This window comes from Streptomyces sp. NPDC006326 (assembly GCF_040612915.1).
Taxonomy (GTDB): Bacteria; Actinomycetota; Actinomycetes; order Streptomycetales; family Streptomycetaceae; genus Streptomyces.
In genome coordinates, this window is record NZ_JBEXRC010000007.1 from 1 (window position 1) to 112,797 (window position 112,797).

96 protein-coding genes, 4 tRNA genes and 5 pseudogenes (1 of these 105 only partly in view) are annotated in these 112,797 nt (G+C 73.2%); 48 read left to right on the forward strand and 57 right to left on the reverse strand.

Features of this window, described 5'->3' with window-relative positions:
* Positions 1-118 precede the first annotated feature (118 nt).
* Positions 119-1,180 carry a DUF916 domain-containing protein gene (locus tag ABZ128_RS07680; RefSeq protein WP_356846711.1) on the forward strand — a complete coding sequence of 354 codons (1,062 nt, stop codon included), beginning with the start codon at positions 119-121 and terminating at the stop codon, positions 1,178-1,180.
* Positions 1,181-1,277: 97 nt separating this feature from the next.
* Here the strand turns inward: ABZ128_RS07680 and ABZ128_RS07685 are convergent, their stop codons facing one another.
* Genes ABZ128_RS07685 through iolC form a run of 4 tightly spaced genes read right to left on the reverse strand, consistent with a single transcriptional unit; the run spans position 1,278 to position 6,446 of the window.
* Positions 1,278-2,777: a CoA-acylating methylmalonate-semialdehyde dehydrogenase gene (locus tag ABZ128_RS07685; protein WP_356846712.1), complete on the reverse strand. Its 1,500-nt coding sequence runs from the start codon at positions 2,775-2,777 to the stop codon at positions 1,278-1,280.
* A gap of 12 nt (positions 2,778-2,789) precedes the next feature.
* The gene (gene iolD / locus ABZ128_RS07690) at positions 2,790-4,664 is read right to left on the reverse strand and encodes a 3D-(3,5/4)-trihydroxycyclohexane-1,2-dione acylhydrolase (decyclizing) (RefSeq protein WP_356846714.1); all 1,875 of its coding nucleotides are present in this window, start codon (positions 4,662-4,664) and stop codon (positions 2,790-2,792) included.
* Entirely contained in the window at positions 4,661-5,497 is an 837-nt protein-coding gene (iolB, locus tag ABZ128_RS07695; protein WP_356846943.1) for a 5-deoxy-glucuronate isomerase, read from the reverse strand. Before iolB ends, iolD begins: the two co-directional genes overlap by 4 nt.
* Positions 5,498-5,504: 7 nt before the next feature.
* A complete protein-coding gene (gene iolC / locus ABZ128_RS07700; protein ID WP_356846944.1) occupies positions 5,505-6,446 on the reverse strand; it encodes a 5-dehydro-2-deoxygluconokinase in 942 nt (313 codons plus the stop codon).
* Positions 6,447-6,509: 63 nt separating this feature from the next.
* Here iolC and ABZ128_RS07705 point away from each other — a divergent pair, with 63 nt between their 5' ends.
* The 3 genes from ABZ128_RS07705 (at position 6,510) to ABZ128_RS07715 (ending at position 8,993) form a co-directional block, all read left to right on the forward strand.
* Positions 6,510-7,424 (forward strand): sugar phosphate isomerase/epimerase, encoded by a 915-nt coding sequence (locus ABZ128_RS07705; RefSeq protein WP_356846715.1) that lies wholly within the window; start codon positions 6,510-6,512, stop codon positions 7,422-7,424.
* Positions 7,425-7,455: 31 nt separating this feature from the next.
* On the forward strand, positions 7,456-8,469 hold the full coding sequence (locus tag ABZ128_RS07710) for a Gfo/Idh/MocA family oxidoreductase (protein ID WP_356846716.1): 1,014 nt from the start codon (positions 7,456-7,458) through the stop codon (positions 8,467-8,469).
* Positions 8,470-8,792: 323 nt separating this feature from the next.
* The gene (locus tag ABZ128_RS07715; RefSeq protein WP_356846718.1) at positions 8,793-8,993 is read left to right on the forward strand and encodes a MerR family transcriptional regulator; all 201 of its coding nucleotides are present in this window, start codon (positions 8,793-8,795) and stop codon (positions 8,991-8,993) included.
* Positions 8,994-9,030: 37 nt separating this feature from the next.
* On the opposite strand, the gene ABZ128_RS07720 is transcribed toward ABZ128_RS07715, so the two are convergent.
* The gene (locus ABZ128_RS07720; protein ID WP_356846720.1) at positions 9,031-10,260 is read right to left on the reverse strand and encodes a cation:proton antiporter; all 1,230 of its coding nucleotides are present in this window, start codon (positions 10,258-10,260) and stop codon (positions 9,031-9,033) included.
* A gap of 162 nt (positions 10,261-10,422) precedes the next feature.
* Between ABZ128_RS07720 and ABZ128_RS07725 the strand changes: the two genes are divergently transcribed.
* The gene (locus ABZ128_RS07725) at positions 10,423-10,665 is read left to right on the forward strand and encodes a heavy-metal-associated domain-containing protein (protein WP_356846722.1); all 243 of its coding nucleotides are present in this window, start codon (positions 10,423-10,425) and stop codon (positions 10,663-10,665) included.
* A gap of 126 nt (positions 10,666-10,791) precedes the next feature.
* Positions 10,792-13,080 (forward strand): heavy metal translocating P-type ATPase, encoded by a 2,289-nt coding sequence (locus tag ABZ128_RS07730; RefSeq protein WP_356846723.1) that lies wholly within the window; start codon positions 10,792-10,794, stop codon positions 13,078-13,080.
* A 349-nt stretch (positions 13,081-13,429) separates the two neighbouring features.
* Here the strand turns inward: ABZ128_RS07730 and ABZ128_RS07735 are convergent, their stop codons facing one another.
* Positions 13,430-14,719, reverse strand: a complete 1,290-nt coding sequence (locus tag ABZ128_RS07735; protein ID WP_356846725.1) for a citrate synthase — start codon at positions 14,717-14,719, stop codon at positions 13,430-13,432.
* Positions 14,720-14,901: 182 nt separating this feature from the next.
* Positions 14,902-17,145 carry an ATP-dependent RecD-like DNA helicase gene (locus ABZ128_RS07740; protein ID WP_356846727.1) on the reverse strand — a complete coding sequence of 748 codons (2,244 nt, stop codon included), beginning with the start codon at positions 17,143-17,145 and terminating at the stop codon, positions 14,902-14,904.
* A 354-nt stretch (positions 17,146-17,499) separates the two neighbouring features.
* Between ABZ128_RS07740 and ABZ128_RS07745 the strand changes: the two are divergent.
* Positions 17,500-17,997, forward strand: a pseudogene (locus ABZ128_RS07745) (GNAT family N-acetyltransferase); the annotation flags it as partial.
* Here the strand turns inward: ABZ128_RS07745 and ABZ128_RS07750 are convergent.
* Positions 17,948-18,901, reverse strand: a complete 954-nt coding sequence (locus ABZ128_RS07750) for an EamA family transporter (protein WP_356846728.1) — start codon at positions 18,899-18,901, stop codon at positions 17,948-17,950. The pseudogene ABZ128_RS07745 and the gene ABZ128_RS07750 overlap by 50 nt on opposite strands.
* Before the next feature lie 88 nt (positions 18,902-18,989).
* On the opposite strand from ABZ128_RS07750, the gene ABZ128_RS07755 reads away from it, so the two are divergent.
* Complete coding sequence (locus ABZ128_RS07755; RefSeq protein WP_356846729.1) at positions 18,990-19,898, forward strand: LysR substrate-binding domain-containing protein; 909 nt, start codon at positions 18,990-18,992, stop codon at positions 19,896-19,898.
* A 67-nt stretch (positions 19,899-19,965) separates the two neighbouring features.
* Positions 19,966-21,864 (forward strand): glycoside hydrolase family 3 N-terminal domain-containing protein, encoded by a 1,899-nt coding sequence (locus tag ABZ128_RS07760; protein ID WP_356846731.1) that lies wholly within the window; start codon positions 19,966-19,968, stop codon positions 21,862-21,864.
* A gap of 48 nt (positions 21,865-21,912) precedes the next feature.
* Here ABZ128_RS07760 and ABZ128_RS07765 read toward each other — a convergent pair whose 3' ends face one another.
* From ABZ128_RS07765 to speB, 5 genes are all read right to left on the reverse strand, one after another.
* Positions 21,913-23,346 (reverse strand): S28 family serine protease, encoded by a 1,434-nt coding sequence (locus tag ABZ128_RS07765; RefSeq protein ID WP_356846733.1) that lies wholly within the window; start codon positions 23,344-23,346, stop codon positions 21,913-21,915.
* 85 nt (positions 23,347-23,431) lie between these two features.
* A complete protein-coding gene (locus ABZ128_RS07770; RefSeq protein WP_356846734.1) occupies positions 23,432-23,860 on the reverse strand; it encodes a hypothetical protein in 429 nt (142 codons plus the stop codon).
* A 108-nt stretch (positions 23,861-23,968) separates the two neighbouring features.
* Positions 23,969-27,799, reverse strand: a complete 3,831-nt coding sequence (locus ABZ128_RS07775; protein ID WP_356846945.1) for an ABC transporter ATP-binding protein — start codon at positions 27,797-27,799, stop codon at positions 23,969-23,971.
* Positions 27,800-27,991: 192 nt separating this feature from the next.
* Positions 27,992-29,659 carry a thiamine pyrophosphate-binding protein gene (locus tag ABZ128_RS07780; RefSeq protein WP_356846735.1) on the reverse strand — a complete coding sequence of 556 codons (1,668 nt, stop codon included), beginning with the start codon at positions 29,657-29,659 and terminating at the stop codon, positions 27,992-27,994.
* An 18-nt stretch (positions 29,660-29,677) separates the two neighbouring features.
* A complete protein-coding gene (gene speB, locus ABZ128_RS07785) occupies positions 29,678-30,640 on the reverse strand; it encodes an agmatinase (RefSeq protein ID WP_356846737.1) in 963 nt (320 codons plus the stop codon).
* Positions 30,641-30,756: 116 nt separating this feature from the next.
* Between speB and ABZ128_RS07790 the strand changes: the two genes are divergently transcribed.
* The 4 genes from ABZ128_RS07790 to ABZ128_RS07805 all read left to right on the forward strand — a co-directional run bounded on the left by ABZ128_RS07790 (position 30,757) and on the right by ABZ128_RS07805 (position 35,535).
* Positions 30,757-32,283: a helix-turn-helix domain-containing protein gene (locus ABZ128_RS07790; RefSeq protein WP_356846739.1), complete on the forward strand. Its 1,527-nt coding sequence runs from the start codon at positions 30,757-30,759 to the stop codon at positions 32,281-32,283.
* Between the two features lie 100 nt (positions 32,284-32,383).
* Positions 32,384-33,541, forward strand: coding sequence for an acyl-CoA dehydrogenase family protein (locus ABZ128_RS07795; protein ID WP_356846740.1), 1,158 nt, complete (start codon positions 32,384-32,386; stop codon positions 33,539-33,541).
* A gap of 19 nt (positions 33,542-33,560) precedes the next feature.
* The gene (locus tag ABZ128_RS07800; protein ID WP_356846741.1) at positions 33,561-34,442 is read left to right on the forward strand and encodes an acyl-CoA thioesterase II; all 882 of its coding nucleotides are present in this window, start codon (positions 33,561-33,563) and stop codon (positions 34,440-34,442) included.
* A gap of 127 nt (positions 34,443-34,569) precedes the next feature.
* Positions 34,570-35,535 carry a cation diffusion facilitator family transporter gene (locus tag ABZ128_RS07805; protein WP_356846743.1) on the forward strand — a complete coding sequence of 322 codons (966 nt, stop codon included), beginning with the start codon at positions 34,570-34,572 and terminating at the stop codon, positions 35,533-35,535.
* On the opposite strand, the gene ABZ128_RS07810 is transcribed toward ABZ128_RS07805, so the two are convergent.
* Positions 35,501-35,974, reverse strand: a complete 474-nt coding sequence (locus ABZ128_RS07810; RefSeq protein ID WP_356846745.1) for a MarR family transcriptional regulator — start codon at positions 35,972-35,974, stop codon at positions 35,501-35,503. The genes ABZ128_RS07805 and ABZ128_RS07810 overlap by 35 nt on opposite strands.
* On the opposite strand from ABZ128_RS07810, the gene ABZ128_RS07815 reads away from it, so the two are divergent.
* Positions 35,927-36,913: an SDR family NAD(P)-dependent oxidoreductase gene (locus ABZ128_RS07815; protein ID WP_356846746.1), complete on the forward strand. Its 987-nt coding sequence runs from the start codon at positions 35,927-35,929 to the stop codon at positions 36,911-36,913. The genes ABZ128_RS07810 and ABZ128_RS07815 overlap by 48 nt on opposite strands.
* A 52-nt stretch (positions 36,914-36,965) precedes the next feature.
* Here ABZ128_RS07815 and ABZ128_RS07820 read toward each other — a convergent pair whose 3' ends face one another.
* On the reverse strand, positions 36,966-37,772 hold the full coding sequence (locus ABZ128_RS07820) for a phosphatase (RefSeq protein WP_356846747.1): 807 nt from the start codon (positions 37,770-37,772) through the stop codon (positions 36,966-36,968).
* A gap of 65 nt (positions 37,773-37,837) precedes the next feature.
* Positions 37,838-38,416 (reverse strand): TetR/AcrR family transcriptional regulator, encoded by a 579-nt coding sequence (locus tag ABZ128_RS07825; protein WP_356846748.1) that lies wholly within the window; start codon positions 38,414-38,416, stop codon positions 37,838-37,840.
* A gap of 108 nt (positions 38,417-38,524) precedes the next feature.
* On the opposite strand from ABZ128_RS07825, the gene ABZ128_RS07830 reads away from it, so the two are divergent.
* The 7 genes from ABZ128_RS07830 (at position 38,525) to ABZ128_RS07860 (ending at position 47,249) form a co-directional block, all read left to right on the forward strand.
* Positions 38,525-40,141 carry a carboxyl transferase domain-containing protein gene (locus ABZ128_RS07830; RefSeq protein WP_356846750.1) on the forward strand — a complete coding sequence of 539 codons (1,617 nt, stop codon included), beginning with the start codon at positions 38,525-38,527 and terminating at the stop codon, positions 40,139-40,141.
* A gap of 16 nt (positions 40,142-40,157) precedes the next feature.
* On the forward strand, positions 40,158-42,251 hold the full coding sequence (locus ABZ128_RS07835) for a biotin carboxylase N-terminal domain-containing protein (protein WP_356846751.1): 2,094 nt from the start codon (positions 40,158-40,160) through the stop codon (positions 42,249-42,251).
* Positions 42,248-43,180: a hydroxymethylglutaryl-CoA lyase gene (locus ABZ128_RS07840; RefSeq protein ID WP_356846752.1), complete on the forward strand. Its 933-nt coding sequence runs from the start codon at positions 42,248-42,250 to the stop codon at positions 43,178-43,180. The genes ABZ128_RS07835 and ABZ128_RS07840 overlap by 4 nt, the downstream gene beginning before the upstream one ends.
* 7 nt (positions 43,181-43,187) lie before the next feature.
* Entirely contained in the window at positions 43,188-44,348 is a 1,161-nt protein-coding gene (locus tag ABZ128_RS07845) for an acyl-CoA dehydrogenase family protein (protein WP_356846754.1), read from the forward strand.
* A 142-nt stretch (positions 44,349-44,490) separates the two neighbouring features.
* Positions 44,491-45,531, forward strand: coding sequence for an ABC transporter substrate-binding protein (locus ABZ128_RS07850; protein ID WP_356846756.1), 1,041 nt, complete (start codon positions 44,491-44,493; stop codon positions 45,529-45,531).
* Positions 45,532-45,534: 3 nt separating this feature from the next.
* Complete coding sequence (locus ABZ128_RS07855; protein ID WP_356846758.1) at positions 45,535-46,413, forward strand: siderophore-interacting protein; 879 nt, start codon at positions 45,535-45,537, stop codon at positions 46,411-46,413.
* A gap of 398 nt (positions 46,414-46,811) precedes the next feature.
* Positions 46,812-47,249: a hypothetical protein gene (locus tag ABZ128_RS07860; RefSeq protein ID WP_356846759.1), complete on the forward strand. Its 438-nt coding sequence runs from the start codon at positions 46,812-46,814 to the stop codon at positions 47,247-47,249.
* A 9-nt stretch (positions 47,250-47,258) separates the two neighbouring features.
* Here ABZ128_RS07860 and ABZ128_RS07865 read toward each other — a convergent pair whose 3' ends face one another.
* Both ABZ128_RS07865 and ABZ128_RS07870 read right to left on the reverse strand, forming a co-directional pair.
* A complete protein-coding gene (locus ABZ128_RS07865; protein WP_356846760.1) occupies positions 47,259-47,924 on the reverse strand; it encodes a hypothetical protein in 666 nt (221 codons plus the stop codon).
* A 414-nt stretch (positions 47,925-48,338) separates the two neighbouring features.
* Positions 48,339-49,922 (reverse strand): beta-N-acetylhexosaminidase, encoded by a 1,584-nt coding sequence (locus ABZ128_RS07870; RefSeq protein ID WP_356846761.1) that lies wholly within the window; start codon positions 49,920-49,922, stop codon positions 48,339-48,341.
* A gap of 51 nt (positions 49,923-49,973) precedes the next feature.
* On the opposite strand from ABZ128_RS07870, the gene ABZ128_RS07875 reads away from it, so the two are divergent.
* From ABZ128_RS07875 to glmS, 3 genes are all read left to right on the forward strand, one after another.
* Positions 49,974-50,870: a DUF4429 domain-containing protein gene (locus tag ABZ128_RS07875; RefSeq protein ID WP_356846762.1), complete on the forward strand. Its 897-nt coding sequence runs from the start codon at positions 49,974-49,976 to the stop codon at positions 50,868-50,870.
* Positions 50,871-50,989: 119 nt separating this feature from the next.
* Positions 50,990-51,265 carry a hypothetical protein gene (locus tag ABZ128_RS07880; protein ID WP_356846763.1) on the forward strand — a complete coding sequence of 92 codons (276 nt, stop codon included), beginning with the start codon at positions 50,990-50,992 and terminating at the stop codon, positions 51,263-51,265.
* Between the two features lie 50 nt (positions 51,266-51,315).
* On the forward strand, positions 51,316-53,133 hold the full coding sequence (glmS, locus tag ABZ128_RS07885; protein ID WP_356846765.1) for a glutamine--fructose-6-phosphate transaminase (isomerizing): 1,818 nt from the start codon (positions 51,316-51,318) through the stop codon (positions 53,131-53,133).
* Positions 53,134-53,268: 135 nt separating this feature from the next.
* Here the strand turns inward: glmS and ABZ128_RS07890 are convergent, their stop codons facing one another.
* Positions 53,269-53,835: an acetate uptake transporter gene (locus ABZ128_RS07890; protein ID WP_356846766.1), complete on the reverse strand. Its 567-nt coding sequence runs from the start codon at positions 53,833-53,835 to the stop codon at positions 53,269-53,271.
* A 99-nt stretch (positions 53,836-53,934) separates the two neighbouring features.
* Positions 53,935-54,465, reverse strand: a complete 531-nt coding sequence (locus tag ABZ128_RS07895; protein WP_356846768.1) for a universal stress protein — start codon at positions 54,463-54,465, stop codon at positions 53,935-53,937.
* 445 nt (positions 54,466-54,910) lie between these two features.
* Between ABZ128_RS07895 and ABZ128_RS07900 the strand changes: the two genes are divergently transcribed.
* The 4 genes from ABZ128_RS07900 to ABZ128_RS07915 all read left to right on the forward strand — a co-directional run bounded on the left by ABZ128_RS07900 (position 54,911) and on the right by ABZ128_RS07915 (position 57,642).
* A complete protein-coding gene (locus ABZ128_RS07900; protein WP_356846770.1) occupies positions 54,911-55,243 on the forward strand; it encodes a hypothetical protein in 333 nt (110 codons plus the stop codon).
* 374 nt (positions 55,244-55,617) lie between these two features.
* The gene (locus ABZ128_RS07905) at positions 55,618-56,790 is read left to right on the forward strand and encodes a helix-turn-helix domain-containing protein (RefSeq protein WP_356846771.1); all 1,173 of its coding nucleotides are present in this window, start codon (positions 55,618-55,620) and stop codon (positions 56,788-56,790) included.
* A gap of 69 nt (positions 56,791-56,859) precedes the next feature.
* The gene (gene orn, locus ABZ128_RS07910) at positions 56,860-57,462 is read left to right on the forward strand and encodes an oligoribonuclease (protein WP_356846772.1); all 603 of its coding nucleotides are present in this window, start codon (positions 56,860-56,862) and stop codon (positions 57,460-57,462) included.
* 107 nt (positions 57,463-57,569) lie between these two features.
* Positions 57,570-57,642, forward strand: a tRNA-His gene (locus ABZ128_RS07915).
* Positions 57,643-57,741: 99 nt separating this feature from the next.
* Here ABZ128_RS07915 and ABZ128_RS07920 read toward each other — a convergent pair.
* From ABZ128_RS07920 to ABZ128_RS07935, 4 genes are all read right to left on the reverse strand, one after another.
* On the reverse strand, positions 57,742-59,583 hold the full coding sequence (locus ABZ128_RS07920; RefSeq protein WP_356846773.1) for a transglycosylase family protein: 1,842 nt from the start codon (positions 59,581-59,583) through the stop codon (positions 57,742-57,744).
* Positions 59,584-59,678: 95 nt separating this feature from the next.
* Positions 59,679-61,703 (reverse strand): FG-GAP-like repeat-containing protein, encoded by a 2,025-nt coding sequence (locus tag ABZ128_RS07925; protein WP_356846774.1) that lies wholly within the window; start codon positions 61,701-61,703, stop codon positions 59,679-59,681.
* A 149-nt stretch (positions 61,704-61,852) separates the two neighbouring features.
* A complete protein-coding gene (locus ABZ128_RS07930; protein WP_356846776.1) occupies positions 61,853-62,122 on the reverse strand; it encodes a hypothetical protein in 270 nt (89 codons plus the stop codon).
* Positions 62,123-62,128: 6 nt separating this feature from the next.
* Positions 62,129-62,329: a hypothetical protein gene (locus tag ABZ128_RS07935; RefSeq protein WP_356846778.1), complete on the reverse strand. Its 201-nt coding sequence runs from the start codon at positions 62,327-62,329 to the stop codon at positions 62,129-62,131.
* 275 nt (positions 62,330-62,604) lie between these two features.
* Here ABZ128_RS07935 and ABZ128_RS07940 point away from each other — a divergent pair, with 275 nt between their 5' ends.
* On the forward strand, positions 62,605-63,591 hold the full coding sequence (locus ABZ128_RS07940; RefSeq protein ID WP_356846779.1) for a helix-turn-helix transcriptional regulator: 987 nt from the start codon (positions 62,605-62,607) through the stop codon (positions 63,589-63,591).
* 163 nt (positions 63,592-63,754) lie between these two features.
* Positions 63,755-65,032: an MFS transporter gene (locus tag ABZ128_RS07945; protein ID WP_356846780.1), complete on the forward strand. Its 1,278-nt coding sequence runs from the start codon at positions 63,755-63,757 to the stop codon at positions 65,030-65,032.
* Here the strand turns inward: ABZ128_RS07945 and ABZ128_RS07950 are convergent.
* From ABZ128_RS07950 to ABZ128_RS07975, 6 genes are all read right to left on the reverse strand, one after another.
* Positions 65,010-65,315, reverse strand: a complete 306-nt coding sequence (locus tag ABZ128_RS07950) for a hypothetical protein (protein WP_356846781.1) — start codon at positions 65,313-65,315, stop codon at positions 65,010-65,012. The genes ABZ128_RS07945 and ABZ128_RS07950 overlap by 23 nt on opposite strands.
* Positions 65,316-65,397: 82 nt before the next feature.
* Positions 65,398-66,066 carry an NAD(P)-binding domain-containing protein gene (locus ABZ128_RS07955; protein WP_356846782.1) on the reverse strand — a complete coding sequence of 223 codons (669 nt, stop codon included), beginning with the start codon at positions 66,064-66,066 and terminating at the stop codon, positions 65,398-65,400.
* 61 nt (positions 66,067-66,127) lie between these two features.
* Positions 66,128-66,769 (reverse strand): disulfide bond formation protein B, encoded by a 642-nt coding sequence (locus ABZ128_RS07960; protein WP_356846784.1) that lies wholly within the window; start codon positions 66,767-66,769, stop codon positions 66,128-66,130.
* An 11-nt stretch (positions 66,770-66,780) separates the two neighbouring features.
* Positions 66,781-66,945, reverse strand: coding sequence for a DUF5993 family protein (locus ABZ128_RS07965; protein WP_356846785.1), 165 nt, complete (start codon positions 66,943-66,945; stop codon positions 66,781-66,783).
* A 79-nt stretch (positions 66,946-67,024) separates the two neighbouring features.
* On the reverse strand, positions 67,025-68,407 hold the full coding sequence (locus ABZ128_RS07970; RefSeq protein WP_356846786.1) for a HAMP domain-containing sensor histidine kinase: 1,383 nt from the start codon (positions 68,405-68,407) through the stop codon (positions 67,025-67,027).
* A gap of 10 nt (positions 68,408-68,417) precedes the next feature.
* Positions 68,418-69,107 carry a response regulator transcription factor gene (locus ABZ128_RS07975; protein ID WP_356846787.1) on the reverse strand — a complete coding sequence of 230 codons (690 nt, stop codon included), beginning with the start codon at positions 69,105-69,107 and terminating at the stop codon, positions 68,418-68,420.
* Between the two features lie 79 nt (positions 69,108-69,186).
* On the opposite strand from ABZ128_RS07975, the gene ABZ128_RS07980 reads away from it, so the two are divergent.
* Complete coding sequence (locus ABZ128_RS07980; protein ID WP_356846788.1) at positions 69,187-69,732, forward strand: hypothetical protein; 546 nt, start codon at positions 69,187-69,189, stop codon at positions 69,730-69,732.
* Positions 69,733-69,748: 16 nt separating this feature from the next.
* Here the strand turns inward: ABZ128_RS07980 and ABZ128_RS07985 are convergent, their stop codons facing one another.
* Both ABZ128_RS07985 and ABZ128_RS07990 read right to left on the reverse strand, forming a co-directional pair.
* On the reverse strand, positions 69,749-70,624 hold the full coding sequence (locus ABZ128_RS07985; RefSeq protein WP_356846790.1) for a fused MFS/spermidine synthase: 876 nt from the start codon (positions 70,622-70,624) through the stop codon (positions 69,749-69,751).
* Between the two features lie 34 nt (positions 70,625-70,658).
* Positions 70,659-71,099 (reverse strand): hypothetical protein, encoded by a 441-nt coding sequence (locus tag ABZ128_RS07990; protein ID WP_356846791.1) that lies wholly within the window; start codon positions 71,097-71,099, stop codon positions 70,659-70,661.
* A 269-nt stretch (positions 71,100-71,368) separates the two neighbouring features.
* On the opposite strand from ABZ128_RS07990, the gene ABZ128_RS07995 reads away from it, so the two are divergent.
* A complete protein-coding gene (locus tag ABZ128_RS07995) occupies positions 71,369-72,661 on the forward strand; it encodes a tetratricopeptide repeat protein (RefSeq protein WP_356846792.1) in 1,293 nt (430 codons plus the stop codon).
* A gap of 36 nt (positions 72,662-72,697) precedes the next feature.
* Here the strand turns inward: ABZ128_RS07995 and ABZ128_RS08000 are convergent, their stop codons facing one another.
* Entirely contained in the window at positions 72,698-73,300 is a 603-nt protein-coding gene (locus ABZ128_RS08000; protein ID WP_356846793.1) for a histidine phosphatase family protein, read from the reverse strand.
* Between the two features lie 123 nt (positions 73,301-73,423).
* On the opposite strand from ABZ128_RS08000, the gene ABZ128_RS08005 reads away from it, so the two are divergent.
* Genes ABZ128_RS08005 through ABZ128_RS08020 form a run of 4 tightly spaced genes read left to right on the forward strand, consistent with a single transcriptional unit; the run spans position 73,424 to position 78,285 of the window.
* Complete coding sequence (locus ABZ128_RS08005; protein WP_356846795.1) at positions 73,424-74,296, forward strand: phosphatase PAP2 family protein; 873 nt, start codon at positions 73,424-73,426, stop codon at positions 74,294-74,296.
* Entirely contained in the window at positions 74,235-75,383 is a 1,149-nt protein-coding gene (locus ABZ128_RS08010; protein WP_356846797.1) for a hypothetical protein, read from the forward strand. The genes ABZ128_RS08005 and ABZ128_RS08010 overlap by 62 nt, the downstream gene beginning before the upstream one ends.
* Positions 75,371-76,954 carry a hypothetical protein gene (locus tag ABZ128_RS08015; RefSeq protein ID WP_356846798.1) on the forward strand — a complete coding sequence of 528 codons (1,584 nt, stop codon included), beginning with the start codon at positions 75,371-75,373 and terminating at the stop codon, positions 76,952-76,954. Before ABZ128_RS08010 ends, ABZ128_RS08015 begins: the two co-directional genes overlap by 13 nt.
* Positions 76,951-78,285 (forward strand): AAA domain-containing protein, encoded by a 1,335-nt coding sequence (locus ABZ128_RS08020; protein WP_356846800.1) that lies wholly within the window; start codon positions 76,951-76,953, stop codon positions 78,283-78,285. Before ABZ128_RS08015 ends, ABZ128_RS08020 begins: the two co-directional genes overlap by 4 nt.
* 1 nt (position 78,286) lies before the next feature.
* Here ABZ128_RS08020 and ABZ128_RS08025 read toward each other — a convergent pair whose 3' ends face one another.
* On the reverse strand, positions 78,287-78,760 hold the full coding sequence (locus ABZ128_RS08025) for a MarR family winged helix-turn-helix transcriptional regulator (RefSeq protein WP_356846801.1): 474 nt from the start codon (positions 78,758-78,760) through the stop codon (positions 78,287-78,289).
* A gap of 108 nt (positions 78,761-78,868) precedes the next feature.
* Here ABZ128_RS08025 and ABZ128_RS08030 point away from each other — a divergent pair, with 108 nt between their 5' ends.
* The 4 genes and pseudogenes from ABZ128_RS08030 (at position 78,869) to ABZ128_RS08045 (ending at position 81,001) form a co-directional block, all read left to right on the forward strand.
* Positions 78,869-79,462, forward strand: a complete 594-nt coding sequence (locus ABZ128_RS08030) for an NAD(P)H-dependent oxidoreductase (RefSeq protein WP_356846946.1) — start codon at positions 78,869-78,871, stop codon at positions 79,460-79,462.
* A 77-nt stretch (positions 79,463-79,539) separates the two neighbouring features.
* On the forward strand, positions 79,540-79,887 hold the full coding sequence (locus ABZ128_RS08035) for a hypothetical protein (RefSeq protein ID WP_356846802.1): 348 nt from the start codon (positions 79,540-79,542) through the stop codon (positions 79,885-79,887).
* Between the two features lie 476 nt (positions 79,888-80,363).
* Positions 80,364-80,937: pseudogene (locus tag ABZ128_RS08040) on the forward strand (hypothetical protein).
* Positions 80,928-81,001, forward strand: a tRNA-Lys gene (locus ABZ128_RS08045). Before ABZ128_RS08040 ends, ABZ128_RS08045 begins: the two are co-directional and overlap by 10 nt.
* 66 nt (positions 81,002-81,067) lie before the next feature.
* Here ABZ128_RS08045 and ABZ128_RS08050 read toward each other — a convergent pair.
* Positions 81,068-82,303 (reverse strand): M6 family metalloprotease domain-containing protein, encoded by a 1,236-nt coding sequence (locus ABZ128_RS08050; RefSeq protein ID WP_356846803.1) that lies wholly within the window; start codon positions 82,301-82,303, stop codon positions 81,068-81,070.
* Between the two features lie 431 nt (positions 82,304-82,734).
* Here ABZ128_RS08050 and ABZ128_RS08055 point away from each other — a divergent pair, with 431 nt between their 5' ends.
* Positions 82,735-84,480, forward strand: coding sequence for an EAL domain-containing protein (locus ABZ128_RS08055; protein WP_356846804.1), 1,746 nt, complete (start codon positions 82,735-82,737; stop codon positions 84,478-84,480).
* Between the two features lie 49 nt (positions 84,481-84,529).
* Here ABZ128_RS08055 and ABZ128_RS08060 read toward each other — a convergent pair whose 3' ends face one another.
* The 4 genes from ABZ128_RS08060 to ABZ128_RS08075 all read right to left on the reverse strand — a co-directional run bounded on the left by ABZ128_RS08060 (position 84,530) and on the right by ABZ128_RS08075 (position 88,847).
* The gene (locus ABZ128_RS08060) at positions 84,530-84,790 is read right to left on the reverse strand and encodes a DUF397 domain-containing protein (protein WP_356846805.1); all 261 of its coding nucleotides are present in this window, start codon (positions 84,788-84,790) and stop codon (positions 84,530-84,532) included.
* Complete coding sequence (locus ABZ128_RS08065) at positions 84,750-85,598, reverse strand: helix-turn-helix transcriptional regulator (protein ID WP_356846806.1); 849 nt, start codon at positions 85,596-85,598, stop codon at positions 84,750-84,752. The genes ABZ128_RS08060 and ABZ128_RS08065 overlap by 41 nt, the downstream gene beginning before the upstream one ends.
* A 158-nt stretch (positions 85,599-85,756) precedes the next feature.
* Entirely contained in the window at positions 85,757-87,442 is a 1,686-nt protein-coding gene (locus tag ABZ128_RS08070) for a glycosyl hydrolase family 18 protein (RefSeq protein WP_356846808.1), read from the reverse strand.
* 262 nt (positions 87,443-87,704) lie between these two features.
* Positions 87,705-88,847 (reverse strand): LLM class flavin-dependent oxidoreductase, encoded by a 1,143-nt coding sequence (locus tag ABZ128_RS08075; RefSeq protein ID WP_356846809.1) that lies wholly within the window; start codon positions 88,845-88,847, stop codon positions 87,705-87,707.
* A 249-nt stretch (positions 88,848-89,096) separates the two neighbouring features.
* On the opposite strand from ABZ128_RS08075, the gene ABZ128_RS08080 reads away from it, so the two are divergent.
* Positions 89,097-89,855, forward strand: a complete 759-nt coding sequence (locus ABZ128_RS08080; protein ID WP_356846810.1) for an IclR family transcriptional regulator C-terminal domain-containing protein — start codon at positions 89,097-89,099, stop codon at positions 89,853-89,855.
* Positions 89,856-89,944: 89 nt separating this feature from the next.
* On the opposite strand, the gene ABZ128_RS08085 is transcribed toward ABZ128_RS08080, so the two are convergent.
* From ABZ128_RS08085 to ABZ128_RS08110, 6 genes and pseudogenes are all read right to left on the reverse strand, one after another.
* Positions 89,945-90,018: transfer RNA gene (locus ABZ128_RS08085), tRNA-Lys, on the reverse strand.
* Between the two features lie 66 nt (positions 90,019-90,084).
* Positions 90,085-91,761, reverse strand: coding sequence for an AMP-binding protein (locus ABZ128_RS08090; RefSeq protein WP_356846811.1), 1,677 nt, complete (start codon positions 91,759-91,761; stop codon positions 90,085-90,087).
* Positions 91,762-91,787: 26 nt separating this feature from the next.
* The gene (locus ABZ128_RS08095) at positions 91,788-92,393 is read right to left on the reverse strand and encodes a lytic polysaccharide monooxygenase (protein ID WP_356846947.1); all 606 of its coding nucleotides are present in this window, start codon (positions 92,391-92,393) and stop codon (positions 91,788-91,790) included.
* A gap of 211 nt (positions 92,394-92,604) precedes the next feature.
* A complete protein-coding gene (locus ABZ128_RS08100) occupies positions 92,605-94,836 on the reverse strand; it encodes an SPFH domain-containing protein (RefSeq protein WP_356846812.1) in 2,232 nt (743 codons plus the stop codon).
* Between the two features lie 11 nt (positions 94,837-94,847).
* A pseudogene (locus ABZ128_RS08105) lies at positions 94,848-95,936 on the reverse strand (peptidoglycan-binding protein); the annotation flags it as partial.
* 897 nt (positions 95,937-96,833) lie between these two features.
* A pseudogene (locus ABZ128_RS08110) lies at positions 96,834-97,034 on the reverse strand (hypothetical protein); the annotation flags it as partial.
* A 235-nt stretch (positions 97,035-97,269) separates the two neighbouring features.
* Here ABZ128_RS08110 and ABZ128_RS08115 point away from each other — a divergent pair.
* Positions 97,270-97,343 (forward strand) — tRNA-Lys (locus ABZ128_RS08115).
* A gap of 66 nt (positions 97,344-97,409) precedes the next feature.
* Here the strand turns inward: ABZ128_RS08115 and ABZ128_RS08120 are convergent.
* The 5 genes from ABZ128_RS08120 to ABZ128_RS08140 form a co-directional block, all read right to left on the reverse strand.
* Positions 97,410-98,114 (reverse strand): class F sortase, encoded by a 705-nt coding sequence (locus tag ABZ128_RS08120; protein ID WP_356846813.1) that lies wholly within the window; start codon positions 98,112-98,114, stop codon positions 97,410-97,412.
* A 10-nt stretch (positions 98,115-98,124) separates the two neighbouring features.
* Positions 98,125-98,859: a hypothetical protein gene (locus ABZ128_RS08125; protein WP_356846814.1), complete on the reverse strand. Its 735-nt coding sequence runs from the start codon at positions 98,857-98,859 to the stop codon at positions 98,125-98,127.
* Positions 98,860-98,938: 79 nt separating this feature from the next.
* Positions 98,939-99,718, reverse strand: a complete 780-nt coding sequence (locus tag ABZ128_RS08130; protein ID WP_356846815.1) for an HAD-IIA family hydrolase — start codon at positions 99,716-99,718, stop codon at positions 98,939-98,941.
* A gap of 1,158 nt (positions 99,719-100,876) precedes the next feature.
* Positions 100,877-101,644: a hypothetical protein gene (locus ABZ128_RS08135; RefSeq protein ID WP_356846816.1), complete on the reverse strand. Its 768-nt coding sequence runs from the start codon at positions 101,642-101,644 to the stop codon at positions 100,877-100,879.
* 588 nt (positions 101,645-102,232) lie between these two features.
* Positions 102,233-103,345 (reverse strand): ROK family protein, encoded by a 1,113-nt coding sequence (locus ABZ128_RS08140; RefSeq protein WP_356846817.1) that lies wholly within the window; start codon positions 103,343-103,345, stop codon positions 102,233-102,235.
* Between the two features lie 80 nt (positions 103,346-103,425).
* On the opposite strand from ABZ128_RS08140, the gene ABZ128_RS08145 reads away from it, so the two are divergent.
* Together ABZ128_RS08145 and ABZ128_RS08150 are read left to right on the forward strand one after the other, a co-directional pair.
* Positions 103,426-104,532: a Gfo/Idh/MocA family oxidoreductase gene (locus tag ABZ128_RS08145; RefSeq protein ID WP_356846949.1), complete on the forward strand. Its 1,107-nt coding sequence runs from the start codon at positions 103,426-103,428 to the stop codon at positions 104,530-104,532.
* A 275-nt stretch (positions 104,533-104,807) separates the two neighbouring features.
* Positions 104,808-105,833: an ALF repeat-containing protein gene (locus ABZ128_RS08150; protein ID WP_356846818.1), complete on the forward strand. Its 1,026-nt coding sequence runs from the start codon at positions 104,808-104,810 to the stop codon at positions 105,831-105,833.
* A gap of 148 nt (positions 105,834-105,981) precedes the next feature.
* Here ABZ128_RS08150 and ABZ128_RS08155 read toward each other — a convergent pair whose 3' ends face one another.
* From ABZ128_RS08155 to ABZ128_RS08170, 4 genes are all read right to left on the reverse strand, one after another.
* Positions 105,982-106,839 carry a fumarylacetoacetate hydrolase family protein gene (locus ABZ128_RS08155; RefSeq protein WP_356846819.1) on the reverse strand — a complete coding sequence of 286 codons (858 nt, stop codon included), beginning with the start codon at positions 106,837-106,839 and terminating at the stop codon, positions 105,982-105,984.
* Positions 106,840-106,961: 122 nt separating this feature from the next.
* Entirely contained in the window at positions 106,962-107,633 is a 672-nt protein-coding gene (locus ABZ128_RS08160) for a YidC/Oxa1 family membrane protein insertase (protein WP_356846820.1), read from the reverse strand.
* Positions 107,634-107,745: 112 nt separating this feature from the next.
* Positions 107,746-108,054: a DUF6412 domain-containing protein gene (locus ABZ128_RS08165; protein WP_356846821.1), complete on the reverse strand. Its 309-nt coding sequence runs from the start codon at positions 108,052-108,054 to the stop codon at positions 107,746-107,748.
* 34 nt (positions 108,055-108,088) lie between these two features.
* Positions 108,089-108,892, reverse strand: coding sequence for a class E sortase (locus ABZ128_RS08170; protein WP_356846822.1), 804 nt, complete (start codon positions 108,890-108,892; stop codon positions 108,089-108,091).
* Between the two features lie 56 nt (positions 108,893-108,948).
* Between ABZ128_RS08170 and ABZ128_RS08175 the strand changes: the two genes are divergently transcribed.
* Positions 108,949-109,947: an SEC-C domain-containing protein gene (locus tag ABZ128_RS08175; protein WP_356846823.1), complete on the forward strand. Its 999-nt coding sequence runs from the start codon at positions 108,949-108,951 to the stop codon at positions 109,945-109,947.
* Between the two features lie 41 nt (positions 109,948-109,988).
* Here the strand turns inward: ABZ128_RS08175 and ABZ128_RS08180 are convergent, their stop codons facing one another.
* The 3 genes from ABZ128_RS08180 to ABZ128_RS08190 form a co-directional block, all read right to left on the reverse strand.
* Positions 109,989-110,498 carry a very short patch repair endonuclease gene (locus ABZ128_RS08180; protein WP_356846824.1) on the reverse strand — a complete coding sequence of 170 codons (510 nt, stop codon included), beginning with the start codon at positions 110,496-110,498 and terminating at the stop codon, positions 109,989-109,991.
* Between the two features lie 4 nt (positions 110,499-110,502).
* The gene (locus ABZ128_RS08185; protein ID WP_356846825.1) at positions 110,503-111,492 is read right to left on the reverse strand and encodes a hypothetical protein; all 990 of its coding nucleotides are present in this window, start codon (positions 111,490-111,492) and stop codon (positions 110,503-110,505) included.
* Positions 111,493-111,623: 131 nt separating this feature from the next.
* Complete coding sequence (locus ABZ128_RS08190; protein ID WP_356846826.1) at positions 111,624-112,169, reverse strand: GNAT family N-acetyltransferase; 546 nt, start codon at positions 112,167-112,169, stop codon at positions 111,624-111,626.
* A 156-nt stretch (positions 112,170-112,325) separates the two neighbouring features.
* Here ABZ128_RS08190 and ABZ128_RS08195 point away from each other — a divergent pair, with 156 nt between their 5' ends.
* The gene (locus tag ABZ128_RS08195) at positions 112,326-112,511 is read left to right on the forward strand and encodes a hypothetical protein (protein WP_356846828.1); all 186 of its coding nucleotides are present in this window, start codon (positions 112,326-112,328) and stop codon (positions 112,509-112,511) included.
* Positions 112,512-112,593: 82 nt separating this feature from the next.
* A pseudogene (locus tag ABZ128_RS08200) lies at positions 112,594-112,797 on the forward strand (hypothetical protein) (its annotated part continues 93 nt past the right edge of the window); the annotation flags it as partial.

Sequence of the window (112,797 nt, forward strand, 5' to 3'; positions counted from 1 at the left end):
CGCCCGCCCCCCCGCGCCCCCGGGGGGGGGGGGGCCCCCCCCCCCCCCCACCACCCCTTCCCGTTCCCAGTCCGCCGAGTCCCCCCAGTCCGCCCAGTCCGCCCCGGGAGAACCGCCCATGCGCATCCGCACCCGCATCCGCACCAGTCCCCGTCCCGCGTACGGTCTGCTGCCCGTTCTGTTGCTGCTGGGGGCGGCCCTGTTCCTCCCGGCCGCCCCGGCGGCGGCCGCGGACAACGGCACCTGGGGGGTGTTCCCGACGCCCGCGGCCGGCGCCGGGACGAGCGACCGGGCGTACTTCTTCCACCAGGGCGCGGCCGGGACCACCGTCGGCGACAGCGTGACGATCCTGAACTCCTCCGACACCGAGCTGACGTTCCGGGTGTTCGCCACGGACGCCAGGAACACCCCGGCCGGCGGGGCCTTCGCCCTGCTGCCGGTGGACCGCAAACCGCAGGACGTCGGCGCGTGGGTCTCGCTCGCGCCGCAGGCCGCGACCACGGTGACCGTGCCGCCCAAGGGCCGCAAGGACATCCCGTTCACGGTGAAGGTGCCCCAGGACGCGGTTCCGGGCGACCACGTCGGGGGGATCGTCGCGCTGAACACCGCCCTGGAGGGCGGCCGGCAGGACGGCAGAGTGCGGGTCGCGGTGCAACGGCAGGTCGGTGCGCGGCTGTACTTCCGGGTGCCGGGACCGATGACGCCCGGGCTGAGTGTGGAGGACGTGCGGGTCAGCCGCTCGGCTCCGGTGCTGCCGTGGCTCGGGAAGGCTCGCGCAACGGTCTCGTACGCGCTGGTCAACCGCGGGAACGTGGTGGTCGAGCCGAAGGTGTCCGTGTCCGCCCGCGGGCTGTTCGGCCGGAGGCTGCTGGAGCGGCCGGCCCGCGACCTGAAGCTGGTGCTGCTTCCGGGCCAGCGGATCGAGCTGACCGAGCCGTGGCCGGACGCCCCCCAGTCGGACCGCGTGGCGGTGACCGTCGCGGCGGGCGCCGCCGCCTACCCGGACCTGGCCTCCGAGGGGGGAGCGGAGTTCCTCGCCGTGCCGTGGCCGGCGGTGGGGGCGCTGCTGGTCGTGGCGGGCGCCGGGATCACCGTACGGGTCCTGCGCATGCGGCGTCGCCGCGCCGCCGCGGACGCGCCCGAGCCCGCGCCGGACCTGGCGGGGGCACGGGGCCGCTGACCCGGGCCGGCGGCGGCCCGGGGACGGGCTCGCCCCCCGCGTGAGGGTGGCGGGGGGCGAGCGGTTGCACCGGGCGTGCCGTCGGCGGCGGCCGCCGTCAGTGGTTGCGGGGGAAGCCGAGGTCGATGCCCAGGGGGGCCTCGGACGGGTCCGGCCAGCGGGTCGTGACGACCTTGCCCCGGGTGTAGAAGTGGATGCCGTCGTTGCCGTAGATGTGGTGGTCCCCGAAGAGGGAGTCCTTCCAGCCGCCGAAGGAGTGGTAGCCCACCGGCACCGGGATCGGCACGTTGACCCCGACCATGCCCGCCTGGATCTCCAGCTGGAAGCGGCGGGCCGCGCCGCCGTCGCGGGTGAAGATGGCGGTGCCGTTGCCGAACGGCGAGGCGTTGATGAGCGCCACGCCCTCCTCGTAGGTCTCGGTGCGCAGCACGCACAGCACCGGGCCGAAGATCTCGTCGCGGTAGGCGTCGGAGTCGGTCTTGACGTTGTCCAGCAGCGAGAGGCCGATCCAGTGGCCGTTCTCGAACCCGTCGACCGTGTAGCCCGTGCCGTCGAGGACCACGTCGGCGCCCTGGTCGGCCGCGCCCTTCACGTACGAGGCGACCTTGTCGCGGTGGGCGGCCGTGATCAGCGGGCCCATCTCGGAGGTCGGGTCGTTGCCCGGGCCGATCTTGATCTTCTCGGCGCGCTCGCGGATCTTGTCCACGAGGGTGTCGGCGATGGAGCCGACGGCGACGACGGCGGAGATCGCCATGCAGCGCTCGCCGGCCGAGCCGTAGGCGGCCGAGACCGCGGCGTCGGCGGCCGCGTCCAGGTCGGCGTCCGGCAGGACCAGCATGTGGTTCTTGGCGCCGCCCAGCGCCTGGACCCGCTTGCCGTGGGCGGAGGCGGTGGTGTGGATGTGGCGGGCGATCGGGGTCGAGCCGACGAAGGAGACGGCCGCGATGTCGGGGTGGGCGAGGAGCGCGTCGACGGCCACCTTGTCGCCGTGGACGACGTTCAGGACGCCGGCCGGCAGACCGGCTTCCGCCGCCAGCTCGGCCAGCTTGTTGGCGGCCGACGGGTCCTTCTCGCTCGGCTTGAGGATGAAGGTGTTTCCGCAGGCCACGGCCAGCGGGAACATCCACATCGGGACCATCGCCGGGAAGTTGAAGGGGGTGATGCCCGCGACGACGCCCAGCGGCTGGCGGATCGCCGAGACGTCGACCCGGTTGGACACGGACGTCGACAGCTCGCCCTTGAGCTGGGTGGTGATCCCGCAGGCCAGCTCGACGATCTCCAGGCCGCGCGCCACCTCGCCCAGCGCGTCCGAGTGCACCTTGCCGTGCTCGGCGGTGATCAGCTCGGCGATGGCGTCGCGGTTGGCGTCCAGCAGGGCGCGGTAGGCGAACAGCACCTTGGTGCGGGCGGCCAGCGAGGACTGGCCCCAGGTCAGGTACGCCTCCTTGGCGACCTGTACGGCGGCGTCGACCTCTTCGGCCGATGCCAGGGCGACCTGGGTGGTGACCTCGCCGGTGGCCGGGTCGGTGACCGGGCCGTAGTTGCCCGACGCGCCCTCGACGGTCTTGCCACCGATCCAGTGGTTGACGGTCTTCATTGCCTTGCTCCTTCACAGATGGCGACGTCGCTGCGCGGCTTGCCGGTCGTACTCCTCGCGGGCCCGGACCGCCGCCGTACGGGTCGCGGTCTCGGCCACAGGAACATCCCACCACGCCTGTGCCGGGGGCGGGCCCGACACAGTGTCGGGTGTTCGGGTCTGTGCGTAGACACATGTGGGCCGGTCCGCCGTACGCGCCTCGGCGAGGGCTTTGCGCAGGTCACCGAGGGCGCGGGTGCGGATGACGGCCATGCCGAGGGAGGCCGCGTTGGCCGCGAGGTCCACCGGCAGGGGTGCGCCGTCGTAGGCGCCGTCCGGCCCGCGGAAGCGGTACGCGGTCCCGAAGCCCTCGCCGCCCACCGCCGCGGAGAGTCCTCCGATGGAGGCGTAGCCGTGGTTGTCGAGGATCACCACCTTGATCGGTACGCCCTCCTGCACGGCGGTGACGATCTCGGTGGGGTTCATCAGGTACGTGCCGTCGCCGACCAGCGCCCATACCGGTCGGCCCGGCGCGGCGAGGGCGGTGCCGAGGGCGGCGGGGATCTCGTAGCCCATGCAGGAGTATCCGTACTCCACGTGGTACTGGTCGGCCGAGCGGGCCCGCCACAGTTTGTGCAGGTCGCCGGGGAGGGAGCCGGCGGCGTTGATCAGGATGTCGTCTGCGTCGACGAGGCCGTCGAGCAGTCCGAGCACCTGCGCCTGGGTGGGCACGGCGTCCTCGTCGCCGGCCGGCACGGCGTACGCCTGGTCGACCCGCTGCTCCCAGACCCTCTTGGCCTGCTGGTACGCCGTCTCGTACGCGGGGTCGACCCGGTGGCCCGTCACGGCGTGCCGGAGCTCCTCCAGGGCCTCGCGGGCGTCGGCGACCAGGGGCCGGGCGGCGAGCTTGTGGGCGTCGTACGCGTCGAGGTTGAGGCCGATGAACCGGACGGCCGGATTCTGGAACAGGGTGGCCGAGGCCGTGGTGAAGTCCGTCAGCCGGGTTCCCGCGGCGATCACCAGGTCGGCGCCGCGGGCCAGTTCGTCGGCGACCTGCGTGCCGGTGTGCCCGACCCCGCCGACATCGGCGGGGTGGTCGTAGGGCAGGGCGCCCTTGCCGGCCTGGGTGGAGGCCACCGGGATCCCGGTGGCCTCGGCGAACGCGGCCAGGGCCGCCTGCGCCCCGCTGTGCCGGATGCCGCCGCCGGCGATGAGGAGGGGCCGCGCTGCGGCCCGTACGGCCCGGGCGGCTTCGGCGAGCTCCTCCCGGTCGGGCCGGGGCCTGCGGACGTGCCAGACCCGCTCGGCGAAGAAGGCGGGCGGCCAGTCGTGGACCTCGGCCTGGACGTCCTGGGGCAGGGCGAGGGTCACCGCGCCGGTCTGCACCGGGTCGGCGAGCACCCGCGCGGCCTGCAGGGCGGCCGGGACCAGCGCCTCGGGGCGGGTGATCCGGTCGAAGTACCGGGAGACGGGGCGCAGGGTGTCGTTGACGGAGAGGTCTCCGGCGTGGGGGATCTCGATCTGCTGGAGCACCGGGTCCGCGGGGCGGGTGGCGAAGGTGTCTCCGGGCAGCAGGAGCACCGGGATCCGGTTGACGGTGGCGAGGGCGGCGCCGGTGACGAGGTTGGTGGCGCCGGGGCCGATGGAGGTGGACACGGCGTGCGCGGACAGCCGGCCGCACTGGCGGGCGTATCCGACGGCGGCGTGCACCATGGCCTGCTCGTTGCGGCCCTGGAGGAAGGGCATGGCGGCGGGGCCCGTCTCCAGCAGGGCCTGTCCGATGCCCGCCACGTTGCCGTGCCCGAAGATCCCCCAGGTGGCGGCGATCAGCCGGTGGTGGCGGCCGTCGCGTTCGGTGTACTGGGCGGCGAGGAAGCGTACGAGGGCCTGGGCGGTGGTGAGCTTCACCGGGTCGCGTCCTCCGCTCGGTAGAAGGGCAGCCGGGGGTCGGTGTCCTGGGCCGGCCAGCCGTCCCGGATCCATCCGTGGTCGGGATGGTCGCTGATGAGCCACTGCCGGGGCTGGTCCGAGGGCCCGGCCATGACGTTGAGGTAGTACATGTCGTGCCCGGGGGCGGCGATGGACGGCCCGTGCCAGCCGTCCGGGATGAGCACGGCGTCTCCGGTGCGCACTTCGCCGAGGATGTCGGTCTTCCCGGCCGGGGAGGGGCTGACACGCTGGTAGCCGAGGCCGGGGATCCGCCCGTGCGGGGCGATCTCGTAGTAGTAGACCTCCTCCAGGCGGGATTCCCGGCCGGGTTGGTATTCGTCGTGCTTGTGGGGCGGGTAGGAGGACCAGTTCCCGCCGGGGGTGAGGACCTCGACGGCGATGAGGCGGTCGCAGGCGAAGACGTCGGCGGCGGCGAAGTTGTTGACCTGGCGCGAGCAGGTGCCGGCCCCGCGCAGCTCGACGGGGACCTCGCGGGCCGGCCCGTGGCGGGCGGGCAGGACGTTCTCGCACCGGGCCCCGGCGAGCGCGAAGCGCCCCCCGGCGGGGGAGGTGATCGCGGCGTGCCCGTCCCGGGGGAGGTAGGCGAAGTCGGTCACCGATGTGAACACGCCGTCCCGCCCGCGCAGTTCGATCACGGTCTCCGCCGCGGGGGGACCTTCCCGGACGGGCTCCGCGCAGCGGACCCGGCAGGCCCCGGCCAGCGGGAGCACGATCCACTCGGCGTCCCCGCACTCGAACGTGTGGGTCTCTCCCGGCTCAAGGGCCAGCACCCGCAGCCGGGTGTAGGCCATCCCCCACTCAGACACCACCGGCACCGCCGAGCACCTCCTCCACTTCCTCGGGGTACGGCATCGCCGAGGAGCAGGCCAGCCGCGAGGCCACGATCGCCCCCGCCGCGTTGGCGTAGCGGACCACCCGCTCCAGGTCCCAGCCGGCGAGCAGGCCGTGGCACAGGGCGCCGCCGAAGGCGTCGCCCGCGCCCAGGCCGTTGACCACCTCCACCGCTACGGGCGCCGCCTCCACCACCGTTCCGTCGCGCCGGGCCGCCAGCACGCCGTCCGGTCCGCGTTTGACCACCGCCAGCTCCACCCCGGCCGCCAGCAGGGCCCGTGCCGCCGCGCGGGGATCGGACTCGCCCGTCGCGATCGCGCATTCCCGGGCGTTGCCGACCGCCACGGTGGCCAGCCCCAGGGCGTGCGCGTACGGACCGCCCGGTTCGTCCTCCCACAGCATCGGCCGCCAGTCGAGGTCGAAGACCGTGATCCCGGACTTGGCCCGCGCCTGAAGTGCGGCGAGGGTCGCGGACCGGCTCGGCTCCGCGCTCAGGCCCGTTCCGGTCATCCAGAACACCCGCGCCGCCCGTACCGCCGCCAGGTCCAGCTCCCCGGCCCCGATCTCCAGGTCGGGCGCCTTCGGCCACCGGTAGAAGTACAGCGGGAAGTCGTCCGGCGGGAAGATCTCGCAGAACGTCACCGGCGTCGGGTACCGGTCCACCTCCGCCACCCACCGGTCGTCCACCCCGAACGCCCGCAGCTCAGCGCGCAGATAGGCCCCGAAGGGATCGGCTCCGGTCCGGGTGATCATCGCCGTCCGGCGGCCCAGCCGTGCCGCCGCGACCGCGACGTTGGCCGGCGAACCGCCCAGGAACTTCCCGAAGGTGTCCGCCTCCGCCAGCGGTACGCCCGTTTTCAGCGGGTAGAGATCCACCCCGATCCGCCCCATCGCGATCAGGTCGAACATGACTTCTTCCGCGGTGGTCACACGCAGTCCTCCCACTCGTCCCACACCCCTAAGGTGGCCGTCATGACGTCCTCCCCACCCCCGTTGACCCGTATCCGCATCGGTTCGGCTCCGGACTCCTGGGGTGTCTGGTTCCCCGACGATCCCCTGCAGACCCCGTGGGAGCGCTTCCTCGACGAGGTGGCCGACGCCGGGTACGAGTGGATCGAACTCGGGCCCTACGGCTACCTCCCCACCGATGCCGCCCGGCTCACCGACGAGACCGCCAAGCGCGGTCTGCGGGTGTCCGCGGGCACCGTCTTCACCGGACTCCATCACGGGCCCGCCGTCTGGGAGGACACCTGGGAGCACGTGTCGCGCATCGCCGAGCTCACCCGGGCCGTGGGCGCGCGGCACCTCGTCGTGATCCCCTCGTTCTGGCGGGACGACAAGACCGGTGAGGTGCTGGAGGACCGCACCCTCACCCCCGCCCAATGGCGTGAACTGGCCCGGCAGACCGAGCGGCTGGGCCGGGAGGTGCACGACCGGTACGGGCTGCGGATCGCCGTCCACCCGCATGCCGACACGCACATCGACACCCCGGAGAACGTGGCCCGCTTCCTGGACGCCACCGACCGGGACCTGGTCTCCCTCTGCCTGGACACGGGGCACTACGCGTACTGCGGCGGAGACAGCGTCCAGGCCGTCGAGACCTTCGGCGAGCGGATCGGTTACCTCCACCTCAAGCAGGTGGACCCGCGGATCCTGGCGGAAGTCGTCGCGGACCAGGTGCCGTTCGGGCCGGCCGTCGCCCGCGGGGTGATGTGCGAGCCGCCGTCGGGGGTGCCCGCGCTGGAACCCGTACTCGCGGCCGCGCAGCGGCTCGGGGTGGACCTGTTCGCCATCGTGGAGCAGGACATGTACCCGTGCCCGCCCGAGCGGCCCCTGCCGATCGCCCGCCGCACCCGCGCCTACCTGCGCTCCTGCGGCGCCCGCTGACCAGAGCCGCACCCTGAAGGGAACCCACACCATGAGCATGCTCGGCATCGCCGTCCTCGGTACGGGGAAGATGGGCGCCGACCACGTCCGGCGGATCGGCCGGACGGTCGGCGGAGCCCGGGTGGTGGCCGTCGCCGATCCCGACGCGGACCGGGTCAAGGAGGTCGCCGCGGGTCTCGACGGCGCGAGCGCCCACACCGATGCGGCGGCCGCGACAGCCGCTCCGGGCGTCGACGCCGTCCTGATCGCCTCCCCCGGGCCCGCCCACGAGGAGGCGATCCTGCACGCCCTGCGGCGGGAGCTGCCGGTGCTGTGCGAGAAGCCGCTGACCCCGGATCCGAAGGGGGCGCTGCGGGTGATGGAGGCCGAACAGCGTCTGGGCCGCAAGCTGGTGCAGGTGGGGTTCATGCGGCGCTTCGACGCCGAGTACGAGCGGCTCAAGGAGCTGCTGGACGCGGGCGGGATCGGCCGGCCGCTGTTCCTGCACTGCCGGCACCGCAACGCGGCCTCGCCGTCCTTCTTCACCAGCGACATGCTGATCAGCGATTCCGTGGTGCACGAGGTGGACGCGGCACGCTGGCTGCTGGGGCAGGAGATCACGGCGGTCTCGGTGCTCTCCCCCACCCCGACCTCGGCGGCTCCCGAGGGGCTGCGCGACCCGCGGCTGGTCCTGCTGGAGACCTCCGGCGGGGCGGTCGTCGACGTGGAGATCTTCGTCAACTGCGGGTTCGGCTACGAGGTCCGCTGCGAGGCGGTGGGCGAGGCCGGCAGCGCGCTCATCGGCGGCGGCGGCGAGGGGATGCTCGTCCAGTCCGCGGGCCGCCGGTACGGGGAGATCGCCCAGGACTTCACCGTCCGCTTCGCCGATGCGTACGACCGCCAGCTGCGGCGGTGGGTGGCCGCGGCGGCACAGGGCCGGGTGGCCGGGCCCGACGCGTGGGACGGCTATGCGGCGGCCGCCGTCTCCCGGGCCGGCATCGCGGCCGCGCGCGACGGCGTGCGCAGAGCGGTCGAGCTGGTGGACCGGCCGGCGCTGTACCGCTGAGCCGGCCGCCCCACGCCGGGCCGGGCCGGGTCCGCCGGGGCCGGGTCCGGCGGGGCCGGGTCCGCCGGGCCGGCCGGTGTCGCCGGCATCCCCCTGCACGCCCTCCCACGCGGCCCTGGTGTCACGTACGTCACGCATGTCGCCGGTGTGTCACGCATGTCCGCGTTTCGCGGGATGTCCGTCACGGTCGGTCGACAGCTGCTCCCGCGCCTTCACCGCTCGTCGTTCTCCGGGCACTACCCGAGTGATCGTCTGTGTCCGCGCGCCGGCTCCCCCGACGGCCTCCCGGCCGGCCCCGTGGCGCGGACAAGGAGGTGTCGTGCATGAGCGACCGGCAGCTGTGGTCGTACAAGGAGATCGCCGCCCACATCCGGGTCCAGCCGGACACGGTGCGCTCGTACCGCAAGCACGGGCTGCTCCCCCCGCCCGACCACGTGGAGGGCGCCAAGCCGTACTGGTACGCCGCCACGATCCATGCCTGGGTGGCCCGCCGGCCGGGGAACCGGGGGCGCCGCGAGGACTGACCCCGGCCTCCCGGCGCCGGAGCGGGGGCGGGCGGCGTCACCAGGACTCGTCGCCGCCGGTCCGCACCCCCTCCTCCGCCCCGGCCCCGGCCGTGCCCCTGCGTGCACCCTCCCGCAGCCGCAGCGCCACCAGCGGGAAGACCAGTACGGAGACCATGGCCGCCGCCACCAGCGCCGCGGCCTCCCCCGGCGCCATGTGCCCGTCCTGCACCCCCAGCGTGGCGATCGCCACCACCAGCGGCAGGGCGGTGGATCCGAACAGCACGAGCGCCCCGCGGTCGCGCCGGCCCAGGTCCCTGGGCGCCAGCAGCCACATCGGCAACCCCCGCACCACCAGGAACAGCAGCAGGAACGCCACCAGCAACAGCAGCGGGCGGCCGCCCGAGAGCAGGGCGTCCAGGTCGAACTCGATGCCCGTCACGACGTAGAACAGCGGCACCAGGAAGCCGAAGCCCATGGCCTCCACCTTCGACAGCACGGTCCCGCTGCTCTCGGGCGCCGCCCCGTGCAGGACCAGACGGGTGATCAGCCCGGCGGCGAAGGCCCCGAGCAGCACGTCGAGCCCCAGCCACTGGGCCAGCCCGAGCATCACCACGAGCAGCAGCATCACCAGCCGCACCGCGAACTGGGCGCTGCTGTGCAGGGTCCTGGCGATGACCCGCGCGAACCAGGGCCGCTTGGGCCGCAGCGCCCAGAAGACCGCGGCGGCCGTCAGGAGGGCGAAGACCGCGAGGAGCGCCGCCGAGCGCGCCGGGGCCCGGCCGCTGAGCAGCAGGGCCATGGCGATGATCGGCCCGAACTCCCCGACCGAGCCCATGGCCGTCATCACGGCGGCGAACCGGCTCGGGAGGTCCCCCGCGTCGCGCAGCAGCGGCAGGACCGTGCCCAGCGCGGTGCTGGTGAGTGCGGTGCCGAGGTAGACGCCCTTGCCGAAGCTGCCGCCGGCCAGCAGGGTGCCGAGCCCCAGGCCGAGCGCGAGGGCGGCGAGCCAGGCCCATACGGAGCGGGTGAGGGTCTCGCCCTTGACCTGGTCGAACTGGATCTCGTAGCCCGCCAGGAAGATCAGCATGGCGAGGCCCAGCCGGCTCAGTACGTCGATCACCGGGCCGGTCTCGGCCCAGCCGAGCACGTCGGGGCCGGTGACCACGCCGAGCCCGATCTCGAAGATCACCAGCGGGACCGGGAGCCACCGGGAGACCCCGTAGGCCAGCGGGGGCGCGAGCACGGCGATGGCCATGATCAGGATGAGCGTCCCCGAGTGATCCACAGCGCCATTTACCTACGCCGCGTCCGGGTTGTCATCTCGGACCGGGCCGCGGGCCGCCCTCGCTTTATACCCCCTAGGGGTATAGTCTTCGGGTGTCGGGAGGACCGTGGAGTGACACCGTGGCCTTCCGCGACCCGATACGCCCTTGAAGAGGAGAACGACATGACCGCCGAGACGGACACCCAGACCACCACCGTCTACCGGGTGACGGGCATGACCTGCGGCCACTGCGAGGGCGCGGTGACCACCGAGCTCTCCGCCCTGCCCGGCGTCAGCTCGGTCAAGGCCGTCGCCGCGACCGGCGAGGTCACCGTGGTCTCCGCGGCCCCGCTCGCGGAGGAGGACGTACGCGCCGCCGTGGACGAGGCCGGATACGAGTTCGCCGGGACCGCCTCCGGGCGCTAGCCGGCCCGGACCGGGGCCCCTCGGGCACCCGGGCCCGCCGCCCTCCGTGCAGTACCCCGCCGAGCCGTGCCGGCCAGCTGATACTGGACCTGTACGGCTCGGCCCACCCCCTGGAGCCGGATCAGCATGAGCACGAACACGAGCAGCCCCATAGCCGCGGCGCCGCCCGCGGACACCTCCGAGGTCGAGCTGTCGATCGGCGGGATGACCTGCGCCTCCTGCGCGGCCCGCATCGAGAAGAAGCTGAACCGGATGGACGGGGTCACCGCCACGGTGAACTACGCCACCGAGAAGGCCCGCGTGTCCTACGGCGGCGCGGTCCAGGTCGCCGACCTGATCGCGACCGTCGTGAAGACGGGCTACACGGCGGCCGAACCCCCGCCGCCGCAGCCCGGACCGGCCGCTGCGCCGCCGTCGGCGCCGGCCACCGGGCCGGCCGCCGAGGACCCGGAACCGGCCGCGCTCCGCGTACGCCTGCTGGTCTCCGCCCTGCTCGCCCTGCCCGTCGTCCTGCTCTCGATGGTCCCGGCCCTCCAGTTCGACAACTGGCAGTGGCTCTCCCTGACCCTGGCCGCCCCGGTGGTCGTCTGGGGCGCCCTCCCCTTCCACCGGGCCGCCTGGACCAACGCCCGGCACGGCGCCGCCACCATGGACACCCTGGTCTCGGTCGGCACCCTGGCCGCCTTCACCTGGTCCCTGTGGGCCCTGTTCTTCGGGCACGCCGGAATGCCGGGCATGCGGCACGGCTTCGCCTTCACCGTCAGCCGTACGGACGGCTCCTCCACGATCTACCTGGAGGTCGCCGCCGGGGTCGTCGCCTTCATCCTGCTCGGCCGCTACCTGGAGGCCCGCTCCAAGCGGAAGGCGGGCGCGGCCCTCAGGGCCCTGATGGAGCTCGGCGCCAAGGACGTCGCCGTCCTGCGCGGCGGCGGCGAGGTACGGATCCCGGTCGCGCAGCTCGCGGTCGGCGACCGGTTCGTGGTGCGCCCGGGCGAGAAGATCGCCACCGACGGCACGGTCGTCGAGGGCAGCTCCGCCGTCGACGCCTCCATGCTGACCGGGGAGTCCGTCCCCGTGGAGGTCACCGTCGGCAGCCCGGTCACCGGCGCCACCGTGAACGCCTCCGGGCGGCTCGTCGTCCGGGCCACCCGGATCGGCGCCGACACCCAGCTCGCCCGGATGGCCAGGCTGGTCGAGGACGCACAGAACGGCAAGGCCGAGGTACAGCGCCTCGCCGACCGCATCTCCGCGGTCTTCGTGCCGGTCGTCCTGCTGCTGGCCCTCGGCACCTGGGTCACCTGGCTGCTGATCACCGACGATCCGGCCGCCGCCTTCACCGCCGCCGTGGCCGTCCTGATCATCGCCTGCCCGTGCGCCCTGGGCCTGGCCACCCCGACCGCCCTGATGGTCGGCACCGGACGTGGGGCGCAGCTCGGGATCCTGATCAAGGGGCCGGAGGTGCTGGAGTCCACGCGCCGCGTGGACACCGTCGTCCTGGACAAGACCGGGACGGTCACCACCGGCCGGATGACCCTCGCCGGGGTGCACGCCGCGGCCGGGACGGACGAGCGCGAGCTGCTGCGCCTGGCCGGTGCACTGGAGCACGCCTCCGAGCACCCGATCGCCCGCGCCGTCGCGGCGGGGGCCGCCGAGCGGGTGGGGGCGCTGCCCGTGCCGGAGTCCTTCGACAACCTCGCCGGGCTCGGAGTCCAGGGCCTCGTGGACGGGCGCGCCGTCCTGGTCGGCCGGGAGCAGCTGCTGGCCGAGTGGTCGATCGGCCTTCCCGGCGATCTCGCCGCGGCGAAGGCGCAGGCCGAGGCGGCGGGCAGCACCGCCGTGGCCGTGGCCTGGGACGGCCGGGCGCGGGGGGTCCTCACCGTCGCCGACGCGGTCAAGGAGACCAGCGCCGAGGCGGTGTCCCGGCTGCGGGCGCTCGGCCTGACCCCGGTCCTGCTGACCGGCGACAACAAGGCCGTCGCCGAGACGGTGGCCCGGGAGGTCGGCATCGACGAGGTGATCGCCGAGGTGCTCCCCGAGGACAAGGTGGCCGTCGTACGCCGCCTGCAGGCCGAGGGCCGTACCGTCGCCATGGTCGGCGACGGGGTCAACGACGCGGCGGCCCTGGCCCAGGCGGACCTGGGGCTGGCGATGGGGACGGGGACGGACGCCGCGATCGAGGCGGGCGACCTGACCCTCGTACGGGGGGACCTGCGGGTGGCGGCGGACGCGATCCGGCTCTCGCGGCGGACCCTGGCCACCATCAAGGGCAACCTGTTCTGGGCCTTCGGCTACAACGTGGCCGCCCTGCCGCTGGCGGCCGCCGGCCTGCTCAACCCGATGATTGCGGGGGCCGCGATGGCGTTCTCCTCCGTTTTCGTGGTGAGCAACTCCCTGCGGTTGCGATCCTTCCGGTAGGGGTCCGTCCTCCCCATTCCGTCCACACTTCCTTCACAGGAGACGCAGATCACAGTGATTGCAACGTAACCATCCGGCACTGCAGTGGGTCTAATGGGGCGGTGCCAGGAACGTCTTGGGGGACGTTCACGGGGGTCTTGGGGGACGTCCGTGGCACCAGCCGGCCGGGACGCGTGCCCGCGGGAAGCTTTGAGCGGCCCTCCCGACCCGAACGGGTCCCGGCACACTGACGCCCCGGCTCGGGTCCCGTGGGGGGAATCCGTTCCGGGGAAAGGAAAGCGCCCCGCCCGTCGACCCGTGGGGGGATCGACGGCGGGGCGCTTTTCGCACGCGCGGGGAGAGCCTCGGGTCAGCGGGCCTCGACCGGGACGAAGTCGCGCAGGACCTCGCCGGTGTAGATCTGGCGCGGGCGGCCGATGCGGGAACCCGGCTCCTTGATCATTTCCTGCCACTGGGCGATCCAGCCGGGGAGGCGGCCGAGGGCGAAGAGCACCGTGAACATCTCGGTGGGGAAGCCCATGGCCCGGTAGATCAGACCGGTGTAGAAGTCCACGTTCGGGTAGAGGTTGCGCGAGACGAAGTACTCGTCGGCCAGCGCGTGCTCTTCCAGCTTCAGCGCGATGTCGAGCAGCTCGTCGCTCTTGCCGAGCGAGGACAGGACGTCGTGCGCAGCCGCCTTGATGATCTTCGCCCGGGGGTCGAAGCTCTTGTAGACGCGGTGCCCGAAGCCCATCAGGCGGACGCCGTCCTCCTTGTTCTTCACCTTGCGGATGAAGGCGTCGACGTCGCCGCCGTCGTTCTTGATGCCTTCCAGCATCTCCAGGACGGACTGGTTGGCGCCGCCGTGCAGCGGGCCCCACAGGGCCGAGATGCCGGCGGAGATCGAGGCGAACATGTTGGCCTGCGAGGAACCGACCAGGCGCACGGTGGAGGTCGAGCAGTTCTGCTCGTGGTCCGCGTGCAGGATCAGCAGCTTGTCCAGCGCCGAGACGACGACCGGGTCGAGGTCGTACTCCTGGGCGGGCACGGAGAAGGTCATGCGCAGGAAGTTCTCGACGTAGCCGAGGTCGTTGCGCGGGTAGACGACCGGGTGGCCGACCGACTTCTTGTACGCGTAGGCCGCGATCGTCGGCAGCTTGGCCAGCAGGCGGATCGTCGAGAGGTGGCGCTGCTTCTCGTCGAACGGGTTGTGGCTGTCCTGGTAGAACGTCGACAGGGCGCTGACCACGGAGGACAGCATCGCCATCGGGTGCGCGTCGCGCGGGAAGCCGTCGTAGAACCGCTTGACGTCCTCGTGCAGCAGCGTGTGCTGGGTGATCTCGTTGCGGAACGACGCGAGCTGGTCGACGGTCGGCAGCTCACCGTTGATCAGCAGGTACGCGACCTCGATGAAGGAGGAGCGCTCCGCCAGCTGTTCGATCGGGTAGCCGCGGTAGCGCAGGATGCCCTGCTCACCGTCGAGGTAGGTAATCGCGGACTTGTAGGCCGCGGTGTTGCCGTAGCCGCTGTCCAAGGTGACGAGCCCGGTCTGGGCCCTCAGCTTCGCGATGTCGAAGCCCTGGTCACCGACGGTGCTCTCGACCACCGGGTAGGTGTATTCACCGTCCGCGTACCGGAGTACTACAGAGTTGTCGCTCACGTCATCCCTCACCGACGTAGTGCCTCTTCTTCGAGGTGCCCTGACTGCCTCTACCTTCCCCCATTTGGCGCAGGAGAGTGCACTCGGGGTCGGCCTTTGGTCCTTTTGACGGCACTGAGTGCCTTCAACCTGCTCATCCTGCCCCCTCCGCACGGGTGGCGGAACCCCAAATGATCGATCATCTAGGTGATGTTTCCCACCGGTATGCGTCCGGACAGCCTGGGGGCGACCGCCGTGTACCTCCTGCCTGCGGAAACGGTACGCACAGCCTGGCCGAGGGCCTTGCGGGACCCGACCAGGACGACCAGTTTCTTCGCCCGGGTCACCGCCGTGTAGAGCAAGTTGCGCTGGAGCATCATCCAAGCGCCGGTGGTGACGGGGATCACCACGGCCGGGTATTCGCTCCCCTGGGAGCGGTGGATGGTGACGGCGTAGGCATGCGCCAGCTCGTCCAGCTCGGAGAATTCGTACCCCACCTCCTCGTCCTCCTCCGTCCGGACCGTCAGCCGCTGTTCGACCGGGTCGAGGGCGGTCACCACGCCGACGGTGCCGTTGAAGACGCCGTTGGCCCCCTTCTCGTAGTTGTTGCGGATCTGGGTGACCTTGTCGCCGACGCGGAAGACCCGGCCGCCGAACCGCTTCTCGGCCAGGTCCGGCCGGGCCGGGGTGATCGCCTGCTGGAGCAGGCCGTTGAGGTTTCCGGCGCCGGCCGGGCCGCGGTGCATCGGCGCCAGCACCTGCACGTCGCGCCGCGGGTCGAGGCCGAACCTGGCCGGGATCCGGCGGGCGGCCACGTCCACGGCGAGCCGGCCGGCCTCCTCGGTGTCCTCCTCGGGGAAGAGGAAGAAGTCCGGCAGCCCGTCGGTCAGGGGCGGCAGGCCGGTGTTGATCCGGTGGGCGTTGGTGACCACGCCCGACTGCTGGGCCTGCCGGAAGATGCGGGTCAGCCGGACCGCGGGCACCGGGCCGTCCTCGGCCAGGAGGTCGCGCAGCACCTCCCCGGCACCGACCGAGGGCAGCTGGTCGACGTCCCCGACCAGCAGCAGGTGGGCACCGGGTGCCACCGCCTTGACCAGCTTGTTCGCCAGCAGGAGATCCAGCATCGACGCCTCGTCGACCACCACGAGGTCGGCGTCCAGCGGCCGGTCCCGGTCGTACGCCGCGTCCCCGCCCGGCTTGAGCTCCAGCAGCCGGTGCACGGTGGAGGCCTCGGCGCCCGTGAGCTCCGAGAGCCGTTTCGCGGCCCGGCCGGTGGGCGCGGCGAGCACCACCTTGGCCTTCTTCGCGCGGGCCAGCTCCACGATCGAGCGCACGGTGAAGGACTTGCCGCAGCCGGGGCCGCCGGTGAGGACGGCGACCCGGCGGGTGAGGGCCAGCTTGACGGCGTCCCGCTGCTCGGGGGCCAGCGTGGCCCCGGTGCGGGTCGCCAGCCAGGCCAGCGCCTTGTCCCAGTCGACGTCGCGGAAGGAGGGCATCCGGTCCTCCTCGGCCTGGAGCAGCCTGCGCACCTGCCCCACCAGCGACAGCTCGGCGCGGTGGAAGGGCACCAGGTAGACGGCGGTGAGCGGGGGGCCGCCCTGCGGGTCGGGCACCGGCTCGCGGACCACGCCCTCCGGGTCGGCGGCCAGTTCGGCCAGGCATTCGATGACCAACCCGGTGTCGACCTGGAGCAGTTTGACCCCGTCGGCGATCAGCCGCTCCTCGGGCAGGAAGCAGTGCCCCTGGTCGGTGGACTGGGACAGGGCGTACTGGAGGCCGGCCTTGACCCGCTCGGGGCTGTCGTGCGGGATGCCGACGGACTGGGCGATCTTGTCGGCGGTGAGGAAGCCGATGCCCCACACGTCGGCGGCGAGCCGGTACGGCTGGTTCCTGACCACGGAGATGGAGGCGTCGCCGTACTTCTTGTAGATGCGGACGGCGATGGAGGTGGAGACGCCGACGCCCTGCAGGAAGACCATGACCTCCTTGATGGCCTTCTGCTCCTCCCAGGCGGCGCCGATCATCTTCGTCCGCTTGGGGCCGAGGCCCGGCACCTCGATCAGCCGCTTCGGCTCGCTCTCGATCACGTCGAGCGTGTCGGTGCCGAAGTGCTCGACGATCCGGTCGGCGATCCTCGGGCCGATGCCCTTGATCAGGCCGGAGCCGAGGTAGCGCCGGATGCCCTGGACCGTGGCCGGCAGGACGGTGCGGTAGTTCTCCACCGTGAACTGCCTGCCGTACTGGGGGTGGGAGCCCCAGCGGCCCTCCATGCGCAGCGATTCGCCGGGCTGCGCACCGAGGAGGGCGCCGACGACCGTGAGCAGGTCCCCGCTGCCGCGGCCGGTGTCGACCCGGGCGACGGTGTAGCCGCTCTCCTCGTTGGCATAGGTGATGCGTTCGAGAACGCCCTCGACCACCGCCAGTTGCACCGCCCCGTGGATTGCCATGGCACGAAGCTACCGCCCGGCGCGGACAACCCGTCAGGCCTGTGGAAAAGCGCGGAGGGCGGCGGCCGGCAAGGCCCCGGGTACCGAGAAGGGGGTCCGGCCTCGCGGCCGGACCCCCTCACGGTTACCCCTCCCGTGCCGGACTTCCCGATCCCCCCAGATCCTCCCCCGGAAGTCCCGACGCACCATACGACCCGCCACGGCGCCCGGGGGTTGCACACCGATCCGGAACTTTACGTTTCCATTACCTGACGGTCCGTAGGCGGGGCACCCGGACGGCCCGGCGGCCCGCCACGGCGGCGGGCGCTATCCTCGGGCGCCATGGACACCTCCGGCGACACCTCGGGCACACGCGTACTGCTGCGGGACCCGCTGCCCGGGGAGCTGGGCTGGATCGTGCAGCGACACGGCGCGCTGTACGCCGCCGAGTACGGCTGGAACACCGATTTCGAGGCCCTGGTGGCGCGGATCGTCGCCGATTTCGCCGAGGACCACGACCCGTACCTGGAGCGGGTGTGGATCGCCGAGCTGGACGGCCGCCCGGTCGGCTCGGTGATGTGCGTGCGCGAGGACGGCTCGCCCGGCACCGCGCGGCTGCGGCTGCTCCTCGTGGAGCCCGAGGGCCGCGGGCACGGCATCGGGGCCCTGCTCGTGGACACGGTCGTCTCCTTCGCCCGCTCGGTGGGCTACCGCGAGCTGGTGCTGTGGACCAACGACGTGCTGACCTCGGCCCGTTCCCTCTACCTGCGCGCCGGCTTCACCCTGGTCGCCGAGCGCCCGCACCGCTCGTACGGGGTCGAGCTCACGGGGCAGGACTGGCGGCTGCCGCTGCAGGAGGACTCCCCGCACTGACCCCGGCCGCGGGGGCCCCCTTGCCGCGGCCTGCGGCACGGGTTCCCGCGCGGGCGGGGGCGAGCGAGGTCAGCGCCACCCCGCCGACCAGCAGGACAGCGGCCAGCCAGCGCAGTCCGGAGATCCCCTCGCCGAGGACCAGGGCGGCCGAGGACATCCCGAACACCGGCACCAGCAGCGAGAACGGCGCCACGGAGGAGGCCGGGTAGCGGCGCATCAGATGGCTCCAGGCGCCGAAGCCGAACACCGTGGACACCCAGGCGACGTAGGCGATGACCGCCGCCCCGGACCAGTCCAGCCCGCGCAGGGCGGCCAGGTCCCGCTCGGGCCCCTCCAGCAGCAGCGACAGCGCGAACAGCGGCAGCACCGGCACCGTGCACACCCACACCATGAAGTTCATCGCGTCGGGCGGGGCGGCCTTGCGGGTGAGCACGTTGGACACGCCCCAGCAGGCGGCCGCGGCGACGACCAGGGTGAAGCCGAGCACCGGCCCCGAGGTGCCCCCGTCGACGGCGGCGACGGCGATCCCGGCCAGCGCGACGACCATGCCGGTCACCCGGACCGGACCGGGCCGCTCGCGCAGCACGACGGAGGCGAGGACCGCGGTGAAGACGGCCTGGACCTGGAGGACCAGCGAGGAGAGCCCGGCCGGCATCCCCGCGGCCATGCCCGTGAACAGCAGGCCGAACTTGGCGACTCCGAGCGCCGCCCCGACGCCGAGGATCCACTTCCAGGCGACCTTGGGCCGGCCGACGAAGAAGACGGCGGGCAGGGCGGCGACGAGGAAGCGCAGGGCCGACAGGAGCAGGGGCGGGAAGTGGCCGAGCCCGATCTGGATGACGACGAAGTTGAAGCCCCAGACGGCGGCGACGAGTACCGCGAGAGCGGTGTGTACGGGACGCATGCTCAGAGCATCGGCGCCCCGACCGTGAAGCACCAGCGCGGATCTCTTCCGGGATGGATGAAGCAACACTTACGCCTACGATGGCCGCATGCTCGATCTCGCCCGGCTGCGCGCCCTGCACGCCGTCTCCGTCCACGGCTCGGTCGCCGGGGCGGCGGCCGCCCTCGGCTACACCCCCTCCGCCGTGTCCCAGCAGATCGCCAAGCTGGAGCGGGAGACCCGGACCACGCTGCTGGAGCGGCGCGGGCGCGGGGTCGCCCTGACCGAGGAGGCCCGGCACCTGGCCGACACGGCCCGGGAGTTGCTGGCGATCGTGGAACGGGCCGAGACCACGCTGGAGGAGCGGCGCGGGCAGCCGAGCGGGCTGCTGACGGTCGCCGCGTTCGCCTCGGCGGCGCGCGGGCTGCTGCCGGGCGTGCTGGCCGAGCTGGCGCTGCGCCATCCGGCGCTGGACGTACGCCTCACGGAGGTGGACCCCCATCTGTCGGTGGACCTGGTGGCCCGGGGCGTCACCGATCTGGCGGTGGCCCACGACTGGGACATCACCCCGCTGCCCGCGCCCGAGGGCGTCGAGCAGGCGGTGATCGGGGACGACCGGTGCGACCTCGTGGTCCCGCGGGGGCATCCGTTCACCACGCGGGCGGTCGTCCGCCGCGCGGACCTCGGCGGACTGCGCTGGGTCTGCCAGCCGCCCGGGCGGGTCTGCCACGACTGGCTGGTGCGGACGCTGCGGACGGCCGGGTTCGAGCCCGACATCGCGCACGTCGCCGAGGAGAACCACACCATCGTCGCGCTGGTCGCGGCCGGGCTCGGGGTGGCGGTGGTGCCGCGGCTCGGTACCGGCGCGCTGCCCGCGGGGGCGGTGGCCGTACCGCTGGAACCGGGTCCCGTCCGCAGGCTGTACGCCCTGTGGCGGACGGGGGCGGCCCGCAGGCCCGCGATCACCGAGGCGGTGCGGACCCTTCAGGAGCACTGGGCCGGGGCCGCCCCGGCGTGAGCCCTTCCGGGGGACCTCCCGAGTGTCCGGCGGTGCCCGGGCCCGGCCCGGCAGTAGGGTCCGGCGCGTGCCGTACCACGCCTCCCGCCGGTCCCTGCTCACCGCGGCCGCCGTGGCCGCCGTCTCGGCCGCCGGGGTCGCCTCGTACTCCGTGGGCGGGGGCGGCCGCCGTGACGACGCCCGCCCCGGCGACCGCGCGCCCGGGCCGGCGCCCGACCGGGCGCGGCTGCGCCGGGTGGTGTCGGCGATGACCCTGCCGGAGCTGGTCGGGCAGCTGTTCGTGTCCCGGGCGTACGGGCATTCGGCGACGGATCCCGACCCGGCGGACGCCGAGCAGAACACGGCCCTGTTCGGGGTGCGCACCGCCGCGGAGGTGGTCTCCCGCTACCACCTCGGCGGGATCGTCTACTTCTCCTGGGCGCACAACACCCGCAGCCCGCAGCAGATCGCCGAGCTCTCCAACGACCTCCAGCGGGCGGCGGCCGACTCCGGCGCGGGGATCCCGCTGCTGCTCTCCATCGACCAGGAGCACGGCGCCGTCGCGCGGATCGGCAAGCCGGCGACGCTGCTGCCCGGGGCGATGGCCCTGGGCGCCCTGCGCGGCCCGGCGTCCGGCGCGCCGGACGACGCGCCCGCCGCGGCGCCCGGCCCGACCGCCTCCCCGGCGGCCGCCGCGGGCGGGGCGGACTCCGTCGCCGAGGCCCGGCGGGCCGCGCGCATCGCGGGGGCCGAGCTGGTGGCGATGGGGATCCGCCAGGACTACGCGCCGGTGGCCGACGTGAACGTCAACCCGGCCAACCCGGTGATCGGCGTACGGTCCTTCGGCTCCGACCCGCAGGCCGTCGCGGCCCTGGTCGCCGCCCAGGTGCGCGGCTACCAGGGGGTCGGGGTGGCCGCCACCGCCAAGCACTTCCCCGGCCACGGGGACACCGAGACCGACAGCCACGTCGGCCTGCCGGTGATGCGGCACACCCGGGCGCAGTGGGAGGAGTTGGACGAGCCGCCGTTCCGGGCGGCCGTGGAGGCGGGCGTGGACTCCGTGATGACGGCGCACATCGTCTTCCCCGCGCTCGACCCCTCGGGGGACCCGGCGACCCTCTCCCGGCCGATCGTGACGGGCATCCTCCGCGAGCGCTTGGGCTTCCGCGGGGTGATCGTCACCGACGCCCTCGACATGGCCGGGGTCCGGCAGAAGTACGGGGACGACCGGGTGCCGGTGCTGGCCCTCAAGGCGGGCTGCGACCAGCTGCTGAACCCGCCGGACCTGGGGCTCGCGCACCGCAGCGTGCTCGCGGCGGTCGAGTCGGGCGAGGTGTCGCGGGCCCGGGTGGAGCAGTCGGTGCTGCGGATCCTCGAACTCAAGGCCCGGCGCGGCCTGTTCGGGGAGGCGTACACCACCGCCGCGCGGGTGGAGGCGGCCGTGGGCGTCCCGGCGCACCTGGCGGCCGCCGACGAGATCGCGGCCGGTACGACGACCCTGCTGGCCAATCCGGCGGGGCTGCTGCCGCTGGACGCGTCGGCCGCGCCCCGGCTGCTGGTGACGGGGACCGACCCGGTCTCCCCCAGCGGTACGACGGGCCCGCCCACCGTGGTCCTGGCCCGCGAGCTGACCGCTCTGGGCTGCACGGCGGTGGCGGTGGCTCCGGCCCGGGCGGCGGCCGCGGCGCCCGGCAACGCGGCGGTGCTGGTGTGCACGTACAACGTCCCGGAGGGGGACAGTCCGCAACGCACCCTCGTCGCCGGACTCCTGGCCACCGGTGTGCCGGTGGTGGTGCTGGCGATCCGCAATCCGTACGACGCGGCCCGCCTTCCGGCGTGCGCCGCGGAGCTGGCCACGTACACCTGGGCCGACGCGGAGATGCGGGCGGCCGCCCGGGTGATCACCGGGGCGGCACGGCCCACGGGCCGGCTCCCGGTCCCGGTGCCCGGCCGCTACCCGCTGGGCCACGGGCTGACGTACGGCTGAGGCGTACGCCGAGCCCGCGGCCCGGGACCGGCCGGTGGCCGCAGCGCGCTAGGGGCGCAGCTGCAGCTCGCGCTCCAGGTCCTGCTGGTCGAGCTGCGGGTCGGGCTTGGCCAGGGGCTGCGCCTGCGCCTTGCCGGCGAGGTTGGCGGCCGGGGCCACGCCCGCCCACTGGAGGATCTTCGCGGTGGCGAGCTCGCGCTCGCCGTCCTGCAGCTTGGCCACGTTCGCACCGTGGTTGGCGCCCGGCGCGATCATCACGTAGCTGTCGCGCACGGTGTAGCCGAGGTGGAACGGTTCAGCACCCCACGGGTCGTTCTGCCCGTACACGAACAGCATCTGGTTCGCGTTCGTGCGCACCCAGTTGTCGACGTCCGCCATGACCCCCGGCTGGAAGGTCATCGGGATGTCGCGGGGCACGAAGTTGCGCGGCGGCTGGTAGCCGTAGCGGCTCAGGTTGCCCAGGTGCGGCTGCTTGATGTCGGGCGAGCCGAGCTGCGTCCCCGCCTGGTAGTAGTACGGCGTGTAGGTTTCCAGGCCCTGGTCGGCGTAGGCCGAGAAGCCGGAGATCGCGTCGACCGAGTCCCAGATCTCCTGGTCGCTCGCGGTGGCGGCGGCCGGGACCGTGGCGCAGTCGGCGAGCAGGCTGTACTGCCAGAAGGCCCAGACGTAGTCGAGCACGACGGCCTCGTAGGCCTTGTCGAGGCTGCCGACGGTGGTGAAGGTCCAGCCGTTCTCCGCGGCCGCGGCCGCGTACTTGGCCTCCAGCGGCTCACGGCGCACCAGGGCCTCGCGCTGCACCGCGTTCAGCTTGTCGCGGCACTCCTTGGTGCCGACCTTGGCGAAGAACCGGTCGTAGGCCGAGTCCTCCTTGTTGACGACGTCGTTGGGCGCGACGTAGGCGACGACGCCGTCCATGTCCCGCGGGTAGAAGCGCTCGTAGTACGTCGCGGTCATGCCGCCCTTGCTGCCGCCCGTGGCGAGCCAGTTCTTCTTGTAGACCTTCTTCAGGGCGGTGAAGAGGCGGTGCTGGTCGCTGGCGGCCTGCCAGATGTCCAGGTTCGCCCAGTTGGCCGGGTCGGGCCGGGAAGGCGTGAAGAACCGGTACTCCAGCGACACCTGGTTGCCGTCGACGATGGTCGTCGGCTCGCTGCGGCGCGGGTTGGTGTTGACGTTGTAGCCGGAGGTGTAGAAGACCGTGGGCCGGGAGACGTCCTTGTGCAGCAGGGTGAAGCGCTGCTTGAAGGTGCCCTTCGACGGGTTCCGGTGGTCGACCGGCTGCTCGTAGTTGAGTACGAAGAAGCGGTAGCCGGGGTACGGCTTCTCCTCGATCAGGCTCATCCCCGGGATGGCGAGGATGTCGTCCTTGATGTCCGTGGCGACGGACGGCCCTGCGGCGGTGGCCGCCTGAGCCGTGAAGCCGGCCGCGCCCATGGTGCCGATCAGCACCACGAGCGACAGGAGCCAGCCGAGCGTCTTGCGCATTCACCCTCCCCTTGAGTTCACTTCGGTCGCCCGTGAACCTAGCGGGGTCAACGCAGCGCTGACCAGACCCAGTTGGGCCGCTCCTTCAGCACAGGATCCAGCCGGATTCCACCGATCCGGCCGCAACGCTCCCCTTGACGTACACGCAGCGGTTGATCGCACCGACGGTGACGGGTCCGGCGTACCGGGTGAACTGTCCGGCGTCGCGGACCGGGACCCCGCCGCGCGGCTGGATGCTCACCGACATCGGCCGGCGCGCGCCCGGATCACTCGCGACGGTCATCGCACAGGCCTGGGTGCGGCTCTTGTACACGCGCACCTCGCCGCCGGAGAACGGCAGGGTCCGCACCAGCTGCCCTGCGCACCCGGACGCGGCCTGTGCGGACGGCGCCGCCAGCAGGCCGCCGGCGCACAGCGCCAGCACCGCGGCCACCACCGCCGCGGCCGCGCTCCCCCGGCCGCGGTCCTTGCGTCCTCGCCCCGTCCGTCCGTGCTTCTTCCGCCCGTGTTCCACGCTGTCCCCCGATCGGCCGTACGTCACACGTACGCACGTACGACGCGCAGGCCCCCCGGAAGGTTGCGCACGGCAAGCTCCGGGGGGCCGGTTCCGGTCAGGGACGGTTCAGGCCGCGGCGCGCTCGTCCTCGCCGGCGAAGGTCCGCCACAGCTCGGCGTACCGGCCTCCGCGCGCGAGGAGTTCGGCGTGCGTGCCGTCCTCCACGACGCGGCCGCGGTCCATGACCACGACCCGGTCGGCGCGGGCGGCCGTGGTCAGCCGGTGGGCGACCACCAGGGTGGTGCGCTTGCCCGCGAGCCGGTCGGTGGCCTGGTTCACCTGGGCCTCGGTGGCCAGGTCCAGCGCGGCGGTGGCCTCGTCGAGCAGCAGCACGTCCGGGTCGACGAGTTCGGCGCGGGCCAGTGCGATCAGCTGCCGCTGGCCCGCCGAGAGGTTGCGGCCGCGCTCGGCGACGGTGTGCAGATAGCCGCCGTCGAGAGTCGCGATCATGTCGTGCGCGCCGACCGCGCGGGCCGCCGCCTCGACCTCGGCGTCGCTCGCCCCGGGCCGTCCGTAGGCGATGGCGTCGCGGACCGTCCCCGGGAAGAGGTACGGCTCCTGGGGGACGACCCCGAGCCGGTGGCGGTACGCCGAGAGGTCGACCTCCCGCAGGTCGGTGCCGTCGGCGGTGACCCGGCCCGAGGTCGGGTCGTAGAACCGGGCCACGAGCTTGACCAGGGTGGACTTGCCGGCGCCGGTCTCGCCGACGAAGGCGACGGTCTGCCCGGCGGGTATCCGCAGGCTGATTCCGGCCAGCGCGTCCCCCTTCTCGCCGCGCTCCTCGGCGGTCCCGTACGCGAACCGCACGTCCTCGAAGGCGATCTCGCCGCGCAGCCCGGCCAGCGGGCGCGGGTCGGCGGGCCGCGGGGTGGTGGTGGGCTCGCGCAGCAGGTCCTGGATCCGGCCGAGGGAGACGGTGGCCTGCTGGTATCCGTCGAACACCTGGGAGAGCTGCTGGACGGGGGCGAAGAACAGGTCGATGTAGAGGAGGTACGCCACCAGCGCGCCGGTGGTGAGGGTGCCGGCCTCCACCCGGCCCGCGCCCACGATCAGCACGGCGGCCGCCGCGCCCGAGGACAGCAGCTGCACGAAGGGGAAGTAGACGGATATCAGCCACTGGCCGCGCACCCGGGCCTCGCGGTACTCGTCGCTCCGCGCGGCGAAGCGGACGGCTCCGTCCCGCTGGCGGCGGAAGGCCTGCACGATGCGCAGCCCGGAGACGGACTCCTGGAGGTCGGCGTTGACCAGGCTGACCCGGTCGCGGGCGAGCTCGTACGCGGCCACCGACTTGCGGCGGAAGACGATCGTGCCGAGGACCAGCAGGGGCAGGGTGGCGAAGACGATCAGGGCGAGCTCGACGTCGAGGACGAGCAGGGCGACGAGGATGCCGAAGAAGGTGAAGACGGAGACGACGGCGGTGACGAGCCCGGTCTGCAGGAAGGTGGACAGGGCGTCCACGTCGGTGGTCATCCGGGTCATGATCTTGCCGGTCAGCTCGCGCTCGTAGTAGTCGAGGCCGAGGCGCTGGAGCTGGGCGAAGATCTTGACGCGCAGGGCGTAGAGCACCCGCTCGCCGGTGCGCCCGGTCATCCGGGTCTCGGCGAACTGGGCGGCCCACTGGGCGAGGACGACGGCGAGGGCGAGCCCGGCGGCCACCCAGACGGCGCCGAGCGCGGCCTGCTCGACGCCCTTGTCGATCCCGTGCCGGATCAGGATGGGCAGCAGCAGGCCGGCGGCCGCGTCGACGGCGACCAGGGCGAGGCTGACGGCGAGCGGCGCCCAGAAGCCGCGCAGCAGCCGGCGCAGGTTGTAGCTGTCCTCGGCGGAGGCGGCGCGGGCCTCGTCCACGCCCGGCTCGTCGTCGGCGGGCGGCAGCGCGGCCACCTGCGCGAGCAGTTCGGGGGTGGCCGGCATGCCGGCGACGGCCCCGGCCATGGAGTGCCCGGCGCCGGGCGCGGCGGGCGCACCGGGGACGGCGGTGGGGGCGGGCCCCTCCTCGCGGCGGCGCCACAGCTCGGGGGTGACCCCGTCCACGGGCCGGCGCTTGGCGCTGACCGGTTCGGAGTCGATCTCGGCTTCGAGCTCGATGTCCCGTTCGAGGTCGCGCTCGAACTCGGCCATGGCGGGCGCGTCGGGGGTGCGCGGGGAGCCGGCGGCGAGCGCGTCCGGGTCGGTGAGCAGCCGCCGGTACAGGGCGGAGCGGTGTTCCAGCTCCTCGTGCGTACCGATGTCGGCGAGCCGCCCGTGCTCCAGTACGGCGATCCGGTCGGCCAAAGCGAGCGTGGAGCGGCGGTGGGCGATGAGGAGGGTGGTGCGGCCGGCCATCACGGCGCGCAGCGCCTCGTGGATCTCGTGCTCGACCCGGGCGTCGACGGCGGAGGTGGCGTCGTCGAGGAGCAGCAGCCGGGGGTCGGTGAGGAGGGCGCGGGCGAGCGCGATGCGCTGGCGCTGGCCGCCGGAGAGCGTGAGCCCCTGCTCGCCGACCTTGGTGTCGTACCCGGCGGGCAGGGCCTCGATGAACCCGTGGGCCTGGGCGGCGCGGGCGGCGGCCTCGACCTGCTCGTCGGTGGCGCCGGGGTGCCCGTAGGCGATGTTGGCGCGGATGGTGTCGGAGAAGAGGAAGGAGTCCTCCGGCACGAGCCCGATGGCGGCGCGCAGGGAGTCGTACGTCAGCTCGCGCACGTCGTGGCCGCCGATGCGGACGGCGCCGTGGTCGGCGTCGTAGAAGCGCGGGAGCAGCAGGGAGACGGTGGACTTGCCGCTGCCGGAGGAGCCGACGACGGCGACGGTCTCGCCTTCCCCGATGGAGAGGGAGAAGCCGTTCAGGACGGGCCGCTCGGGGTCGTACCCGAAGACGACGTCCTCGAAGGCGACGGTGGCGGGCGCGTCGGCGGGCAGCTCGCGCTCCCCCTCGCGGATGACGGGTTCGGTGTCGATGAGCTCGAAGACGCGTTCCACGCCGGCGCGGGCCTGCTGGCCGACGGTGAGGACCATGGCGAGCATGCGGACGGGGCCGACGAGCTGGGCGAGGTAGGTGGAGAAGGCGACGAAGGTGCCGAGCGTCACCTGGCCGTTGGTGGCCATCCAGCCGCCGAGGGCGAGCATGGCCACCTGTGCGAGGGCGGGGACGGCCTGGAGGGCGGGGGTGTACTTGGAGTTGAGCCGGATGGTCCGCATCCGCCCGGCGAACAGGCGGCGCCCGGCGGCGCGCAGCTTGCCGGTCTCCTGTTCCTCCTGGCCGAAGCCCTTGACGACGCGGACGCCGGTCACGGCCCCGTCGACGACCCCGGCGACGGCGGCGGCCTGGCCCTGGGCCCACCAGGTGGCGGGGAACAGCTTCTTGCGGCTGCGCTTGGCGATGAACCAGAGGGCGGGGGCCATCAGCAGGGCGACCAGGGTCAGCAGCGGCGACAGGGCCAGCATGATGCCGAGGGATATCCCGAAGAGGAGGAAGTTCCCGATGGTCATGGGGAGCATGAACAGCAGGCCCTGGATCAGCTGGAGGTCGCTGGTGGCCCGGCCGACGACCTGACCGGTGGACAGCTCGTCCTGCCGGCGCCCGTCGAGGCGGGCGATGGTGTCGAACATGTCGGTGCGCAGGTCGTGCTGGACGTCGAGGGCGAGGCGGCCGCCGTAGTACCTGCGTATGTAGGTGAGCGCGTACACGAGGAGGGCCGCGCCCACGAGCATTCCGGCCCAGGGGCCCATCGGCTTGCTCTGGTCGCCGATGACGTCGTCGATGATGACCTTGGTGACGAGCGGTACGAGTGCCATGACGGCCATGCCGGCCAGCGAGGACCCGAGCGCGAGCAGCACGTTGAGCTTGTAGCGCCAGGTGTAGGCGGCGAGCCGCCTGCTCCAGCCTTGTTTCCGGTCGGTCGCCTTCTTCGCCGCCACCACGTGGTGCCTCCCCGTTCGTCCTGTCCTGCCGCCTCCCCCAACGCCGTGACCGGCGGATTTCATCCCCCTGCAACAATCGCACCGGCGTACGGGCGCGGCGAGCGGCCTTCACCCGGCCGGGGGGCGCACGAGGGCTCGGCCACCACGCGGCGGAGCACGGGGTCACGCCGTGGCGGTCCCCGGCAACGGCTACAGGTGCGTCGGGGTGAACATCCTGAGGGTGGTCGGGAGGACCAGGACGGAGGGGCCCGGGGTGGTCAGGGCCTTGGTGAGGTCCTCGCTGAGGGTGGCGGCCGTGGTGGTGGCCGCCGGGACGCCGAAGGAGGCAGCCAGGGAGACGAAGTCGGGGCCCGGCACGTCCGTGCCCGTGGCGCAGCCGTACTCCCGCAGGATGCCGTAGCCGCCGTCGTCCACGATCAGCCAGGTGACGTCCATGTCGTACTGCTTCGCGGTGGCCAGCTCCGCGATCGAGTACATGGCTCCCCCGTCGCCCGAGACGGCCAGCACCGGCGTGCCCGGCTCCGCCGCGCACGCGCCGAGCGCCGCGGGGAAGGCGTAGCCGAGGCCGCCCGCGCCCTGCGCCGAGTGCATGGTGTTGGGGTGCTTCGCGTCGAACGCCGACCAGGCCCAGTAGGACAGGATCGTCATGTCCCAGAAGGACGGCGAGCGCGGCGGCAGCGCGGCCCGGATGGAGGTCAGGAGCTGCTGCTCCAGCTCCACGTCCTGCGCGGCGAGGCGCGCCGCGATGTCCGAGAGGACCATCCGGACCCGGGCCGGGGCCGAGGGGTCCTCCCGCTCGGACACCGTTTCCAGCAGGGCCTGGAGGGCGAGGCGGGCATCGGCGTGGATGCCGAGGCCCGGGTGGTTGGACTCCAGCTTGCCGAGGTCCGCCTCGATCTGGACGACCCGGCCCTCGGGGAAGAACGTGTGGTAGTTCGAGGAGAGTTCCCCCAGGCCGGAGCCGACCACCAGGAGGACGTCCGCGTCCTCCAGGAAGTCGGTCATGTGGCGGTCCTCCAGCCAGGACTGGAGCGAGAGGGGGTGGTTCCAGGGGAAGGCTCCCTTGCCGCCGAAGGTGGTGACCACCGGCGCGTTCACCCGCTCCGCGAGCCGGCGCAGCTTGCCCGCCGCGTCGGAGCGGATCACCCCGCCGCCCGCGATGATCACGGGGCGGGCGGCCGTCTCCAGCCAGTGCGCGGCCAGCGCCGTCAGCTCGGGGCGCGGGGCGAGCTCGTGCGGGGTGGCGTCCATGCCCGTCACCTGCGGGACGAGGGTCTCCGCGCGCAGGACGTCCTCCGGGATCTCCACCCAGACCGGCCCGTGCGGGGCGGTGAGCGCCGACTCCCAGGCCGCGGCGACGGCGGACGGGATCTGGGAGGGGGTGCGGGCCGTGTGGACCGACTTCACCACGTCCCGGAAGGACGCCGCCTGGTCCCGCAGTTCGTGCAGGTGCCCGCGCCGGCCGCCGCCCAGGCCCGCCACCGGGACCTGTGAGGAGATCGCCAGGACGGGGGCGGAGGCGGCCGCGGCCTCGGCCAGGGCGGGCAGCGCCATCAGGGCGCCGGGCCCGGTGGACAGCAGGAGCGGAACGGCCTCGCCCGTGATCCGGCCGTACGCGTCGGCCGCGAAGGCGGCGTTGTTCTCCGTCCGCAGCCCGACGAGCCGCAGGTCGGAGCGGCCCACCGCCTCGAAGAGGGCGAGCGCGTGCTGTCCGGGCAGCCCGAAGACGGTGGTGGCGCCCAGCGAACGCAGTGTTTCCACGACCAGGTCCCCGCCCGTGCGGCCAGGCGGCGGCGCCAGGGCGGCCGCCGTCTGGGCCTCGGTGGGACGGAGTACCAGGTCGTGGTCGTGCGTCACGGGTGCGGTGTGCCCTTCTTACTTCGCCTTCGCCGCGGCGATCTGACGGCTCATGATCGTGGTCAGCTCGTACGCGGTGTGCGAGGCCGCGACCGAGGTGATCTCGGCGTGATCGTACGCCGGGGCGACCTCGACGACGTCCGCGGAAACCAGGTTGCAGGAGGACAGGCCGCGGATGATCTCCAGGAGCTCGCGGGAGGTCATGCCGCCCGCCTCCGGGGTGCCGGTGCCGGGCGCGTGCGCCGGGTCCAGCACGTCGATGTCGATCGAGATGTAGAGCGGACGGTCGCCGATGCGCTGACGCAGCTGGTCGGCGATCTCGTCGGCGCCGCGGCGGTAGACGTCCGCCGAGGTGACGATGCCGAAGCCCATCTTGGCGTCGTCGTCGAGGTCCTGCTTGCCGTACAGCGGGCCGCGCGTACCGACGTGGGACAGCGCCTCGGTGTCGAGGATGCCCTCCTCGACGGCGCGGCGGAACGGGGTGCCGTGCGTGTACTCGGCGCCGAAGTACGTGTCCCAGGTGTCCAGGTGGGCGTCGAAGTGGAGCAGCGCCACCGGGCCGTGCTTCTTCGCGACCGAGCGCAGCAGCGGGAGCGCGATGGTGTGGTCGCCGCCCAGGGTCATCAGGCGGGAGCCGGAGCCGAGGAGCTCGTCGGCGGCGGCCTCGACCGTCTCGACGGCCTCGTTGATGTTGAAGGGGTTCACGGCGATGTCGCCCGCGTCGGCCACCTGGGCGAGGGCGAAGGGGGAGGCGTCCTGCGCCGGGTTGTACGGGCGCAGCAGGCGCGAGGCCTCGCGGATGGCGTTGCCGCCGAAGCGGGCGCCGGGGCGGTAGGAGACCCCCGAGTCGAACGGCACACCGACGACGGCGACGTCCGCGGAGCCGACCTCGTCCAGGCGGGGCAGCCGGGCGAAGGTGGCGGGGCCCGCGTAGCGCGGGATGCGGGAGGAGTCGACGGGGCCGCGCGGCTGCGTGCTCATGGGAAGGCCTTCCGGGTCGGGAGGGGGTGTGCGGTGCTTCGAGCGTAAGCCGCGGTTCGGCCGGCGCGAAGTGTACGTTTTATCCACTGGGCAAAGCCGACCTGTACGGAGTATCCATGCCGACCTCGTCCGACGCGCCGCTCACCCCGACGGTGCCGCTGTCGGCGCTCCTCGGGGAGCAGGCGCTGGGGCTGCGCCTGCTCGCCGGGCCGGCGCGGGTGGAGGTGCACGGGGTGCACGCCTCCGAGATGGCGGACCCCTCCCCGTACCTGCTGGGCGGCGAACTGCTCCTCACGGCGGGCGCGGGGCTCACGGAGCCGGAGGTGGACCTCCGCCACCCCGGCGGGGCGGCCCCGGCGGCCGGCCCCGCGCCGCGGGAGGGCGCGGCCGGGCCGGCCGACGCGTACGTACGGCGCCTGGCCGCCTCCGGCGCAGCCGCACTCGGGTTCGGGCTGGCGCCGCTGCACGTCGAGGTGCCCCCGGAGCTGGCCGCCGCCTGCGCACGGCACGGGCTGCCGCTGCTGGAGGTGCCGCCGCGGACCCCGTTCACCGCGGTCGCCCGCGCGGTGGGACGGCTGATGGCGGAGGCCCGTACCCGTGAGCTGCGCCGGGTCACCGAGGCCCAGCAGTCCCTGGCCGCGGCCGCCGCCCGCCCGGACCCGGTCCCCGCGGTCCTGCGCCGCCTGGCCTCCGGCCTGGGCGGCCGGGCGGTGCTCCTCCCCCCGGCCCCGCCCGCCCCCTCCGGGCCGGCTCCCGCCCCGCCGGCCCCGGCCGTGCGGGATCTCCTCTTCGCCGGGGGCGAGCCCTCCGAGGAGGTGCTCGGCGGGCTCCTCGCGCTGGCCGGGCGGGTGGCGCCGGGGGCCGCCGCCACGGCCACCGCCACCGTCGGGGGGACCCAGCTCAGCGCCTACGCCCTCGGCGGGGGGCACGTGCTCGGGGTCGCCGCACCGGAGCGGGCACCCGGCGACCACACCATCGCCTCCGTGGCCGCCGTCCTGCTCACCCTGCTCACCGCCCGCCGGGCGGCCGGGTCCGGCGAGGCGGCCTCCCTGACCCGGCTGCTGCTGGACGGGGATCCGGCCGGGGCACTCGCGCCCGGCCCCTGGCACGTCGTCCACGCCCGCGGCTCCGGCGATCCGCAGGCCCTGGCGGCAGCCCTCGGCACCGTACTGCTGGACCCGGACGGGCCCGCGGCGCGCCTGCTCACCGCCCGGGAGCCGGCCCCGCAGCCCGGCTGGCGCCTCGGGGTCAGCGCCCCGGCCGGGCCGACGGGGCTGCGTACCGCCCAGGCGCAGGCCCGGCGGGCCCTGGAGCGGGCGGAGGCGGCCCGGACCCCGCTGGTCCGTCACGCCGGGGACGGCCTGTCCGGGCTGCTGGACCCCGCGGAGGCCCGCGCCCACGCCGAGGCGCTCCTCGCCCCGCTGAACCCTGCGCAGGCCCGGACCCTGCACACCTGGCTGGCCCACCACGGCAGCTGGGACCGCACGGCCGCCGCCCTCGGCGTCCACCGCAACACGGTGCGCCAGCGCATCGCCCGCGCCGCGACGCTCCTGGCCCGCGACCTCGATGACCCCGACATCCGCATGGAACTGTGGTTCGCGCTACGTACTCTGGACACCGAGGACAACCCGCCAGTAACTTAGTCTGAGCAAGCGCTTAGAGTTCGCCCTCCACTGAGCGGCGACGGCGCGCAACCATGACCGCGAGAGCGGCGGCGGTTCAGCCGCAGAGGGGAGTCCGGCCGTGCGCCGTACCGTTTTCAACGAGGACCACGAGGCATTCCGCGAGACCATCCGCGCCTTCATCGAGGCCGAGGTCGTCCCCGTCTACGACGAGTGGTTCGCCGCCGGCCAGGCGCCGCGCGACTTCTACTACAAGCTCGGCGAGCTGGGCGTCTTCGGCATCAACGTGCCCGAGGAGTTCGGCGGCGCGGGCCTGGACACCCACAAGTTCGAGGCCGTCCTCTACGAGGAGACCTCCCGCGCGGGCGTCAACTTCGGCGGCTCCGGCGTGCACGTGCTGCTCGCCCTCCCCTACATCAAGATGCTCGCCACCGACGAGCAGAAGAAGCGCTACCTCCCGAAGTTCGTCTCCGGTGAGGAGATGTGGGCGCTGGCGATGACCGAGCCGGGCACCGGCTCCGACGTCGCGGGCATGAAGACCACCGCCAAGCTCTCCGAGGACGGCACGCACTACGTCCTCAACGGCGCCAAGACCTTCATCACCGGCGGCGTCCACGCCGACCGCGTGATCGTCTGCGCCCGCACCTCCGCCCCGCGCGAGGACGACCGCCGCTTCGGCATCTCCCTGTTCGCCGTGGACACCAAGTCCGAGGGCTACTCCATAGGCCGCAAGCTCGACAAGCTCGGCCTGCGCACCTCCGACACCGCCGAGCTGGCGTTCGTCGACGTCAAGGTCCCGGTCGAGGACCTGCTCGGCGAGGAGGGCAAGGGCTTCTACTACCTCGGCCACAACCTGGCCTCCGAGCGCTGGGGCATCGCCTTCGGCGCGTACGCCCAGGCCGCCGCGGCCGTCCGGTTCGCCCAGCAGTACGTCACGGACCGCACGGTCTTCGGCAAGCCGGTCGCGCACTTCCAGAACACCAAGTTCGAACTGGCCGCCTGCCAGGCCGAGGTGGACGCCGCCCAGGCCGTGGCCGACCGCGCCCTGGAGGCCCTGGACGCGGGCGAGCTGACCCCGGCCGAGGCCGCCTCCGCGAAGCTGTTCTGCACCGAGGTCGCGCACCGCGTCATCGACCGCTGCCTCCAGCTGCACGGCGGCTACGGCTACATGAACGAGTACCCGATCGCCCGCCTGTACGCCGACAACCGCGTCAACCGCATCTACGGCGGCACCAGCGAGATCATGAAGTCGATCATCGCCAAGTCGATGGGCCTGTGAGGAACCCCGTCTCCGTCCCATGAACGAGGCACTGACGATTCTCCTCGATCTGCTCGACCTGGAGCAGATCGAGGAGAACATCTTCCGCGGTACCAGCCGCCCTTCGCTGGTACCGCGCGTCTTCGGCGGTCAGGTCGCGGCCCAGGCGCTGGTCGCGGCCGGCCGTACGGTGCCCGCGGACCGCAGCGCGCACTCGCTGCACTCGTACTTCCTGCGCGCCGGTGATCCCGGTGCGCCCATCGTGTACTCGGTCGACCGGATCCGCGACGGGCGCTCCTTCACCACCCGGCGGGTCGTCGCCGTCCAGCACGGCCAGCCGATCTTCCACCTCTCCGCCTCCTTCCAGGTGTACGAGGAGGGGCTGGACCACCAGGCCGCCATGCCGGCCGCCCCGGACCCGGAGACCCTGCCGACGGCCGCCGAGTCGCTGCCCGCGTACCGGGAGGTCTTCCGGGACCCGGGCACGGTCGAGCGGCTGGCGGAGGCCCGCGGCGCGGTGGACCTGCGGTACGCGACGACCCCGCCGTGGGGCAGCGTGGGCGTGCCCGTGGAGCCCCACTCCCAGGTGTGGTTCCGTACGGCCGACAAGCTGGAGAGCGACGACGCCCTGCTCCACACCTGCCTGGCGACCTACGTCTCGGACATGACCCTGCTCGACTCGGTGCTGCTCGCGCACGGGCGGGGCGGGTGGGCCGTCGGCGACGTGGTGGGCGCCTCGCTGGACCACGCGATGTGGTTCCACCGGCCCTTCCGCGCCGACGAATGGCTGCTGTACGACCAGGAGTCGCCCTCGGCCGCCGCCGGGCGCGGCCTCGGCCAGGCCCGGATCTGGACCCAGGACGGCCGGCTGGCCGTCACCGTCATCCAGGAGGGCGTGGTCCGCGTACCGCGCGGGCAGTGACGCCCGCCGCGGACCGCCCGAAGGGGCGGTGCGCGGCGCGGCGGCGGCCCCGCCGGCCCCCGGCTGCGCCGCAGGGCCTCGGCGCGCCAGGCCTCGTCGCCGTGAGCGCCGGACGTACCGTCCCCTCATGCCCGGAGAATCCGAGAGCGTGGGCACGGTCGTCGTCGCCGTGGTCACCAATCTGGCCATCGCGGCGGCGAAGGCGGTCGGCGGCATCATCAGCGGTTCGAGCGCGATGCTGTCGGAGGCCGCGCACTCGGTGGCCGACACCGTGACCGAGGTGATGCTGCTGGCCGCGTTGAAGCGCAGCGCCAAGCCCGCGGACGAGGACCATCCCCTGGGATACGGGCCGGAACGCTACATCTGGGCGCTGCTGGCCTCGATCGCGACCTTCGTCGGCGGCGCGGTCTTCGCCGTGTACGACGGCGTCCACACCCTGGTGCAGGGCGAGGACCCGGGCGATCCCGCCGTCTCGTACGCCATCCTCGGCGTGGCCTTCGTCCTGGAGGGCTACTCCCTGCTGGTGGCCTGGCGCCAGGTACGGGGGGAGGTGGCGCGGGCCGGTGCGCCCCTGGGCCGGTACGTGAAGCACACCCCGGACACGGCGGTGAAGGCGGTGCTGCTGGAGAACGCGGCCGCGCTGATCGGCCTGGTCCTGGCGGCGGGGGGCCTGCTGGGGGCGCAGCTCACCGGGTCGGGGGTCTACGACGGGGTGGCCTCCCTGCTGATCGGGCTGCTGCTGGTGTGGGTGGCCTGGGAGTTGGGGCGTTCGAACGCCCGCTACCTGATCGGCCGGCCGCTCCCGGCGCCGACCCGGGCGGAGGTGCGCGAGGAGCTGCTGTCGGTGCCGCACATCGAGGGTGTACTCGAACTGACCACGCTGGTCCAGGGACCCTCGGAGGTGCTGATCGCCGCGAAGATCGACTTCCACGACCTGGCGTCGGCGCGCCAGGTGGAGGGGGCGTGCGAGGAGGCGGAGGAACAGCTGCGGGAGCGGTTCCCGACGATCCGCCGGGTGTACCTGGACCCGACCCCCACGCCCTCCCCGGCGTCCGGGACTACGCCTGGCGGTCCTTTCGGGGAACGGCCTTGAGCTTGGCCCAGATCGCCTCCAGGCAGTCGATGTCCGCATCGTCGAGCACGTCGTCGAACACCTCGGCGAGGGCCTCGCGCCGGGTGGCGTCGGCCTCGGCGAAGGCGCGGCGGCCCGCCTCGGTCAGCGCGATGCCCACCGAGCGTGCGTCCGTCGGGGACGGTATCCGCTCGACCAGCCCCCGGCCCCGGAGCGAGTCCACCACGCGGGAGACCTGGCTGCGGCTGAGCAGGGTCATGGCGCCGAGCTCCGAGGCGGCCACCGGCTCCTGCTGGAAGTTGAGCCAGAGCATGACCTCGAACCAGGAGAGCGGGAGGTCGTGGCGGCGCGCCAAGGCCTGGTCGACCCGGGCGGTGAGCGTGGACCCGGCCCAGACGAGACCGTAGAAGGCATGGTCACGTGCGGTGAGGGTGCCCAGGGAGAGTGCGTTGCGCGCCATGGGAGCAGCGTACCGGCAGGAGGCGAACGTTGCGTGCGCACGCACAGAAATGTAATGTGTGCGTGCACACGCACTCAGATGGAGAGACTCATGACCACGAAGACCGTCCTCATCACCGGCACCTCCTCGGGCATCGGGCTGGCCGCCGCCGTCGCCGCCGCCCGGGCGGGGTGGCACACCGTCGCCACCATGCGGGACACCACCCGGGCCGACGCCCTGCACAAGGCCGCAGCCGAAGCCGGCGTCGCCGACCTCGTCCAGGTCAAGCGCCTGGACGTGACCGACGCGGACTCCGTGGCCGCGTGCGTGGCCGAGGTCGTCGCCGAGCACGGACGCCTCGACGCCGTCGTGAACAACGCGGGCGCCGGCTTCGTCGGCACCATCGAGCAGCACGGCATGGAGCAGGTCCGCTCCGTCATGGAGGTCAACTTCTTCGGTGTCGTCGAGCTCACCCGGGCCGCCCTCCCCCACCTGCGCGCCTCGGGCGGCCGGGTGATCACGGTGACCAGCGTCGGCGGTGTGATCGGCCAGCCCTTCAACGAGTCCTACTGCGCGGCCAAGTTCGCCGTCGAGGGCTTCATGGAGGCCCTCGCGCCGGTGGCCGCGACCACCGGCGTACAGGTCGCCCTCGTCGAACCGGGCGCCGTCGCCAGCGAGTTCGTGAACAACGTCGGGCTCGACGTCCCGGCGCTGCTCACCCAGGCGGGTCCGTACGCCCCGGCGCTCCAGGCCTACGTCAACCACGCCATGCAGTCCTTCGGCAGCGACACCGCGCAGACCCCGGAGCAGGCGGCGGCGCCGGTCGTCGAGGCGCTGACCGCCGAGAAGGTGCCGTTCCGGATCCAGACCTCCGACTGGGCCCGCAGCTTCGTGGGGACGAAGCTGGCCGACCTCGACGGCTCGGCCGTCCAGTCGATGACCGCCGACTGGCTCCGCTGAGGCCGGGCCGGGGGCGGACCCGCCCCCGCCCCGCCGGCTCGGAGCAGGTCCGCTAGAGCAGGTCCGCGGCCGACAGCAGGTACGCGACCATCGGGTCGTACGCGCGGGGGTCGCGGACGTGGTCGTCCAGCGGGACCGCCACCTGGAGGGTGCCCTCGGCCTCGGCGAGGAACAGGGCCGGGTCGTTGCAGTCCGCGTACCCCACCGCGTCGAGGCCCCGCTGCGCCGCGCACCCCGCCCAGCCGTGGTCGGCCACCACCAGGTCCGGCTGCGGGCGCCCCGCCGCGGCCAGCCCGTCCAGGATCGCGGCCATCGGCTCCGGGGAGTGGGTGTGCCACAGGGTCGCGCCCCGCTCCAGCACCGCGACGTCCGCGACCTGCCACACCGCGCCCTCGTCGGCCACCAGCCCGGACGGGATGACGACGATCTCGCAGCCCGCCGCGCGCAGGGCGCCCGCGGTGGCCCGGTGGACGTCCAGCAGCCCGCCCGGGTGGCCGGTGGCCAGCAGCACGCCCTGCCGGTCCAGTGCCGCCTTGCGCAGCCGTGCCGCCATCCGGTCGAGCGCGTCGACCGTGAGCTCCGGGTCGATGGTGTCCTGGCCGTACCGGTGGGCGGCGTCGTCCACGACCCCGCACCGCTCCGCCATCACCGCGAGCACGTCCTGCTCGTCCGTCCAGCGGTCGCCCAGCTCCAGGCCGAACCAGTAGTGCCGGTCGCCGTTGGCGAGCTTGCGGTAGTGCGAGAGGTTGTTCTCGCGCGGGGTGGCCACCTGCCCCGCGATCCGCGTGCGGACGAGGTGGTCGACGAGTTCGGCGCGGCTGGGGACGGGCTGCTCTATCGGCTTCGGCATGCGCCCCATTCTGCCGCCGCCCGGGCGGAGCCGCCGCGGCCCATTTCGCCCCGTGGACGCGCCGCGTCACCGGGTCATCCCGACAGCGCCCCGAAGGCGCCGTGCGCGAGGCGCCTGAGCAGCGACTCCGTCGCCTCGCGGCCCAGCGCCGCCAGGTGCGGGGTGGAGTTCAGCAGGCCGAAGACGGCGTGCACGGCGACCCGTACCTCCGCCTCGCCGACCTCGGGGTGCAGTTCCCCTACGACCGCCACCCAGAGCTCGACGTACTGCCGCTGGAGCTGGCGCACGAGCTTGCGGTCGGCCTCCCGCAGCCGGTCCAGCTCCCGGTCGTGCAGGGTGATCAGCGCCCGGTCGTCCAGGGCGAAGTCGATGTGGCCGTCGATCAGCGAGGCCAGCACCGCGGGCGGGTCCCCCGCGGCCTCCTCCGCGCGCCGGCGCCCGCCCGTCAGCAGCCGTTCGCTGATCCCCACCAGCAACTCGGCGAGCATGGCGTCCTTGCCCGCGAAATGCCGGTACAGGCCGGGGCCGCTGATGCCCACCGCGGCCCCTATCTCGTCGACGCCGACCCCGTGGAACCCGCGCTCGGCGAAGAGACGAGCGGCCTCACTGAGGATCTGCTCGCGACGGGTCGGGGCGGCCGCTCTGGTGCTCATGGGAATCCATTCTAGACAGGGCCGTTAGCGCTCGTTAACCTAGGCGCCATCAGTGTTAACGCTCATTAACCGCGTTGACCGCGAGGACCGAGCAAGGGAGCTCGACCGATGCAGCAGGCACCAGTGCTGACGAGCGCCGCGGACCCGGCGTCCGAGGCCTGGCGGACCAACGAGGCCGCCCACCGCGAGCTCGCCGAGGGGCTGCGCGCCCGGCTCGGCGCGGCCCGCCTCGGAGGCGGCGAGAAGGCCCGCGCCCGCCACACCGCCCGCGGGAAGCTGCTCCCCCGCGACCGCGTGGACACCCTCCTCGACCCCGGGTCGCCCTTCCTGGAGCTGGCCCCGCTGGCCGCCGAGGGGATGTACGGGGGCGCCGCCCCGGCCGCCGGGGTCATCGCCGGCATCGGCCGGGTCAGCGGGCGCGAGTGCGTGATCGTCGCGAACGACGCCACCGTCAAGGGCGGCACGTACTACCCGATGACCGTCAAGAAGCACCTGCGCGCCCAGGAGGTGGCCCTGGAGAACCGTCTCCCCTGCCTCTACCTGGTCGACTCGGGCGGCGCGTTCCTCCCGATGCAGGACGAGGTCTTCCCCGACCGGGAGCACTTCGGCCGCATCTTCTACAACCAGGCCCGGATGTCCGGCGCCGGCATCCCGCAGATCGCCGCCGTCCTCGGCTCCTGCACGGCGGGCGGGGCGTACGTCCCGGCGATGAGCGACGAGGCCGTGATCGTCCGCGGCCAGGGCACGATCTTCCTCGGCGGCCCGCCGCTGGTGAAGGCCGCCACCGGCGAGGTCGTCACGGCCGAGGAGCTCGGCGGCGGCGAGGTCCACTCCCGCACCTCCGGCGTCACCGACCACCTCGCGGAGGACGACGCGCACGCGCTGCGCATCGTCCGGAACATCGTGGCGACGCTGCCGGAGCGCGGGGCCCTGCCGTGGTCGGTCGAGGCCCCGGAGGAGCCGAAGGTGGACCCGTACGGCCTGTACGGCGCCGTCCCGGTCGACTCCCGCACCCCCTACGACGCCCGGGAGATCATCGCCCGCGTCGTGGACGGCTCCCGCTTCCAGGAGTTCAAGGCGGAGTTCGGGCAGACCCTGGTCACCGGCTTCGCCCGGATCCACGGCCACCCCGTCGGGATCGTCGCCAACAACGGCATCCTCTTCTCCGAGTCGGCGCAGAAGGGCGCGCACTTCATCGAGCTGTGCGACCAGCGCGGCATCCCGCTCGTCTTCCTCCAGAACATCTCGGGCTTCATGGTCGGCCGGGACTACGAGGCCGGCGGCATCGCCAAGCACGGCGCGAAGATGGTCACGGCGGTGGCGTGCACCCGCGTCCCCAAGCTGACGGTGGTGGTCGGCGGCTCGTACGGGGCGGGCAACTACTCGATGTGCGGCCGGGCGTACTCGCCGCGGTTCATGTGGATGTGGCCCAACGCCAAGATCTCGGTGATGGGCGGCGAGCAGGCCGCGTCCGTCCTGGCGACGGTCAAGCGCGACCAGATCGAGGGCGCGGGCCAGGACTGGCCGCTTGAGGACGAGGAGGCCTTCAAGGCCCCGGTCCGCGCGCAGTACGAGGAGCAGGGCAACGCCTACTACGCCACGGCCCGGCTGTGGGACGACGGCGTCATCGACCCGCTGGAGACCCGGCAGGTGCTGGGACTGGCCCTGACCGCGTGCGCGAACGCCCCGCTGGGCGACCCCGCTTTCGGCATCTTCCGTATGTGACGTGAGGACCTCTTCGATGTTCAGCACTGTTCTGGTCGCCAACCGGGGCGAGATCGCGGTCCGGGTCATCCGCACGCTGCGGGAGCTCGGTGTGCGCTCGGTGGCCGTCTTCAGCGACGCGGACGGGGACGCCCGCCACGTACGGGAGGCCGACACGGCCGTCCGGATCGGCCCGGCGGCCGCCGCCGAGAGCTACCTGTCGGTGGAGCGGCTGCTCGACGCGGCCCGCCGTACGGGGGCCGAGGCGGTCCACCCCGGGTACGGGTTCCTCGCGGAGAACGCGGCCTTCGCGGCGGCCTGCGCGGAGGCGGGCCTGGCCTTCATCGGCCCGCCGGCCTCGGCCATCTCCCTGATGGGCGACAAGATCCGCGCCAAGGAGACCGTGCGGGCCGCCGGTGTCCCGGTGGTGCCCGGTTCCTCCGGCAGCGGCCTGTCGGACGCCGACCTGGTCGCGGCGGCGGAGGAGATCGGCATGCCGGTGCTGCTGAAGCCCTCCGCGGGCGGCGGCGGCAAGGGCATGCGGCTGGTCCGGGACGCGGCCGTGCTGGCGGAGGAGATCGCGGCGGCCCGCCGCGAGGCCCGCTCCTCCTTCGGCGACGACACCCTGCTCCTGGAGCGGTGGGTGGACCGGCCGCGGCACATCGAGATCCAGGTGCTGGCGGACGCGCACGGCAACGTGGTCCACCTCGGGGAGCGCGAGTGCTCGCTCCAGCGGCGCCACCAGAAGGTCATCGAGGAGGCGCCCTCGGTCCTGCTGACACCGCAGCTGAGGGCGTCCATGGGCGCGGCGGCCGTGGAGGCGGCCCGCTCGTGCGGGTACGTCGGCGCGGGCACGGTGGAGTTCATCGTGCCGGGCGGGGACCCGTCCTCGTACTACTTCATGGAGATGAACACCCGGCTCCAGGTGGAGCACCCCGTCACGGAGCTGATCACGGGCCTGGACCTGGTGGAGCAGCAGCTGCGGGTGGCGGCGGGCGAGCCGCTCGGATTCGACCAGTCCGGGGTCCGGCTCACCGGGCACGCCATCGAGGCCCGCGTCTGCGCGGAGGACCCGGCGCGCGGGTTCCTGCCGTCCGGCGGTACGGTCCTGGCGCTGTCCGAGCCGTCGGGCGGTGCGGTGCGCACCGACTCGGGCCTGGTGGCCGGGGTGGACACGGGGTCGACGTACGACCCGATGCTGTCGAAGGTGATCGCGTACGGGCCCGACCGTGCCAGTGCCCTGCGGGTGCTCCGGGGGGCGCTCGCCGACACGGTGATCCTCGGCGTCCAGACCAATGCGGGGTTCCTGCGCAGGCTGCTGGCGCACCCGGACGTGGTCTCCGGGGACCTGGACACCGGGCTGGTGGAGCGGGACCTGGCCACGCTCCTGCCCGACGGCGTCCCGCCGGAGGTGTACGCGGCGGCGGCCCTGCTGTCGCTCGCCCGGCCCGCCCCTTCCGGAAACGGACCGGCCGGGCAGCCCGGGCACGCCGGATGGGTCGACCCGTTCGACACCGCCAGCGGCTGGCGCCTCGGCGGCACGCCCGCCTGGACGGTCCACCACTTCCGCCTCCCGGGCCTCGACCCGATCGAGGTCCGCACCCGCGCGCGCGGCTCGGAGCAGGAGCTGCTCCTCGCCGATCCGGCCGGGGCAGCGTCAGCCTCGCCGGCGACTGAGGCGCGGGGCCCGGGGCAGAGCCCCGGCGCACCGGCGCGCGGCCGGATCGTGGCCCGCACCACCCACGACCTCACCATCGAACTCGACGGCATCACCCACCGGTTCAGCCACGCCGCCTCCCCCGAGGGGGTCTGGCTCGGGCGCGACGCCGACTCCTGGCACGTGCAGCACCACGACCCCGTCGCCGCGGCGCTCACCGGCGCCGGCCGGTCCGGCGCCGACACCCTCGCCGCCCCCATGCCCGGCACCGTCACCGTCGTCAAGGTGGCCGTCGGCGACAAGGTGGCGGCCGGACAGAGCCTGCTCGTGGTCGAGGCCATGAAGATGGAGCACGTCATCTCCGCCCCGCACGCCGGCACCGTCACCGAGCTGGACGTCTCCCCCGGCACCACCGTCGCCATGGACCAGGTCCTGGCCGTCGTCACCCCGGAAGAAGAGGAGGAGGCGGCATGATCGGCCTGCCCATGACCGTCCCGGCGCCCGGCCTGCCCGCCCGCGTGCGGATCCACGAGGTCGGCGCCCGCGACGGACTGCAGAACGAGAAGACGGCCGTCCCCACCGCCGTGAAGGCGGAGTTCATCCACCGCCTCGCGGCGGCGGGCCTGGACACCGTGGAGGCGACCAGCTTCGTGCACCCCAAGTGGGTGCCCCAGCTGGCGGACGCGGAGCAGCTGTTCCCGCTGCTCTCCGACGTGGACGCGGCCCTGCCCGTGCTCGTCCCCAACGAGCGGGGGCTCGACCGGGCGCTCGCGCTCGGGGCCACCCGGATCGCCGTCTTCGGTTCGGCGACCGAGACCTTCGCCTCCCGCAACCTCAACCGCACCGTCGACGAGTCCCTGGCCATGTTCGAGCCCGTCGTGGCGCGGGCCAGGGAGGGCGGGGCGCACGTGCGCGGCTACCTCTCCATGTGCTTCGGGGATCCCTGGGAGGGCGCGGTCCCGGTCCACCAGGTGGTCCGCGTCGCCAAGGCCCTGCTGGACCTCGGCTGCGACGAGCTCAGCCTCGGCGACACCATCGGCGTCGCGACCCCGGGCCATGTCCGGGCGCTGCTGGAGGCCCTGGGCGAGGAGGGCGTCGGCGTCGACCGGATCGGCGTCCACTTCCACGACACCTACGGCCAGGCCCTGTCCAACACCCTCGCCGCGCTCCAGCACGGCGTGACCACCGTCGACGCCTCCGCAGGCGGTCTCGGCGGATGCCCGTACGCCAAGAGCGCCACCGGCAACCTCGCCACCGAGGACCTGGTGTGGATGCTCGACGGCCTCGGCATCGAGACCGGGGTCGACCTGGCCGCCCTCACCGCCACGAGCGTGTGGATGGCCGAACAGCTGGGGCGGCCCAGCCCCTCCCGTACCGTCCGCGCCCTCTCCCACAAGGAGTAAGAACACCATGTCCCTCGACCACCGGCTCACCCCCGAGCACGAGGAACTCCGCCGCACCGTCGAGGAGTTCGCGCACGACGTCATCGCGCCCAAGATCGGCGACCTGTACGAGCGGCACGAGTTCCCGTACGAGATCGTCCGCGAGATGGGCCGCATGGGCCTGTTCGGGCTGCCCTTCCCCGAGGAGTACGGCGGCATGGGCGGGGACTACCTCGCCCTCGGCATCGCCCTGGAGGAGCTGGCCCGCGTCGACTCCTCGGTCGCCATCACCCTGGAGGCCGGCGTCTCCCTGGGCGCCATGCCGCTCTACCTCTTCGGCACGGAGGAGCAGAAGCAGGAGTGGCTGCCGAAGATGTGCTCCGGCGAGGTGCTGGGCGCCTTCGGCCTGACCGAGCCGGACGGCGGCTCCGACGCGGGCGGCACCCGCACCACCGCCGTGCGCGACGGCGACGAGTGGGTGATCAACGGTTCGAAGTGCTTCATCACCAACTCCGGTACGGACATCACCGGTCTGGTCACGGTCACCGCGGTCACCGGCCGCAAGGAGGACGGCCGCCCGGAGATCTCCTCGATCATCGTCCCGTCCGGCACCCCCGGTTTCACGGTGGCCGCGCCGTACTCCAAGGTCGGCTGGAACGCCTCGGACACCCGTGAGCTCGCCTTCGACAACGTACGGGTGCCGCTGGCCAACCTGGTCGGCGAAGAGGGCCGCGGCTACGCCCAGTTCCTGCGCATCCTCGACGAGGGCCGCATCGCCATCTCGGCGCTCGCCACGGGTCTGGCCCAGGGCTGCGTGGACGAGTCGGTGAAGTACGCGAAGGAGCGCAAGGCCTTCGGCCGGCCGATCGGCGACAACCAGGCCATCCAGTTCAAGCTGGCCGACATGGAGATGCGCGCCCACATGGCCCGGATCGGCTGGCGCGACGCGGCCTCCCGGCTGGTGGCCGGGGAGCCGTTCAAGAAGGAGGCGGCCATCGCGAAGCTGTACTCCTCGACCGTGGCGGTGGACAACGCGCGCGACGCCACGCAGATCCACGGCGGCTACGGGTTCATGAACGAGTACCCCGTGGCCCGGATGTGGCGCGACTCCAAGATCCTGGAGATCGGCGAGGGCACGAGCGAGGTGCAGCGGATGCTCATCGCCCGCGAGCTGGGCTTCGCCGGCTAGCCGGTCTCGCACACCGGAGGGGACCCCGACAGGCAGGTCAGGGTCCCCTTGCCGCTCTTAAGGAAGGTTAGGCTAACCTTCCTTGTGAACGGCCCCGGCGAACGCCCCGCGGCCGCCGGCTCGCACGAAAGCGGACATCGCCATGCCCACGTCCCGTATCTCACCCCTTTCCCGCCGCGGACTCCTCGCCGCCGGCGGCGCCCTCGGCCTCGTCGCGGCGCTGACCGCGTGCGGCGGCTCCGGCTCTGCGAAGGGCGAGACGGGCACCACCGGCCAGGGCGCCGCCGCAGCGGGCACCTGGAGCTTCACGGACGACCTCGGCAAGCAGATCAGCCTCAAGGCCAAGCCGAAGAACATCGTGGCCTTCACCGGCACCGCCGCCGCGCTGTACGACTACGGCGTCCCGGTCAAGGGCGTGTTCGGCCCGACGAAGACCGCCGACGGCAAGCCCGACGTCCAGGCCGGCTCACTGGACATCTCGAAGGTCGAGATCCTCGGCAACGCCTACGACGAGTTCAACGTCGAGAAGTACGCGGCCCTCCAGCCGGAGCTGCTGGTCACCAACACCTGGGATGGCAGCTACTGGTACCTGCCGCCGGCCTCCAAGGACAAGATCCTCAAGCTGGCCCCGGCCGCCGCGATCTCGGTGGGCGGCGACGCCTCCCTCGACAAGGCGCTGGAGCGCACGGCCGACCTGGCCCGGTCCCTCGGCGCCGACCTGAACGCCAAGCAGACGCTCGACGCCAAGGCCCGCTTCGAGGCCGCCGCCGCCAGGGTGCGCGAGGCCGCGAAGGCCAACCCGGGCGTGAAGGTGCTCGCCGGCTCCGGCTCCGCCGACCTGTTCTACGTCTCCACCCCGAAGACCTCCGCCGACCTCAAGTACTTCGAGCAGCTCGGCGTCCAGTTCGTGATTCCGGAGCATCTCGACCAGGGCGGCTTCTACGAGAGCCTGAGCTGGGAGAACGCCGGCAAGTACCAGGCCGACCTCATCCTGCTCGACAACCGCACGGGCGCCCTCCAGCCGCAGGACCTCACGTCCAAGCCCACCTGGAACGAACTGCCCGCGGTCAAGGCCGGCCAGGTCACCCCCCGCGTGACCGAGCCGGTCTACTCCTACGACAGGTGCGCCCGGATCCTGGAAGACCTCGCGAAGGCCCTCCGGAACGCCAAGAAGGCCGGCTGACCCGTGACCGTGGCCGACTTCCGCTTCTTCACCCTCGACGTGGTCCGCACGCTCCGGCTCGGACACTCCTTCCTGCGGGTCACCTTCGGCGGCCGGTCCCTCGCGGACTTCCGCTCGGGCGGCTACGACCAGAGCCTGTCGCTGTTCCTGCCGCCCCCGCACCGGGACCACACCCCCCTCCCGTCCACCGACGAGGACACCTGGTTCGCGGCCTGGCGGGCGATGCCGGACGAGGAACGCCCGGTGATGCGCTCGTACACCGTCCGCGAGCAGCGCGGTACGGGCACGGACGCGGTCGAGGTCGACGTCGACTTCGTCCTGCACGCAAGCGCATCGCCCGCCTCCTCCTGGGCCGGGCGGGCCGTCCCGGGCCACCGGATCCAGGCGATCGGCCCGGCCGTCGCGCAGAACAAGTCCGTACGCTTCCGGCCGCCGGCCGGCACCGACGCCCTGCTGATGTACGCCGACGAGACCGCCCTCCCGGCGGCCGCCGCGATCCTCGAACGCCTCCCGGAGGGCAGGCAGGTCACCGCCTGGTTCGAGGTGCCGCACCCGGACGACCGGCTCGCCCTGCCGACCCGCGCCGACGCGGACATCACCTGGGTCGTGCGGGAGGACGGCACGGGCCGGGAGCGTACCGAGCGGCTGCTGGAGGTGGTCCGGTCGGCGCACCTGCCTGCCGCCGAAGCACCGTACGCCTGGGTGGCGGGCGAGTCGGGGACGGTCCGGGCGGTACGCCGCCACCTCGTGAAGGAACGGTCCGTCGACCGGCGCGCCGTGCGGTTCACCGGGTACTGGCGGCTCGGCGCGAGCGAGGAGGAGCTCCTCGCGCAGGCGTATGCGGGGCAGGCGCCCAGCGAGGAGCCGACCGCCGAACTGTAGCGACTCGGCTGTGCACCCCGGCAGTTCGGAGTCCGGAGGGTGAATCAAGGGGCGGGCGCGCCCCGGTCGCTCGTAGGTGCGCCGCCGGCCGCGGAGGGCGCGTCCATTCGTGCCATTACTCAGTGTCACCGGCGGAATCCGGCCGGTCGGGGGGTCTCCTCGTGAAAGGTTGATCGCCAGTCGAGCGGGAGCGGAGGCGTTACGCCTTGATGACTTCAATCGGCCGTGGTTTTCGGTCGGCGGCGACGGTCGCCCTGGCAGCGGCTCTGGCCATGGGCTGTCAGGGAGGAGGTACGAAGGGCGAGGGGGCCGCGTCGACAGCGCCGCGCCAGCCCGAACCCACCAATACCCTGGCGAGTCTCATCGCGAGCAGCCGGGGCGATCAGTCCCAGCCGAAGGTGGAGATCCCGACGGCAGAGGTGGGCGAGCCGACCGGCGGGTTGGTCAAGGTGACCAACGACCAGGGCGAGGACCTGGCGGTATCCCGTGTGTCCGCGAGTTCCGACAGCGGCCGGATGGAGGTCAGCGACGACACCTGTACCGGTGCCTCGCTTCCCCCCGGCGGTTCGTGCGAGGTCACGGTCAGGCACGTGGCCGCGGAGCCGGGGCCGTACACCGGAGCGCTGGCCGTCAGCACCTCGCTGGGCACGCTCAGCGCGCCCCTGTCCGGCGAGGCCGTCGGCGCGCAACCGCCGGCCCCCACCGGCATGGAGACGAGCACTCCCGAGGGGACGCCGACCGAGACCGGCAGTGCGGAGCCCCCGTCCGACGGGACCGACACCACGCAGAGCCCGCCGGTCGACGAACCGGCGTACGCCCCGCCCCGTCCGAGGTGAACGCCGGGCTCACTTCCCGCCCACCACCACGCGCACGCTGTCGTCGTCGGGCAGCACGACCGTGGCCCTGCCGTTCAGCCATTCGCGCGTGACGAGGTAGAAGCGGGACGAGGACTTCACGAGGATCCGGAAACCGTTGTACCGGTACCGGTAGGGCCCGCTCCCGCTGCCCAAGTCCGTGAACTGGACCCCTGGGGGGCTGTCCCCGAGCCGCACGCTCGAATAGACCACGGTCACAGGGCTGTTCGTGAAGCCCTTCAACGCGTCCCTCCAGCCTTCGCTCTCACCCGCCATCGTCGCGTACCGGGCCGCGTCGAAGAACAGGCTCATGGTCAGCACGCCGAGGAGCAGACCCTCTCCGACGAGCAGCAGCCGCCGGGTGGTCGGAGTGCGCCGGTCGGGACCATGACCGGTCGGGCCCCAGCGCAACTGGAGGCCGAAGATCACCAGTGCGGCTCCCAGGGCCACCACGAGCGACGGCAGGAGCTCGTGCGCTGCTCCTTGCGGGATCACCCCGAGCACTTCCCTCGCCCACCAGGACGGGTCGAAGAAGACGGGGAAGCCCAGCGCCACCATGAGCAGGCCGACCGTGAGGATGCAGCGGGCCACGACGCGGCGCCGCTCGTTGTTGCCGGGGCCCGCCAGCCGGTGCCCCAGCCAGCCGAACAGCAACACCAGGGCGAGCCCGAGGATCAGCAGGACAGATCGGGAGGAAGATCGCCCGCGGGCTCTTCACCACGTAATCCTGGACGGAGTACTGGAGCCCGCCCGGCGGCACCCCGAACGTGGCGTAGTACGCCTGGGTGTAGGTGCTGCCGAAGTAGTAGAGCAGGCCGAAAACCGCGGTCCCCGGCGCCGCCACGTACGCCGCCTTGTCGAGGAACGTCGACGTCCTCGGTGGCGGCGGGCGGGGGTTCCGTTCCTGCGCGGCCCGCGGGCGCGAGGACGGCGGCGGCTGCGGCATGGTCCCAATGTGGGCGCCGCCGGCCGCCGTCGCATGCGGAGCCGCGCCACCCGGCTGACGGCGGCCCCGGCCTCGGCCCGGCCCGGCAGCTTCCGTGCCGCCCGGACGCCCGCGGACTCGCCCGCTCACCCCCAGGGCACGTCCGGGGCGCGGTAGTACGTGGTGTCCTGGGCGTCCAGGCGGGGGGCCTGGGCGGCCAGGCGCTGGCGGTAGGAGGGCCAGTTCGCCGGGCCCGGGGACCAGCCGAGTTCGGCCAGGCCGAGGATCCGCGGGAAGGCCATGAACTCCAGGTCCGAGCGGGTGGCGATGGTCTCCGTCCACAGGGGTGCCTCCACCCCCAGGACCGCGGACTGCGGGACTCCGGACGCGGCCAGGTAGCTGCCCGGGTTCCAGTCGTAGGCGCGCTTGACCGGGACGAAGCCCGCCCAGTTCAGGCCCGGCCCGGTCGTGACGTCGTACTTCATGTCCAGGTACAGCCGGTCCGCCGGGGACAGGATCAGCGGGTGGCCCGCCTTCGCCGCGGCGGCCACCGCCGTCTTCTCCGCGTCGGGGGTCCGGTCGTGGCCCCAGTACTGGAGGACCGCGCCCGGCGCGGGGCGGGCCGCGGCCAGCTGGTGCCAGGCCACCACCGTCTTGCCGTGGCGGCCCACGACCTCCTGGGCGCGGTCCATGAACGCCGCGTAGTCCGCCGCCGGGGTGGAGTGCGCCTCGTCGCCGCCGATGTGGAGGTAGCGGCCCGGGGTGATCGCCGCGAGTTCGCCGAGCACCTCGTCGATGAACTCGTACGTGCGCTCCTTGCCGACGCACAGCGAGCTGAAGCCGACCTTGGTCCCCGTGTAGCGCTCGGGCGCCTTGCCGTCGCAGTTGAGCTCCGCGTAGGAGGCCAGGGCGGCGTTCACGTGCCCCGGCATGTCGATCTCCGGGACCACGTCCACGTAGCGCCGGGCCGCGTAGGCCACCAGGTCCCGGTACTGGTCCTTCGTCCAGTACCCGCCCGGGCCGCCGCCGACCTCGCTGCCGCCCCCGTACTCCGCCAGCCGCGGCCAGCCGTCGACGGCGATCCGCCAGCCCTGGTCGTCGGTGAGGTGCAGGTGGAGGGTGTTGACCTTGTACGCGGAGATCTGGTCGACGTACCGCTTCACCTGCTCCACCGTGAAGTAGTGGCGGGCGATGTCGAGCATGGCCCCGCGGTACGCGAAGCGGGGCGCGTCGGTGATCTCCCCGCCCGGCACCGTCCCCGGCCCGGACGCCGGCAGCAGCTGGCGCAGGCTCTGGCCGGCGTGGAAGAGGCCGGCCGGGGTCCGGGCGGTGAGGGTGACCCCGCGGGGGCCGGACTCCAGCCGGTAGCCCTCGTCGCCGACCCCCTCGGCGCCCTCGTCGAGCAGCAGCCGCACCCCGTCGCCCTCGGAGCCGCCGACCACCGGGAGCGGCAGTCCGCTGGAGGTCCGGAGCTGTTCCGCGAGGAGTTCGCCGACGCCCCGGACCTCCTCGTCGCCGCCCGGGCCGGTACGGATGACCGTGCCCGCCCCGAAGACGTACCCGGTGCCCCCGGTGCGGGCGGAGGCGGGCGCCGGCAGGAGCCGTTCGTAGGGGGCGAGGACGGCGGGGCGCACGGCCCCGGGTCTGGCGTCGTCACCGGGGGCGGGGGCGCAGGAGACGGCCGCGCCGAGGAAGAGGAGGGTTCCGAGCGTGCGTCGCAGGACTCTCATGGCCCAGGTATAGGCCAACTGGCCTTCCCTGGACGGTGCGAGAATCGCCGGATGGCGGAAATCATCCAGAAGGACGGCACATGGACCTTCGAGGGCGACGCGGTGCGGATCGTGCCCGGCCGCGACAAGGGGGTGGGGCTGCTGCGCCAGACCCTGGGCGAGGTGGTCGTACCGCTGCGGGCGCTCGCCGGGGTCTCCTACGAACCGGGCCGCAAGGCGGGCCGGCTGAGGCTGCGGCTGCGTGACGGCGCGGACCCCCTGCTCCAGGTGACGGGCGGGCGGCTGCCGGACGCCTCCGACCCGTACCGGCTGACGGTGGAGGCGGACCGGGCCGGGGTGGCGGAGTACTTCGTGGACGAGGTGCGGAACGCCCTGCTGCTGGAGCAGGTGGCGTCCGGCCCGGTCGACGCCTATCTGCTGCCCGGTCCGGCCGTGCCGATCACGGTGGGGGCGGGGGACGGGACGGTGGCCTTCGACGGCGACCGGGTGGTCCTGGACTGGAACTGGACGACGGAGGAGGCCAAGAGCTCCGGCGGTCCGCGCGAGTTCCGGGTCGCGGACGTGAAGGCGGTCGAGTGGTCCCCGTCGAAGGGGCTGGAGAACGGCTGGATCCGCTTCACCCTGGCGGGTGCCCCGCCGGCTCCGGCGCCGAAGTACGACCCGCACACGGTGGAGCTGTTCGGTTTCAAGAAGGACCCGCTGATGGCGCTGGTCGCGGCGGCGGTGGCGGTGCGGATGCCCCATCCGGCCACCCCTGTGGAGCCCACCCCCGTCCCGGCCGTGGCGCCGGTGGCGGAGCTCGCGGCGGCGGCCCCCGGGCCTGCGGCCGCCGAGGACCACGACGCGCTGCTGCGCCGGCTGCGGGAGCTCGGCGAGCTGCACCAGACGGGCATCCTCACGGCGGACGAGTTCACCGCGGCCAAACAGGCCGTTTTGCGCCGCTTCTGACCCTTTTTGCACCCTTTTCTAACCGGATGAAAGGATTCCCCTGGTCCATACCAGAGCGATCCTGCCCGGATTCGGGCAGGATCTTTGCTTTCCCAGGGGAGTCCGGTCAGTATCTACGGGTGCTCGATCGCCGCCCGTCCCATGACGACCTCGTCGACCACCTGGTGCGCAGCACCTCGCTGCAGCGCGGCGAGGCCGCCCGGGTGGTGCTCGACGTACTCGCGTACTTCGACGAGACGACCGAGGAATTCGTCCGCCGCCGGCACCGGGAGCTCCAGTCCGGCGGCGCGGTCAATGCGGAGATCTTCGAGCGCATCGCGGCCGAGCTGCCGCACCGTGCCGTGGCGCCGCCGCAGCTGTCCCTGCGGCAGCTGCGCCGCATCGTCTACGGCTGAGCACCGGCGCGACCGGCACGGCAACCGAACCTCAGGAGGGGCAACACTTCATGTGCGGAATCGTGGGATACATCGGCAAGCGCGACGTGGCTCCGCTGCTGCTGGAGGGCCTGCAGCGGCTGGAGTACCGCGGATACGACTCCGCGGGCATCGTCGTCAACAGCCCGAAGTCCGCGGCGCTGAAGGTCGTCAAGGCCAAGGGCCGCGTGCGCGACCTGGAATCCCGGGTGCCCAAGCGCTTCGCCGGCACCACCGGCATCGCCCACACCCGCTGGGCCACCCACGGCGCCCCGAGCGACATCAACTCCCACCCGCACCTCGACGCCGAGAACAAGGTCGCGGTCGTCCACAACGGCATCGTGGACAACGCCGCCGAGCTCCGCGCCAAGCTGGAGGCCGACGGTGTGGTCTTCCTCTCGGAGACCGACACCGAGGTCATCGTCCACCTGATCGCGCGCTCCGTGGCCGACACGCTGGAGGAGAAGGTCCGCGAGGCGGTCAAGGCGATCGAGGGCACCTACGGCATCGCCGTCATGCACGCCGACTTCCCCGACCGCATCGTCGTCGCCCGCAACGGCTCCCCCGTCGTCCTCGGCATCGGCGAGAAGGAGATGTTCGTCGCCTCGGACGTCGCCGCGCTGGTCGCCCACACCCGCCAGGTCGTCACCCTCGACGACGGCGAGATGGCCACCCTGAAGGCCGACGACTTCCGCACCTACACCACCAGCGGTGCCACCACCACCGCCACCCCGGAGACCGTGGAGTGGGAGGCCGCCTCGTACGACATGGGCGGCCACGACACCTACATGCACAAGGAGATCTCCGAGCAGCCCGACGCGGTCGACCGCGTGCTGCGCGGCCGGATCGACGACCGCTTCAACACCGTCCACCTGGGCGGCCTGAACCTGGACCCCCGCGAGGCGCGCGGCATCCGCCGCGTCAAGATCCTGGGCTGCGGCACCTCCTACCACGCGGGCCTGATCGGCGCCGGCCTCATCGAGAGCATGGCCCGCATCCCCGCGGACGCCGAGCCGGCCTCCGAGTTCCGCTACCGCAACCCGGTCGTGGACCCCGACACCCTCTACATCGCCGTCTCCCAGTCCGGTGAGACCTACGACGTGCTGGCCGCCGTCCAGGAACTCAAGCGCAAGGGCGCCCGCGTCCTCGGCGTGGTCAACGTGGTCGGCTCCGCGATCGCCCGCGAGGCCGACGGCGGCGTGTACGTGCACGCCGGCCCCGAGGTCTGCGTCGTCTCCACCAAGTGCTTCACCAACACCGTCGTGGCCTTCGCGCTGCTCGCCGTGCACCTGGGCCGCATCCGGGACCTGTCGGTCACCGACGGCAAGCGGATCATCGAGGGCCTGCGCCGGCTGCCCGCCCAGATCGAGGAGATCCTCAAGGGCGAGGAGGACATCAAGCAGCTCGCGGCCGAGTACGCCGAGGCCAAGTCGATGATGTTCATCGGCCGGGTCCGCGGCTACCCGGTGGCCCTGGAGGCCTCCCTGAAGCTCAAGGAGATCTCCTACATCCACGCCGAGGCCTACCCCGCCTCGGAGCTCAAGCACGGCCCGCTGGCGCTCATCGAGCCGGCGATGCCGACGGTCGCGATCGTCCCGGACGACGACCTGCTGGAGAAGAACCGCGCGGCGCTGGAGGAGATCAAGGCCCGCAGCGGCCGGATCCTCGCGGTCGCCCACCGCGAGCAGGAGAAGGCGGACCACACCATCCTCGTGCCCAAGAACGAGGACGAGCTGGACCCGATCCTGATGGGCATCCCGCTCCAGCTGCTGGCGTACCACACGGCCCTGGCCCTGGGCCGGGACATCGACAAGCCGCGCAACCTGGCGAAGTCCGTCACCGTCGAGTAGTCGGCCGGGCGAGCGCGCGGCCGGCAGCGGCCGGACGCCACGACAGGACCCCCGGGCGCCCTGCGCCCGGGGGTCCTGCCGTTGCTGCGGTCCTGCCGTGCTGCGGTCCTGCCGGGCCGCGCCGGCGCGGTGGGCTCAGCCCGCGGCGACCGCGCCCCTGCGGGACCTGCCGAGCGCCATCGGCCAGTGCGCGAGGGCCGCGGTGGCCCCGTACCAGGCCAGCAGGCCGGACACGGCGGCGACCCAGCCGCCGGCCTTGGCCAGTGCGCCGCTGTCGGCGAACGAGGCGATGGCCAGCAGGAGCAGGGACAGGGTCAGCAGGGCGTACACGCCCTGGCCGAAGACACCGCTCGCGGCGGCGAGGGTGAGCGTCAGCGCGAGCATCGCGAAGAGCACCAGGAACGTTCCGGCAGCCTCGTCGGAGACCGACGCGCCCGCGCCCTTGGCCCACGTGAACCAGAAGATGCCGAGGCCCGCGAACGCGGTGCCGTTGAACCCGTTGCCGCCGCGGTACTCCAGGAGGCCGAGGAGGAAGAGGGCTGCGCCGCCGACGTACATCGCGAGCGACACGGAGCTGGCAGCGGACACGCCGTCGATGATGCCGGTGTGGCCGATACCGAATGCGAGAAGGGTGAGACCCAGGGCTATGTGCCCGAGGGTCGAAGTCGAGGCCGTGCTTCCCGCAGAGACACCATTGTCCACGGCGGGCTCCCTTCGATCTGCAGTTGTTTGCTGCGTCCCAGCAGCACTTATCTACCCTTTACATAGGGGTTCACAACCGCACAACCGACATACAGCGGGTTACGGAATGACAACAACGGGTCGCTGCGCCCGCTTGGCCAGCCGCCCCGCCACCGAGCCGAAGATCCGGCCGACGATCCCGTGCGTGGAGCCGACCACGATGGCGTCCGCCGAGTACTCCCGGCCGACCTCCTCCAGCTCGTGGCAGATGTCCCCGCCCCGCTCCACCAGGATCCAGGGCACCTCGGCCAGGTAGTCGGCGCAGGCCAGTTCCAGCCCCAGCACCTCGGTGCGGTGGTCCGGCACGTCGACGAAGACGGGCGGCTCGCAGCCCGCCCACACGGTGGTGGGCAGCCGGTTCGCGACGTGGACGATGATCAGACCGGATCCGGACCGGCGGGCCATCCCGATCGCGTACGCGAGGGCGCGTTCGCTGGAGGTCGAGCCGTCGAAGCCCACCACGACCCCGTGCCGGAAGGCCGGGTCGCAGGCGTGGCGTGTCTGTTCCACCGCGCGCAGGTCGCTCGACGCGTGGTCGGCGAGGGGCTTGCGCTTGCGGTCCGCTGGTTCGGGGAATTCGTGACCGGCCATGGATGTCTCGGCGAAGAGGTCCTCGGGCGAAGGGACAAGGCGACGGGGCGACGGTGGGCGAAAACGACGACTCAGGGTGACGGAGCTCTGTCCGGGAACCATCTTCCCAAGCCCGTTACCCCCAGGGTACGGCGACACTCCTGTCCTGCACAGGGCTTGCCGCCCTTGGAGAGCGTCCCAGGGAGCATGCCGGAGCGAGGGCTCCTTGGCAATGGCCGCTGCTCCCTACAGCCAGTGACGAGGCGCCCCGTTCACCACCCGTGAGCGCAGTGACCGAGGCCCTGCGCAGGCCGTTGGTCAGGCGTCCGACCGTCCAGGAAGAGCCCGCAGGGAGCACGCCGTGCCCGGCCATCCGGTTCACCCCGTCCAGCCCGCCCAGTCCGCTCGGTCCGCCCACCGCGTCGACACGAACCCGCATTTCACCCCCGCCCCCCTTCACCCGTCCGTGCCATCCCCCCGGCGCCCGCATGACGACCCTGCGGGTGACGTGGTGCGCTGGGCGGCCTTCAGCTGCCTGCTGGTCCCGGTGGTGCTCGTCATCTACGGGACCTCCTTCGGCGGGGCCGCCGTCGCGACCTTCGGGCTGGCCGCCGTCACCGCGGCGTGCCGGGCGATGCTGCGCTGCTCCGAGAAGGCCGAGCGGGCGGCCGCCGCGGTCCTGGCCGAAGACCGCCCGGCGCCCGGCCGGCGCCGCCGGCATTCGCGCGGCGGGGCCGCGTCCGGGGGCGGTGGACGCCGCGGCTGCTCCGGTCCCGGCGGGATCGCCCCCCAGGACTGACTTATTCGTACGCCCACACCCGCATGTTTTCAGCCAACTTCCCGGCAGGGTGCCGGTCTTGTCGGAATGTCCCCCCAACCCCCCCACCACCAGCGACGACAGGGCCAGGGGGGCGCCACGACCCTATGGGTACTGGCCACGGCCGGAGCGCGAGCTTCCCACTTCGGTAGCGGAGTGGAACGCTTCCTGATCGAATGCTTTTCGCCAAGTTGCCAAGTCGACATAGCGCTGCGTGCTGAACTTGTCACGCCGACACCACGGGACGCAGTAGATTCGATCATGTATTTACGGCGGGGGATCCACGTGCAAGGCCGAGGGGAAACGTGCAGGTGCGACCAGACCAAGGAGTCGCGACACCCAAGGGGGGCTTAGCCATGAGCCAGGATTCCACCGCCGTCGTCACGGACGCCGGCCGGAAGCTCGCGGGGCGTCGCCGCAGGGAGATCGTCGCGGTGCTGCTGTTCAGCGGCGGACCGATCTTCGAGAGCTCCATTCCACTCTCCGTGTTCGGCATCGACCGGCAGGACGCGGGAGTTCCACGCTATCGACTGCTCGTGTGCGCCGGGGAGGACGGTCCGCTGCGGACCACCGGCGGACTGGAGCTGACCGCGCCGTACGGGTTGGAGGCGATCGCCCGGGCAGGCACGGTCGTCGTGCCCGCATGGCGCTCCATCACATCGCCGCCGCCTCCGGAGGCCCTCGACGCCCTGCGTCAGGCCCACGAGGAGGGCGCCCGGATCGTCGGACTGTGCACGGGAGCCTTCGTGCTCGCCGCCGCCGGTCTGCTGGACGGCCGGCCCGCGACGACGCACTGGATGTACGCGCCGACGCTGGCCAAGCGGTACCCGTCCGTCCACGTCGATCCGCGCGAGCTGTTCGTCGACGACGGTGACGTGCTCACCTCGGCGGGAACCGCGGCCGGAATCGACCTGTGCCTGCACATCGTGCGCACGGACCACGGCAGCGAGGCGGCCGGCGCGCTGGCCCGCAGGCTGGTGGTCCCGCCGCGCCGCACGGGCGGCCAGGAGCGCTATCTCGACCGGTCTCTGCCGGAGGAGATCGGCGCCGACCCGCTGGCCGAGGTCGTCGCCTGGGCACTGGAGCACCTCCACGAGCAGTTCGACGTGGAGACCCTCGCCGCCCGCGCCTACATGAGCCGGCGCACCTTCGACCGGCGCTTCCGCTCGCTGACCGGCAGCGCGCCGCTCCAGTGGCTGATCACCCAGCGGGTGCTCCAGGCACAGCGGCTGCTGGAGACCTCCGACTACTCGGTCGACGAGGTCGCGGGACGCTGCGGATTCCGCTCGCCGGTGGCCCTGCGCGGGCACTTCCGGCGGCAGCTGGGGTCCTCCCCGGCCGCGTACCGCTCCGCCTACCGGGCCCGTCGGCCGCAGACCGACGTGGCGCAGGTGGCGGAGATCTCCGGCGGGCCGGTGCCGCACCAGCGCACTCCGCAGCCCCAGCGGGCGGCGGCGGCCCTGGCCGCGGCCGGGCCGACGGTGACGGAGCTGTACGCCCCGGGCCGCGTCCTGCGCGAGCACGCGTAGCCGTATGCCGGCAAGGTCCGTCTCCTCGGTCGTCACCGAGGGGGCGGACCTTCCGCATAAGGTGGACGCATGAACGATCGCATGGTGTGGATCGACTGCGAGATGACCGGGCTCTCGTTGACGGACGACGCACTTATCGAGGTGGCCGCGCTGGTCACCGACTCGGAGCTCAACGTGCTCGGCGAAGGCGTGGACCTGGTGATCCGCCCGCCGGACGCGGCCCTGGAGACCATGCCCGACGTGGTGCGCGAGATGCACACGGCCTCCGGCCTGCTCGCCGAGCTGGCCGACGGGATCACCCTGGCGGATGCCGAGGCGCAGGTCCTGGCGTACGTACGGGAACACGTGAAGGAGCCGCGCAAGGCTCCGCTGTGCGGAAACTCGGTCGGCACCGACCGCGGCTTCCTGCTGCGTGACATGCCCGCCCTGGAGAGCCACCTGCACTACCGGATCGTGGACGTGTCCTCGGTCAAGGAGCTGGCCCGCCGCTGGTACCCGAGGGCCTACTTCAACAGCCCGCCGAAGAACGGCAACCACCGGGCCCTCGCGGACATCAAGGAGTCCATCGCCGAGCTGCGCTACTACCGGGAGGCGGTCTTCGTGCCCCAGCCCGGACCCGACTCGGACACGGCCCGGGCGATCGCGGCCAAGCACACCCTGCCCGCCGAGTAGGACCCGGCCGGGACCCTCCGGAGACGGGGCGGAGCAAAGGGAGGAGCGAGCACCCTCTCGGACCCTGTACCCTTTTCTTCGGCCGGTCGGTTTCCCGACCGGACATGGTGGGTGTAGCTCAGTTGGTAGAGCACCTGGTTGTGGTCCAGGTGGCCGCGGGTTCGAGTCCCGTCACTCACCCTGCAAGAAGACCCCGGTCCGCTCATGCGGACCGGGGTCTTCTGCTTGTCCACCGCCCCAGCTCGGTAACACCTGGAGCGCCGATACAGCCCTTACGTATCAGGCGAGGTCGCTGCGGAACCAGTTCCAGGAGCCGGTGCTCTCCCACTTCTTCAGCGGGGCCGCGAAGCCGCTGCCGGTGCTGGTGAACGACCACAGGCCGGTACGGCTGGTGCCGTCGCTCTGCTGTCCGTAGTTGTAGAGCACGCCCACGTCCGTCTTGCCGTCGCCGTCGAAGTCGCCGGCGGTGACCTTGCTCGCGTCCGCGTTCCAGCTGTTGCTGCCGGAGTCCCACTTCCTGACCGGGCCGCCGAAGCCCGCCCCGGTGCTGGTCATGGTCCACAGGGCGGTGTGGTTCGTGCCGCCCGCGTCCTGCCCGTTGTCGTACAGCACGCCGACGTCGGTCTTGCCGTCCCCGTTGAAGTCGCCGGCGACGGGCTTGGAGCGGTCCCAGTTCCAGGAACCGGTGGTGGTGTCGTCGTTGTCCCACTTCTTGACGGGGCCGTTGAAACCGGAGCCCGTGCTGGTGATCGTCCACAGCGCGGTCAGGTTGGTGCCGTCGGCCTGCCGGCCCATGTTGTAGAGGACGCCGACGTCGGCCTTGCCGTCGCCGGTGAAGTCCCCGGCCACCACCTTGGAGCGGTCCCAGTTCCAGGAACCGGTGGTGGTGTCGTCGTTGTCCCACTTCTTGACCGGTGCGTTGAAGCCGGAACCGGTGCTGGTGAAGGTCCACAGCGCGGTGATGTTCTTGCCGTCGGCCTGCTGGCCGTTGTTGTAGAGCACGCCGACGTCCGTCCTGCCGTCGCCGTCGAAGTCACCGGAGGTCAGCTTGGAACGGTTCCAGTTCCAGGAGCCGGTGCTCTCCCACTTCCTGACCGGGTTGGCGAAGCCGCTGCCGGTGCTGGTGAACGTCCACAGCGCGGTGTGGTTGGTGCCGTCCGCGTCCTGGCCGTTGTTGTAGAGGACGCCGATGTCCGACTTGCCGTCCCCGTTGAAGTCCCCCGTCGTCACCTTCGAGCGGTCCCAGTTCCACGAACCGGCACCCGAGCTCACGTTGTCCCACACCTTCACCGGCGCGTTGAAGCCCGAACCGTTGCTGGTGTAGGTCCACAGCGCCGAGTGGAAGACGCCGCCGTCCTCCTGGCCGTAGTCGTACAGCACGCCGACGTCGGCCTTGCCGTCCCCGTTGAAGTCGCCCGAGGCCTGGGTGGCCGTGGACCGGTTGGCGGTGAAGAAGGAGACCCCGGCCGAAGCGGGCCCGGTCTGGCCGGCGTCGTTCACGGCCTTCACGGTGAGCGTGTGCGGGCCGTCGGCCAGCCCCGCGGTGTCGAGGGTGACCGCGTAGGAGGGACCGGACCCGCTGTCCGTGCCGACCGCCGTGCCGTCCACGTAGAACGTGGCGCCGGTCGGGGTGCCGACCGCGTCCGTCACCGAGGCGGTGAGCGCGACCGGGCCGGTCAGTACGGTGCCCGCACCCGGGCCGGTGACCTTGGACACCGGCGGGACCGGGTCGGGGTAGGGGTCGGCGTGGTCGGCTCCGAGCCCGGCCGCCGGCCCGCAGTTCGGCCAGGCCCCCTGGCCCTGCGCCTTGAGGAGCTTCTCGCCCGTCAGGATCTGCTGCTGCTTCGTGGCCCGGTCCGCTCGCGAGGCGTACTGGAGACCGCCGTACGCCTCCCAGGACGACTGCGTGAACTGGAGGCCGCCGTAGAAGCCGTTGCCCGTGTTGATGGCCCAGTTTCCGCCGGACTCGCACTGGGCGACCTTGTCCCAGGTGCTGACCGAGGCGGCGGTCGCCGGGACGCCGGCGAGGAGGGTGGCGGCCATGCCGGCCACGGAGACGAGGGAGACGGCGGCGGCGAGACGGGCGGTGCGGGCGACGGGCGTGGTGCGGGGGCGGGACACGGTGGTTTCTGCTCCTGAAGCCGAAGGGTGCGGGGAAGGGGGCCGGGGCGGCGGGGAACTGGTCCCCGCCGCCCCGGTCAGCGGCCGGCCGGCCGTCAGGCGAGCTTGCCGGCGTCCCAGTTCCAGCTGCCGAAGGCGGCGGCGCTGTCCCAGCTCATCGCCGGGTTGTTGAAGCCCGAGCCGGTGCTGGTGAACTTCCACAGGCCGGTCCGGTTGGTGCCGTCGTCCTGCTGGCCGTAGCCGTAGAGCACGCCCACGTCCGTCTTGCCGTCACCGTCGAAGTCACCCGAGGTGACCTTGCTGGTCTTGGAGTTCCAGCTGCCGCTGCCGGAGTCCCACTTCTTGGCGGGACCGTTGAAGCCGGAGCCGGTGCTGGTGAAGGTCCACAGCGCGGACACGTTGCGGGAGTCCTCGGTCTGGCCGTTGTTGTAGAGGACGCCGACGTCGGCCTTGCCGTCGCCGTTGTAGTCGCCGACCGTGACCTTGGAGCGGTCCCAGTTCCAGGAACCGGTGGTGGTGTCGTCGTTGTCCCACTTCTTGACCGGGCCGTTGAAACCGGAGCCCGTGCTGGCGAAGGTCCACAGGGCGGTGATGTTCTTGCCGTCGCTCTGCTGGCCGTTGTCGTACAGCACGCCGACGTCGGCCTTGCCGTCGCCGGTGAAGTCCCCGGCCACCACCTTGGAGCGGTCCCAGTTCCACGAACCGGTGGTGGTGTCGTCGTTGTCCCACTTCTTGACCGGTGCGTTGAAGCCGGAACCGGTGCTGGTGAAGGTCCACAGCGCGGTGATGTTCTTGCCGTCGGCCTGCTGGCCGTTGTTGTAGAGCACGCCGACGTCGGTCCTGCCGTCGCCGTCGAAGTCACCGGAGGTCAGCTTGGAACGGTTCCAGTTCCAGGAGCCGGTGCTCTCCCACTTCCTGACCGGGTTGGCGAAGCCGCTGCCGGTGCTGGTGAACGTCCACAGGGCGGTGTGGTTGGTGCCGTCCGCGTCCTGGCCGTTGTTGTAGAGGACGCCGATGTCCGACTTGCCGTCCCCGTTGAAGTCCCCCGTCGTCACCTTCGAGCGGTCCCAGTTCCACGAACCGGCACCCGAGCTCACGTTGTCCCACACCTTCACCGGCGCGTTGAAGCCCGCACCGTTGCTGGTGTAGGTCCACAGCGCCGAGTGGAAGACGCCGCCGTCCTCCTGGCCGTAGTCGTACAGCACGCCGACGTCGGCCTTGCCGTCCCCGTTGAAGTCCGCCTGGAAGGTGGAGGTGGCCTCGCCGTTCGAGGTGATGACCTGGGCACGGGAGGTGCCGGTGTTGCCGTTGGTGTCGGTCGCCTCGACGGACACGATGTGCTTGCCGTCCGGGACCCGGCTGGTGTCGAAGGCGTAGCCGTACGGGGCCTTCGTCAGCTTGGGGCCGACCGGCTTGCCGTCCACGTAGTACTGGACGGAGGCGACCGGGTACGTGCCGGCCGTGGTCGAGGCGGACAGGTTCGCCACGCCGGAGGCGGTGGCCCCGATCCCGCCCAGGCCGACCTTCGGCGGGGTGGCGGCCTGGAGCTTCGGCGATATGTAGGCGCTGATGGTCTGGCCCCAGGGCGCCTGGCCCACCCGGTACGAGGTGGTCGAGTAGGTGCTGACGATGCCCTCGGGGTTGGTGCTGTGGCCCTGGTTGCCGCCGGTGACGGTCACCACGTCGCCGCTGACCGCGGTGACCATGGCGACGTGCTGGGCGTAGCCGTTGGAGTACCCGTAGACGACGGCGTCGCCGACGTGCGGGGTGCTCGACTTGGTGCCGTACTTCACCCCGTACTCGTAGAAGCTGGCGGCGGCGTCGGTGAGGGTGCTCATGCCCGTGACGTTGTAGTGGGACCAGACCCAGCCCACGAAGTCGGCGCACCAGGCGTGCGACTGGCCGCCGTAGCCGTCACAGCTGTTGTTCTGGTTGATGTTGTCGTCGTAACCGCCGTTGGCACACGGCCCGTTGCCGTTCTGGCTCTTGGCCAGGGCGGCCATCTGGTCCAGCTCCGAGGCGGCATGGGCGGGCGCCATGCCCAGACCGGTGATCGCGGCGGCGGCGACGAGGGCGGCGAGCCCGCTCTTCAGACGCAGGGGGTTCTTGGTGCTGGACATGGAGGTCTCCTGGAATCGGGCACGGCGGTGCCCTCGCAATGGCGTGCGGTGGTGTGGGTGCGCGGTGCGTACTTCGGTGCTGCGTCGGGGCGTCGACGCGGGGCATGACCCGGCGGGGCGCGGCGTGCGCCGGACGTCCGGCCGGAAGTTCAGGGGGCGGCGACGGTGAAACCGTGCGCGGCGATGGGGGTGTCGGCCCGGGTGAGCAGCGTGCGCATCTGCTCCAGGGCCGATGCGTCGCAGTGGGCGCGGACGAAGAGGAAGAGGTCCAGGCCGTACTCGGTGGGGCGGGGCCTGATGTGCTCAAGGCCGTCGGCGAGCGTGGCGTGCGCCCAGAGCAGGTCGTGGATGAGGGGAGCGGCGCCCTGGGGGGCCGGTCCGGGAGGCGAGCGGTGCAACGAGGCCTGGATGACCCGCATCCGCGGTCAGTCCCAGCCGATGACGCGCTTGTCGGCGGCGGCCGAGTCCCAGCCGATGACGGGGGCGTCGGCGGCGACCGCGCGGGAGGAGTCCCAGCCGATCACACCGGCGCCGGCGGTCGGGGCCGCGACGGCGGCGGTGGCGGCGCCGACGGAGAGCAGAGCGGTGAGGCCGGCGGCAGCGATGAAGTGCGTGGTGCGAGACATGGTCTTCCCCTGGGCGTGGAGTGGAGTGGTGTGGTGCGGGTGGTGCGCGCTGCTCGGCACGGCCTTTCGGCCCTGGCCTCGGGGGGGCTTTCGTACCCCGCCGTCCCGGTGATCAATATCTTGCTGGCCGGTCCGGACCTCGGGAAGGGGTTGCGGCTGTCACCACGCTGCCAGGCAGCTTGGTGCCTCCCGACCGGGCTGCCGGCAGGGGTGCTTAAGATCATCTACAGGCGGTCTGACCAGCCCGTCCGTACCGAACAGCTGGGGGGCTGAACATGCTGGAAGCACTGGGGCTCGACGGGGACGTGGAGTCCGTGTACCGGGGGATGCTGGCGGATCCGTCCGGGGGGCTGGCCGAACTGGGCGCGCGCGTGGGCCTTCCGGAGGCCCGCGTACGGGACGCATTGGACCGGCTCGTCGACCTGGAGCTCCTGACCTCCTCCCGGGAGAGCTCCGGCGGTCTGCGCGCCGTCAGCCCCGAGGTGGGCCTGGATCTGATCCTGCGCCGTCAGGAGGAGGACCTGGCGCGGCGCCAGCAGGAGCTCGCCGCCGGCAAGGCGGCGGCGGCCCGGGCCATCGCCGAGTACGCCGGCCTGCGGCCGAACACGGAGACCGACGGTACGGAGCGGCTGGTGGGCATGGACGCCATCCAGTCGCGGCTGGAGCTGCTGACCCGCGACCTCACCGGGGAATGCCTCGCGATCATCCCGGGCGGCGCCCAGTCCCAGGCCAGCCTGGACGCCTCGCGCCCGCTGGACGAGCAGGCCCTGGCCCGTGGCGTCGACCTGCGGGCCGTCTACCAGGACAGCGTCCGCAACGACCCGGCCACCCTCGGCTATGCCCAGTGGACCACCGAACGCGGCGGCCAGGTGCGCACCAGTCCCGTGCTCCCGCCGCGTCTGCTGGTCTTCGACCGGACGACCGCCGTCGTCCCGATCGATCCGGCCAACTCCCGGCTCGGCGCGCTGTGCACCACGGCGCCGGGCATCGTCGCCTCGCTGATCACCCTCTTCGAGCAGACCTGGGAGACGGCCGTGCCGCTCGGCGCGGACCTCAAGCAGCCGGCCGAGGACGGGATCAGCGCCGGCGAGCGGGAGTTGCTCAAGCTGCTGGCATCGGGGCTGACGGACGAGGTGGCGGGCAAGCGCCTCGGCGTCTCGCTGCGCACCGTGCGCCGCCAGATGGCCGGGCTGATGGAACGCCTGCACGCCACCAGCCGGTTCGAGGCGGGCCTCAAGGCGGCCCAGCGCGGCTGGCTGTGAGGGCATGAGTCCCGCCGCGCCACGGCACGTGCGGCGGCGTCCGGCCGCGGCAGGCGGCTGAGCAGGGCTTCCGAAGCAGTCGTTCCCCGGGTACGGTCCCGGTCCACGGGCAACGGTGCGCGCCGGAGAAACGGGAGGGTCGGCGTGCGGATGGAGGCTGTCCGTGAAACCCGTGTCGTCCGCATCGCCCGTACCGCCCGCGTCCCCCGGGTCGGCCGGGTCGGCCGGTGCCGCGCCCGGCGGCTTCCGCGGAGTGTTCGCACTCGGCGGCCGCGCCCTGCCCGTCCACGCGTTCCTCGCGCGGCTGCCCGCCGCCCTGTGCCCGATCGGAACGCTCCTGCTCATCAACGAACGCGACGGCATCGGCGACGCCGGTGCCGTCGCCGCCGCGCTCTGGCTGGGCCAGGCGCTCGGCGGTCCGGTCATCGGCCGGCTCGCCGACCGGCGCGGCCACCGGCCCGTCCTGCTCGCCGCCTGCGCCGCCAACGCAGCCGTCCTGGCCGTGCTCGTCGCCGCCGTCCTCGCCGGGCTGCCGCTGCCCGTACGGATGGCGCTCGCCGTCGCCGCCGGGCTCACCGTCCCGCAGGTCGGGCCGCTGGCCCGGGCCCGCTGGGCGCGGCTGGCGGGCGGGGACGAGGCCCTCCTCGGAGCGGCCCTGTCCTTCGACACCACCCTGGACGAGGTCGGGTTCATGGTGGGGCCCGCGCTCGCCGGGGTCCTGGCCGTGACCGTGCACCCGGCGGCCGGGCTCGTGCTCGCCGCGGCGCTGATCCTGGTCTTCGGAACCCTGTTCGCCCTCCACCCGACCGCGCCGGGCCCCGCCCGGGCCTCGGATGCAGCGGCGCGGGCCGGCGTACGGCTGTGGTCGCCGGGGCTGGTCCTGCTGTGTGCGCTGGCCGTCCTGCAGGGAGCGGCCTGGAGCGGGGCGAACACCGGGGTGAACGCCCTTGCGCAGGCGCTCGGCGAGCCGGGCGCGGCCGGTCTGGTCTGGGCGGCGATGGCGGTGACCAGCTCGATCGCCGGCTTCGTGACGGTGGCCCGTCCGGGCTCCGCGGACCTGACCGTACGGCTGCGCCGGACCATCGCCGTGCAGGCCCTGCTCACGCTGCCGCTCCTGGCGGTGTCCGGGCTGCCCGGCGCGGCCTTCGCCGTCGCCGGGATCGGGCTGGCCGTGGCCCCGCACCTGATCGCGCTGTTCGGGCTCGTCGAGCGGGCGGTCCCGGCGCAGCGGATGGGCGAGGCCATGACCGTGGCGGGCAGCGGCCTGATCGTCGGTCAGGCCCTGGCCGCGGCAGCCGCCGGTCCGCTGGCGCAGGCGTACGGGTACCGGGCGGCCTTCGCCGTGGCGTGCACGGCGGCGGCCGCTTCCGCGCTGCTCGCGCGGGCGGCGGCGCGGACGACCGCGGCGGCGACGGTGCCTACGACCCCGACGACGGCTTGATCGCCGCCAGTCCCTTCGCCAGTTCTTCGGCGTTCATGACCGGGGCGACCTCGACCTCGGCGTTGAACTGCTGGAACAGCTCCCAGGTCAGCGACGGCATCTGCGAGCTGTCCTGCAGGTCGAAGACGACCCAGCAGGAGCGCACGCCCTCGTGGAGCCCGAAGTAGGCCGCTTCGGGTTTGACCGCGTCCAGCAGCCTCTTCATCGCCTGGGGCAGGGCCCCGGTCGAGATCCCGTCGTTGCTGGCGGCCGTGTCCATGTGCGCCCTGAGCATGACCTTCATGCGCGGCTCCTTCCGTCACGCCCACCCTCGGGGCGGTACGGGGGCGCGGCAACATTTGCGCCCCCGTCCGGGCAGGGCCGTCCTACCGGATGGCGCCCTGGATGTGGAAGTTGAAGTCGGTGTGCCCGAGGGTGCCCATCAGACGGAGCCAGATCGGCAGCACCATCTCGGTCCCGCGGGCCGTCTCGATCCCGCCGAGGTCGAGGACGGCCGCCTCCGGCCAGCCGAAGGAGTGCAGCAGCTCGCGCACCTCCTTCTTGGCCTCGGCGTCCTCGCCCGACAGGAACACGTGGTGCTCGCCGGCCACCCGGGACGGGTCGACCATGACCTGGCAGTTCATGGTGTTCAGCGTCTTGACCACCCGCAGGCCGGGGAAGGTGCGCTGGATGAGCTCGCCCAGGCTGTCCCGGTCCACCGGGTCCAGGGTGGGAGGGAAGCCGTGCGAGAAGTCCAGCGGGTTCGCGATGTCGATGAGGATCTTGCCGTCGAGGTGCGCGGCGTCCGCCTCCGTCAGGGCCGCGATGCTCGCCTGTCCGGCCGTCGCGTTGACCAGGCAGTCGCCCTGCCGTGCGGCGTCCGGGAAGGCCGCGAGGACGGCCTGCGGGTGGGCCCGCTGCCATTCGGCGAAGTCGGGCCGGGCACGGGTGGCCCCGGGGTCCCGGGTGCCGATGACCACCTCGTGGCCCAGGGAGACGAGGCGGGCCGCCACCGTACGGCCGACGATGCCGGTGCCGAGGACTGCGTAGCGCATGACCATTCCATTCGGATCGAGGGGAAGGACCAACCACAACCAACCACCCCGTACGGTATGCCTAGTCGAGGACTCCGATGTCGTGGAAGAACTGGTACCGGCCGGGATCGTCCGGAAGGAACCAGTGCAGCCCTTCCTCCAGGAAGACGGCCACCAGGTTCACGGCGATCACCAGTCCCAGGAACCACAGGGCGAACAGGCCCACGGTCCGGTACCACCCCGGCCCGGTCGCCGGAACGGCCCGGTCCGCCGTCGTGTGGGCGAAGGCGAGCACCACGCCGATCGCCACCGCCGACACCTGGAAGAGGATCCACGCCCATACGTACAGGTGGAGCCCGAGCACCTCGCTGCCGTACCCCTTGCTCCCGGGCAGGACGTGCAGCATCGTCTGCCGCCACGAGGCGAACGAGCCCGCGACCAGCGCGACCAGGGCCAGGCCCCAGCCGGTCATGTAGTCGCGGCCCGTCAACGCCCCGTGGGAGAGCGCCGTCCGCACGATGTACGCGGCGCCCGTCGCCGCCAGCAGCATGCACATCCGCTGCACGAGGCAGAGCGGGCAGGGGTGCTCCCCCAGGCCGAACTGGTAGAGCAGCCCGCCGCAGACGACGCCCGTCCAGCCGATGGAAAAGACGCAGGCGAACCAGAACTGGACCCGTCCCAGCAGCCCGCCCTCCAGCGGGGTCTCCGGAACGATGCTGTGCATCACGGCCATGGTCAGTAGCTCAGGGTCAGGGCGAGGCTGCCGGTGATGTGGTGCGCCGTCAGCAGGAGCACGGAGAAGAGCAGGATCCACCAGGCGGCGAGCACGACGGTCCGGGACGACTCCCGGTACAGGGCGATCAGTGTGGCGAGGAGCCCGCCGAAGATGAGGGTGTCCATGCCGCGGACCGTATCGACGCACGGCCGCGCGCCCGCCGAGGCGCGCCCCCCGCCTGCACGGGTTACGTCGGTTGCCCGGTCAGCCGCTGCGCCGCCGGCGCCGGGGACCCCGTCGGCTGCGGGCGGCGCCCGCCCCGCCCCGGGACCGGTCGTCGAGGGCGATCCAGAGCCTGACCTCGGTGCCGCCGAGCACCGACCGGCCGATCCGCACGTCGCCGCCGGTCGATTCCGCGACCCGGCGCACGATGTCCAGGCCGAGGCCCGTCGAGCCGTCGCGGGCGCCGTCGTTGCCCCGGCGCAGGGCCGCGTCCGGGTCGGCGATGCCCGGGCCCCCGTCCGAGACGAGCACGATGACCGCGTCGCCGGCGTCGTGGACGTCCACCGCGAAGCGGGTGCCCTCGGGGGTGTGCCGGAAGACGTTGCCGAGCAGGGCGTCGAGGGCGGCGGCCAGTTCCGGCCGGGCCACGGGGATCCGTACCGTGCGGTCCACCCCGGCGAGCCGGACCTCGCGGCCCTCGTCCTCCGCCAGCGCCGACCAGAAGGCCATGCGGTCGCGGATCACCTCCGAGGCGTCGCAGCCGGCGCCGGTGGCGCCCTGGGCGGCGGGGCGCTGTTCCCGGGCCGTACGGATGATCGTGTCGACCTCCCGTTCCAGCTGCTCCACCGCCGCCCGCGTCTGCTCGGCGGCCGGTCCCTCCCCGAGGGAGGCCGCGTTGAGCCGCAGCACCGTCAGCGGCGTCCGCAGCCGGTGCGAGAGGTCGGCGGCCAGCTCCCGCTCATTGGCCAGGAGTTCCACCACCTGGTCCGCCATCGAGTTGAACGCGACGGCCGCCGAGCGCAGTTCCTTCGGACCGGCCTCCGGCACCCGCGCCCCGAGCCGGCCCTCGCCGAGCTGGTGGGCGGCGTCCGCGAGCCGCTCGGCGGGCCGCACCAGCCGGGCCCCGAGCCGGTCGGCGACCGCCACCGAGCCCACGATCAGGGCGAGGCCGACGGCCGCGAGGATCACCCAGGCGGTCGCGACGCCGTTGCTGACCTCGCTCTCCGGTACGAAGATCTCCACCACCGCGATGTCCCCGGAGCCGAGGGCGGTCGGCTGGAGCAGCGCCGAACCGCCGCCCGCGACCGAGACCGTCATGGCCCGCCCGATCCGCCGGGTCTCCTCCACGGCGTGCGGTCCGGCCCAGCCCGCACCGATCTCCACCGCCACCTTGCCGTCCATCGGGGGCACGTGGACGGCCATCCGCTGGGCGGCGCCCATCTGCGTGGATTCCACGGCCTTGCGCAGCTGCACGGGGTCGGTGGTGATGGACAGGGTCGGCCCGATGGTGGCGGCCTGCCGCTCGGCGTTGGAGAAGGCCCGGTCGCTGGCCATCTCCTGGACGACCAGCCCGAGCGGTACGGCGAAGGCCACGACCACCATGGCGGTGACCGCGAGGCAGACCTTGACCAGGGCCCATCTCACTGCGCTCTCCTCACCGGGGCGGCTCCAGCTTGACCCCGACCCCCCGCAGCGTGTGCAGGTAGCGCGGGTTGGCGGCGGTCTCGCCGAGCTTGCGGCGCAGCCAGGACAGGTGCACGTCGATGGTCTGGTCGTCCCCGTACGACTGCTGCCACACCTCGGCCAGCAGCTCGCGCCGCGCGACGACCACCCCGGGCCGCCCGGCGAGGAAGGCCAGCAGGTCGAACTCCCGCCGGGTCAGGTCCAGCACGGCCCCGTCCAGCTCGGCCTGGCGGCGCAGCGGGTCGATGGCCAGGCCGCCCACGCGCAGCACCCGCGAGGGCGGCTCGGCCCCGGCGGCGGAGCGGGCCCGGCGCAGGACGGCGGCCATCCGGGCGGAGAGGTGCTCCACGGAGAACGGCTTGGTGAGGTAGTCGTCGGCGCCGTCGTTGAGCAGCCGGACGATCTCGGCCTCGTCGTCGCGGGCGGTGGCGATGATCACGGGCACGTCGGTGATGCCGCGCAGCATCTTCAGCGCCTCCGACCCGTCCAGGTCGGGCAGCCCGAGGTCCAGGATGACCACGTCGAACCGGTGGTGCGCGACCTCGCGCAGCGCCTCCAGCGCCGTGCCGACGCTGCGCACGGCGTGCGAGGCGTCGGTGAGGTGCCGGATCAGGGCGGATCGTACGAACTGGTCGTCCTCGACCACGAGCACACTTGCCATGGCCCGCACCGTAGTCCATGCGGGGGACCGGACGGGGTGTCGGCCGGTCCCTGGGACGCGTGGTGCAGTATGTGCGCTGATGCACCGAGGACTTGTACATGCTTTCGCCTGGACGCTGGCGACCGGGGCGGCGGTGACGCTGTCCTGGTGGGGCGTGCACACCGTCATGTCCGGGACCGCCTACGATCCCCCGCTGGCGGTGCCGCTGGCCACGCAGCCGCTGTCCTCCTCCACGCAGCGCACGTCCCCGCCGGACGCGCCGTCCCCCTCCGCGTCGCCGTCCGAGAGCCCGGCCCCCTCCCCCTCGGCGCCGCCGTCGGCGGAACCCTCCCCCGCCAGGCCCGCGCCGAAGGCACCCGCGCCGGCCACCCGCCCGGCCGGACAGTCCACCGGGGGGAACCCGGGCCAGGTCAAGGGCTATACGGTCTCCGGCGGCCGGGTCGTCTTCGACCTCGGGACCTCCTCGGCCGAGCTGGTCTCGGCGACGCCGGCGGCGGGCTGGCGCATGCAGGTGTGGAAGCAGGACTTCTGGATCCGGGTCACCTTCACCCTCGACGACCGGGAGGTGTCGGTGTTCTGCACCTGGCACGACCACCCGCCGACGGTGGAGATCGTCGACCCCTGAGCCGCTGCGGCGGTATCTAGCGGAACACCGAGGGCGGGGGCTCCGGCGAGGCCACCGCCGAGGCGTCCGCGACCGCCGCCGCGCCGCCCGTGAAATCGGCCAGCGCCCGGCCGTGCTCGACCCGGCCGGGATGCGGGTCGCTCGCCACCCGGCGGGTGAACTCGGCCACCGGCAGCTCCCGGTCCGCGGCCACCAGCACGGCGTTGCCGAAGCGTTTCCCCCGCCACACCACCGGGTCGGCGGCCAGCGCCAGGTGCGCGAAGCGGGAGGCGGCCGTGGCGATCTGGCCGCGCAGGTGCGCCAGCGGCGGGCCGTCCGCAAGGTTGGCCACGTACCACCCGCCGGGCGCGAGGGCCCGGCGTACGTCGTCCAGGAACTCGGCACTGGTCAGGTGAGCGGGGGTGCGCGCCCCGCTGAACACGTCCGCGATCACCAGGTCCGCCCAGCCGTCCGGCACCTTGGCCAGGCCGGCCCGCGCGTCCACCGCCCGGACCCGGACCCGTGCCTGCTGGTCCAGCGGCAGGTGCTCCCGTACGAAGGCCACCAGGGCGGCGTCGATCTCCACCACCTGCTGGGTGGAGCGGGGGCGGGAGGCGGCCGTGTAGCGGGCGAGGGTGAAGGCGCCACCGCCGAGGTGCACCACGTTCAGCGGCTGCCGGGCGGGCGCGACGAGGTCGATCAGGTGCCCGATCCGCCGCTGGTAGGCGAAGTCCAGGTGGCCGGGATCGGCCAGGTCCACGTGCGACTGCGGGGCCCCGTCGATCAGCAGGGTCCAGGCGTCGGCCCGTTCACGGTCGGGGAGCAGTTCGGCCCGGCCGCCGTCCACCTGTCCGACGACCGGCTCGGCGGCGCCCCGCCGCTGCTGCTGCTTGCCTTTTCCCTTGCCTGCCACCACCCCATTGTCCCCGGCCGGGGGCGTGCGGCCGTCAGCGGCAGTTGTCCGCGGCCTCGATCAGGCGGGCCGCCTCGCCGAGCGCGGCGCGCAGCACCTCCGGGTCGGTGACCGGCCCGACGGCCTCGGGCGGGAGCAGCCAGCCGGTGGCGCCCGCGGAGGGCGAGACGTCCCCGAAGCGCATGCCGCGCCCGTTGGTCTGCGTACACGCACTGCCCGGCAGGTCCCAGGCGTCGGCGGTGCCGGGCGGGACGAGGAAGCCGAGCGTGCCGCCGGAGCCGTCGTGCAGGACCGGGCCGACCCCGCCGGCCGGGCTCGCCGCCTGACCCGCGGCGCGGCGGATGATGTCCACGGCCTCCAGCCCCTGTCGGGCGGGCACGGTCACCAGGTCCGGTGCGTCGGCGGCCACCACCGGGAGGACCGGGACAGGGGGCGCGCCCGGTGCGGGCGCGGTGTTCGTTCCAGTGCTCTCCATGCCGCCCTCCGCCATCGGGACCTCCTTCATCCACGTACGGACAGGGCGGGAGTCGCCTCCCGCCCCCATCCGTTCAACGCACGGGAACGTCAACGGGTGCGGCGCCAAGACGCTGCAAAGGATGGCAGTTCATGGCGGATCGTGGGTGAGATATCCGTTTTGTAGGCAAACACCGCCTCAAGGGGCCTGCTCTGGCGGTACGTTCATGCGCGCCGGACCCAGGTCGTCACAGGACCGGCGGTGCGTCCCTTGCCAGAGAGGCCACGTCCATGGCGGCGTTCCCCCACTCACCCAACCAGACGTTCCGGCGGCTGCGCGGCCAGCAGTCCCCGGCCGAGTTCGCGGCCCTGGTGCGCCGGGCGGCGAAGGAGATCGGAGAAACGGTTTCCTGCGACGCCCGCTACATCGGCCGGGTCGAGTCCGGCGAGATCCGCTGTCCCAATTACGCGTACGAGCGGGTCTTCAGCCACATGTTCCCCGGCCGGACCCTGGCCGACCTGGGATTCTCCCCGCGCGAGGCGGTCCGGGGCCGCTCCGCGCAGCGCCACTCCACCCCACCCAAGGAGAGCGACGTGCTGCGTCGCGCGTTCATGGCGGGCGGCTCCGCGACCGTGGCGGCCGCGACGCTCGGCCTCACCCTGCCCGGCGACACCCGCCGGGCGCCCTCCCGAGCCGGCGAGGCCGAGGCCGCCGCCGTCGAGGACGCCGTACGCCGGATCCGGCTGCTGGACGACCGGCACGGGGCCGACGCCCTCTACCGCAGGGCGGCCGAACCCCTGCGCACGGCCTACGCCTTGCTCGACGCGGGCACCTCGCGGCAGTCCACCGAGGACCGGTTGCACGCGGGCGCGGGCGAACTGGCCATCTCCGTCGGCTGGCTGGCCCACGACTCCGGCCGTTTCGACGACGCCCGCTCCCACTACGCGGAGGCGCTGGCCACGGCCCGGGTCTCGGGGAACGCGGGTCTGGAGGCGCACGCCTTCAGCAACATGGCGTTCCTGGCCCGGGACTGCGGGCGCCCGCGCGAGTCGGTACGGGCGGCCCAGGCGGGCCGCCGCGCCGCCCGCTCCCTCGGTTCCCCGCGGCTGCTGTCCCTGCTGGCCCTGCGGGAGGCCGGCGGCTGGGCCGGGCTCGGCGACCGCAAGGCCTGCGAGGAGGCGCTGACCCGCGCGCACACGGACTTCTCCCGGGGCCCGTCGGCCGCCGACCCGGAGTGGATGTCCTTCTTCGGCGAGGCCGAGCTGGAATCGCTGGAGGCGCGGTGCTGGGCGGCCCTCGGCGAGCATGCCCGCGCGGCCCGGCACGCCCGCCGCGCCGCCGACCTCCAGGATCCCCACTTCGCCCGCAACGTGGCCCTCTACACCGCCGAGCTCGCGGACAACCTGGCCCGCGCGGGCGCCCCCGACGAGGCGGCCTGGGCCGGCGGCCGGGTCATGGACCTGCTCACCGAGGTCCAGTCGACGCGGATCCGCTCGATGCTGTCGGAAACGGCCCGCACCCTGGTCCCCCACCAGCGCAGCCCCCGCGTGGCCACCTTCCTCACCCGCCACGCCTCGGTCTGACCGGCGGGGCCCGCACGACGGCGGGGCCGCGGCGGGTTACCCGTCCAGGTCCAGGTGGCCCGTGTCGTTCCAGCGTTCCAGGGCCGGGGCTCCGTACGCCCAGCCCAGCACCGACAGGGACGTCGGGTCGAGGCGGATGCGGGCGCCGAAGGAGGCCTCCAGGCCGAGCCAGCGCGCGGCCAGGGTGCGCAGGATGTGGCCGTGCGCGAAGACGAGCACGTCGCGCTCCGCCGCGCGGGCCCAGGCGACGACCTCGTCCGCGCGGGCGGCGATGTCGGCGACGGACTCCCCGCCCGGCACGCCGTCGCGCCAGATCAGCCAGCCGGGGCGGACCGCCTGGATCTCGGCCGGGGTCATGCCCTCGTACTCGCCGTAGTCCCACTCCATCAGCGCGTCCCACGGCTCCGCCCGGACGCCGAAGCCGGCCAGGTTGCAGCTCTCGCTCGCGCGGGCCAGCGGGCTGGTGCGGACCTCCACACCCGGCAGCCCCCGCCACGGGTCGCGGGCGAGCCGCTCGCCGAGCAGCTTCGCGCCCCGCCTGCCCTCCTCCAGCATGGGCACGTCGGTCCGCCCGGTGTGCTTGCCGAGGCGGGACCACGCCGTCTGGCCGTGGCGGGCCAGCAGGATGCGGGGGGCCATGCGTTTCTCCGGTTCTGAGCAGTTCGTGCCGATTCATCTCATGACATCGTCCGACCATCATCCATCAGATGAACGCCGCACGACGGAGGCAACCCATCCGGTCGAACAACCGTCTTACGCCGTATGACCAACCGGCAGAACCCCACCCGATGGTGGGCCGAACTGCTGCTCCTGGGACTCGTCTACGGCGCGTACTCCGGCGGCAGACTCCTCGCCCGCGGCGACGTCGACCTCGCCGTCGGCCACGGACTGGCCATCCTGCGGGCCGAGGAGTTGCTCCACATCGACTTCGAACGCCCCCTCAACCGGCTGTTCTCGGACAACGGGCCGCTCGGCATACCCGCCGACTTCGTCTACGCCTCCCTGCACTACCTCGTCACCCCGGCCGTGCTGGTCTGGCTCTACCTGCGCCGCCCCCGGCACTACCGGGCGGCCCGCACCTGGCTGGTGGCCTCCACCCTCCTCGGGCTCGTCGGGTTCTCGCTGGTGCCCACCTGCCCGCCCCGGCTGCTCGACGCGGCGTACGGGTTCACCGACACCATGGCCCAGTACAGCCCGTACGGCTGGTGGGGCGCCGAGGCCAGTGCCCCGCGCGGGCTCGGCGGGCTCACCAACCAGTACGCGGCCATGCCGAGCCTGCACGTCGGATGGGCCCTGTGGTGCGGGATCCTGCTGTGGCGGTACGGGCGCCACCCGCTGCTGCGGGCGCTCGGCATCGCCTACCCCGCCCTCACGACGCTCGTGGTGATGGGCACGGCGAACCACTACTTCCTCGACGCGGTCGCGGGGGCCGCCGTCATGGGTCTCGGGTACGCCCTCGCGCGCCTCCTGCCCGCCGGCGCCGCGGCCGCCCAACCCGCCGGATCAGCCGCCGGTTCCGCCGGTTTCCGCAGGAAGACCACGATTGTCAGTGGCGGATGGGACACTTCCGCCCGTGAGCTCCTACCCGCCCAGCGGCCCGCCTCCGACGACGACTCTGCGGCAGCGGCTCGCTGACCTGCGCGGCCCCGCCGTGCCGCCCCGTCCGCTCGACGCGCGTGCGATCGCGGCGCTCGCCGCCAACCCCGGCTGCCGCAGACGCGCCCTCCTGGACGGCGCCGGTGTCGACAAGAACGCACTGGCCTCGGCACTCGGCTCCCCCGCCGCCTTCGGCCAGTCGCAGTTCGCCATCGTCCGCGGGAACTCCTTCGAGGCGAAGGTCAAGGGCGACGGGGGAGCCGAGCTGCTGCGGCTGGTCCAGGAGCACCTGGGCGCGGGCGCGGGCCCAGGGGCCGCCGAGCCGCCCGGTCCGGGCGCGCCGGTCCCGGACCTCACCGCCGCCGGGCCCGAGGGCCGCGCCGCACGGACCGCCCTCGCGCTGCGCGAGGCCACGGCCGCGGGGGCCTGGACCCTGCTGGACCATCCGATGCTGGCCCTGGAGGTCGCGGGCACCCCCGCCTACCTGGAGCCCGACGCCGTCGTGGTGCATCCCGACGGCCGCTGGACCGTCGTGGAGATCAAGTCGTTCCCGCTGCTCGACGGCGCGGCCGACCCGGCGAAGGTCGGCGCCGCCGCCCGGCAGGCCGCCGTGTACGTCCTGGCCCTGGAGAAGACCGCCGCGAAGGTCCCGGGCGCCGAGGTCGGGCACACCGTCCTGCTCGTCTGCCCCAAGGACTTCTCGAACCAGCCCGCCGCCGCCCCCGTGGACATCCGCCGGGAGCGCGCGGTCACCCGGCGCCAGCTGCACCGGCTGACCGGCGTGGAGGAGCTGGCCGCGGCCCTGCCCGCGGGGCTCGGCTTCGACCCGGCACGGCCCGCGGGGGAGCTGGCCGAGGCGGTCGCGGCCGTCCCCGCCGCCTACGCCCCCGAGTGCCTGGCCGCCTGCGAGCTGGCCTTCCACTGCCGTGAGCGGGCCCGCGCCGCCGACGAGGCGGGCGCGCTCGGCCGCTCCGTGCGGGGGGAGCTGGGCGCCCTCACCACCGTCGGGGAGGCCCTCGCGGCCGCCGCCGGGGCCGGCTCCCCCGAGGACCCGACCGCGGTCGCGCTCCGGCGGGCGGCCCGGCTGCGCGCCGAGGCCCTGGAGTCGAGCGCATGTCGCTGCTGAGCACCCTCGCCCGGCTGGAGGCCGTCCGGGCGGGCCGGGCCCGGCCGCTCGCGACCGTACGGCACCGGCACCTGAGCGAGCGCCCGCTGGTCTTCGTACCGCTGACCACGGCCGGCGAGACCGGCGCTCCGCTGGGCGCCCTGGTCGGCACCGATCCGGCCGAGCCGCGGCTGCTGGTGGTCCCGCAGCCGCGCGACCGGGACCTGCGCTGGGCGTTCCTGGCCGACCTGGCCGACCTGGTGCTGCCGTACGTGGAGGCGTACGCGGACGAGGTCGAGTACGTGGAGCGGACGGAGACCGACCCGGAGACCGGCGCGCGGAGCAAGGTGGCGGCCGAGCTGTGCCTGGACGCCCCGCAGCTGATCGTGCCGAGCCGGGCGGGCATCGAGTACGTACGGCTGCTGGGGCGGTCGATGCGGTTCCGCCGGACGGCGGAGGAGGATCCGGAGAATCCGTATCCGGCACCGGCCCGGGTGCCGCTGCTGGGGCGCTGGCTCACCCACCTCGGGGAGCGGGCCCGGGTCCCAGGGGCCTCGATGCTGCTGGCGGCGACGGACCTGCTGGGCCGGCACTGGGCGACCGGCCAGAGCAACCTGGAGGACCAGCACCTGGGCGCCCTGCTGGCCTGGATAGCCCCGCCGGAAGGGGAGACGGGCGCGGAGGCCGCCCTGCGGGCCGAGCTGGAGCGCGACCGGGACGGCCTGCTGCTGGTCCCGCCCGCCGGCCCGGCCACCGACCCCGCCTTCGACAACAAGCTGCTGGCCCCGGCGATGGCCCGCTACGACGCCGCGCGCGCCGACGGCCCGCGCGACGCCGGGGCGCTCGCGCGCGCCGAGGAGGGGGTACGGGCGCTGGTGGAGCGGCAGATGCGGCCGACCTGGGACGCGGTGTGGCGCTCGCTGGACCTGCTGCGCGCGCTGCCGGCCGGGGAGCGGGCCGAGGAGCGCTGGACCCGCGACCGCTGGTCCTACACCGGCCACCGGGACCGGGTCCGGGCGGGCGAGCCGCCGCAGCCGCGCCGCGACGACGCGGTGACCGCGGCCCAGAAGCTGGCCACCCGGGAGACCGAGCAGGTCCGGCTCGACGCGCAGGAGGCACTGGACGACCCGCTGGTGATGGCGGACCGGCGCCTCGCGGGCGAGGCGTTCGCGGGCGAGGTCACCGAGGTGCTGATGGAGTGGACCGACTCCAAGCGGCCGAGCCCCCGGCCCCTGGTGACGGTGGCCACGGAGGACCGGCCGCAGCTCGCCGAGGACCACGGCGACCGCGGCCCGAAGGTGTTCCGCTCGCTGGACGGGCGCCCGCAGAGCGCGCAGTTCGTACGCTGGGAGGACGACGGGCGGCTGGTGCTGCGGCTGCTCGACAAGATGGGCCGGGGCCGGGAGCCGGAGCCGGGCTCGGTGCCGGAGAAGGGCGACCGGGTGTGCTGGACGCTGTTCGAGCACGACGCCCGCGGCGGCCCGAGGCTTCCGGAGCCGGAGCGGACCCCGTGGACGCACGGCGGCCCGCCGGGATCCGGACCGGCCGCCGCCCCGCTGCCCGACGCCGTGACCGACGAGGACCTGCTGTGAGCACCGCATTCGATCCGGGCACCGCCGCCGCCGAGGCGACCGCCGCCATCCTGCGCGACACGCTGCACGGGACCGAGCGGGGCGTGGTCGTCGACTCCCCGCCGGGTGCCGGGAAGTCCACGCTCGTGGTGCGGGCCGCCCGGGAGCTGGCCGCGGCGGGACGCCGGCTGATGGTGGTGGCGCAGACGAACGCGCAGGTCGACGACCTGGTGCTGCGGCTCGCCGGCAAGGACCCGGAGCTGAAGGTCGGCCGCCTGCACAGCGCCGACGGCGAGGCGTACGACCCGGCGCTGCGCGACCTGCCCTCGGTGACGCTCTCGGCCAAGCCGGCGGACCTCGCCGAGCTGCCGGTGACCATCTCGACGGCGGCGAAGTGGGCGTACGTGAAGGACGCCGAGCCCTGGGAGCACGCCATCGTCGACGAGGCGTACCAGATGCGCTCCGATGCGCTGCTGGCCGTGGCGGGCCTGTTCGAGCGGGCGCTGTTCGTCGGGGACCCGGGGCAGCTGGACCCCTTCAGCGTGGTCGGCGCGGAGCAGTGGGCCGGGCTGTCCTACGACCCTTCGGCCTCGGCCGTGTCCACCCTGCTGGCGCACAATCCGCAGCTGCCGCAGCACCGGCTGCCCGTGTCCTGGCGGCTCCCGGCGACGGCCGCACCGCTGGTGTCGCGCGCCTTCTACCCGTACACGCAGTTCCGCAGCGGCACCGGGCCGGGCGAGCGGCGGCTCGCCTTCGGGGTGCCCTCGGACGGGAGCGGCCCGGACCGGGTCCTGGACGAGGCCGCCGAATCGGGCTGGGGCCTGCTGGAGCTGCCGGCCCGGCACACCCCGCGCACGGACCCGGAGGCGGTCCAGGCAGTGGCCCGGGTGGTGCGGCGGGCACTGGACCGCGGGGCGGTGACCACAGACGAGCAGTCGGCGGTCCCGGGTGCGCTGACGGCGGACCGGATCGCGGTCGGGACCGCCCACCGCGACCAGGCGGCCGCGGTGCGCGCGGCGCTCGCCTCGCTGGGGGTCCGGGGGGTCACGGTGGACACCGCGAACCGGCTCCAGGGCCGGGAGTACGACCTGACGGTGGTGCTGCATCCGCTGTCCGGGCGCCCGGACGCGACGGCCTTCCACCTGGAGACGGGCCGGCTGTGCGTGCTGGCCTCGCGGCACCGGCACGCCTGCGTGGTGGTGGCGCGGGCCGGGATAGCGGAGCTGCTGGACGAGCATCCGTCCACGGAACCGGTGCAGTTGGGGGTGACGGTGAAGTTCCCCGACGGCTGGGAGGCCAACCACTCGGTGCTGGCGCACCTGGCGGAGCACCGGGTGGCCTGGCGGCCCTGAGTCACCGCTTGCGCTGGATGCCCCTGCGCTCGCGGAGCAGCTCGCCCACCTCGGCGAAGGTGCGCAGCTGCTCCGGGGTGAGCAGGTCGATCAGGTGGCGGCGTACGGACTCCACGTGCAGGGGGGCCGCGGTCGTGATCGCCTCCACCCCCGCCCCGGTCAGGACCACCTCGGCGCCGCGGCCGTCGGTGGCGACCTCCTCGCGGCGGACGATGCCGCGCTGCTCCATGCGGGTGAGCTGGTGGGAGAGGCGGCTGCGGGACCACTGCATGTGTCCGGCGAGGGTGCTGATGCGCAGGCGGTGGCCGTCGGTGGAGCCGAGCACCGACAGGACGTCGTAGTCGGCTTCCGAGAGGCCGCTGTCCTGATTGAGGTCGCGGGCTATGTCGGCGTTGACGAGGGGGAACATCCGCCGCCACGCGTACCAGGCGTCCTGTTCGGCGGAGGTGAGCCAGCGGGGCCCGGGTGCGGTCATGCGCTCACTCTAACCGAGTGGATGACACATCACCTACATGGTTGACATGTCACCTAGCGGCGCGCTTAGATGGCTGACACGTCAACAAAGGAGCTCGCTGTGACCCCCATGACCGCCATGACCACCACGCCCGCGGCGACCGGGACGACCCGCCTGCTGATCGTCTCCGCCTCCGTCCGCCCCACTTCCGCCGCCCGCCCCGTCGCCGGCTGGGTCGCCGGGCAGGCGCGCGCCCGGGGCGGCTTCGAGGTCGCCGAGGTGGACCTCGGCGAGCTGGCGCTGCCGTTCCTGGACGAACCGGAGTACGCCTCCAGCGGGATCTACACCCACCAGCACACGCGCGACTGGAGCGCGGTGGTCGACGCCGCGGACGCCTTCCTCTTCGTCCTGCCGATGTACAACGCCGGCTTCACCGCCCCGTTCAAGAACGCCATCGACTTCCTCTACCGCGAGTGGGAGGGCAAGCCGGTGGGCCTGGTCAGCTACAGCGCCGGCCCCTCGGGCGGGGCGCCGGCCGCCGAGATGCTCCGGCCGGTGCTCACCCGGATCGGCATGCTGCCGGCCGAGCGGTCGGTGGCGATCCCCGGCATCAACGAGCTCGTGGGCGACCCGGCCGGGGGGTTCCGGGCGCCGGAGGGGCTGGCGCAGGAGCTGGCGGGCGTCCTGGACGAGGTCGCGGCGAAGGCGGCGGTCACCGCCTGAGGCGAGGCCCTCTTGCACGGCGTTGGACAATGGAGGGTGGCCCGGAAGGAACCCGAACGCGCAGCAGGAGGACACGCATGGCAGAGCCCGAGCGGACCGAGCGGAGGCTGCGGCCCGCGCCGCTGCTCTTCGAGCCCGCGGAGGCGGCCGCGGATCCGGAGCACTTCTTCGACCTGGAGTCGATCGAGGACCCGCGGGAGCTGCTGGCCCGGGCCACCGAGCTGACGCTCGCCTTCAGGGCGGCGCAGGAGCGGGCGATGGAGTTCCAGGCGGTGGCGGCGGCCCAGCTGGCCGACCCGCGCCGCTTCGACCGGCTGCCTCCGGCGGTGATCGCCGAGGAAGCCGAGTGGACCGAGGACTACGCCCTGAAGATGATCGAATTCGGCGAATCCCTCCAACGCGGCACCCTCCCGGACGCCGACTAGCTTCGGCCTCCGGTCGCGATCGAGCGGGCTTCGGCACCGTCGCAGGGTCGTCGGGTCAGTCCTCGACGGCGACGGCCGGCCAGTCGGCCGGGGGGGGTGACCAGCCGGTGGCGGTCGGGTGAGGAAGCGGCCGACGCGCGCGTTCTGCGCCGCCCGCCCGGGGAACGGTGCCCGACCGGCGAGGTGCCCGCGCACCAGGACCAAGCCCCGCCAAGGACAAGCCGCCGCCAGGCCGCCCCTCGGGGCACCCCCCAACGGCAACACCCCGCCAGGGGCGGCTCCGCCCGGGGGGCCGCCACGCCAGGGGCCAAGCGGGCGGTCGGGTTCGCCACGGGCACGGGCTTCGGGCGGGCACGGGTCAAACGCCGGAGGCAGGTGGCATATGCGGGGCGCAAGATAGCCCAGCAAAGGCCCTCCTGTCCCGGTTTTCCGTAACTCCCGGAAACCGGATCGCTACCCCCGGTACACCGGACGGCATGACGACGCTCACCACCGCCTCCGCCCGCGACACCCGCACCCCCGCGCACGTCACCCCCCAGGGCGCCGCCTGGCTCGCCTCCGCCTGCGCCCATCCGCGGAGCACCCTCGCGCTGTGGGAGGCCCGGGCCTCCCTGCCCGCCGTGCTGCCCTGCGGGACCGCCTTCGACGTCGTCAACGTCCCGCTCGTGCTCGGGCGCCGCATGCTCGACCTGCTCTGGGGCGAGGGCCCCGGCTCCGGGCCCGTCGCCGTGCACCGCGGCCGGATGCTGCTCTTCGCCGCCACCGGCACCGCCCACCGGCTCCCCGCCCTGCTGGGCTGGGAGGAGTGGGGCAGGCCCGTGCCCGCGCCGCTCTGCCACGGCCTCGGCGACGCCGTCACCGTGCCGCCGCTCGACACCTCCGCCGCCGGCCCGTCCCGCTGGCTCGTCGCACCCGACACCAGGACCCCGTGGCTGCCCGGACCGGAGGCCCTCCTCTGGGCGTACGTCCGCGCCGCCCGAGCTGCGGATATCGATTTTTCCTTCCGGGCCCCGGCCTGCTAATGTCTACCTCGTCAGCAAGCGCCGCTAGCTCAGTTGGTTAGAGCAGCTGACTCTTAATCAGCGGGTCCGGGGTTCGAGTCCCTGGCGGCGCACAGACGGAAGAAGGCCCTCACGCGAGTGGGGGCCTTCTTCGTTGTACCGGGACAGGGCGGGCCCCGTCACGTGGTGATCTTCACCGTGAACGCGCCCGACGGCGTCCGGTCCGCCACCTCGATGCGGATCCGCTCCCCGGGGACGGTGAACGACTGCCCGACCTCCAGCGGTGCGTCCGCCAGCGGCGGGAACACCGACCGGTCCCAGCACGCCTCCGTCCCGGGATGGCCGTCCAGGACCTCGATCGGGCCGCCGCCCGACGCCGCTTCGTTGCGGACCCGGTAGACCAGCACCCCTTCGGTGCAGGTGTCCCCGTCGTTGCCGGCCGAGCCCCGGGCCTCCACGGCGACCGCGCTGCCGGGGCTCGTACGGATCACCGCGAGCCGGGTCCCGCCCGTAGCGCCCGGCTCCGGGGACTGGCCGAGCGGCTGGAGGGTGTGCAGCGAGGAACCCGACTGCACGCAGTCCACCTGGGAGGCGTCCAGCCAGCCGAGCTTCCACTTGTGCCAGGCGAAGAGGTCCGGAGCCAGCCCGAACTGGCTGCCCATCACGTCCCAGTCGCCGACGTAGGTGTCCCAGTCGCCCTTCCCGTCCGTCGGCCGGTGGTAGAGGTCGGGCAGGTCGAACACGTGCCCCGTCTCGTGCGCCAGCACATTGCGGTCCGGCGGGTGGTGCTCGAAGACGGTGACGATGCGCCGCAGCTCCGACCCGTCGGCGGTGATCGGCCGGTCGAAGTTGACGACCTTGGTGGCGTCGGAGTCCACTCCGGGCGCATCCGGGTCCGCGACGAAGTACACGACGTCGTACTGGGAGAAGTCCACCCCGGGGTCCGCGACGGCGACCGCGTCCCGCAGGTAGGCCGCCCGGTCCTCGGCGGCCCAGTCGCGCTGTATCCCGTACGCGGTGGACGGCCTGGGCATCTGGATCCACTGCTTCTGCGGGTGCGGGACCAGGCGGAACCTCCCGTAGGAGGCCCGCTCGAAGAAGTCGCTGGTGGCGGGGAAGTAGTCGGCCGTCAACTGCTCGGGGGTGAGGGTGGTGCGGTGGTCCGGGAAAGAGAGGAAGACCATGACCGCGTTGAGGGTGCGCTGCGGTCGCGGGTAGGCCCGGTTCCAGGTGTCCAGTCCGAGGGAGTGGTGCGCCGAGGTGCGGGCCAGGGCGCACGGCCCGGCCCCCGTGTCGGCCACCGCGGGCCCCGCGACGAGCGACATGGCGGCGAGCGCCGTCAGGGAAGTGAGCGCAGCCGCCGTGCTCCTGATGCGGGAGCGGTCCACTCCCCCGGGTGTCTGCTGTCGCGGCACATCGACCTCCGGTGGTGGATTCGTACCATCTCGATCCACCTTGGGGGGATTGTCTTACTAATGCCCTGTTCCGCTGCCCCACATGAGTGAGCACTACGGCAAGCCGGTGACCCCTGCGGTTCACTCGGTTGCCTACAGAACGTCACGACCGATCACGCGAGATCAGTGAGGGCCTTCGGGCGCTCACAGCTGTGCAGAAACGATCGAGCCGGAACCGCCCGACGAACCGTCAGCACGCCGAAGTGTCGCCCCCCACACGGCGACGCCGCTGGATAGGGCCGTCCGGCTGCCTCTATGATCGGCACACTTTCCTGCACGGACACCGACGAACACTGCGGGAGCCAACGGTGAGCGGAACCTCAGAAGGAACCGGTTCGGCGGCCGACAGCATCCGATCGGCCATTACGCAGCGTCACCCAGCAGTGCCGGCCATGCCGACCACACCGACCCGCACGGAGTCCGAACTGCGCGATTACCGGGCCGCCTTCAACGCGGCCCACCTCGCCATGGCCGTCGTGGACCGCGAGGGCTACGTCGTCGCCGCCAACGCGGCCTTCGCCGGGCTCCTCGGCACCGAACCGCACGCGCTCGTCGAGCAGTGCGCGGCCGACCTGGTCGACCTGGCCGCCGAGGCCCGGACCTGGCAGGCCTACCAGGAGGTGCTGCGGGGCCGGCAGGCCCGGCTGCGCTGCACCCGCCGGCTCAAGCACCCCGACGGGCACTCGCTGTGGACCGAGGTCACCCTCGGGCCGGTTCCGGGTACCCGGGACGTCCTGCTGTCGGTGGCCGACATCAGCGACCGGCGCGATCTCCAGGCCCGGCTGCGGCACCTCCAGATGCACGACCCGGTGACCCGGCTGCCCAATCGGGCACTGTTCTTCGAGCGGCTCTCCGCCGCCCTGGAAGCCTCCTCGTTCGAACACGGCGGCACGGGCCGGATCGGCCTGTGCTACCTGGACCTGGACGGGTTCAAGGCCGTCAACGACACCTTGGGCCACCGGGTCGGGGACCGGCTGCTGACCGCCGTCGCGGCCCGGCTGACCCAGTGCGCCGACCAGTCCGGCTACGGGCGTACGGGCGGGCACCTGGTGGCGCGGCTCGGCGGGGACGAGTTCGCCCTGCTGGTCGAGGACTCCACCGGCACCGAGCAGCTCGCGGACCTGGCCCGCAGCGTCCTCGCCGCCGTACAGGAGCCCTTCGAGCTGGCCGGGCAGCGGCTGTCGGTCTCGGCGTCCATCGGCGTGGTGGAACGGGCCGCGGCGGGCACCTCGGCGACCGGGCTGATGCAGGCCGCGGACACCACCCTGTACTGGGCGAAGGCGGACGGGAAGGCCCGCTGGACGCTCTTCGACCCGGAGCGCAACGCCCACCGGATGACCCGCCAGGCCCTCAGCTCCACGCTCCGGCCGGCGGTGGAGCGGGGCGAGTTCGAGCTGGAGTACCAGCCGCTCGTGGACCTGGAGAGCGGGGCGGTGCGCGGGGTCGAGGCGCTGGTGCGCTGGAACCACCCGCAGTTCGGCATGCTGACGCCGAATCGGTTCATCGGAATTGCGGAAGAGGACGGCTCCATCGTCCAGTTGGGACGGTGGGTCCTCCAGACGGCCTGCCGCCAGGCCCGGCGCTGGCAGATCGAGCACCCCAGCGACACCCCGGTCTTCGTCTCCGTCAACGTCGCCGTGCGGCAGGTCTGGGACTCCGACCTGGTCGGCGACGTGGCCGAGATCCTCGCCGACACCGGCCTGGCCCCGCAGCTGCTACAGCTGGAGCTGACCGAATCGGCGGTGATGGGCTCCGCCGGGCGGCCCCTGCAGGCCCTGCAGGCGCTCAGCGACATGGGCGTGCGGATCGCCATCGACGACTTCGGCACGGGCTACTCGAACCTGGCCTACCTGAGCCGGCTGCCGGTGTCGGTGCTGAAGCTGGACGGCTCTTTCGTCCGCGGCTTCCGCTACGAGGAGGGCACCCACCCGAACCCGGCCGACGAAACCATCGTCGAGGCCCTGGTGCAGCTGGCGCACCGGCTCGGCCTGACGGTGACCGCGGAGTGCGTGGAGACCGCCGGGCAGGCGGCCCGCCTGCGGCGTGTCGGGTGCGATACGGGCCAGGGCTGGCTGTACTCGCGGGCGGTCGCCCCGGAGCGGATCGCCGCGATGATCGGCACCCGCCCCGGGGCGTAGCCCTGCGGGGCGGGGCGGGCCGGGGCTTCCCGGGCTCCGCCCGGACCCGTCAGAGGCTGCGCACGAAGGCCCTGAACGCCTCCGGAGCCACCGTGAAGGCGGGGCCTTCGGGGTTCTTGGAGTCTCGGACCGCCACCAGGCAGGGCTGACTGGCCACCTCGACGCAGTCGCCACCGGTGTTACCGCTGTACGAGGCCTTGCGCCAAGCGGCGGTGCCGAGCGGGGCGCACTCCACGCAGTCGCCACCGTTGGTACCGCTGTACGACGACTTACGCCACTGCACGCTCGTCAGTTCCAGACTGGTCCCCATAGCGTTCCTCCATTACGCGTGCGATCAGCACCGCCGAATCCTCCGGCGCGAGGGCCGCGGCTTGCAGCCGAGCGTATCCGACCGAACGCTCCCTGATCACTTGCGGATTGGCCGTCATGCGGCCTGAGTCATAGCTCTCCGTGTAGAAGAGCTCCGGATGCTCCTCGAAGCGAAGGAGGTTAAACGAGCCCATCATCCCGGTGTGTTCACCGGCTGAGAAGGGCAGCACCTGGATCTGCACCCACGGCTGATCGAGGAACGTCAGCAGGTGGGCCAGTTGCTTCCGCATGACCTCCCTACTGCCGACCCTGCGATGCAGCAGCGCCTCGTCCAGCACCACGAGCATCACCGGTGGATTCTCACGTGCCAGTATCCGCTGCCGCTCCATGTGTGCCGCCACCATCTCGTCGACCCTTGCCGGATACTCCACCCTCAGCAAGGCCCGTGCGTATTCCTCCGTCTGCAACAGCCCGTAGACCAACTGCGCCTGGAACGTGGAGATGAACGAGGCCCGCGCCTCCATCTCCGCATACGCCTGGAACCACGTCGGCAAGACACTCCGCAGGACCAGACCCACCAGGCGGGAGAAGTGCCCGTCCGTGCCCAGCGCCGCGTCCACCCGTTCCGAGAAGTCCCGGGTCGGTACCCGCTTCGTCGTCTCGACCTGACCGATCAGCGAACCCGTGCAGTAGATGATGTCGCCCAACTGCGCCTGCTTCAGCCCCGCCTCCTCTCTCAGGCGACGCAGCTCGAAGCCGTAGTAGTCCAGCGGCGAGGCGCTGGGGTCGAGGTCGCGGGCCAGGACCATGAACGGTCACCCCCATGCAGACGGAGCGGATCGGCTGTGGCCGAGCGTAGCGACACCGGCACGCAGCGGGACCGCGAATCCCGCAACCATGTGACACACCTCCGCCCCGCACCGGGGGGTGCGGGGCGGGGTGTCGCTCGGCGCGGGGTGGGGGGAGATCAGCAGGCGCCGAGGTCCTTCCAGACGCCCCATTCACCGGTGGTGCCGGGCTCCTCGTTCTGCGTCCACCACTGGGCCTTCCACTTGTGGCCCTTGTGCGAGACCTCGGTGCCGCCGGTGTAGACCGTGCCCGCGGCGTACGCCGGGGCGGTGCAGCCCGAGGTGGGCGGCGGGGTGGTCGGCGGCTGCGAGGTCGGCGGGGTCGTGGTCGGGGGCGGCGTGGTGGGCGGCTGCGTGGTGCCGCCGAGGGCGTCCGAGATCTGGTTCAGCAGGGTGGCGTTGGTGTCCAGGCCGAGCAGGGAGTACATCATCGCCCCGGCCAGGCCCCGGCTCTTGCCGTAGTCCACCCGCGCCTGGATGGACCTCTGGTTCAGGCCGGTGAAGAATTCGCCGTCCTTGTAGAAGTACGAGGCCTTGGCCTGGTCGTCCCAGAAGGTCGTCGCCGGGTTGTCGACGATCCCGCCGAGTTCCTTGTAGTTGGCGATTCCGGCCTGCTGGCTGGTGGGCCGGGCGGCGGACGGGCCGGTCGCGCTCTGGGCGAGGCCGTTGGTCGTGCCCGCCGGGACGCCCTTCCAGCCGCGGTAGTAGAACTCGTAGCCCAGCGTCAGCTTGCCCGCGGGAAAGCCGCCCGCGATGCCGTAGGCCGCGTTCCCGTCGAGCCAGGAGTCGATGGCGTTCTTGATGCTGTACTTCTCGGTGCCCGGCGCGATCGGGTCGGTCGGGTCGGCCGCCGAGGGGTTCAGCGGGGACTGGTGGTACGTCGGCCCGTCGCCGTCCCAGGCGCCGTGCATGTCGTACGTCATGATGTTCGCGTAGTCGAGGTACGCGCCGATCTTGTTCGTCTCGATGTACTTGATCTTGTCCTGGCCGGCCGGGAGGGCGGCGGTCAGCAGGTACTTCTTGCCGCCGTTGGCCGCGCCGTACGCGTCGAGCTGCTCGCGGAACTCCTTCAGCAGCAGGGTGAAGTTGGCCTTGTCCTCGGGGGCGTAGTGGTTGCCGAGGTGGCCGCCGGGAGATCCCGGGTACTCCCAGTCGATGTCGATGCCGTCGAAGATCCCGGCCGCGCTGCCCGCACCGCCGTAGCCGCCCTCGACCGGCAGGTTGCCCTTGATGTACTGGTCGATGCAGGAGGAGACCAGCTTCTTGCGACTGGCGTCGGTCTTCGCGGCGTCGCTGAAGTACTTGGAGTACGTCCAGCCGCCGATCGATATGTTGATCTTGAGGTTCGGGTACTTGGCCTTCAGCTGCTTGAACTGGTTGAAGACGCCCACGATCGGCTGGTCCCACTTGTCGGCGACACCGCTGACGCTGTCCGCCGCACTGAAGGACTTCTGGTAGTCGGCGTACGAGTCGCCCGCACCGTCCCCCGCGCTCGGGTTGTTGTCGTCGCCCGCCGCCTTGTTCGCCTCGAAGCAGGTGAGGTTGGTGGGGTGGATGTTGCCGAACGAGTAGTTGATGACATCCAACTTGCCCGCTATTCCGCGGGTGTCGAGGTGCTTCGGGTAGAAGGCGTTCCCGTACACGCTCCACTGGTCGTAGTACGCGATCCTGACGCTGCCGCCGCTCGCCGCGGCGGCGGCGGAGCCGGCGGCCTGGGCGGCGGGGAGCCCCGTGAAGCCGGCCAGGGCTCCGGCTGCCAGCGCGGCCGTGGCGGCGGCCGCGATGAGGGGTTTACGGATGTGCATGAACTGCCTCCGGGGGGTGGGAGGGGGAAGCAAGAGGTCGGGTGGGAGAAGTGATAGCGATCACTCCGGGCCCGAGTCAATGGTTTGGACCAAAGAAGGACTAGACCACTCGCCGCACAAACCCGCTCGTCAGAGGCGTGAGGGCACAACAGAAACCGCCCGCCACCCCGGGTGACGAGCGGTTTAAGGATGGCTTAGGCCATCCCCGTGCAAGCTTTCGGCAACAAACCAGCCGAAGTCCGTTGGCACGGACTCCATCAGCTCAGCCCTCGTGCACCGGCATCCCGTACACATCTGCGACGAGTTCATACGAGCGCACCCGGGCCGCCCCGCTGTGTGCGTGGGAGGTCAGCATCAGCTCGTCGGCGCCCGTCCGCCCGACCAGGGCGTCGAGGCCGGAGCGGACCTCGTCGGGGGTTCCGTGGACCACGTTGGCGAGCCGGCCGTCGACGAACTCCCGCTCCAGCGGGGAGAACGCGTACGCCGCCGCCTCCTGCGGGGTCGGGATCAGCCCCGGACGTCCGCTGCGCAGCTGCAGCATGGACAGGGCGCCCGTGAGGACCTGCGCCCGGGCCTCCTCGGCGGTGTCGGCGGCCAGGGCCGAGACACCGATCAGGGCGTAGGGGGCGTCGAGCACGGCCGAGGGGCGGAAGCTCTGCCGGTAGAGGTCGAGGGCGGGCAGCGTCCCGGCCGCGGAGAAGTGGTGGGCGTACGCGAAGGGCAGGCCGAGCTCGCCCGCGAGGCGGGCGCTGAAGCCGGAGGACCCGAGCAGCCACAGCGGCGGCCGCCCGGCGGGGCCCTGCACCGGGCCCGGCACGGCGTGCACGCGGGCGTACGGGTGCCCGTCGGGGAAGTCGTCGTCGAGGAACCGGGTGAGCTCCGCGAGCCGCCGGGGGAACTCGTCCGCGGCCTCGTCGAGCCGCCCGGGCCCGCGCAGCGCGGCGGCCGTACGGCCGTCGGTGCCCGGGGCGCGGCCGAGCCCGAGGTCGATCCGGCCGGGGGCCAGCGCCTCCAGCGTGCCGAACTGCTCGGCCACGGCGAGCGGGGCGTGGTTGGGCAGCATGACCCCGCCCGAGCCGAGCCGGATCCGCGAGGTGTGGGCCGCCAGGTGGGCCAGGATCACGGCCGGGGAGGAGCTGGCGACCCCGGGCATGGAGTGGTGCTCGGCGACCCAGTGCCGGTGGTAGCCGCGGGACTCGGCGAGCCGCGCGATGTCGACGCTCGTACGCAAGGAGTCGTAGGCGGTGCTTCCGCTGCCCACGGTGACCAGGTCCAGCACCGAGAGCGGCACCGGGGCCAGTCCGCGTGCGGCGCCGCGGACCGGGTCGCCTGCGCCGGCGCCCCCGCTGCCGCTTTTGCCCCCGTTCCCGTCGGCCGGGCGGCCGGCTTCCCCGGTGTCACTCATGGTCGCTCCCGTCTCCTGCCGCCCGTTCGGCGTCCGTACGGGAAAGCGAACCCGGGACGGGGTCCGGGCATTCCCGGACACCCCGGGATCACTCCCACGACCATATGCATGACCTTGGCATATGCCAGGGGAGTAGATCGAGGCGAAGGGACATGATTGAGCCATCAATCTCATCAACAGGCGCTCCACGTGGGCCTCTTGATGGCTATCGTGGTAGGGCAAGCGGTAACAACCTGCTAGGGGGAAACCGTGGCGCTGAAGCCCGAGCCGACCGCGCCGTTCCACTCGGTGCAGTACGCCCTGCGCGTACTCGAAACGATCGCCCGCCACACCGGCGGTGTGACCGACGTACAGATCGCGCGCGAGACCGGGCTGCCCGCGGTCCATCTCGCCCCCATGCTCCTCATGCTGCGCCGGGAGGTGTATGTACTGCAGGTGTCCGACGGCGCCTACGCCATAGGGGACTCGCTCGTCCTGCTCGGCTCGGGCATAGACAGGCAGCAGGCGCTCCAGAGCAAACTCCAGGAGACCCTCGACCGGCTCCGCGACTCGGTGGGCGCGGCGGTCTACATCAGCCGGTACGTGGACGGCGAGGTCAAGATCACGCAGTTCGCGGACAGTCCCCGCACTCCGAAGGTGCACGAGTGGGTCGACTTCCGCTCGGCGGCGCACGCCAGCGCGGTCGGCAAGTGCCTGCTGACCCAGCTCGACCAGAACGGCCGGCGGGACCACCTGTCCCGGCACAAGATCGCCCGCCTCACGTCGAAGACGATCGTGAACGAGCGGATCCTCTTCTCCAAGCTCGACAGCCAGCCGGCCACGGTTCCCGTCCTGGACCTCCAGGAGTACGCGGTGGGCACGGTCTGCGCGGCGGTTCCGATCACGGCCGGCGCCTCGGTGGGATGTCTGGCGCTGTCGATGCCGGTGGAGCACGCACACCGGCTGCGGGCCGCGGCGGACGCGCTGAACCGCAAGGCCGCACCGCTGCTGCTGTCGCTCACACTGTGAGCCCGAGTCGTGGAATCCCGGGCCGGGGGTACAGGCCGGAAAACACTTCGGGCGGCTCCCGGTGAACCGGAAGCCGCTCGAAGGACAGGTGCGCCGCCAGGGACTCGAACCCCGGACCCGCTGATTAAGAGTCAGCTGCTCTAACCAACTGAGCTAGCGGCGCCTGCTGACAGAGAAAATACTACCTGGTCCCCGGGGGTGCTCAAAACCATTACCCGGGCGACCTTGATCAGCGCTCCAGGAGCGCCGCCCGGTCGTGCGCCGCGTACGCCTCCAGGAGGCCGGACAGGGCCGCCGGGTCCAGCGGGCGGTAGCCCTCGGCGCCCGGCGGACGCCACCAGACGGGGTCCGGGCACCGGAAGCCGGCCCGGCGCAGCGCCACCCGGTGGACCTTGTTCGTCGCCGTGGTCGGCAGGGAGTCCATGATCCGCAGGTAGCGCGGGGACATCTTGGTCCCCAGGTCCGGCTGGGCGGCGAGGAAGGCGCAGAAGGCGTCCGGGTCGAAGGCCGCGCCCTCCCGCAGGGCGATCGCCGCCATCACCTGATCACCGGCGGCCTCGTCCGGGACCGCGTAGACGGCGACCGAGGCCGCCGCGGGCCAGCGGGCGAGGATGTTCTCGATCACGGCGGCGGCCAGGTTCTCGCTGTCGACGCGCAGCCGGTCGTCGGTGCGGCCCGCGAAGTAGAGGAAGCCGTCGGCGTCGCGGAAGAAGAGGTCCCCCGTCCAGTACCACCCCGCGCGCGTGCGCTCGGCCTCCGCCTGCGGGTTGCGCCAGTAGCCCTCGAAGAGGCTGCGGCCCCGGTTGACCAGCTCTCCTATGGCCTCGGAGCCGTTGAGCAGGCGGCCGTCCGCGTCCAGGACGGCCGGCGGGCACTCCTGGCCCGTCTGCGGGTCGACCACCGCCAGGTCGTCCCCGGCGCCGGCCCGGCCGAGGGCGCCCGGCGGGGTGTCGGGGGTCCGCTGGACGGAGGCGCCGCCCTCGGTGGCCCCGTACCCCTCCACCAGCCGGACCCCGAAGCGCTCGGCGAAGCGCGCCGCGTCCACCGCCCCGGCCTCGGTGCCGAAGCCGAGCCGCAGGGTGTGCTCACGGTCGTCGGGGCGGGGCTCGGTGGCCAGGAGGTACTGCACGGCCCGGCCGACGTAGGTGAAGTACGTGGCCCCGTACGCGCGTACGTCGTCCAGGAACGCGGAGGCCGAGAAGCGGCGGCGCAGCGCCACCGACGCGCCCGCCGCGAGCGCGGGGAGCCAGTCGGCGATCACCGCGTTGCCGTGGAAGAGCGGCATGCAGACGTAGTGGACGTCGTCCGGGGTGACCGAGAAGTGCCGGGCGAGGGAGTCCCCGGCAGCGGCCAGCCGGCCCTGGGAGCAGACGGCCGCCTTGGGGGCGCCGGTGGACCCGGACGTGAAGTAGAGGAGGAGCCGGGAGGCGGGCGCGGGGGCGGAGAGCACCGCCTCGCCGGGCTTGGCCGCGGCGTACGGGGCGAGCAGGTCCGTGTACTCCCGGGTGTCCGTCACGAGGATCCGTACGCCCGGCAGGTACAGGCCGCGCAGCAAGGGCAGGTGGGCGGTCTCGGTGACCAGGATCCGGCAGTCGGTGTGCAGGATGTCGCGCGCCAGCTCCGGACCGCGCCGGGTGGGGTTGATTCCGGCGACGGCGGCCCCGGCGAGGGCCGCCGCGCCGAGCCAGAACGGGAACTCGGGGGTGTTGTCGAGCAGCACCCCGATGTGCGGTTCGGCGTCCGACGGCAGGAGGTCGACGAGCAGCGCGGCGCGGGCCGCGGCCTCCTGGGCGGCCTGGTGGTGGCTGAGGACGGTCGGGTTCGTGCCGCCGTGCTTCAGGCCGGGCCGGTGGTCGCCCCATTGGCGTGCGATGAGCTCCGCGACGGTTTCGGGTGTCGTCCGCATGCCGCCGGAGGGTAGCTGACGTCCTGTCAGAACTGAACGTCGGAGCAGGCGTAGAAGGCGTTCCCGGTGTCGTTGATCGTCCAGACGGCCAGGATCATGTGCCGCCCGGTCTTGCCGCTCGGCATGGCGCCCTGGTGGACGGTGGTCATGGCGGGCCGGGCGCCGTTGTAGGCGACCGTGAGGAACGGCTGGGATTCGAGGGCGGCGCGGGTGAGGGGCTTGGTGGGGTCCCAGCCGTTCTTGGTGACGTAGTACCGGAAGTCGGTGGTGGAGTGGTTGGCGGTGAACTGCCAGCGGAAGCCGTAGCTCTGCCCGCCGGTCACCTTGGTGGTGGGCCAGGCCCCGCCGCGCGGGTCGTCAAGCTGCGCGAACTCGCCGTGCCCGCCGGAACAGATGTGCCCGTCGGCGGGGCCGGCGGCCGGGAAGCCCTTGAGGCCCTCGACGCTCTGCGGCTCCCACTGGATGGGGCCGCAGTCCGCGACGGTCTTGTTGGCGCAGAGCTTCTGGCGGCTGATCGGGGTGTCGGTGTAGCCGTGGCTGCTCGCGGTGGGGGCGCTGAGCAGGGTGATCCCGGCGACGACGCCGAGGCCGAGGGCGGCGGCGCCGAACCGTCCGGGGCGGCGGGACGGCATGCGTATGGACCTGCGGACGGGCATGCGGATGGGACGCATGATGCTCCTTGAACGTGGGGGGAGTCCGTTGAGAGCGTGCGCACGCATGGGGATGGCTGCGGTCTAGACCAAGTCCCAGCGTATGGACGAGAGTTGGCCATGTCCATACCAATGAGGGAACGGGTGGTCCGGTCGGTTCCGGCCACCCGTTCCACTCGTGCCGCTCGTGCCGCTACTCGGAACGCCCCGTGTAGAAGGCGACGGTGAGGTCCTTCACCAGGGCCTTGCGCTCGTAGTCGTCGAGCTCGACGAGCCCCCGCGTGGTCAGCCGGTGGACGGTGTCGTCGACGGCGTCCACGACCGAGGTCAGCACGGTGTCCCGGTGCTTGGCGTCGATCGCGGCGACCCGGCGCCGCCGCATGGCCTCGGCCACCTCGGGGGCGTACTCGATCCGGGTCGGCTGCGCGGAGTACACCTCGATCCCGACCGCCTCGGTCTCGGCCGCGAGCATCCGGGTCAGCGCGTCGCCGACGGCCTCGGCGTCGCGCAGGGTGGGCGCGTCCTCGTGGAAGGCGTCGGCGGGCAGCTGGGACAGGACGCGGGCCATGGCCGATTCCACCTGTTCGGCGAGGTACCCCGTGTGGTTCGCGACCCCCAGGGTGGCCCTGGCGGTGTCCTTGACCTGCCAGACGACCTGGACGACCACCTGGAGGGCGAGCCCGCCCGCATCCACGGCGGGCATCGGCTCGCTGCGCCAGTGCCGCAGCCGTACGTCGACCCGGCGGCGCAGGAGCAGCGGGCTGACCCAGGTCAGGCCGGTACGCCGGACCGTGCCGCGGTAACGGCCGAAGAGGGTGAGCACCCAGGCGTAGCCGGCCTTGCCGCGGCCGAGCCCGCCGAGGGCGAGGAGCGCCACGATGCCGAGGAAGGCGAGCGGGGGCCAGTGCGTGGGGCGCAGCCCCTCGTACGGGCGGGGCGGCGCGCCGAAGGCGGCCACGAAGGGGGCGGGGACGGCTCCGGCCCGCCAGAGCACGGCCAGGCAGCCCGCGAGGGCGAGCCCGCCGACGGACACGGCGACCCAGCCCGGCAGGACGGGGCCGTAGTGCTCCCGCAGGCGTTCGTCGCCGCGCGGCGGCCGGCGGCCGGGGGCAGTGCGGGGGGCCCATCCCTGCGGGTGCGGCTTGCCCGGCTTCGGCCGCTGCTTCTCCTTCGGCTTCGGCTTCGGCTTCGGCTTCGGCTTCGGCTCGGGCTTCGTCTTCGTCTTCGGCCTGTGGTTCCGCGGCTCCGGCTGTGGCTGCGGCTGCGGGCGGCCGGGGAAGGGCAGGTGCACCGGCACTTCGGTGACCGCGACCCCCCGGTGGGGCGCGGAGGGGGGACGGTCCTCGTCGCCGCCCTTGTCGATCACCCGGTCCATCGCCTGGGCCACGGCCCGGGCGACGGCTCCGGCCAGGCCGGGTCCGGGCACCTTCGCGGGCGCGGCACCGTCGGGCGCGGCACCGTCGGGCGCGGGACCGTCGGGCGCGGGACGGGCAGCGGCTCCACCGGCGTCTGCCGGGTGCGGCAGGTCCGCGGCCGGCGCCGTCGGCTCGGCGGCCTGCGGAGCCTCGCCGTCCGCGGGGGCCGGGGCCGGCTCGGTGGTCGGGCAGGCGGGCAGCTCCTCTGTCATCGGCTCCGGCGCCCTGCCGTGCTCGGGCTCCGGGGCGGGCTCGCCCACCGTCACCGGCGCGGGCAGCCCGATGTGCACCACCGGGGGCGGGGGCTGCGTCGGAGGGGTGTCCGCCGCCGCCTCGGGCTGCGGATGCGCCGGGCCCGCGGCCACCGAGACCCGCGCCGGCAGGCCGATGTGCACCACCGGGGGCGGGGCCGGGGCCTGCGCCGGCGGTGCGTCCACTGCCGGCCCGGGCTGCGGGTGCGCCCGGCCCGCGGCCGACGCCACCGGCTCCGGCGCGTCCGCATGGGCCGGGTGCGGGATGTCGGCGAGGGCCGGAGGCGCCGGATCCGCGAGCGGCTCGGGTGCGCTGCCGTGGCCCGCGTACGGGGCGTCCGGGGACGGGCGGGCCGGACCCGCCGCCGCAGCCGCGTGGGCGGCGGGTCCGACCGCCACCGGCTCCGGCACGGGGTCACCGGTCCGCAGGCGCAGCGTCGCCGGTCCCTCGGACGGGCCGCCGTACGCCGGGTGCGGGATGTCGAGCAACCCGGGCGGGCGGCCGTGCGGCACGGCGGCGAGCGCGGGCGCGGGGGCGGCGGCGGGAGTAGGGGCGGAGGTAGGGACGGGGAACAGCTCGCCCGTGGCCCGTGGGGCCGGAGCCTGCGGGGCGGGAGCCGGGGGTGCCGGGGCCTGGGCCGGGGCCTGGGCCTGGGCCGGGGCCTGGGGTGCCGGGGCCGGCGGATCCGTCCGGGTCACGGCCGCCGCGGGGGGAACGCGGAGGGTGCCCGTCGTAGAGGTGGTGTGCGTGGGGAACATCGTTGCCTCCGTCATGCGAACAGCCGGCGCCAGGTTTCCGGGCCCGGGTAGCCGTTGGCCAAGGCGCCGCGCCAGCCCTGGGCGCGCTGGAAGGCCTCGACGTTGCGGCGGTCGGCCTCGCTCCAGCGGGAGGCCGGGCCGGACGTGTGGTTCTTGCCGAAGCCCTTCTTCGCCAACTGGCGGCCGAGGGCGGCGATGGACGGGTGGGACGAGCCCGGCCGGAACACCGACACGCCCGGGTAGGCCGGCACCCCGGCCGGCCCGGGTGCGGCGTCCACCGTCGGGCGGATGTCGTTGCCCTTGTGCTCGGTCAGGAGCTGCCAGGTGTGCGGGCCGGGGATGCCGTCGGCGTCGGTGCCCGTCCAGCCCTGGGCGGTCTGGAAGGCCTGGGTCGCGAGCTGGTCGGCGTCCTTCCACAGGGTGCTGGCGCCCTTGGGGTAGAAGCGCCGGCCGCCCCGGTCGATCAGCATCCGGCCCAGCTCGGCGACGTACTCGTTGTTCGCGCCGGGTCCGAACTTGGCCGCCCCGGGGTAGGCGGTCGGGACCGCGGGCTTCGGGTCGGTGGCGGGCCCCTCTGGGACGAGCCCGCCGGTCACCCCGTTGAACCGGTACGGCACGTACTTCGAACCGTTGGTCCAGTAGCCGTAGGGCGCCGGCGCCTTCCGCGTGCTGGGGCGGGTCTGCTCGTAGGCGATGTAGGCCGTGCGCGTCTCGTCGGCCCATCCGCCGAAGAGGACGACGTGCGAGCCGTTGTTGGGGTTCGCCGGGTTGTGGAAGAGCAGCATGTCGCCCGGCAGCAGCTCATCCTTGGTGATCTTGGTGGCGAACTTGTCGAGGCTGCCGGTCCATTCGTTGGTCCCGAGGTTCCAGGCCATGGAGACGTAGCCCGAGCAGTCCTGCCGGTACCCGTCCGACCAGTACTCGGACATGCTGTACGGGACTTCGGCGTCCACCCACAGCTTCGCCCGGTTGATGATCGTCGTCCGGTCGATCCGCTTCACCACCGCGGGCGCACCCGGCGCACCCGGCGGTTTCGCCTGCGACGGGCGCCCGTGCAGGGGGGCTCGGCCGCCCTGGGGGGAGCCGGGGGCCTCCGGGCCGGGCAGGCCCTGCCCGGACGGCCCCGGCCCCGACCCGGAGCCGCCCTGCTGACCGGGCACCTGCCCGACGGCGCCCGCCCCGCCACCGGAAGCCTGGCCGGCTCCCGGCCCCGGGGCCGCAGCCGAGCCCTGGTCCGTGCCCGTACCCGACGCCTGCCCGGTGGCCGGCGTCGGCCCCGAAGCCTGCCCCGCGGCCGAGCCGGCGGCCTGGCCCGAAGCCGAGCCCGAGGCCTGGCCCGTGCCCGGACCCGAGGCCTGGCCGGTCCCCGCGCCCGAACCCGAAGCCGTGCCCGAACCCGTACCCGAAGCCTGGCCCGCGCCCGCGCCCGCGCCCGCGCCCGCGCCCGAAGCCTGGCCCGTGCCGTGGCCCGAGGCATGGCCCGCGCCCGAAGCGCCCTGGCCCGAAGCCTGACCCGCGCCCTGGCCCGTACCCGCGCCCGGACCCGTGCCCGAGCCCGAGGCCGTGCCGGCGCCCGAACCCGAACCCGAGGCCTCGCCCGTGCCGCGGCCCGTGCCCGGACCCGGACCCGAAGCCTGGCCCGTGCCGGGTCCGGAGGCCTGGCCCGCGCCCGAAGCGCCCTGGCCCGAAGCCTGACCCGCACCCGCGCCCGGACCCGAAGCCTGGCCCGTGCCGTGGCCTGCACCCGTGCCCGAAGCCTGGCCCGTGCCCTGGCCCGCGCCGGGACCCGACGCCTGACCTGCGCCCGAAGCCGGATCCTGGCCCGAGGCGTGGCCCGCGCCCGTACCCGAGGTCTGGCCCGTGCCCTGGGCCGCACCCGAGCCCGAAGCCTGACCCGTGCCTGCACTCGAACCCGGGGCCTGGCCCGCGCCCGGGGCCGAGCCCTGGCCGGAGGCCTGGCCCGGGCCCGAGCCCGGGCTCGGCGTCGGGGGCGGGGTGGCGGCCGCCGGTGCGGCCGCCCCGCCGCCGCTGAGGACCACGCCCACCGCCGCGGCCAGCACCAGCGCCCGCCGGGCCCCGCGCGCCGCGGGGTGCCCACCGTCGCGAAGCGGTATGGCCAGGGCGCGGCGCCGCAGCGCACATCCCACGCACACGCAGTCGGGCGCGGGCTCGTACTCCTCGAAAACTGGCGTCGGCATCGGCTGCGGCGCCGTCATCGGCACATGCACCGGGGGCTGCATCGTCATGCGGTTCCGTCCACTCCCCTGCTCGTCCACTGGTCAGGCGGGCCGCATATCTGGCGGGGCATCAGATTCGGCTCGGCCCAGACATATCGTGCACGATAAACCCCTCAAACATGGGTTAATCGGACAAGGCGGGCGCGGCTGGTCACGAGCACCACTCGACGTGGGGTAGAGTTTTCTCTGTCAGCAGGCGCCGCTAGCTCAGTTGGTTAGAGCAGCTGACTCTTAATCAGCGGGTCCGGGGTTCGAGTCCCTGGCGGCGCACAGACAAGAAGAAGCCCCTCACGGCGAAAGCCGTGAGGGGCTTCTTCGTCACGCCGGTCGTACCGGTCATACGGGCGTACCGGCGTGTCGCTCTCCCGGCGTGTCGCCCGTCCCGCCGACCGTTCCCGTCAGGTACGCCGACACGACCACGTTCGCGGTGTACGTCTTGGCCGCCTTGTCGTACGTGCCCCCGCAGGTCACCAGCCGCAGCTCGGCCCGCCCCTTGATCCGCTGGCCGTACGCCCGGTGGGGGTCGAAGCCCGCACGCTCGTAGACCCGTACGTCCTCGATCGTGAACTCGGCGACCGAGCCGTCCGCCCGGACCACCCGCACCCTGCCGCCCTTCTGCGCCGTGCTCAGCCCGTAGAAGACCGCCGGTTTGGAAGCGGTGTCCACGTGCCCGACCATCAGCGCCGTCCCGGCCTCGCCCGGCTTGGCTCCGGCGCCCCACCAGCCCACCGTGCCGGGCTGGTCGTACGGCGGCGGATCGATCGCCCCCTGCTGGTCCAGCCCACGGGAGATCACCGGCGCCCGGATGCCCATGGACGGTACCTCGACCCGCACGGGCACCGAAGCCTCCAGCGGGGCGTGCGCCGCCGGCAGGCCCGGCGCCGGGATCGCCGTCCCGCCGGCCCGGCCCGCGTACGAGCCGGGCGGAACCCCGGTGATCTCGCGCCCCCACAGCCACAGGCCGAGCACCAGCACCGACCAGGCGGCGAAGGTCAGCAGCCGGCCGGTACCGGAGGACTTCGGCTCGTCCGAACCCGTCACCGCAGGGTCCTCACTGGCCGCTGCGGCGCCGGCGCAGGGTGAGCGCGCGTCCGGCGACCGCCAGCGTGGCGGCGGCGGCGAGGACGGCGCCGATCACGGTGTGGGGCAAGCCCGGGCCGTCGCCCCCGTGGCTCTTCTTCGCGGCCGCCGCCTGCCCCTGCTCCTTCAGCTGCGCCAGCCGGGCCGACTCCGCGAGCTCGGCGGCCATGCCGCCGCCGCCCGCGTGGACCGGCCCGACGGGGCTCTCGTGGGGGCGCGGGTCGGGGTTGGGCTTGGGGCGGTCACTGTCACGGTCGCGGTCACTGTCACTGTCACTGTCACTGTCGCGGCTGCTGTCGCGGTCGCGGTTGCTGTCGCGGTCACCGGCGTCCTCGCGGTGGCGGACCACCTCGATGGAGCCGCGGACGCGGTCGTCCTCCCCGTCGCAGCGGACGCGGACGTCGTGCCGGCCCGGCTGGGCGTGCGAGCTGATCTTCGCGTCGCCCCGCAGGGACCCGTCGCCCTCGCGCTCGGAGGACAGGTGCACCTCCGACACGAAGACGGAGGACTTGGCGGACGCCGACTTGCCTTCGCAGCCGCGGACGCGCAGCTTGACCTGCGCCCCGGGCTCGGCCTGGTGCGGCTCGGCCGAGACGCTGTCGCGGCTCTCCCCGGCGGCGAGGGCGGTGGGCGCGGACATGACGGCGAACGCCGTCAGGGCGACGGCCACCCCGGCGGCCCGGAGAGCGATCGGAACACTGCGCATTGGTGAACCTCCTCTCAAGGAGGTTCACGTGCGGTGCGGCGCTCCGCATCCGGAGCGCCGCCCGCTTGACCCGTTCGGATCAGACGAGATCGACCAGGTCAGCGATGGAGTTCACCGTCCGGGTGGGCCGGTAGGGGAACTTCTCGGTGTCCTCGGTCGTGGTGAGGCCGGTCAGGACGAGGAAGGTCTGCATGCCCGCCTCCAGTCCGGCCAGGACGTCGGTGTCCATCCGGTCGCCGATCATGGCGCTGCTCTCGGAGTGCGCGCCGATGGCGTTCAGTCCGGTCCGCATCATCAGCGGGTTCGGCTTGCCCGCGAAGTACGGCTGCTTGCCGGTCGCCTTCGTGATCAGCGCGGCGACGGCGCCGGTGGCGGGCAGCGGGCCCTCGGTGGAGGGGCCCGTCTCGTCGGGGTTGGTGCAGATGAAGCGGGCGCCACCGTTGATGAGGCGGACCGCCTTGGTCATCGCCTCGAAGCTGTACGTACGGGTCTCGCCCAGGACCACGTAGTCGGGCTCGTGGTCGGTGAGGATGTAGCCGATGTCGTGCAGGGCGGTGGTCAGCCCGGCCTCGCCGATCACGTAGGCCGTGCCGCCCGGGCGCTGGTCGTCGAGGAACTTGGCGGTGGCCAGGGCCGAGGTCCAGATGTTCTCGACGGGGACGTCGAGGCCCATCCTGCTGAGGCGGGCCTGCAGGTCGCGGGGGGTGTAGATGGAGTTGTTGGTCAGGACGAGGAAGGGCTTGCCGGACTCGCGCAGCCGCTTGATGAAGGCATCGGCGCCGGGGATGGGAGTGCCCTCGTGGATGAGGACCCCGTCCATGTCGGTGAGCCAGGATTCGATCGGCTTGCGCTCTGCCACGGGACTGTTCTCCGCTCTCGGTGACCGGACCTCTCTGGTCTGTACCACCCTATCGGGCTAGGGCTGTGGACGCCGGGGGCGTCCACAGCCCGGACGCGCAGCGGCCCCGGGCTCAGCCCAGGTGCACGTTGTCCACGGTCCAGTACCAGTTGTTGCTGCCGGTGTAGCGGAAGCGGATCCGGACGTCGGTGGCGCCGGCCGGGACCGTTCCGCTCGCGCCCATCACGCCACTGGTCGCGCTGGGACCGGCTCCAGAACTCGTCGGCGGCGAAGGCCCGGCCGACCCACTCGGTGACCCACCGCCCTTTTGCGCATCCGGGAGTTGGCGACGGACCAGCGGGTCGGCGGGGTGCGGGTGAAGCCCTTCACTCCGGCCGGGATGCCGGTTTCGTCCACGCGCGCCTGGAAGTTGGGGCGCAGTGTGTCGAAGTCACCGTTGTCGTAGGGGGTGTTCAGGGCGGATGGCCGCCGACGGCGGCGCCGGCGGGGACTCCGGCGGCCTTGGCGAGGACGAAGCTGCCGCGCTCCTGGATGGTCGAGCTGCCGTGGCCGCCCGCTGAACGGCACGGTGGCCCAGGGCCCGACCGCCCGCAGCACCCTGTCCGCGAACCGATGGCCGCCACCTCCTCCGGCCCGGGCTGGTCCACCGTCGCCACCGACGTCTGGCCCGACAAGACGGGGTGCAGGACAACTCCTTCACCGGCAAGAACCACAACTGGCCACCCGGACTTCCTGACCCGCATGGAGAACTCCAGGCCGTCCAGCGCCGGCGTCCGTCTGGCGGTCGACGGCCAAGTCGAGCCGGTGCAGGACGGTGGCGGCGCGTAAGCGACGGAGACGGAGTCGAAGCGGATGCCGCTCACGTGGCCGGCTCCCGTTCCAGGGAGCGCGGGGAGTGGGGCGACCGGGCCGAGGACGGGGGTCGCGCCGTGCCCGGGGGCGAGCTCGGGCGGGCAGGGGAACCGCTCCAGCCCGATGAGGTTGCGGCTGGGTCTGGCGGGAGACCTCGTAGCGCTGGGCGAGATCGCGCTCGGTGGGCAGCAGGCGGCCGTGTTCCTGGATCCCCAAGCGGACGGGCGAGCCGGGACGGTGGTGCGGGTGTGTGCTTCCGCCCTGGGACTCTACGCGGGCGGGGCGTACGGAGATCGGCGGGCGGGATCAGCGGGCGGGGGTGCTTCTGCGCAGGCGCCGGGCCCCCAGCAGGAGCCCGCCGCCCGCGACGAGGGCGGTGACCGCGCTCGTCCCGTATGCCCGGGCGCGGTCGCGGGGGCCGGTGTGCGCGAGGGAGCCGGCGACGACCGCTTCCTGCGTGCCTTCGACGGAGAACCGGTAGCCGCCCGCTTCGCCGACCCAGTCACCGTCGTCGGTGCGGCGCTGGACGAGGGCGGCATCGGCGACCACCTCGCCGGGCGGGGCGTCGGGGGTGAAGGCGAGGTGGACGGTGACGGTCAGGGACCGCCCGGCGTCGACGGTGAAGCCGGGGAACGCCTCGCCGCCGTCGAAGACGGCGATGATCTCGTCGCGGTCGGTGTGCTCCAGGGTGGCCGGGATGGCCCCCTCGGGGGTGTCGAACTCCATCCGCACGTGCGCGGGGCGCAGGGCGCGGGCGGTGTCGGAGAGCACGACGACGGGATGGATGTCGGTGCAGCGCGAGCCGGTGGTGTTGGTGAGATCCAGCAACCAGCTCTGCGCTCCGCCGCCGGTCCGGTACACCGCGGGACCGCCCCGGATCCGCGCCCCGAGCGGGAAGGCGCTGCTCTTGCCGTCGCCGCAGGTGGCCTGCGTCCGCGAGGGCAGCGCGGGGGCGGGCGCGGGGTGGGCGCCGCCGCCGTTGTTGCCGGCGTCGGCGGTGCCGGCGGTGGCGGTGGGGGCGGCGAGGGCGAGGAGGACGGCAGAGAGGGCAAGGGCTTTGCTGCGCAGTCGCATGGCAGACCTTCGCTGCTCGCCGGACGGGACGATGGTCGGACAATCACCCCGACCTCCCGGGCACCCTCCCACGCCACCCGCCCCCCACCCCTCCCCGACGCACCCAACCCCCGGCATTCCCCCTGTTCGGCCCACCCCGACCCCCGCGCATCCGTGGCACAGCCCCGGCACATCCAGCCCGCACATTCATGGCGCAGCCCCGGCACATCCAGCCCCGCACATTCATGGCACAGGGCCGGCGAATCCAGCCCCGCCGGCGTTTGAGGCGCGGGGGCCCGGGGGCCGGCCCCCGGCAACGGCGCCGCACCCGAAACACCCGGTCCAAAACCCCCCGCCCCCTCCCAGCCCCGCCCAACCCAGCCCCACGCATGCGTGGCACAGCCCCGGCAATCCAGCCCCGCCGGCGATTGAGGCGCAGGGGCCCGGGGGCCGGCCCCGGCAACGGCGCCGCACCCGAAACACCCGGGCCGAAGCCGGGCCCGGCACATCCAGCCCCGCCCAATCCAGCCCGGCGCATGCGTGGCGCAGGCCCGGCACATCCAGCCCCGCCGGCGTTTGAGGCGCGAGGGCCGGGGCCGGCCCCGGGGCCTACCGCCCGCGCCCGAACACCGGCGCAAGCACCAGCTCCGCCGCCCCCTCCGCCACCCCCACCCCCACCACCGCAACCCCCGGCAGGGGCCCGGCCCGCTCCGCCAGCACCCGCCTGACGCCCTCCGTGAACACCCCCGGACGGGCGTCCACCACCCGTCCACCCAGCAGCACCCGGTCCACGTCCAGCAGCGCCACCACGTTCGCCGCCGCCTCCCCCAGAATGCGGGCCGCCTCCGCGAACTCCCCCCGCGCCACCGCCTCCAGGCACAGCACCTCCGCGCACCCCCGCCGCCCGCACCTGCACAGCGGGCCGTCCAGCCTCAGCACCTGGTGGCCGAACTCCCCGGCCGCCGACCTGGCGCCCCGGTATACCTCGCCGCCCAGGCGGAGCCCCGCGCCCAGACCGGTGCCGAGGTGCAGGTACACCGAGGTACCGCCACCGGCCGGCAGCGCCGCCACCGCATTGGTGTCCTTGTCCACCACCACCGGCACAGCCACCGGCCCCGCCCCCGGCCCCACCGAAAGCCGCGCAGCCAGCCCCGCAGCCAGCGCCTCCCTCAGCCGGAACCCCTCCCACTGCGGGAGCCCCGTCACCCGCCCCAGCACCCCGGTCCGCCAGTCGAGCGGTCCCGGCGTGGCCACACCCACTCCCACCAGCGCCGCCCCCGCGTCACCGCTCACCTCCACGACCGCCCGTACGGCCGCCTCCACCACCGCCTCCGGGCCGGCCTGCCCGAAGTCCAGCCGGTCGCGCCACTCCCCCACGACGCCCCCCGCGAGGTCCACCCGTACCGCCCGCAGCTCATCACGCTCCACCTGCACCCCGACCGCGTACCGCGCCTCCGGCACCAGCCGCAGCAGGGTCCGCGGCTTGCCGCCCGTCGACGCGCCGCGCCCGGCGTCCGCGACGAGCCCCCCGGCCCGCAGCCGCGCCGTGATCTTGCTGACGGCCTGCGGCGTGAGCCCCGTCCGCTCGGCGAGCTCCCCGCGCCCCAGCCCCGCCGCACCGGCGCCCCGCAGGAGATCGAGGACCAACGCGTCGTTGTGCCCCCGCAGCGCCGGCAGGTTCACGCCGCTCACGCCACCACTCTGTCCGTTACCCCTGTCCACCTGCTCATTCTCCCCCCTCCTTGCACTTAAGCAACGCCGTTGCCAAAGTAATCACCATGAACCCCGCGCCCCCCGCCCCCATGACCCCCACCACCCCCCTCCGTGTCGGTCTCGTCGGCTACGGCCTCGCCGGCTCCGTCTTCCACGCCCCGCTCATCTGCGCCACGTCCGGACTCGCCCTGGACACGGTCGTCACCTCCGACCCGGGCCGGCAGGCACAGGCCCGCGAGGCGTACCCGGACGTCCGGATCGCCGCGTCCGCGCAGGAGCTCTGGGGCCGCAGCCCCGCCCTCGACCTCGTCGTCATCGCCTCGCCGAACAGGACGCACGTCCCCCTCGCCACCGCCGCCCTCACCGCCGGCATCCCGGTCGTCGTGGACAAGCCCCTCGCCGCCACCGCCGCCGAGGCGCACGAACTGGCCGCGCTCGCCGACCGGACCGGAACCTTCCTGTCCGTCTTCCAGAACCGCCGCTGGGACAACGACTTCCTCACCCTGCGCCGCCTCCTCGCCACCGGCGAACTGGGCGAGGTCCAGCGCTTCGAGTCCCGCTTCGAGCGCTGGCGCCCCCAGCTCAAGGGCGGCTGGCGCGAGTCCGGCGCCCCGGAGGAGATCGGCGGCCTGCTGTACGACCTCGGCAGCCACGTGGTGGACCAGGCACTGGTGCTGTTCGGCCCGGCCGTACGGGTGTACGCGGAGACCGACGTACGCCGCCCCGGCGCGGAGGCGGACGACGACACGTTCATCGCCCTCACCCACGTGAACGGGGTCCGCTCCCACCTCTACGTCAGCGCGACCGCCGCCCAGCTCGGGCCGCGCTTCCGGGTCCTCGGCTCGCGGGCCGGCTACGTCAAGTACGGCCTCGATCCGCAGGAGGCGGCCCTGCGCGAGGGCCACCGGCCGGGCGGCGACACGGACGCGACGTGGGGCGTGGAACCCGAGCACCTGTGGGGCCGGCTGGGCTCCGGCGAGTCGCCGCTGACCGGCGGCGGCACCCCGCTGCCGACGGCGCGGGGCAACTACCCGGCGTACTACACGGCGGTGGCGAACGCACTGCGGGCGGGCGGCCCGCCGCCGGTCGGCGCGCACGAGGCGGCGCAGTGCCTGGCCGTACTGGAGGCGGCGCGGACCTCCTCCCTGGAGGGGATCGCGGTGGACCTGAGCGACCGACGGACCATCTTGTCGTAAAAGTGGGCGGTTTGCGGTCGCTTGACGATCTATCCTGCACAGGTTGTTGATCATCTGTGCATGAAGAACGGACCGTCTCTGTGAAGTTGCCGCGTATCGCCTCGGTCGTCGCCACGGCTGCGATGGCCCCGGCCGTCCTGCTCGCCTCGCCGGCGTTCGCGGCTGACACACCGTCATCACCGGTCCCAGCCGCTCCCGCTGCTCCTGCTCCCGGTGCTCCCGGTGCTCCCGGCGCTCCGACTGCGCCGGACCAGCCCGCGGGGGATCCGCAGGCCGTGAAGGACCGGGCCGCGATCCAGGCCATCCTGGCGGACCCGGCGAGCGGACCCGGCGTACGGGAGGCGGCGGAAGCGGCGCTGAAGGGATCGGCCGCGGACCTGCGGCAGTTCCTGGAGGTGACCTGGGCGAAGAGGCAGCACGAGGACGACCTCGTGCTGGTCGCCCGGATCGGCCAGGCCGGCGGTCCGGCCGTGAAGAAGGCCGCCATGGAGGCCATGCACGCGGGCACGCCCGAGGCGATCACCGAGTTCCTGAGGAACGGCCGGCACGCGGCCCGCTTCGAGGACGACCGCGTCGAGATGACGCGCATGCTGCCCGGTGCGGGCAAGGCGATCACGGAGGCGGTCAACCGCCTGCTGAGCAGCGGGACGCGTGAGCAGGTGCGCGCGTTCGTGGCGACGGGCCAGCACACGCTGCGGGCCGAGGACGACCGCGTCGCGGTGCTGGGCATGCTGAAGGACGCCGGGCCGGGCCTGAAGGCAGCCGCCATCAAGCTCCTGGAGGGCAACCCGAGCCCGGCGGAGCTGCGTACGTTCGTCACGAGGACGCAGCACGAGCTGCGCGACGACGACAACAGCGTCCTGACCTGGGCGCTGCTCGACAAGGCCGGTCCGGAGCTGAGGAAGGCGGCGATCGCGGCCATCAAGGGAACGGCCGCAGACCGGGCCGAGTTCCTGAAGACCGGCCAGTACGTGGCCCGGGACAAGGACAGGGCCGCCGAGGGCGGGACGGGCGCGGGCGGCGACAAGAACGGCGAAAAGAACGGCGACAAGAGCACCGACGCCTCCGGTAACCGGCAGACCAAGGCCACCGACGCGGCGAACGGCGGCACGTCGGGCTCCGGCGGCAAGGGCAACGGCAACGGCAAGGTGGCCGCGGCGGGCGGGTCCGGCGCCCTCGCGAGCACGGGCACCGGCCCGGAGCTCGCCCTGCTCGCGGGCGGCAGCGCCGCGGCGCTCGGGGCGGGCGCCGGCCTGCTGTTCACCACCTCCCGCCGGCGCCGTGCATCGGCCCGCGGCTGACCACCGCCGCACACGCGACGCCGTCGACACGGGGGCGGCCACCACGGGCACGGGCACGACGGGCACCACGGGCACACGCAAACGGGAGGGGCGAGGCCGACGGCCCCGCCCCTCCCCGTCCGTCTCCGTCCGTCCCCGTCGAAGGCCGCTACGCGCTCTTGAACTCCTGGCGCTGACGGCCGAGCCCCTCGATCTCCAGCTCCACGACGTCACCGGCGCGCAGGTACGGCTTCGGCTCCGGCTGGCCCATGGCCACGCCCGCCGGGGTGCCGGTGACGATGACGTCGCCGGGGTGGAGGGTCATGAACTGGCTCAGGTACCGCACGACCTCGCCGACCGGGAAGATCTGGTCCGCGGTGTTGCCGTCCTGCTTGGGTTCGCCGTTGACCCACAGCTTCACGTCGAGGCTCTGCGGGTCCGGGATCTCGTCGGCCGTGACCAGCCACGGGCCGAGCGGGGTGAAGGTCTCGCAGTTCTTGCCCTTGTCCCAGGTGCCGCCGCGCTCGATCTGGAACTCCCGCTCCGAGACGTCGTTGACCAGCGTGTAACCGCCGACGTGGGCGAGGCCTTCCTCGGCGGAGGACAGGTAGCGGGCGGTGCTGCCGATGACGACGCCGAGCTCGGCCTCCCAGTCGGTCTTCACGCTGCCGCGCGGGATGAGCACGGTGTCGTCCGGGCCGACGACGGTGTCGGCGGCCTTGAGGAAGAGGATGGGCTCCGCCGGCGGCTCCGCGCCGATCTCGGCGGCGTGCCCGAAGTAGTTCAGCCCGATGCCCACGATCTTGCCGATGCGGCCGATCGGCGCGCCGATCCGCAGCCCCTCCGCATCCAGGACCGGAAGCTGACCGGAGGCCGCCGCGTCCCGTACCCGGGACAGCACGGACTCGTCGGCGAGCACGGCACCGTCCACGTCCGCGATCAGGCCGGAGAGGTCGCGCAGGGTCCCGTCCTGGTCGAGCAGCGCCGGGCGCTCCGCACCGACCGGTCCGACACGCAGCAGCTTCATGGGCATTCTCCCGTGGTCGAGGGTGGTCGGCCCACGGGCATGCCCCGGGCCGGACGATGGGTTGCGGCCATCGGAGGATTGGTCGATCCTCCAAGAAGTCCGGCCTGTCCGCAACACCCTGTTCACATCCTGGAACGCGCCCCTCCGTCGGCCGTCGACGCAGCCGCAGCCGCTACGCCGGCCCGCTCCTTGCGGTACTGGAGCCAGGCCCGCTCCGCGACCGACCACGCGGTGGTGGTCAACAGGTACAGCCCGGCGGCCAGCGGCACCACGGCAGCGGTGATCAGCGTTCCGAAGGAGAGCAGCGGGAGTACGCCGCCCAGCTTGCGCAGCATCTCCTGCTGCTCGGCGGTCACCGGACCCCCGGGAAGGGCAGCAGTGCTCGGCCCGGCCAGTGCGGCCGCCCGCCGCCCGCGCACCGCGCTCCACGCCGCGACCGCACCGATGGCCGCGAACAGCCCGAGGAACACCAGGCCCTGGGCTCCGACAACACCTCCCTCCCCGAGCGCATCGGCCCACCGGGCCCCCAGCGGCGCGGCGAACAGCCGGTGCCCCAGCAGTTCACCGGACGTGGAGAAGGCTCGGTACATCACGAAGAACACCGGCAGCTGCAACAGCACCGGCAGGCACCCCGCCGCCGGGGTGGCACCGCGAAAGGCCGCACGGCTCAGCGGGTGCAGGGCGAGGCGCACCAGCACGGTGAACAGCACGATCGCGGCAGCGGTCGCGGACTCGGCCAGCGCCGGCTCCAGGAGCCGGCCGAGCTCGGTAACAAGGTGGACGAAAACGGACACGCGGGCCCTCCGGGGGGTCTCGTCGAACGTCGAAGCAGATGCGATTCGGCGCGACGACCCGCGAGGGGCGACAACGGTGATCAGCAGTGAGCGAGCGGAAGGCGATGCGCCCCTACGCGGCCGTCAGGACGAGACGGCCCGGCGCCCTGGGCCGCGACCGGCCGGACGCATCGGGATCCCGCTGCGGCAGGAACGCCGTGCGCTGCTCGCGATCCCGTATGGCGGTGCGTATTCGGTGCGGCGGCACGGGCCGTACGAGCCGTGCGGCCAGGGCGGCGGCGCCCACGGCGATGGTGGCGGCGAGAGCGACCACGACGGCGCCCAGCCCGCCCTCTCCGGCGAAGAGCAGCCCGAGCAGGCCCCCGAGCAGCACGAGGGAGCCGATGACCGCCCCCATGCGCACCACCCATGTCCGACCCATGCGGACCACCCCCTCTCGCCCTCTCAACGGCGGGTCACCGCTGCAGAGTTCCCCAGACCACGAGCCGGTACCGGGAGGTGTACTCGGGCGTGCAGGTGGTGAGCGTGATGTAGGCACCGGGCTCGGCGTACCCGTACTCCGGACCGGCCGTACTGCTCGGCACCGGAGCGATCACCCCGGTGTCCCGCTCGCTCGTCTGCGCCAGCGTCCTGCCCACCACGTAGACGTACCGCCGGCCCCGTACCTCCACGATCAGCTCGTCCCCGGTCCGCAGCCGGTTGATGTACCGGAAGGGTTCCCCGTGGGTGTTGCGGTGCCCGGCGAGCGCGAAGTTCCCCTGCTCCCCGGGCTGCGCGGTCCCGGGGTAGTGCCCGACGTACCCCTTGTCCAGCACGGCCCGCTTGTCGACCCCCTGCGCGACGGGCACGACCACGCCGAGCCGCGGGATGCGCAGCACCGCGTAGCCGGCCCCACCGGGGGCCTGGGAGGTCGGGGGAGCCCCGGCGCCCGTACCGGCACCAGCGGTCCGGGAAGGGGACGGCGACCCGGCAGGAGACCCGGCAGGAGACCCGGCAGAGGACGGCTCGGGGAAAGCCGGACCCGGAGGAGAGGACGAGGCCGCATCGACACGGGGTGCGCCCTCCAGACGGGCCACCTCCTGCCGGGCGGCGACACGCGCCTGCCGGTTCGTCCACCACCCCTGGTGCACCACCAGCAACAACACCACCACCCCCACGGTGACGGCCAGTTCGGCGGCGGCCCACAGCACCCCCGCGACACGCGCCCGGCGCCCGCGCCGGCCACCCGACTGCACCACCACGCGCATGTGATCCCGCACGGGCGGCACCTTAAGACCTCCCCCCTCAGCAGACCAGGGCCAGTACCGTGTGACCCATGCGCCCCGACACGCCTGCCGAGCACATCGCCGAAGCCGAGCGCCTGATCCGCACGGCGACCCGCTACCCCGAGGACCAGGAGCCCTTGCTCCTCCAGGCCGCGGCCCACCTCGAACTGGCCGACTCCCGGGACCGCGCCAGCGCGCTGTACGACCAGCTCCTCGCCGGCTCCCCCGCCAACCCCCACCTGATCAAGGCCCTCCAGGCCGCGAACCTGTGGGAGTACGGCCACGAGCCCGAGGCCCGTGCCCTGATCCAGGGCATCCGCGCGGCGGCCCCCACGGACCCGGCCCCCTGGGCGGTCATCGCGGAAGCCCTCGAAGCACACGACGAGCTCACCGACTCGGAGGAGTGCTTCACCCAGGCCGCCACCCTCCTGATCACCGACAGCACCCCCCTCACCCAGGCCACCACGGCCCTGCTGACCGGCCGCCACCGGGTACGCCGCCTGCTCGGACTCCCGCACGACGACTGGGACATGGTGGCCGACACCCGCCACACCGGCCCGATCCCGCTGGACGAGCTCCACGACCCGAAGCGCATCTGGGCCCTCGGCTCCGACGACCCGGCCGAGCTCCGCGCCGAGATCGCCCGCCTGCGCGCCGAGCTGGGCGACCGCCGCGCCGCCCTCTCCCGCCCCTTCCCGGTGGCCATCCTCCACTGGCCCCAGCGCGAACTGGCCGAGCTCCTGACCAGCTACCCGACCCTGGCCTCGGAGTACCCCTCGCACGAGGCCCACCTCCGGGAGATCGAAACCGCCCTCCGCGCCCTGGCCGCCTCGGGCACGACGAACCTGGGCATCGTCACCGCCAGCGTCCCCTCGTACGAAGCCTTCGCGGCCTCGGAGAAGACCTCCCCGGCCTCCCCCTCCCTCCTCCCGGAATACGCCACCACCCTGGCCGCCCGCGGCAAAGCCACCCCCTGGCCCCCCACCCCTCAGTCCCCCTGCTGGTGCACCTCGGGCAAGCCCTACGCCGAGTGCCACGGATCGGCCTGACGCCTCATCAAGAACGGCAAGGGAGGGGCAGTCCAACGCGACTACCCACCGGACCGGTCTTCCCCGGCCCGCGGGCTTTCGGTCGGTCCCTCCCCTGCGGGCTTTTCGGTTGCCCGGGCGCGGTCTCGGCGGTCGACGCCACGACGACTGGACACCACGGCAATCACGCGCGCTGCCGCATCCGCCACCGTCTCGTGCTCCCACACCCGGACGGACAGCCACCCTGCCTCGGCGAGTCGTAGATCCGTGTTCTGATCGCGGGCGCGGTTTCCCTCGATCTTCACTCGCCAGAAGTCCGCATTGCGGCGCGGCCACGTCGCGTGCTCGGGGCACCCGTGCCAGAAACAGCCGTCCACGAAGACCGCGACGCGCGCCGGCCCGAACACGATGTCGGCCTCTCGGCGCACTCCCTTCACGGGCCGGCGGTGTACCCGGTACCGCAAGCCTGCCGCGTGCAGCGCCCGACGCAGGGCCACCTCGATCCGGGTGTCCCTGCTCTTCTGTCGGCTCATGCGCGCGCGAACGTCGGCAGTGCTCTCAAGAGGTTCCACATCGTCATTGTGACGCCACGGGAAGCTCCAGTTGGACGTGGCCGCGGGCCGTGGCTGTGGGTGGGGTGGGGCGGTTGGTGGTGAGGGTGAGGAGGGTGCGGAGGGCCGTGATGACCTCGTGGGGGGTGTCGCGGATCATCGACGGGGTTGCGCTGACCACCAGGATGCCGTGGGCCTCCAGGCGCAGGCGGCGGCGGAGGGTGGCGTGCCAGGAGTCGCGGGTGTAGTGGTACTCCGCCGAGTCGATCTCCAGGGCCACGCCCTCGTCGGGCCAGTACGCGTCCGGGCTGGCCAGGAAGGTGCCGTCCGGGGTGGAGAGGCGGGCGTTCCACAGCGGGGTCGGGAGGTCCGTCGCCGCCAGGGTGTCGCGGGCCCGTGCCTCGGCGATCGAGCGGACCCCCGCGACCAGTTCCGCCGCGGCCGCGCGGATCGCCGGGCGGGTCAGGAGGCGGGCCGCGCGCAGTTCCGCGTGGAGGTCGTGCGGGTGGCACCAGCCCGCCTGGACCACATGGGCCAGGGTCGAGCGGATCAGGGACGGGTCCTCGGCCCGGGAAGCGAAGTCGGCCGCCGCGCGCACCGGGCGGGTGCTCGGGATCCCGCTGACGGTGATGGTGCGCGGCCAGCGGGAGGTGGCCAGCGGGCGGACCTTCGGGGTGGGGGTGAGCCGGCGCGGGGCCCGGATCAGGACGTCCGCCGGGGTGTGCGGGGCGTCGCGGATGCCGAGCAGGGCGAGGGCGGCGCCGCCCGTGAGGACGGCCGTGTCGCCGGCCAGGGGGTCGGCGGCGGGCTCGGCTGCGTACAGGACGGCGGCGAGGGCGCGTTGGCGGTGGTCCGGGGGCCCGGTCTGGAGGAGGTAGACCCGCGGGAGCAGGCGCTGCCAGGGGCCGCCCGGGCGGGCGCGGGAGCTGATGGTGGCGTCGGGGACGCCGGAGGCGGTGAGTTGGTGGCGGGTGGCCAGGTTGAGCTGCCTGCGGGCGGTTGCGGCCTGGTGCACCGCCGCCGTCCGGGGTCGGCCGGTCGGCCGGTGGGTTCGTGCGTGCTGCCGGTTTGTGATCATGCTGAGCGTTATGCCCGGTCCGGGGTGTGGACACCCGCCCTGGGGGCGTCTTTCGGAAGGGGGCCCGGCTACCGCTCCTCTCGGCCCGGGTGGTCCGGTGACAGGAAGACGATCACGGCCGTCTGCGTGCCCGGCAGGGCCGTCACCTCGTGCCAGCCCAGGCGGCGGTACGTGGCCACCGTGTCCGTGGCCAGGCGGGAGGTCAGGAGCCACGCCCGGCGGTCCGGGGCGTCCGCCGTGATCTCGGTGAGCAGGGTCCGGCCGGTGCCGCGGCCGCGCGCGTAGGGGCGTACGGCGAGCTCGTCTATCTCCAGCGCGCCGCTCAACAGCTCCCGTACGCGCTCCGGCCCGAGCTGCGCCGCGACCTGGGCGTACGCGCGGTCCTTGGGCAGGGCCGCCGGGGTGAGCCAGCCCGTGGCGAAGCCGTCGATGCCCGCCGCGGACTGGGCGAGGGCCGTACGGAAGCCAAGGCGCCGGGAGTCGGTCTGCAGGCGGACCGCGAACTGGCGAATGGTTTCTTCGTCCTCGTTCCAGGGCGGGGCGGAGAAGACGTCGGCATAGGCGTCGACCAGTTCGTCCGCGAGGTCGAGGACGGCCTGTCCGTAGCAGATCACGATGTCCGAGCTCCTCGTTTTTCCCGTTTGGGGTGGGAGAGTGAATGTATGCCCCTCCGGTTCCGGGAGCACGTATCGCACGGATCCGGCGAGTGTGCGACAAATCCCCTCCCCGAGCTCCGTGTCGAGCGGCCCGGCACGCGCGTTGAGCAGCCCGTGCACGGACTCGACAGACTGCTGCGGGCGGCCGGCGGCTGCGCCCTCGCCTTCCTTCTCGTCCTCGGAGTGGTGGCGCTGCTGCCGCCCGCCGTCCAGGACGCCGTACCGGATGCCGTGATCGGCGGGGCCGTGCTCGTGCTCGGGGCGCTGGGTGCTCGGCGGGCGGTCAAGCCGCCGCGTTAGCCTCGTCCCCGGAGAGATCTCCGAGACGATCTCCGAGACGATCTCCGAGACGGATCCCGTACAGGACGAAAGAGGAGTGCGCATGGCGCGCGTACCGAGTTCCGCAGTGGCCGCCGCCGGACTCGTCGGCGGGTACGCCGTCGCCCGGTGGACCGGGAAGCGCCGGCTGGGCGGTGTCGTCCTCGGCGCCGCCGGCCTCGCCGCCGGGCGGGAATGGCACCGGCGCGCCGGAGCCCCCGCGGCCGCAGGGCTCGGCGCGCTCTACCTCGCCGGCTTCGCGGGCGCG

What these genes read in the sequence shown, in the direction of transcription:
- ABZ128_RS07845 (WP_356846754.1), top strand. Translation starts at nt 43,188, where the DNA reads ATGTCCCTCGACCACCGGCTCACCCCCGAGCACGAGGAACTCCGCCGC.
- ABZ128_RS07705 (WP_356846715.1), top strand. Translation starts at nt 6,510, where the DNA reads ATGACGTCCTCCCCACCCCCGTTGACCCGTATCCGCATCGGTTCGGCT.
- ABZ128_RS07750 (WP_356846728.1), bottom strand. Translation starts at nt 18,901, where the DNA reads ATGCGTCCCGTACACACCGCTCTCGCGGTACTCGTCGCCGCCGTCTGG.
- ABZ128_RS07875 (WP_356846762.1), top strand. Translation starts at nt 49,974, where the DNA reads ATGGCGGAAATCATCCAGAAGGACGGCACATGGACCTTCGAGGGCGAC.
- ABZ128_RS08145 (WP_356846949.1), top strand. Translation starts at nt 103,426, where the DNA reads ATGACCCCCACCACCCCCCTCCGTGTCGGTCTCGTCGGCTACGGCCTC.
- ABZ128_RS07975 (WP_356846787.1), bottom strand. Translation starts at nt 69,107, where the DNA reads ATGGCAAGTGTGCTCGTGGTCGAGGACGACCAGTTCGTACGATCCGCC.
- ABZ128_RS07895 (WP_356846768.1), bottom strand. Translation starts at nt 54,465, where the DNA reads ATGGCCGGTCACGAATTCCCCGAACCAGCGGACCGCAAGCGCAAGCCC.
- ABZ128_RS08100 (WP_356846812.1), bottom strand. Translation starts at nt 94,836, where the DNA reads ATGTTCCCCACGCACACCACCTCTACGACGGGCACCCTCCGCGTTCCC.
- ABZ128_RS07800 (WP_356846741.1), top strand. Translation starts at nt 33,561, where the DNA reads ATGAACGAGGCACTGACGATTCTCCTCGATCTGCTCGACCTGGAGCAG.
- ABZ128_RS07950 (WP_356846781.1), bottom strand. Translation starts at nt 65,315, where the DNA reads ATGAAGGTCATGCTCAGGGCGCACATGGACACGGCCGCCAGCAACGAC.
- ABZ128_RS07765 (WP_356846733.1), bottom strand. Translation starts at nt 23,346, where the DNA reads ATGCGCAAGACGCTCGGCTGGCTCCTGTCGCTCGTGGTGCTGATCGGC.
- ABZ128_RS07995 (WP_356846792.1), top strand. Translation starts at nt 71,369, where the DNA reads ATGGCGGCGTTCCCCCACTCACCCAACCAGACGTTCCGGCGGCTGCGC.
- ABZ128_RS08030 (WP_356846946.1), top strand. Translation starts at nt 78,869, where the DNA reads ATGACCGCCATGACCACCACGCCCGCGGCGACCGGGACGACCCGCCTG.
- ABZ128_RS07685 (WP_356846712.1), bottom strand. Translation starts at nt 2,777, where the DNA reads ATGAAGACCGTCAACCACTGGATCGGTGGCAAGACCGTCGAGGGCGCG.
- ABZ128_RS08165 (WP_356846821.1), bottom strand. Translation starts at nt 108,054, where the DNA reads ATGGGTCGGACATGGGTGGTGCGCATGGGGGCGGTCATCGGCTCCCTC.
- ABZ128_RS08070 (WP_356846808.1), bottom strand. Translation starts at nt 87,442, where the DNA reads ATGCACATCCGTAAACCCCTCATCGCGGCCGCCGCCACGGCCGCGCTG.
- ABZ128_RS08075 (WP_356846809.1), bottom strand. Translation starts at nt 88,847, where the DNA reads ATGAGTGACACCGGGGAAGCCGGCCGCCCGGCCGACGGGAACGGGGGC.
- ABZ128_RS08055 (WP_356846804.1), top strand. Translation starts at nt 82,735, where the DNA reads ATGCCGACCACACCGACCCGCACGGAGTCCGAACTGCGCGATTACCGG.
- ABZ128_RS08025 (WP_356846801.1), bottom strand. Translation starts at nt 78,760, where the DNA reads ATGACCGCACCCGGGCCCCGCTGGCTCACCTCCGCCGAACAGGACGCC.
- ABZ128_RS07790 (WP_356846739.1), top strand. Translation starts at nt 30,757, where the DNA reads ATGCCGACCTCGTCCGACGCGCCGCTCACCCCGACGGTGCCGCTGTCG.
- ABZ128_RS07830 (WP_356846750.1), top strand. Translation starts at nt 38,525, where the DNA reads ATGCAGCAGGCACCAGTGCTGACGAGCGCCGCGGACCCGGCGTCCGAG.
- ABZ128_RS07930 (WP_356846776.1), bottom strand. Translation starts at nt 62,122, where the DNA reads ATGCGGGTCATCCAGGCCTCGTTGCACCGCTCGCCTCCCGGACCGGCC.
- glmS (WP_356846765.1), top strand. Translation starts at nt 51,316, where the DNA reads ATGTGCGGAATCGTGGGATACATCGGCAAGCGCGACGTGGCTCCGCTG.
- ABZ128_RS07835 (WP_356846751.1), top strand. Translation starts at nt 40,158, where the DNA reads ATGTTCAGCACTGTTCTGGTCGCCAACCGGGGCGAGATCGCGGTCCGG.
- iolC (WP_356846944.1), bottom strand. Translation starts at nt 6,446, where the DNA reads ATGTTCGACCTGATCGCGATGGGGCGGATCGGGGTGGATCTCTACCCG.
- ABZ128_RS07840 (WP_356846752.1), top strand. Translation starts at nt 42,248, where the DNA reads ATGATCGGCCTGCCCATGACCGTCCCGGCGCCCGGCCTGCCCGCCCGC.
- ABZ128_RS07925 (WP_356846774.1), bottom strand. Translation starts at nt 61,703, where the DNA reads ATGTCCAGCACCAAGAACCCCCTGCGTCTGAAGAGCGGGCTCGCCGCC.
- ABZ128_RS07935 (WP_356846778.1), bottom strand. Translation starts at nt 62,329, where the DNA reads ATGTCTCGCACCACGCACTTCATCGCTGCCGCCGGCCTCACCGCTCTG.
- ABZ128_RS08135 (WP_356846816.1), bottom strand. Translation starts at nt 101,644, where the DNA reads ATGCGACTGCGCAGCAAAGCCCTTGCCCTCTCTGCCGTCCTCCTCGCC.
- ABZ128_RS08060 (WP_356846805.1), bottom strand. Translation starts at nt 84,790, where the DNA reads ATGGGGACCAGTCTGGAACTGACGAGCGTGCAGTGGCGTAAGTCGTCG.
- ABZ128_RS07990 (WP_356846791.1), bottom strand. Translation starts at nt 71,099, where the DNA reads ATGGAGAGCACTGGAACGAACACCGCGCCCGCACCGGGCGCGCCCCCT.
- ABZ128_RS07870 (WP_356846761.1), bottom strand. Translation starts at nt 49,922, where the DNA reads ATGAGAGTCCTGCGACGCACGCTCGGAACCCTCCTCTTCCTCGGCGCG.
- ABZ128_RS07940 (WP_356846779.1), top strand. Translation starts at nt 62,605, where the DNA reads ATGCTGGAAGCACTGGGGCTCGACGGGGACGTGGAGTCCGTGTACCGG.
- ABZ128_RS08175 (WP_356846823.1), top strand. Translation starts at nt 108,949, where the DNA reads ATGCGCCCCGACACGCCTGCCGAGCACATCGCCGAAGCCGAGCGCCTG.
- ABZ128_RS07740 (WP_356846727.1), bottom strand. Translation starts at nt 17,145, where the DNA reads ATGGCAATCCACGGGGCGGTGCAACTGGCGGTGGTCGAGGGCGTTCTC.
- ABZ128_RS07715 (WP_356846718.1), top strand. Translation starts at nt 8,793, where the DNA reads ATGAGCGACCGGCAGCTGTGGTCGTACAAGGAGATCGCCGCCCACATC.
- ABZ128_RS07730 (WP_356846723.1), top strand. Translation starts at nt 10,792, where the DNA reads ATGAGCACGAACACGAGCAGCCCCATAGCCGCGGCGCCGCCCGCGGAC.
- speB (WP_356846737.1), bottom strand. Translation starts at nt 30,640, where the DNA reads ATGAGCACGCAGCCGCGCGGCCCCGTCGACTCCTCCCGCATCCCGCGC.
- ABZ128_RS08005 (WP_356846795.1), top strand. Translation starts at nt 73,424, where the DNA reads ATGACCAACCGGCAGAACCCCACCCGATGGTGGGCCGAACTGCTGCTC.
- ABZ128_RS07710 (WP_356846716.1), top strand. Translation starts at nt 7,456, where the DNA reads ATGAGCATGCTCGGCATCGCCGTCCTCGGTACGGGGAAGATGGGCGCC.
- ABZ128_RS07980 (WP_356846788.1), top strand. Translation starts at nt 69,187, where the DNA reads ATGCACCGAGGACTTGTACATGCTTTCGCCTGGACGCTGGCGACCGGG.
- ABZ128_RS07825 (WP_356846748.1), bottom strand. Translation starts at nt 38,416, where the DNA reads ATGAGCACCAGAGCGGCCGCCCCGACCCGTCGCGAGCAGATCCTCAGT.
- ABZ128_RS07680 (WP_356846711.1), top strand. Translation starts at nt 119, where the DNA reads ATGCGCATCCGCACCCGCATCCGCACCAGTCCCCGTCCCGCGTACGGT.
- ABZ128_RS08125 (WP_356846814.1), bottom strand. Translation starts at nt 98,859, where the DNA reads ATGCGCAGTGTTCCGATCGCTCTCCGGGCCGCCGGGGTGGCCGTCGCC.
- ABZ128_RS07850 (WP_356846756.1), top strand. Translation starts at nt 44,491, where the DNA reads ATGCCCACGTCCCGTATCTCACCCCTTTCCCGCCGCGGACTCCTCGCC.
- ABZ128_RS07965 (WP_356846785.1), bottom strand. Translation starts at nt 66,945, where the DNA reads ATGGACACCCTCATCTTCGGCGGGCTCCTCGCCACACTGATCGCCCTG.
- ABZ128_RS07815 (WP_356846746.1), top strand. Translation starts at nt 35,927, where the DNA reads ATGGTCACGTGCGGTGAGGGTGCCCAGGGAGAGTGCGTTGCGCGCCAT.
- ABZ128_RS08000 (WP_356846793.1), bottom strand. Translation starts at nt 73,300, where the DNA reads ATGGCCCCCCGCATCCTGCTGGCCCGCCACGGCCAGACGGCGTGGTCC.
- ABZ128_RS07755 (WP_356846729.1), top strand. Translation starts at nt 18,990, where the DNA reads ATGCTCGATCTCGCCCGGCTGCGCGCCCTGCACGCCGTCTCCGTCCAC.
- ABZ128_RS07905 (WP_356846771.1), top strand. Translation starts at nt 55,618, where the DNA reads ATGAGCCAGGATTCCACCGCCGTCGTCACGGACGCCGGCCGGAAGCTC.
- ABZ128_RS08015 (WP_356846798.1), top strand. Translation starts at nt 75,371, where the DNA reads ATGTCGCTGCTGAGCACCCTCGCCCGGCTGGAGGCCGTCCGGGCGGGC.
- ABZ128_RS07810 (WP_356846745.1), bottom strand. Translation starts at nt 35,974, where the DNA reads ATGGCGCGCAACGCACTCTCCCTGGGCACCCTCACCGCACGTGACCAT.
- ABZ128_RS07960 (WP_356846784.1), bottom strand. Translation starts at nt 66,769, where the DNA reads ATGCACAGCATCGTTCCGGAGACCCCGCTGGAGGGCGGGCTGCTGGGA.
- ABZ128_RS08090 (WP_356846811.1), bottom strand. Translation starts at nt 91,761, where the DNA reads ATGCGGACGACACCCGAAACCGTCGCGGAGCTCATCGCACGCCAATGG.
- ABZ128_RS08155 (WP_356846819.1), bottom strand. Translation starts at nt 106,839, where the DNA reads ATGAAGCTGCTGCGTGTCGGACCGGTCGGTGCGGAGCGCCCGGCGCTG.
- ABZ128_RS07725 (WP_356846722.1), top strand. Translation starts at nt 10,423, where the DNA reads ATGACCGCCGAGACGGACACCCAGACCACCACCGTCTACCGGGTGACG.
- ABZ128_RS07805 (WP_356846743.1), top strand. Translation starts at nt 34,570, where the DNA reads ATGCCCGGAGAATCCGAGAGCGTGGGCACGGTCGTCGTCGCCGTGGTC.
- ABZ128_RS07955 (WP_356846782.1), bottom strand. Translation starts at nt 66,066, where the DNA reads ATGCGCTACGCAGTCCTCGGCACCGGCATCGTCGGCCGTACGGTGGCG.
- ABZ128_RS07820 (WP_356846747.1), bottom strand. Translation starts at nt 37,772, where the DNA reads ATGGGGCGCATGCCGAAGCCGATAGAGCAGCCCGTCCCCAGCCGCGCC.
- iolB (WP_356846943.1), bottom strand. Translation starts at nt 5,497, where the DNA reads ATGGCCTACACCCGGCTGCGGGTGCTGGCCCTTGAGCCGGGAGAGACC.
- ABZ128_RS08035 (WP_356846802.1), top strand. Translation starts at nt 79,540, where the DNA reads ATGGCAGAGCCCGAGCGGACCGAGCGGAGGCTGCGGCCCGCGCCGCTG.
- ABZ128_RS08095 (WP_356846947.1), bottom strand. Translation starts at nt 92,393, where the DNA reads ATGCCGTCCCGCCGCCCCGGACGGTTCGGCGCCGCCGCCCTCGGCCTC.
- ABZ128_RS08065 (WP_356846806.1), bottom strand. Translation starts at nt 85,598, where the DNA reads ATGGTCCTGGCCCGCGACCTCGACCCCAGCGCCTCGCCGCTGGACTAC.
- orn (WP_356846772.1), top strand. Translation starts at nt 56,860, where the DNA reads ATGAACGATCGCATGGTGTGGATCGACTGCGAGATGACCGGGCTCTCG.